This is a genomic window from Croceicoccus naphthovorans (assembly GCF_001028705.1).
Taxonomy (GTDB): Bacteria; Pseudomonadota; Alphaproteobacteria; order Sphingomonadales; family Sphingomonadaceae; genus Croceicoccus; species Croceicoccus naphthovorans.
This window is the reverse complement of the sequence record NZ_CP011770.1, coordinates 1,426,695-1,533,785: the sequence shown is the minus strand read 5'-3', so window position 1 is coordinate 1,533,785 and position 107,091 is coordinate 1,426,695. Positions and strand designations below refer to the sequence as shown.

Below are 107,091 nucleotides of genomic sequence, written 5' to 3'. Positions count from 1 at the left end.
CGCGCGGCACCTTGAGGGTGTGGACGCGCATCCCTAAGTTTGGGGCGGCGGGTTCTGCCCGGCACGAACCGACAGAACATCCCTGAGGCTATAACCAATCCTAGGGGGCTGTCCCTTGGCCGGCTCGTGGGCCGGCTGAAACGGCCTCCACCTGATGCTTAGGCGTCAGAGGATTTCATACGGGAAACGACCCACGGTGGGCCCGCCACTCGGTTGCACCGGTCTTTGCGCCCATGCCGGGCTGCAAACGGCGGCTTTCTGCGCTTCGGTGCTCGCGACCAGCCGGTCGCTGCGCTCCGGTTCTCGAAATCCGCCTTTTTCGCATCGGCCTGAACGCAAATCCCGGCGCAACCGCTGCGCTGTATGGGGGGCATTCTTGGATAAGCGGGCATTGCGGGAACGGTTGCGGAAAGTTCGGCGGGAGCATGTTGCTTCGCTGGACGATACGACGCGGGCGTTGTTGTTTCGGCGACCACCTTCGCCGGTTATGGCGATGGTGCCGGATGGTGCGGTTATCGGACTCTACCATGCCCTGCCGACAGAGGCTTCGGCGGCGGGGTATGCGCGGTTCCTATCCGAAAAAGGCCATGTGATCGCGCTGCCCCGGTTTGCGGACCGCGATGCGCCGATGGAGTTTGCCGCATGGTCGGACCCTTGGGGCGATGCCGATCTGGCGGTCGGGCCGTTCGGGATGTTGCAGCCTGACGCCGAAGCTGACCTTTTAACCCCCGACATCGTTTTTGTACCGCTTGTCGGCTTTACCGCCAGCGGGGCGCGTCTTGGCCAAGGGGCCGGACATTACGACCGTTGGCTGGCCAGAAACCCGGCTGCCGTACCCATCGGGATGGCGTGGGACGCGCAAAGGGTGGACCTTCTGCCTTTGGAACCGCATGACAGGCCCATGGCCGCTATCGTCACCCCCACCCGCCTCTATGGCCCTTTTTCGGAGCGAGAGGCATGAGCCAGCCCGACTGGAAACCTACCTGGCGCAAGCCTGTCGGCATTCTGCTGCTGATGGCATTTCTGACGCTTTATGCCATCCTGGCCGTATCGTTGATCGAACCGATTTCGCGCTGGCACGTGTTGTTGCAGGTGCCGGTCTATCTGGTGCTGGGGATCGTCTGGCTTCTGCCGCTGAAACGCTTTCTGATTTGGATGGAAACCGGGCGCTGGTCAGCACCCGAATAAATCGCCCTGCCGGAAACGAAAAAAGGCCCGCATTTCTGCGGGCCTTTTCTTTCCCAAGTGGCGCGAGTGACGGGACTTGAACCCGCGACCCTCGGCGTGACAGGCCGATACTCTAACCAACTGAGCTACACCCGCGCATTTAAGCGTCTGTGCCGCTTGGGAGCCGCGCATCTAGTAGAGGGTTTTCGGACTGTCAACGCCCTTCCCTCTGCTTTTTTGATCAAACCGCAACAGGCGCGGAAATGTGCGCCTGCGGGGCGTAATCGGAAACTGCGAAATCCTCTATCCGATAGGCGAAAATCGAATCGGGCTTGCGCAAAATCGCCAGGCGCGGCGAACCCGATGGGGTGCGCTGCAACTGTTCGGTCACCAGCGCCTCGTGATTCAGGTAAAGGTGAACGTCGCCGCCCATCCAGACGAATTCACCCGGTTCCAGCCCGACCTGCTGCGCCAGCATCACCTGCAGCAGTGCCGCCGACCACAAATTGAACGGCAGGCCCAGCGCAACGTCGCAGCTGCGCTGGAACATCAGGCCGTTGAGTTTCCCGTCGGCAACATGAAACTGATAGGTCTTGTGGCACGGCGGCAGGGCCATCGCGTCGAGTTCCGCCACATTCCAGCCTTCGAGGATATGCCGTCGACTGCCGGGATTGTCGCGCAGGCTGTTAACCAGATCGGCGACCTGATTGATCCCCTCGCCCTTACGAAAGAGCCCGTCGCCCACAGGAACATAAGTCGGCCAATCGACCCACTGCTTGCCATAGACCGGCCCCAGATCGCCCCAGCGGGCCGCAAAAGCCGCGTCATCGGCAATTCGCGCGATGAAATCGTTCAGCGAAATTTCCTCGCCCGTCTCGCGAACATAGGCCGCGTGGGGCCATTCGTTCCAGATACCGACACGCTGTTCGACCAACGGGCGAATGTTCGTCTCGCCCGTCAGGAACCATAGGAGTTCACGCGTGGCGGTCTTCCAATAGACCCGCTTGGTGGTGATCAGCGGCATCTGACCGCCGGAAAGATCGAACCGCATCGATTCGCCGAACAATGACCGCGTGCCGACCCCTGTACGGTCGCGCCGTTCCGATCCGCCTTCCCAGATGCGGCGCATCAGGGACAGGTACTGGTCTTCGTAATGGGCCGTGTGGGCCGGGCGATCTGCAAGCTGGCTGGCCATGCGATGCACTCTAACCGAACGGCCGCCCCGGCGGTAGGCATACCACAGCAAAACACGGGGAAATCGCCAGTTTGCTTGGGCCACGGAAAAACCTTTGCAACCCCGCTTGCCAGTCAGGCAAGACCCCCTTATAGGCGCGCACCTGCCTCGCCGCGGAGTTGTTCGCAACTTGGCGGCAGACCATCGGTCGGGGAGTAGCTCAGCCTGGTAGAGCACTGTCTTCGGGAGGCAGGGGCCGGAGGTTCGAATCCTCTCTCCCCGACCAACTTATTATAAATTCGACCGCTCCGTTCAGTGTGTAGCCTTTGAGCCCGCGCGCTATGGCCATCGACAGGGTATATTCCTTGGCCAGCAACGCGCGATCCGTTTCAAAGGTACGATTTCATGAACGCGACCAACATCCCCACCGGCCTGCAAGATGCTCTGTCTCAGCGCGGCTATACCGATCTGACCCCCGTGCAATCCGCGGTTCTGGAGCAGGAGGCAATCGGGCGCGACCTGATCGTTTCGGCCCAGACCGGTTCGGGCAAGACCGTGGCATTCGGCCTGTCGATGGCGGCGGATTTGCTCGACGAGAACGAGCGACTGCACCGCGCGCACGGCCCGCTGGCGCTGGTGATCGCGCCGACCCGCGAACTGGCGCTTCAGGTCAGCCGCGAACTGGCGTGGCTCTATGAAAAGGCCGGCGGACGCATTGCGACTTGCGTTGGCGGGATGAACCCGTCGCAGGAACGCCGCGTTCTGCAATCGGGCGCCGATATCGTCGTCGGCACGCCGGGACGTTTGCGCGACCATCTGGAACGCGGCGCGCTCGACCTGTCGAAGCTGAAGGCCGTGGTGCTCGACGAAGCGGATGAGATGCTCGACATGGGGTTTCGCGAGGAGCTGGAAGAAATCCTCGACGCGACGCCCGATGATCGCCGCACGCTGTTGTTCTCGGCAACCATGCCCCGTCCGATCGAGGCAATGGCGCAGCGTTACCAACACAAATCGCTGCGCATCACGACCATCGGTAAAGAGCGCGGGCACGGCGACATCTCTTACCAGGCGGTGACGGTTTCCCCGCCGGAGATTGAGAACGCCGTGGTCAACCTGCTACGCTATCACGAGGCAGAGACCGCGATCCTGTTCTGCGCAACGCGCGAAAAGGTCCGCCATCTGCACGCAACCTTGCAAGAACGTGGATTTGCCGTCGTCGCGCTGTCAGGCGAACATTCCCAGTCAGAACGAAATCAGGCGTTGCAAGCGCTCCGCGACCGGCGCGCGCGGGTCTGCGTTGCCACTGATGTGGCGGCGCGCGGGATTGACCTGCCGACGCTAAGCCTGGTGATCCATGTCGAAGTGCCGCGCGATGCGGAAACGCTGCAACACCGCTCGGGCCGCACCGGGCGCGCAGGTAAAAAGGGCACCGCCGTGCTTATCGTGCCGTTCTCGCGGCGCAGGCGAGTGGAATCGATGCTGAAACACGCGCGGATCGAAGCGCAGTGGACCGAAGCGCCTGACCGCGACGCGATCCGTGCAAAAGACCACGATCGTCTCCTTGGCAAGCTGTTGGAGCCGGTGGAAATCGACGACCGCGATCGCGCACTGGCCGACCGTCTGCTGGCAGAGCGCAGCCCGCAGGAAATCGCGGCCATGCTGGTGCAGGCGCACCGGGCGAAGATGCCCGAACCCGAAGACCTGATCACCAATACACCTGAGGCACGGCGCGAGGCGCAAAAAGAGCGGCATCGCCCCGGCTTTGAAGACACCGTCTGGTTCAGGATGGACATCGGACGACGCCAGAACGCCGATCCGCGCTGGGTGCTGCCGCTCATCTGCCGCCGCGGGCATGTTTCGCGCAACGAGATCGGCGCGATCCGTATCGGCCAGCACGAAACCTTCTTCCAGATTCCACGCAACGTCGCCGACAAGTTCGCCGCATCGGCCGCGCGCCCGTCGGACGACGATGGCGACAACGTCCAGATCGAGCAATCGGCGGAAGGCCCCGGCGAAACCGCGCAGTTTCCGCGCCGCAAGCACGCCGGATCGCGTGACAATGCCAGCGGACCGCACGGCAAGCCCAAGCGTTTCCACGCGAAAGGCGGCAAACATCAGCCGCGAAACGCGGGTCCGAAAACCGACTTCAAACGCGCAGGACGCAAGCCGAAGCGGCCTGGAAAATGAAGCGCGAGCAAAGGTGCGCGAGGGTCGACATCCGGTTTGGCTTCGTTAATCAGTGGTAGCGGAGAAGCAACCATCCGCCAATCAATATACCATTTGTTTCCAATAGATTATACCTCTACCGGTGAACAGACACCCCCGTTGCTACTCCCAATAAATCTACGTTTGCACTTCTCCGAATACAGATGTGATCATTGGATCACGCCCTATAGCCGCTATGGTCCGCCTAGTATTATATCGTATTTCGCCAACGACACAGTACCGCCCGGCCTCACGCTTAATCGCAGCAATAGGAGTAGGTGTGTGGTTCGCAAGGCAAGCATATTTCGCGACGAACCGCCGGCCCTGCGCGCGGGCATCGAAGCGACGGAAGAACAGCGAACTTTTCGAGCAGGAATTCCGATCCCGGAAGGTGCCGGTGACGTAAGTTGGGAGATCGCCGCAAACGTCGATTGCCTGGTTGCGAGCGTGCCACAGCCCAGATGCAGAATCGTCCACATGCATGGCGGCGGCTATTTCTGCGGTAGCGCGGCCCATTACGCCGAATTCGCGACTCGCCTTGCCCAAGCGATTGAAGCTGAAATCTGGGTGCCGGACTATTGCCTCGCGCCGGAAAATCCTTTCCCGGCCGCCGTCCGCCAAATGATCGCCGTGATAGACGTGCTGGCTGACCATCCCTGTCCGCTGCCAATCTTCCTGTCCGGCGATTCCGCTGGTGGCGGCCTGGCCCTGGCCCTTGCATCGATCATGCGGCGCCCACTTCCGGTCGCTGGCATCCTGATGTTGTCGCCATGGGTAGACATGACGATAACATCGGACGGCTACAGCCGGTGCGCCCAAAGTGACCTGCTGTTCTCGCAGGAGGCGGCCGAGAACGCGGCGAAGTGGTACCTGCAAGGCGAGGATTCCCGGCACCCGCTCGCCTCGCCCTTGTTCGCGGATCTGAGTGGCTTACCCCCGGTGACGATCCTTGTCGCCTCTGACGAGGTTCTCGCGGATGACGCGCTCGCCCTGGCAAACCGCATGCTCGTGTCGGGCGTGCAGTTCCAACTGGTCGCGGTCCCGGGTGTTGCTCATGTCTGGCCGGTTCTGAACCCGGATTCGGTCGCCAGTATCGATGCAGACAGAACCTTGCGCCACTTCGTGGACCTCGCGCTGGAAGGCCGCCAGCCGTTACGTTAGGTGCAACCGCGCCCGTCAACGCATCGCACGGTCGCGCATAAGGCATTCCTGCGCCGCGCTTGCGACCAGATGGCCGTCGGAAACGAATATCGATGCTCGCGCCAAACCGCGGCCTTCGCCCGCCCATGGGCTGTCGATTACGGTCAGCAACCATTCGTCCGCACGAACATCGCGGTGGAACCACAAGCTGTGGTCAAGACTGGCCACCTGGATGTCGAACGGGATATGCGGCTTGGCCGCCGTCGCAATCATCGCCAGGTCGCTGGCATAGGCCACGATCGCGCGGTGCATCCATTGCGGCGCCTCCACATCGTTCGCGGCACGGAACCAGAACCTGATCCGAGCAGATCGATCATCGTCCGGCATGTAGGGAAGCGCGCCGACAGGCCGCAACTCGATCGGGGAGTTGCGCATGTAGAAATACCATCGATCCTTCTGTCCAGCGTCGGGATGGCGGCTCACGGCCACATGCACAGGATCCAGCTCTTCCGGCTGCGGAACTGCCGCCATGGCCAGTTGGTGATGGTGCCCCCTGGACAATCGCGAGAAAGACGCGACGAGGTTGAGGAGAACCTGACCTTGCTGCGTCGCGATGACGCGGCGGTTCGCGAAATTGCCCCCGTCGAAATCGCTCTCGACCGAATAGTCGATCTCGTAGTCTTCAATCCCCCCGCGAAGGAAGTAGGCATGCAGCGAATGGACAGAGCGGTCGCCCGGCACCGTTTTGCTGGCCGCTGCGAGAGCCTGGGCTACGACTTGGCCGCCATAGATGCGCCCGGTACCGCCGATCTTGCGCCGACCGCGAAACAGTCCTTGGGAAACGGGCGCGACGTCAAGCAGGTCGACTATGTCCGTCTCCTGCCGCGGATCGTCAAGCGACGCATGGAAGTCGCGGTCCGAACCTTCATGCCGATCAGTCATGCACACGTCCTACAGGATAAAGCGAGGCGTCGAGCGCACTCGACGATGCCGGTTGTCGTTGACCGCATCAATCCACAATGTCGCCCGTAAGCGGAATACGGTGCAGCCGGATACGCGGCATTCGCAATATGCGGCAAGCCCCCGCCCCGTCCTCAGACTGCCTCGATCAGGCTTGTATTGCTGCCGCCGCCCCTGAAACTGACGACGATGGCGACTGGGTCCGTGCAGGCTTGATCCATGCGGCATCGATGGTGCTTTCCACCTTCTTCCAGCGCGTCGGCACCGGCAGGTCATGCGGACGGTACGACGGTGACAGAACCTTGAGCAGGTTACCGAGAATGCTTTTGGCGAGCATCCTGCTTACCCCTTTCTCGCGCTTCTTCGATGCCTTGCACTCGGCCTCGGTCATGCCCGCGCGATCAGTCTCAAGCAGGTACTTCTTCACCTTTCCGGCATATTTTCCAAAGAAATACAGCTGGTAGAAAAATGCATAGATCCGCATCCAGTAACCACCGTGAATCCGCTTGAAAACGTCGTAGCACACGTGACGGTGTTCGAATTCCTCCAGAAGATGCCACCGGAACATCATCTCCATGTTGGGATCGGACCCTTCCAGATAGGGATCCAGGCTGTCTCCGCACCATGACATGGCCGATGCCGGCCCAAGCGTTTCGAACCCTTCGCAGTAGGCGGTAAGGAAAGCGAGTGACTTGGTCTCAAACAGGCGCTGATAGTGCGCTTCGATCTCGCGCTCCAGTTCCGGAATACGGTCGTAGCCGTCCCTCACCAGCACGGCATTTGCAGCCTCATGTGCAGCCGTATGACAGGATTCCTGCTTGATGAAGGTCTTGATATCTGCGCGCAAGGCAACTGAGGCGGGATCGTCGCCGTGGATCTCCTTACGCGCCTTGGCCATCACGCGGTTCAGGAACTTTTCGAGCGCAGGAATGCCGAGAGAGGCAGCATTCTGCGTCTGCGCGAACTCTACATTGCGCGCCCAATGAGCGCGAGTGTTGGAAAAGTCGAAATCAGGTTGCCGAACGCGCATGGTCAATCTCTTTCCTTAATCATCAAATACGGCAGGAGAGCGGCTTCATCGCAATTGGCGGAAGCTGTTCCTGACTTCCTGCGCAAAAATGTCCGGTCGCTCCCACGCTGCGAAATGGCCGCCCGTCGTCTGCTCGCTCCACCAGATGATGTTGGCGTAGGAACGTTCGACCCAACGGCGCGACGCATTCAGAATGTCGCCCGGAAACTGGGTGATCCCGGTCGGCATGTTGACAACCTCTGAGCCCGCGGGCGTCACTCGGTTCTCCCAATAGAACCGGGCGGATGACGTGGCGGTTCCAGTGAGCCAGTAGAGGGTGATGTTGTCCAGCATCTCGTCCACGGTCAGGATGCTCGCCACGTCACCGTCGTTATCGGTCCATTCCTGCAACTTCTCGTATACCCACGCCGCCAGACCGACGGGACTGTCGTTGAGCGCATAGCCGAGGGTCTGCGGACGAGTGGACTGCTCCTTCGCATAGCCGCTGCCCTCGTCCTGATAGAACTTGGCTTTGCCCAGCATCGCTTGTTCCTGCTGCGTCAAGGTCGCCATGTCCTCCGCGGTCGGCGGGACGAATGCGAGGTTGAGGTGAATGCCAAGGCATCCTGGCGCTTGTTTTGCGCCAAGCACCCGCGTCACCACGCTGCCCCAGTCGCCACCCTGCGCCACCCAGCGGTCATAACCGAGACGCTGCATGAGAGTGGCCCATGCCGCCGCGGTCCGATCAGGACCCCAGCCCTGCTCTGCCGGCTTGTCGGAAAATCCGTATCCGGGCAGCGAGGGCAGTACGAGGTGAAAGGCGTCCTTCGCGTCGCCACCATGAGCGACGGGATTGGTCAAAGGGCCGATCAACTTGACGAATTCGAGGACCGATCCCGGCCAGCCATGCGTCATTATCATCGGCAAGGCATCGGGCTCTGGCGAGCGAACATGCAGGAAATGGATGCCCAGTCCGTCTACATTCGTACGATACTGGCCAAGGCCGTTGAGCATACTCTCGCACCGGCGCCAATCATAGCCGTTGGCCCAATAGTCGCAAAGCGAGCGCATCCTGTTGAGCGGCACGCCCTGCCCCCAGTCGCGGACTGTTGCGGCCTCAGGCCACCGCGTGCGGATCAACCTTTCATGCAGGTCGTCCAGCTCTGACTGCGGGACGTCGATCTGAAACGGGACAACGGCTTCAGTCATGGCAAATGCAATCTCTCCAACCCGTCGATCGAACCAAGCGACATTTTGATTGCCCCAGGCACCAATATAGTCTGAAGCGGCAATCCATCTACGTTCCAGAATATGGAACGGTTTTTATTTTGCATTCCATTGGCAATAAAGGCAACCATAATTTTGCTTGTCGAGCAGCCTGTGGCACGGTCGAACGGAGGTGAAATGACATGAATGCATCGCTTGCCGCCGGACAATCGGCCCCGACATCGAATTTTGACGCCGAGGAAGTCGCCTTCATCGCATCGATCCAGCAAGCCGTCGAAGAACGCGGGCTCGACAACGTCACCCTCGACGATATCGTTCGCCATTCCGGCATTGCGCGGACCACGTTGTACCGCAGGCACGGCGGCCGCGATTCCATCATGGCTGCATTTCTGCGGCAACGGCTGTCGGCGGATATCGAAGAATGCCGAAAGCTTGCCATCAGCCCCGCACCATTCGTCGAGCGGATCGAGCAGCTGATCGTCTTCGCCATTCTGGCAGCGCATCGCCACGCTTGGCTTCAACGCGAACTGGAACGCGGCCTGTCGGATCCGTCTCTCGACCTGCTTGCCTCGGCGATGAAGGATGCATCCGATCAGACCCTGGCCCCACTCTTACGGCAGGCCAAAGCCGACGGAATATGCCGATGCCCCGCACCGTTCGAGGAACTGCACCGCTGGTTACTCGTGCAGATATTCGAACTCAGCCGCAGACATTTCGCGACGAACGACGAAGCTTGCCGCGTTGTGCGGACGTTCGTCATGCCCGTTCTGGCGCTGAACGCGGCCAGCACGGAAACCGACGACAAGATCGATTTCATCTATCGCCGGTTGCTCGAGATCGAGAAAGCGACACGGCAGGGATCGCAGCCTTGCCCATAAGCCGGCCCTAGCCCCGACTTCCGGCTTGTATCTTTAGTTCAGATTACCAACCGTTCGCTCGATCACTTCGCGGGCATCGAGCAACTTGCTTTCGAGCCAGCCGATCTCGTCGAAGCCTTCCCCGCCCGTGGCATTGATGAGGTCGACCAGGATTCGCGCTTCGATCTGTCGCACGGCCGGGCTCTCGCCAGCAGCAGCGATGGCCAGCTCGATCATGTGCAGCGCCTGTTCGAGCGCGCCCTGGGCGCGCAGCTCCTCGGCCTTGGCGGCAAGCGCGTCGGGCCCGCCGAGCATCTTGGCCAGGATCGGGCCAATGGAAACTCCTGGGCTGGCGTAGAGTTCGGACGTCAGATCCTGCCGGAACCAGCCGGTATATTCTTCCCAGATGCTCCGTACGTACCAACGGGTGGGACCGCGACCCAGGCGCGAAAGCCTGAGATCCGCAGGTAATTCGACGAGGGCGGAATTGAGGCTCTGGTCGTCGCCTTCTCCAGCACAGTCGATCGTCACTTCGGGACACGGAACACTCGCCCCGCCGACGTCAGAGAAGACGCATTCTTCGACCGCACCGCTGTCGCCGCACCCATCGAAACGGATTTCTACGCGGGCAATTTCGGCATTGCGCAGCGGGGCAATGATAGCTGCCTTGAGCCGTTGGATTTCACTTTGTGCCTGCGCCGCGCGCTCGGCCTGGCGGACAGCAAAATCCGCCATGATCGCCTGAAAATCAGTCATCAGATTTCTCCTGCAATGTGAGGGCAAGGACCGATCGTCTTGCCCACGATAACAGGCGATCTCTTTCCTCTGACGGCCTGCGCCAGCGCCGATGGCGCTGGCGCGATGCCGGACGCATCAGTCGGTATCCTGAGCCGCGCGCTTGGGAGAAGTTCCAAGCGGACCGCGGCGATCAACGACGGTAATCCGACGGGATTTGGCTTCGATGACGAGGCGCTCCAGGACCCCGTTTCCGGGAAAGGCGACGACATAACGGGGGTCGAGCGAGAGCATACGCTCGTTGCGCTTGAAGCCTGCGCGCGCGCCCAGGCGCATGTCGAGGGAGAAGCTGATTTGCGGGACGTTGCGTCGTTCCGCCCACGAGGATGCCAGGCGATCTACGCCCTTGGTATCACCGCCATGGACAAGCACCATGTCAGGAACCCGGTCGTGGACTTTGTCCAGAGTAGCCCAGACATTGTTGGCAAAGGTGAGCGCGTCCTGCTCGTTTGGATGGCGTGTGCGGCCACCGGCAAAGATCACCGGCGTACCTTCTGGCATGGCGGCGCGGCGCTTGGCTTCAGACCGGGCTCGGACGAACTCGCGGCCCTCCACAAGCGCGGAAGTCAGCATGGCGCTGTGATTGAAGCGCGAACTCGACACGGGCTTCCACGAGGAGCCGAATTCGTTGAGATAGAGGGCAGCCGCCACCTCGCGCATCTCTTCGAGAGCGATCATGGCCCCTTCGGCACACTGCGCACGCTCAACCTGGGTCTCGAGTTCATGGGTGTGAATTTCGGATCCATCGGCAGTGGCCAGAAGCGCTCGGACTTCGTCGGTTGCGCGGTCGACTGCGGTCGATTTCCGCGTCGCGGAACGGTGGAAGATGTTGACGAACGCCCAGCCGAGATCCTCGGCATCGGCCTCCAGCGCAGTCCCAGAGACCATCGCAAATAGATCGGACCAGACAGCTTCGAGCGTCTGGACGACCGCATCGTGGACCGGAAAATCATTGGTGGAAACCGGGGCAGGACCAATCGAAAAACCGGAAAGATCGAGGCCGGCAAGTTGGTCTGAAAATGATGAGTGCATGGGGATTGTCCTCCTGACTGGCGTGAGGCTGACGCACCCGCTCATGGCTGCGCCAGCGAGAGCCCGTCGGGGCCAGCTTGAGGCAGTCTCCGCACCCGACAGGGGAAACCCGCTTGGGCAGGCTGGCGCGGGCAGGCCAACGGCCCACAGGGCCGGGCCAACTCGGGCCTGCGCAAGCCGGGTTGCGGAAGACTGGCGGCTGGCCCAGGGCCTCTCTCGCATGGCTTCAGACCATGAGTGCACATGCAGGCTTCGTCAGTCAGGACTGGTACATGTGTTCACTCACGAGTGAGGGCGCATTCAGGCCACCCGTTTTGCGTAGACGCCCTCACCGTTCGACATGTGACCGAGGCAGACGTAGTCGCCGAACAACGCTTCAAAGCGCGAGGCGATCTGGGACAGCCAGCGTTGTGCTCTGGGCGATCTGGCCGTGCGCCAATCGGCATCCCAATAGGCGCCATCGTCGCGCTCGACGATCCACACCGCAATCAGGCCGGCGTAAACCGACACGCCGAAATCCGCATAGGCATTGCGCATGAGGATACGGTCTTCGCGGCCTCGCCAACCGTCGTGCGCGATCAGGGAAGGGAATGCCTGCCCTGCGCGCTCGCGCAGATCCTCGCGGAGCCATTCATATTCGAAGTCCCAGTCGTCGTCGTTTTCGACTTCGAGCACGGTGAAGGCGACAATGGCCCCGCTGGGATAGCTGACCGATCGGCCCATGATGCCCTCCTTCAAGCGGCCAGCGCAGCGTCGGCAGACGCTTCGTCAATATCATCGGCAGAGGTCCGTCCCCCGAGTCTGAGCAGAAGCCTTGATGCTTCCTCCGCCTTTGCGGCAGCGGTGAGAATGGCACGGTCATCCTGCTTCAGGAGCTTGAGCCAATGCTCGATATAGCTCGCATGGCTATCCAAGTGTGTGACTGGCAGACCGAGTTCAGCGCCGAGCATGGCGCTCGAAAGTTCGGCAATGAGTTCCTCGGCAGCGTAAGCTGCAGAACCAAATCGATTCTTGAGATTACGGTCGAGGCGGCTGGCATGACCGGTCCAATGCGATAGCTCGTGCGCGAGCGTCGCGTAATAGTGGTCGAAGCTTGAGAAGAGATGCAAGGGCGGCATTGTCACCCGGTCAGCCACTGGCTCATAATAGGCTTCGTCGCCCTGATGCCGCAGCACGGCCGGAATACGGGCAAAGAATGAGTCGAGTTCAGCCTGACGGCCCTCGGGTTCCACCACCTCAAGCGTCGCAGCGGGATGGAAACGCTCGGGCAGACCTTCGACCTGATCAGCATTGAAAACCGGATAGGCCTTCAGCACACGACGACTTTCGTCGGTTTTTTCGCCGGTTTCGGGTGCTTCTACTTCCTTGGTGTAGCTCTTGTAGAAGATGGCGATGGTGGATTTTTCACCCTTGCGCACCTGTGCGCCCAGTTCTTTGGCCTGATTGTAGGTCATCCAGAACGGCGAGGCGTAACCGCACATGTCGGCAACCATCCAGAGCCAGAATACATTCATGCCGCGATAAGGGATGCCGCACGCCCGCAATGGGCGCGAGACTGGCACACCGCGCCATGGCTTGATCCAGGGCTTCGTGCCGGACTCGAGGCGGGCGATGATTTCCTGGGTGATACGGGTAGCAGGCGACACTCCGCCGCTTTGTCCCTTGCGATAGGCCATGTTGGATCTCCTGAAATGGCCTGACGACAGTTCCGTCGGTCAGTGCCGGAGATCCCGGAGCCCCCTCCGCTCTCTTTCCATGAAGGAAGCGGCCCCCCGGCATGTGCCGGAGGACCGCTTCACGGTGGCGAGCAGCCGTTCCTGTCAGGAGGAGGTCAGGCGGCCAGCTCGCTCGGGGGCTGATTGTCGTCGTTGGCGACGAAATCCGCGTCGGGACTTTGCGCTTCGTTATCGGCAGGAATTCCCGGCTGGTCGGCAAAGCGCATGACTTCGGGCACCCAGGCGAGGGCCCTTTCCCGAACTTCGACCTCGGTGATGTAGGTCCCCGCGAAGACGCGCTCGGCGCTCATCGCGAGATCGCCCTTTTTCACCGATGCAAAGCGTGAGGACAGTTCCAGACCGCCAACATCGGTGAGCGCATCAAGGATGACCTGCTTCGAGACGCGGTCGAAGTAGTTTGCCGCGGTCGGACGCCACCATTGCGCCATGTCGATGCCGATCGTGCTGCCCAGATGATCCTGGAACGTGATCTGACGTTCGCCTGCCATGTTGAGGCTCGCCTCGAGTGTGCGAGCGACGACGAAGCCGAGCCATGCTGCGCGACTTTCATCAGCGAGTGTCCGAAACATCTTGAAGCGCGACGAAACGTCTTCGCCAGATCGCCAACTCTCATCGAGACCCGAGCGCAGGTCCGCAAGGGATGCGCTTGCTGGCGCATCCTTCGCTTCGAACCCGACAATCGGACCCGCGGGGACGCCGCCGCGTAGGGTCGTTGCCGCGCGTGACCGCCAGTCGTGTGTGTCGGCATCCGCGAGGGTGAAGACCATGATGTCGAGCGAAAGGCCGGGATCCGATGCCACGTGGAGCGCGAGCACGTCACGACGTTGCATCGCAAGTTCGTCGACCAGACGCTTGGAAAGCGCTGCACGGCGTTGGCCATCAATGCCGACACTCGCAACGACTTCGACGACATCTTCGTCACCAACGACTTCGATGTCGCGCTCGCCGTAGAACACCGGCTGGAGAACCGGTGTGCCGTCGCGCGAGAGAACGAGGATCATTCCGGCATCGGCCTTCAGTTCGGGTGCCAGCTCCGGGGGCTTTGCCCGAATGTCCTGGCATTCGCGCTCGATCGCTTCGATCGTCGCCTCGGCCGCAGCAATTGCTTCTTCGGCGCTGTCTTCGTCCTCAAGAATGGCCGCATGCTCGTCGTACGAGGCATCGAGCTCGTCAAGGCGGGCCAGTTCGGCGTCAGTCAAAGGAGCCGGCTCGGCTGGAAGTCGAATGAGGCCTTCGACGAGATCGTGACTGGCATAGGCGTCAAGCGTCGGCTTGACCCAGGCAAGCCCCTGCTCTGCTGCGAGCGCCTTGGCGCGCTTTTCCATCTCCTCTGCGGCGAGCGTTTCGAGAAGCGCGACATCAACCCAGGACTCGCTGTCATCGTCGTCGAAGAGTTCGCGTTCGATCCGGCCACCTGCAGCGGTATATGCGTCGCGACCGACAAGACGGGCCCGAGCATCGCTGCCGCGAACCGTGCCGGAGAGCACCATGCGCCGGATGCTGTCGGCGCTGGGCGCATAATAGCCCGAGGACGACTGTTCATAGACGCGAGCCTGAATTTCTTGATCGGAGGTCGCGCCGAAGGCTTTGGCGAGATCGAGAGTGATTTCACCGGATGCCAGAGCATCGAAGACGACGGGTGCAAGGGTCGCGAGACGCAGCCGGCCTTCGACGAAGCGGACCGTCAGTCCGAAGCGGCGCGCGACATCTTCCGTCGAGGCACCAGCATCAATAAGGGCAGCGAACGCCTGCGCTTCGTCGGCTGGATTCATCGCGAGGCGATGGAAGTTTTCGGCCAGGCTCGTTTCGACTGCGATTTCCGCATCGTCCTCAAGCACGAGGCAGGTAACCTCGTAGCCCTTCGGCAGGACTTTCTCTTCGGCAAGCGCCAGCAAGGCGCACCGGCGTCGCTCTCCGGCTTCAACCTCGAATTTGCCGCGAGCCGCAGGCCGAACGATGAGGTTCTGCAACAACCCGTGGGCTGCAATGCTCGCCTTCAGTTCGGAATCTGCGGCGGGGTCACCGTGACGGCGCACATTGCGAGGGGACTGGACCAACTTGGTCAGCGGGATCGACTTGATCATGGGACTTACTCCTGATTGCGAGCTCAAGCATCGACCATCGACGCTCCTTCGGCTCAGTCAGAAGCAAGCTTCCTTTCCTCTTCTATGGGCGCAGTCGTTAATAGGGAAACCAGTCATTTACTGGTAAGATGGCATGTCACGCCAATATGATGCACGGCCCAACAGACATGTGGAACGAAGACAACGCCATTTACGACGATGGTGAATGGATTACCTGGACTGAGATCAACACACATCTGGCGCGTTTGGAGTTCGAAGCCCGGTTCCCGAACCTCGACGTCGATCTGGTTCCGATATTTCAAGACTTGCTCGCTGTTGCGCAGAACTATTACGAGCTCACGGGCAGCCACCTTCAGGTGTATGGCGATCTCGGTGAACTCTATGGGGCCATCACTCACGGGCTCAAACTGCACCGGAATTACGCACAAGGGTCGGACGGCAAAATTGGCAATCACTTCGTTGAAGTGAAGACGATTACGCCTTTCAAGAGCAACGATACAATTACGCTCAATCTCAAGCGCAACTTTAGCAAGGTCCTGATCGTGAAGATTGATTCTGACTTTGAGGTGCAGGGCAAGCTGATCGACCGCAAAGCCCTGCCTAAGGTGAAGGGCACTTCGTTGAAATTAAGTTGGGCGGATGTCGTTTCATAGCTGGATTGCCTTTTGGCCTGCTCGCCGTGGATCTTTCGCTCAAGCAGAACCCACCAGCCGAAACACCGCCCCTGTACCAGCGTCTCGAACAAGATCGACACCCATTCCGTCCCAGTGGTAGTCGAGGTGACGTCCCTGAGTGGGGTCGGATGCACAATCCGGGTAGAACAAGCCGACACATTCACCACCCGGATGCCGGATGCTCGGATAGACAAGACCTTCGGCCCCGCCCCCTTTGAGATCAACAGCGAGGGCTTGCGATGCAGCATAGTTGTCGGGATCAAGCGCGGGATCACCTGCGGCAAGGCTCCTGAGATCGTGAAGATCAGCGCTTACCGAAAGGATGATCTCACGAAACTGTGATGTCCAGCCTGGGGCTTCTACAGTGCGAGCCATGAAGCGGGCATGGTGATGGATTGTCTCGAACAGCGCTGTTTCAAATGCATTGCCCGCGTATAGGACGCCGTAGGTCCCATCGGTGAAGCGACTGGGCCGGTCAGTGCTGACATGCGTGAACGGGGCCATCAGATAGGATGCGCCGTTGCCCCCTACCCGGCGATCAGTTGGCACGAGATCGAGATTGCCGATCGTCGCCATGATGCGGGGATTGGTCTTTTGCTCGGCAGAGATCAGCAGCGGCCAATCTGCGGGGTCTGCGATATCTTCGAACAGGTCGATCGGTGGAAAGGCACTGCGGATAATCCGTACAGCACCTTTCCACTCGACCTGGGCAACCGCAATCACCTTGGGATCAATCACCAGGCACCACGTTCGGCATCAAGATAGCGACGCACCCGCATGATATCGGTCAGCTCGCCGCCAAGCATGACGTCGAGCGCACTCGCTCCGGCAAAGGCGGCGTTACCTGCCTTGATCCAGGCGTAGCCACGTTGGGCTTCGGAAAAGATGATCCTCAGCGCCTTGTGGATACCCATCAGGTTGGAGAGCCGCGCCGCACCATCGCGCGAGACACGGCCCGGCCCCTCAGCTTTCCAGCGCCGATAGGAGCGAACCGGCATGTCGAGCAGAGTCGCTGCCTGTTCGTCCGTTACTTCCCATTTCCCAAACAGGTTCAGCACGGCGCGGAACATGGCCGCTGCTTCCTCCTGGGTTACAGGATCGGGCCGGAAGGCATGGGGGACGGTATCAACGGGTTGCAGTGCCAACATGAGCATTCTCCATATGGCATCATATATCACTTTGGATGCCAATTGGCAATATAGGACTGCCTCATCCGACAAGTCCCGCCAAGACCGCCACCGCGCTCGTCGTCGGGACGAAAAGTCGCGTCTGATAGCGTATGATCTCGGTGAAGCACCCATGTGCCTTGTACCAGTCGAGGCGCGACGCCGACCAACCAGCCAGTTCGAGCCGCTGCGCGCCATTGACGAGGCTGCGCTTGAGCGTAAGCGCTTCGCGGCTTTTGATTTGCATCGGTCGCCCCGTCCCGAGCACCGCATCGACGATTTGCTCTACTGAAAAGGCATGTTCGTCTTCGAGCCCAAGCGCCTGGCACAGATCGGGCACGCAATGGAGCGGAACCTCCCGACCTAATAGCGAGCGTCCGTCTCGCGCCGAGATCCGGCTGACGCGAACATAGTCGGAAGGTAGTTTGTCCCACACCGGAAGCAGTAGGCCGGTTGCAAGATGCAGGCGCTCGCGCTTGTGATTTGAGGCGGCGTCATCGACCTCCACCTGCCACAGGCGGCGAAATTCGGTTGGATCCACCGCTTCCCAGTTGCTCTCCTCGAGTTGATCGGCAGTGATGTGTCCGTGCTTCAAGGGGCGGACAAGCTCGAAGCGGGCCACACGCGTACCTTCGTCGGTGAGCAGACTTCGCGCTGGGACCAGCAGCCCGATCCGGCCTGAGCGCGCATTACGCAGAAGTTGCTGACGCGAACCTGAAAAGCCGTAGAGCTCTTCCAGTCGTTCGAGACGCAATGGCTTGAGCGCGCGGGCGATCTCGAGTTCCAGGAGGTGCGTAGTCGCACCCGACAGCGCATCAGTGCGCAGTAGCGTGTCGGTCAGCACCTCGTAATGCTCTACCGCAATAGTCTCGACCCCAATGTCGAGCGTGCCGGCCTGGCGTGCTGCATCGATCCGCGCTTCGACGAGGCCGAGAAACTCGTCAAATATCCCGTTTTGCAAAGCAATCGGCAATGCGAGGATGCGATTGAGCCAGCGCTGGATTGTTGGCAGGTCATCGACCATCCCGCCGTCGGGCCCTTCGACCCTGAGCCCGCTCAATTCCTCAAACCGAGAAAGCGTAACGGCTTCCAGCTTGCCTGCGAACAACAGGCCGAACCAGCGATGGAGCGCCTCCTTGGCGTAGGTGCTCTCGAGATTGTCGGCAGGATCGAAGAGGTTCTGCCCACCTGTCTGGCGCTGCCCGCGGGTTAGCGCGCCGAGGCTGTCTAGCCGACGTGCAATGGTCGATATAAACCGACGTTCGCCACGCACATCGGTTGTCACCGGGCGGAACAGAGGGGCCGATGCCTGATTGGTGCGGTTGGTACGGCCAAGGCCCTGAATTGCGGCATCGGCCCGCCAGCCCGGCTCAAGCAGGAAATGGACCCGGCGCATCTGGTTCTTTGCCGCAAGGTCGGCATGATAACTGCGGCCGGTGCCACCGGCATCGGAGAAAACGAGAATTCGCTTGGTTCCGTCCATAAAATCTCGCGTCTCGGCGACATTGGCGCGCGGAGAGCGCGACTGGAGCACCTGGCACCCATCGCGTCCGACGATCAGGCGGCGGGTACGGCCGGTGACTTCGGCGACCTGATCGACACCGAACCGTTCGATGATCGCATCGAGCGCCGTCGCGATCGGCGGCAAGGCACAGAGCTGCTCGATCATGCTATCGCGCGCGGCAAGCGCCGAACGACAGAGAGCAGGGGCACCGTTCTCATCACTCATCGGTTCGGACCGGGCATTGCCATTCTCGTCCGTAAACACGGCCATCAACCGAACCGGGAAGCTTTTGGTGAGGTAATCGACCACGTATTCTTTGCAGTCGCAGTTTATGTCGAGCGTCGCAGCCGGAGGCGCGGGATTGCGTCGGTTCGTCATGATTTTACTCCAGATAATTACCGGTCCTTCGACCTCAACATGTCGAAGGAACCACCATGCCAACAAGATCATTTGTGTCGTTTCAGCCTGCACCAAGCAGGGTTGGAGAGCCGCCCAGTACTAACGCCCTATTCAGTGCATTCCTCTCCTCTCTGTCGGTTGAAGAGGGAACAGCCTGTGCGGTCCTGTACAGCGCAGCGATCCGCCATTTTCTGTGTTGGCTGGGACTACGCGGGATTGCGCTCGGGACGGTTGATGATCGCATCGTGCGCCGTTTTGAGCAGCATCGATGCCGGTGCCCAAGGTATTCAGCGCAAGCGACAGCCTACAAGGCCGATCTTGCGGCGCGTGTCAGGCGCTTTGTCCGGTTTCTCGAAGACCAGGGTTACATCGACGTAGCCGATGGGATTTACGATCTCGGGCGTCATCTTGCTGACTATTCGCATATGATCGATGGCCTCCAACTCGCGAAGGGGGTGGCGCAAGCCTACCGTTCAGAGGCGGAGCACTTCGCGGCCTGGCTGCGGGTATCGCGATGTCCATGGACCGATGTCGATGACACGGTCACCAAACAGTATGCCGATCACGATTGTCGGTGCCCGGTTTTCCGCAAGCGCGGCAAGCTGACCACTTCCGGCAGGAAGCGACGGCGGCGTTGCACACGGCACTTCGTTGAGTTTCTTCGTGATCGGCGCGCCATCGCTCCGGTCGCGGTGAAGGTGGTCGAAGATCCGCAGGTCGCGGCATATGTCGGTTGGCTCAGGCAGGATCGAGGCGTGACCGACGAGACGATCCGGCGATACCGGGCAGAGATTGAGCGGCTGATGCCCATGCTCGGCGCGCCGGCACAATGGGATGCTGCCACTCTGCGAGATGCGTTCGAGCGTCGCAGCAAGGAGATCCCGGGATCGGCTTCGCTGCTCGCCACGATCATGAGGAGCTATCTTCGGTTTCTTATTGGCCGAGGCCAATGCCGCCCAGCGCTGCTGCACGCAATGCCTTCCGTACGGAGATACCGGCTTTCGGCATTGCCGCGCTACATCGACCCGGCAACGATCGAGAGGATCATTGCAGCCTGCCCGACAGGTCGGCCGGTGGAAGTTCGGGATAAGGCGATCATTCTCCTGCTTGCCAGACTTGGCCTGCGAGCAGGAGATATTCGGGATATGCGTCTCGACGATATCGATTGGCGATCCGGCCATCTGAAGGTCAAGGGCAAGACGCGTCGACCGGATCGTTTGCCATTGCCACAGGGTGTTGGCGACGCGATCTTGGCATATCTTGCTGCGGCCCGCCCGACGGCCATCGAAGCGCACCTGTTCTTGCGTTCGCAAGCCCCGTTCCGGCCATTCAGTTCGTCAGCCGAGATCGCCGGCATCGTTGCACGCACACTCGAGCGCGGCGGGATCGAAGGTCTGCCGACCGGATCGCACATATTCCGGCATTCGCTTGCAACCAACATGCTGCGCTCTGGTGCAGGCCTGGAGTCCATCGGGACCATCCTGCGCCACAGCTCGCCCGAGACCACCGCCATTTACGCCAAGACCGATCTGCCGATGCTCTTGAAGATCGCACAACCCTGGCCCGGAGACCTGTCATGATAAACGCACAGATTTCGCGGTACGTCGCTTTGCATCGCAGCCTCGGTCGCAAATTTTTCGAGCAGGAGCGCCTGCTTCGCAAGTTCGGCACCTACGCGACTGGCTTCGGAGACAGCCACACCCGTATCGACCGCATCTACGACTGGTGCCGAGCGACGACTTCGCAGAACACCGCGCGGACCGGCTTCACTTTCGTGCGCAACTTCTGCTTGTTTGCCCATGCCGAGGATCCAGCCAACCAGGTTCCGCCCGCCGGTGTGTTTGGCCGGGGGAAGCGTCCGCGACCAACGCCGCACATCATCCAACCGGAACAGGTCCGGGCGATCATGAAGGCGGCGCTCGATCTTCCGCCCAAGGGCATGATCAGTCCCTTCACCTATCATTACCTGTTCGGTCTGCTGGCGGCGACCGGTCTGAGGATTTCCGAAGCTCTAGCACTACAGTGCGACGATCTGGTCGAAGACGGTCTGATCGTCCGCGACGGCAAGTTCGGCAAGCAGCGCCTAATCGCCTTGCAGCCATCAATCCGTCAGGCTCTCGAGGCCTATCTCGCAACCCGGGCAAGGCTCGGTGCCACGGGCAACGATCTGTTCGTGACGATCCGGGGAAGAGCACCCCATAAGGTCCGCGCCCACGTCGTGTTCGTCAGGCTGGCGCGACAGCTCGGATATCGTGGACCAACCGGGACTGCAGGTATGCGGCTTCACGATTTGCGGCATACCTTCGCCGTACGCTCGCTCGAGTCCTGCTCGCCGGACCGGGACGCCGTGACGCATCACATGGCCGCGCTCAGTGTCTATCTCGGTCACACCTCGGTCGCCAACACCTACTGGTATCTCGAAGCCACGCCAGTGCTGCTGCGCGACATCGCTGCCGCGAGCGAGGATCTGTATCTGGGAGAAGCGGCATGACGGCGCTTGCTCCCCATCTCACAGCCTTCCTGCGCGAACATCTGCCGCGGGAACGCGCCGTAAGCCCGCATACGGTGAAGACCTATGCCAACTGCTTCGTCCTGCTGGTCCGGTTCGCATCCGATCGGCTGAAGCGTCGACCGACCGATCTCGAGATCGAGGATTTCGGCACCGACATGATCATGGCCTTTCTCGGCCATGTCGAGGTCGAGCGCGGCAGCTGTGTGCGGACCCGCAATGGCAGGCTCGCTGCGATCAGATCCTTCTTCCGGTACATCGAGTATCGGGTTCCGGCGTGTCTTGACCAGGCGCTTCGGGTTCGATCGATCCCCAGCAAGAAGGCAGACAAGACGCTGATCGATTATCTCGACCGGGCCGAGATCAAGGCATTACTCGACGCGCCCGATCCTCGGACACGGCTCGGTACGCGCGATCGCGCTATGCTGCACTTGACCTATGCAGCGGGGCTTCGGGTATCGGAACTCGTGTCGCTGCAACTGCGCGATTTCCCGGATCGATCGCTCTCGACGGTCCACATCATGGGTAAAGGCCGTCGCGAGCGGGTCTTGCCGCTATGGAAAGAGACCCAGTCCGCACTCCGCGCATGGCTTGTCATCCGTCCTGAGACTGAGGTCGCCGAGGTATTTCTCAACGCGAACGGGCAGCCCATCACCCGCGATGGCTTCGCATTCCGTCTCGCCAAACATGTCAACGCGGCAGCAAAGAAGCAGCCGTCGTTGCTGCGCAAACGAGTCACGCCGCATGTATTGCGTCATTCCTGCGCGATGCACACGCTCGCAGCGACAGGCGATATTCGCAAGGTCGCACTATGGCTTGGACATGCCAGCATCCAGAGCACCGAAACATATCTGCGCGCCGATTCAGAGGAGAAGCTGCGGATTTTGGCTGCGCATGGCGGGCCGGAAATCAGCCCTGGACGCTTCAAGCCGCCGTCAGACACTCTGATCGCCATGCTCAACGACGTCCGCAAGCGGGCATAGCCTTCGGCCACGCTGCCCCAACCGCACAATTATCTGGAGTAAAATCATGACGAACCGACGCAATCCCGCGCCTCCGGCTGCGACGCTCGACATAAACTGCGACTGCAAAGAATACGTGTAATGCTGAGCTCAACATTACACGTATTCACGGGGGGAGAGATCGATTTCGAGTGCTTCACGTTCCGCATCGGAGAGATCAGCAAGGCGGCGGTTGAGCATGGCTTCGGCGGTCGAGACGAGTTGCACTACAACAGCGTTGCCGTCGACAAGTGCCGTATCAATCGCAGGCAGCAGGCTCGGCAGCTTCATGGATAAAAGGAGCTGCGCGAAGAAGCGCTGCTTGGTGCCTTCAAACACCGAAAACGCAGCCGATTTGGCACCTGAATTGAGTGTCTCGCCACTGTCAGTGTCGACGATCCGCGTTGCCTCGAGAGCTTCGCGCAGGTTGGCATGAATGATTGCCCAGGCGTCTGCATAGGCGTCATAAACCGCTACCTGGTCGGGGGTCAGGCAATGCTCGAGAATCTCGTACTCAACTCCGGCGAATGAAAGTGCCCTCGCCGCGTACAGTCCGAGTGCCTTCAGATCGCGCGCGACCAGTTCCATTGCAGCGATACCGCCATCGCGGATGTCTGCGACGAAGGCTTCACGATTGGCAAAAGCCGTCTCGGGACCCCACAGGCCAAGACGGGTGGCATAGGCGAGATTATTGACGTCGGATGCCCCGGTCGCCGATGCGTAGAGCACTCGGGCGCGCGGCAACAGATTCTGGATGCGAACACCGGCAATGCCCTGTTCCGATCCTTTGACCTTACCACGTGAGCCCTCCCCGCCTGCGGCGTTGGCCATCGCATGGGCTTCGTCGAAGACGATGAGCCCGTCGAAGTCCTCCCCTGCCCATTCGAGAATCTGATCGAGCCGGGTCGCGTCGCTTCGACCCGAACGGAGTGTCGGATAAGTCACGAAGAGTATGCCCTCGCGCATCCCGATCGGGACACCGAGCTTCCATTGGCCAAGGGGCTGGACGTCGATGGGAAGGCCGCCGAGCGCGCTCCAGTCGCGGCGGGCATCTTCGAGCAAAGCTTCGTTCTTGGAAATCCAGATGTGGCGCCGTTCGCCCCTCACCCACCGGTCGAGGATGACGGAAGCGACTTGTCTGCCTTTACCTGCGCCAGTTCCGTCACCAAGAAAGTAGCCCATGCGGTAGGCGTGCCCCTCGGCGCTCGCCTTCAAGGCGCAGCCCTTGTCGTCGGGCTCAAACCGTCCCGGCAGATCGCGGGCATGCGCGCTTGCGGCATAGATCAGGGTCTCGGCCTGCGCAGCGGATAAGGCGCCTCCAGCAATGACGCTCGAAGGAAGCTGAGGCACCACTTCGGGCACGGGTGCGGTTATCGAACCCATCGCAACGGATTCGACCAGCGGGGTCGGATGCGGGACCGCATCTGCAATCGAGATCCGGCTCGGTCGGTAAGGCAAATAATGCCCAACCTGACTTTCGATAGGCGCAGGTGCTTCGAGCGGAGTAAAATCAAGCGGCAGGATCGACGGCGCCGCAGCGGCTGGATGGACCTTAAGTGGAACCGGCTTCGTCCTGTTCGCAACCAGCCGAAGTGGCAATGCTGGCTTGATGCCAATGCTGGGTCCCGCGGGCAGGCTTACCCGGTCAGGGAGCATATCGATCAGCAGATGAAGCTCGGCAAAGTTTGCCGGCTGGGCGATGATCGGGCTGGTACCATCCTCAGCCTTGTCGAGAATCAGGAGCCGGGTTGAGATTGAGGTGCCTTGCTTGATGAAACCGCGCTCGATCGTCGCGTTGAGACGCAACGAGACGGGACCAGCGATCCCGGCAAGGAACTTCGGAAGCTCGAACCATTCTGGCATCACTGCGACCAGGCGGCCACCGGGCAGAAGGCGCTTCCAGGCAGAACGCAAGTGCCGGTTGCCAGTGCGGCCATCGTGGCCCCTCTCGATACCGTGTGAATAGGGCGGGTTCATCAGCACCACGCTCGGACCCACGTCGGGCGTGAGAAGTTCGTCGATCAGTTCCGCGTCAAATCCGGTGACTGTCGCTTCCGGAAACACAGCGCCCAGACATTCGCGGCGCAGCGGCGAAATCTCGTTGAGAGCAAGACGCGCAGCTGCCTTTGCCGCCCATACGCCCAGCATCCCGGTCCCGGCCGACGGCTCGAGAACCAGTTCATTGGCAGAAATCGCGCATGCCTTTGCAGCCATCCAGGCCAGACGGGGCGGCGTCGCGAATTGTTGCCACTCGATCTGCTCATCGCTCCGGTTGGACTGGGTCGGGACCAGACCTTCAAGGCGCGTGAAAGCCTCATCGGCAAAGCTGGATGACATTGCAGGTGAGAATTCAGTTGCCTGCGCCAGGAACAACACCTGCGCCAATTCAAGTGCAGCATGGGCATCGCGTATGGACCAGCGTCCTTCGGCGTCGCTACCGCCGAAGTGATCGGCCATTGTTGCATTCACAGTGAGCCGTGAAATTGCTTGATCTGCAGCGAGCCGCGCGGCCAGCGCCCTCGCGGCTGCCAGCACTTGCGGCTCGGCGGGATCGGAGAATGCGAAAGCGGTATTTGCGTGTGACATGAGAGACCTCCTGAAGAGGCCCTGGGTTTGTCCGGGTGTCCGTTCGGATGGATCCGCCCGGGGGCCTCACAAGGCCCCAAGCCCGCTTTCCTCTCACCGACATTCAGACCGTAGCTCGGACTGAGCGCATGAGCACATCATTCCAGTCGTCGCCGGTTAGCTCCGGACGCCTGGTGACAATCAGCCGCCCTTCGCAAGCGTAGGCCTCTCGCGCACGCTCTTCAGCAAGGTGCCCGCCCGCATCATTGTCGACAAAGAGATACAGCTGGTGCACCGATTCCGGGATTGTGGCCAAGCCGAAGCGTTCGTTTCCTAGCGTCGCCCAGCAGGGAACCTTGAACATTTGCATCGCTGAGAGGGCCGTTTCGTTTCCCTCTGCGAGGCCAAGGCGTCCCCCATTCGGGTACGCGAAACGCACCGCCCCAGAACCGGGGCTGCCTAACGCACGCCTGGGCTGATCGAAAGAAGCCAAGCTGGTTTTGTCGAGGTCAAGGAAGGAGCGGTGCAGCGCCAGAATTCCGGCATCATTGCGCACAGCCGCCACCATCGCGGGTAGAAACCGGACAGCACCCATTGGCCCCAGCGGCATATGCGGGTGGAAACGCAGCTCCGGCGAAGAAATCGTGATGCCTCTGGACACGAGGTACTTCTCGGCGGGGCTGCCAGCGATGGTCGACGCCTCACGCCAGAGCCTCAGCGCATTGCGATTGGCGACTTCCTCGCGCGGTTCGGCCACGATCGGACCACTCGTGCCATCGAACAGGTCCGCAATTCGTATTCCGAGCCCGGCCATGGCTTCTATCACCGCCTCGTTCGTGCAGCCGGCAAAGCAATGAACAAGAATTGCGCGCTTTCCGAGTGTGATGCTTAGCGAAGGAGTGCGATCGTCGTGGGCCGGGCAGCAGCACATTCCGCGCGAACGCGACCAGGCACCGCCCAGCTGCTCGACTATCTTGCGCGCGCGGTTTTCCAGTTGCAGACCTTGGAATTGGGATGATCGGTGTTGGTGCATGGGGGCATCTCCATCGTAACGTGCCTCCACCCGCGCAGCCTCCGCTCTGCGTCGCTGACGTTTCATTTTCCTACATCGGATGTTCTATATATGTTCTTTCCCGATTCGACACCAAAGGATTCGGGAATGAGACTGAAATGGGCAGTAGTTGCAGGGGCAACGACAGGACTTGGGTCCGTCCTCCCCGCTCACGCGCAGGAGATGGAGCCCCCTCAGATGACCGTTGCCTCGGAGTTGACGACCGACGGCTTCCGCGTTGCAGAAGGGACTGATGGCTTCCTTCTCGTCGAACATGGCATTTGGAGAAAGCCTCCAACGGTCTCGTCCGAGCCGCCGGCTACCGATACGGGTCGAAACTATCTGCCCTATCGATATCCAAAGCCCCAAGGCAGCGCGCCATCGGGATTCCGTCGGGCAAGCTACCTTCCTCATGTTTACGCTGCTGAGGCTCAATACTCGCTACCAAGCGGCCTTCTCGACGCTCTTGTATGGACGGAATCACGATATAATCCGATGGCCATCAGCAAGGCCGGGGCCGCAGGTTTGGGGCAATTGATGCCAGGGACAGCGCGGGACCTTGGCGTTTCAAATCGCTTCGATCCCAAGGCGAACATCTTGGGTGCGGCCCGATACCTACGCCAGATGCTGGACAAGTTCGGGGTAGTTCATCTAGCCCTCGCTGCCTACAACGCAGGTCCAGGTGCCGTCGAGCGCGCAGGCGGTATTCCTCGCAATGGCGAGACGCCGGCCTATGTGCGCGAAGTGCTGCGCCATTGGCGTTTTTAAACGGGGGGTGTTGTGAGCGCGGGTCGAATACGCGTCTCGGGAATTTTAAGCCGCGGTAGACGCGGGATGTTCCTGACCACGACAGACGAAGTCGTCTGGATCATCGAGAGCGAAGAACCCGAATGCGAATTCGTCGGATCAGCGGTGATTGTCGAGGGGGTTGTCGCAGGTCGAGATCGTTTGCGCGCAGACTGGATTGGACCGGTCTGATCGAAGCCATAATTATCAGGCTGCGCGCTTCCCTGCCTTCTTGATGTCGATCACCTTCCCGCCGCTCAGATAGTCAGCCCAGTCCTGCAGCATCCGGCGCCGAGGAGCCAAGTATTCAGCGGCATTGTAAGCTCCACGCACGTCGTTTTTCTCCGAATGCGCGAGCTGTAGTTCGACCCAATCCTCATGGTATTTCCTGATCCACATGGGCGGCTTGCCGAACTCGACCAACTGCTCATTGGCCCAGGTGCTCGCCAAGCCCCGGAAGCCGTGTACGGTTTGGCGACTGTGGTATCCGAGGCGATAGAGCGCGTAGATCATTGTGTTCTCTGAAAGCGGCTTGTTTGGGCCATTACCCGGGAAGAGAAACTCGCCAGGCGCTGCTGCTATCATAGATTTCGCGATCTGCGTTGCCTGCTGCGAGAGGGGCACCAAATGCTCTCGTCCCATCTTCATTCGCTCGGCTGGTATGCGCCAAACAGGTGATTTGCCGCCCAAGTCTTCAAACTCGGATTTGGCGGCGAAACGCAGTTCCTTGGTTCGAACCCAAGTCAGGAGCGCAAAGAGAACTGCGTCACGGGTGATCGCGGACCGTCGTTCGCCCTCTTCCTGGTAGGCATGCAGCTTCTCGATGAATGCGGGCAACTCGCTGAGCGGCAGCCGGCTCATATGCTTCACTCTTGGTCGCGGCTTTAGAGCCCCGCGCAAATGTGTCGTCGGATCGTTCGAGGCCAGACCACACGCGATTGCGAACTGGAAGACTTGCCCCACCCCTTGTTTCGCACGCCGGCTAATATCGAGCGCGCCTCTTGCTTCGATCTTGCGGATCATTGCCAGGACGTCGGGTGCCGAGATTTCATTCACGAGTTTCTCGCCGATGGCTGGAAAGACGTCTCTTTCCATGCGCGACCAGACGCGTTCGGCGTGCGCGGCATTCAACGCGCTCTTTCGATTTTCATGCCATCGTTTTGCGATCTCGAAGAAGGTGGCTCCCTCCTGCGAGATCACTTCGCCCTTGGATCTCATTGGATCCTTGCCTTCAGCGAGCAACGCCTTTGCGGCTGTGCGCTTGTCGCGCGCGGCAGCTATCCCGAGCTCTGGGTAAGCGCCGAACGAAAGCAACTTCTCCTTGCCCGCGAAGCGGTACTTCATCCGCCACAACTTTGACCCGTTCGGCTGGACGAACAGGAAGAGGCCCTCCCCGTCGGCCAGCTTGTAGGCGCGCTCGCGTGGCTTGGAATTTCGGGCCTGAATCTCCGTGAGAGGCATTGGGGGTATCGCTCCTTTCCGATACTCCGCGAAAATACCCCCAAAATACCCCCACACCAAATCTGGCTGCATGTGGAAGACCATGGGCGCATGCGGACGCGAATCACCCGCAACCCTCTGCTTTTCTTTCGATTTTTGGAAAAATGCGGAAGCTAGTGGAAGCTTCCGGATCAAGGAATGGTAGCGGAGGAACGCTCTGGTCTTGACCGTACCTTGCGGCGGATCAGGGTCTAGGCGCAGCTAAATGCTTGTTTCCACCGGCATAATCGCAGCGTCCTTTGCGCCGCAGTTCCGGCACACCATACTCCGCTCCGCCGCATCGACCTGCAATGATCGCCGCCGCTTGTGCAGTTCCAGCATCAGCTGAAGCGCATTCCAGACCGTCACGTTGCGGCAGGCCATGCACGTCACTTTGACGTCATAGCCCCGCCGCGCGAAGTCGCTGATCGAATCCAGTGATATCCGGCCCATGCGTCGCAGATGGAACATTCACGGAACATCGGCAAGGCATCAGGATCATCCATCGGGGCTTCGGATGATCAACTCGCCCACTTTCTGCGCATCGCCCTGACTGATCGTATAGGTCGTCTCGACCACGTCGAACGGGAAGGCGGCGAAGATCTCGCGAACCTGTGGCGCATCGTTGATGGAAAGAATGAAGCGCCCCTCGATCGACGCAAGCCGATCGGCGAGTACTGCGAAGTCATCGCGCGAGAAGACGTCTTTGCCGTAGTCTGTCTCCGAACCGAAATAAGGCGGATCCAGATAGAACAGCGTGCCGGCGCTGTCGTACCGCGCGATGAACTCCGCGAACGGCAGTCGTTCGATCACCACGCTCGCCAATCGTTCGTGCAGCTCTTCCAGCTGCGATGCCAGCTTGGTCACGTCGAACCTCGCCGGACGCTCGACCATAACGCCGAAGCTGCGCCCGCTGACTTTCCCACCGAACGCCAGTCGCTGGAGATAGAGGAACCGCGCCGCACGCTCCAGATCGGTCAGTGTGGACGGATCGACTTTTAACAGCCGCTCGAATCCACTTCGCGTCGTCAACTGGAAGCGCAGCATATCCATGAATGCGATGTAGTGGCGCTGCAGGATCCGGAAGAACGTGGCCACATCTTCGCTGATATCGTTAATGATCTCCGCCTCGGCCCGACGGGTCCGGCGCAGGAAGACTCCGCCCATGCCAACGAACGGCTCGGCATAGGTCCCGCACGGATGCGCATCGATCATCCGCGCAAGCCGCTTGGCCAGATTTTTCTTGCCGCCGATATAGGGCGCGGCCGGACGGACGGGATTACAACGTTCGGGCAGTAGCTCCATCTCGATTTTTACCTTAGGACGGCCCCGCCCGGTGCACGGGCGCGGGGCGTTAGCGGCAAGGCCTGCCGCGCGTGACGAGGGTTCACTCGTCGGTTGCCGTGTTAGCGCACGGCACCCCCGCTCCGGCCTATGGCCGTGCGGACGTGTTCAGAAAATCTTGAACCGCGGCTGCGCATTGCGCACCGCCGCCCGGTCCCGCGCTTCGCAGTCGCCCACCGTCTTGACGATGTCCGCCTTGTCGCGGTTGGCCTTCTTCAACTGCCCGGTCTGTTCAACGCCGAACTTCTCCCACCCGGCTTTGTCGAGGATCAGAGCATCGATCATGGCATTGGCATAGTCCAGCGGCGACCCTGCAAAGATCACCTCGTCCGGGTACTCCACCTTTTCCGGCGCCTTCGTGCCCGGAACCGGCGCGATCAGGCTATCGGCCACCAGCGCCGAACAGCCGGTGTCACTCGCAATAATCGGGGTCAGCCCGACACAGCCCGTCGCGAGCAGCGCGGCCGGAACCGACAGGGTCGCGGCGAGCAGAAGCCGCATCGATCTTGGTCTTCGCATCTTCGACGTCCTTGTCCGTCTGGGCGTCGGCACGCTCGTTGTCCGCCGACGTGTTCGCGGCATCCGCGCCGCTTTTGATCGCGGCATCGGCCTGACCGGTCGCGATCTCCGCCTCGCTGGCCTTGCGCCCGCCCACGTCGAGGTGCCCGGTTGCCCAGAGCGCCCCGACAAGGGCGAGCACGATGGCGGCAAGGATCAACCCCGCGCGGATCATTCCCCGCCGGTGTCCGCCGCTTCGGCCAGCATAGCTTGCAGACGGTCGTGGCCCGCGTCGTTCTCGACGATCAGCACTTCGCGCGCTTCACGCAGTTTCGCCTGGTCTTCCGGACCCTGCGCGCTGATCAGCAGCTCGAATCGCTCGATGAATTCCTTCGTCTGGGCGATGATCGGACCGACCATCATCAGCAGGCGGATCAGGTCTTCGACTGTGAACTTCATGCCGGGTCTCCATTGGCAAGCGTCAGCAAGGCGGCAATCGCCGCACGCGCATCGATCAGGGCGGTTTCGTAGGTATCGGCGTTGCCAGTGTCGTAAGCGGCCCGCGCCAACAGGACGGCGGCGTAGGCCTTCTGGTCGGCAGACGCGACTTTCACCGCCGTCTCGCCCTTGATGAACCCGGCTTTCACGCCGACCTCTGCGGCGGTTCGGGCTGCGGCATAGGCCAGTTCGACGCCATAGGCGGCCTGTTCGTCCAGCACCGTGGTATCGGCGGCAGAACCGGGGGATGCGGGAATCGTCTCGCACGCCGTCAGCATCGGCACCGTCAGCAATGCCGCCGCGAATGCCAGCGCGGGTCGTCGTCGCGGCAAAGGCAAGGAAGCCGACAGCCAGCCATGATGACGTGCGAAAATTGGATACAGGAACACCGCCAAGGCGGCGATGAGCAACATCAACAAGAGCATCTTCATTCTCCTTTGCTTTCAATTCGTGGCATGACGCTGAAATCAATCTCAGGGCACATGCCGGGCAGGATGATGGTGTTTGCGCGGCGACCGTGCGGCTTGTCGGTCCAAGCCTTTTCGCAGAGCGCCCTGCCAACCTTGCCGGAGAGGACGCCGCACAGTCGGTTCAGCAGGAAATCGGGATCGTCCGCGCGTTCGGACCAAGGGATCGCTATCAGGTCGATGTCGCGCGCCATCGATCCATGCAGGGCAAGGGCATAGCCACAGCCGCGCGCAGCCAACCGCAGGTCCGGCATCACATCGTCGAGAAACTGATCGACAAAGGCGCGAGACGCACGCCGAATGACATCAGAATCCTTTCTCACATCAAAGTGGGCGCTCACCTCATTCTCCTTGGTCGACCGGCACGGGATGCGCCGGATCGTTGGTCACTTTCACTTCGTTGGGATTGTCGGCACGGCCGAAGTAGAAACCGATCACCATGCCCGCGAGCGAGTTGATGCCGCCGATCAGCTGCACCACCACTTCGCGGTTCTGCTCCGGCACCACGAAAAAGCTCATGACGATTACCGCCCCGCCGAACAGGGCGAGTACGACAAGAGCCAGCAGGAACCGGATCAGTTGGCGGGACAGCCAGGTCACGCCGCCCGCTCCAACGCACCGCGCACGGCAAGCCGCAGATCCATCGGCTTCGGCTTAACCGGCTGATAACCGGGCTTGCGCACCTGATAGACCAGCACGTCGCCATCGCTCGACCAGCGCCCATCGAAGAACAGGTCGCGCTCGCACTTGCGCCGCCCGATGATCTCGCGGGGGGTCGACCAGTTCATGATAGCCTTGCGAGCACCGGCAACGTCGCCCTTGCAGAACAACTGGACCCAATGCGCCTCGCGGATAGCGCCGGTATTCCAGTGGAACGACAGGGCAGCGGCCAGCTGGTGTTCCTTCAGAGCGATTCCCTTGAAGGCGGCAAGCACGTCAGGCTGATACTTCGTGCGCAACAGCCATTCATAGACTTCCAGCGCCCGTTCCAGCGTCGAAGGATTGTCGACATAGCGGCCCACCTTGTGCCCGCTATCGTCGGTCACGCCGATGCCCCACGTCCACACGCCAACGCTGTCGAGGTATGCTTCCAGCACCACCCCTTCGTGATCTGCGATTTCCAGCAGGGTACGCTCCGAAAGCCGTGCTTCGGTCATTCTCAGTTCTCCACGAAAAAACCCGCCATATGGCGGGCTGATCAATCCTCGGACTTGTCGTCCGTCAGCACCGCCTCGGGCGGCTTCGTCCCGTCCACCGGGTAAACCGTGTGATCGGCCATCAGCGCGTCGACCTGCGCCTGATCGCTCATCTCGCGCCGCCGCGCCGCCGCCACATCGCTCATCGCGTGTTCGGCGGCCCAGACCACGGCCTTGGCGCCAAGGTTCAACAGCCGCTTGATCAGCCGCACGCCGCCGAACGCGATGCTCGCGGCGATCATGGCGGCAACCAGCGGGTCGGCGTTGGTGACGCGCACCATCCACATCGCGAAAAGCGATCCCACGCTTCCAACGCCCAGCGATACGATCAGCTTGCGCCGGATCTCGGGCAACGTCTTGCCCTCGTCGTAAAGAACCGCGGCCAGCGCCAGCCACCCGGCAACCATGCCGAACGCGATCGCGGCGAAAACGGGGTTTACCGCGCCAAGCACCGCGACGATCATCGCCGGACCGTACTTGACGCCAGCTTCAGGCACGACCACCGGATCAGCTCGCCGTTGCGGATACGCCGAAGACCACCGCAAGCAACCAGAAGAAAGACGACGCGGCGACCAGCCTGCGCGATCGACGCAGGGCCACGGCGGACATCCACGCGCCCAGCGCCACCAGTGTCCACGCCGCCGCCATGATCGAACGGAATACGTGATCGTCCTGGCCGAAACCGGTCAACCGACTGGTGAACGGGATGACCGTGCCGGCCAACAGCGCGAACAGCAGAAAAGCGACCAGAGCCGACCCGGCGAAGATCAGCGTCAAAAGCGAGACGGCCACGGTGCGATTGCCCTCGTCAAGATAACGGCGCACCTGCACGCGCAGCCAGAAGGACAAGGGCCATATCGCCAGCAAAGCGCCACCGGGGGACCACCACCGCATCACGTCGGCCCAGGTATCGACCAGATCGTTCACACCCGCACCCCGGATTGAATCCGCTTCAACGCCGCCTGCGCAATGCGCCGCGCCACGATCCGCCGCCGAACCGCCCGCCCCACGACAAAAACCCCCGCCAGCGCACCCGCGCCGACGAGGGCAAGCAACCTGCCCTTCATTTCATGACCCCGTTTTTACTTGATGTTCAGGATGTTCGGTCAGAGATTGCGCGCGATTCCGATGGCTGAGTAACCATGCAGACAGTCCCTTTATTTCTCCAAGACGATCCCGACACTTCGTCTATCCCTGCGGCGGATCGCCCGTTGTTCGATGAATTTCGAACGAAGGGCTACGCTGTCATCGACCTCGACATCGCCGACCTGCCCGACCGGATTATCGAGGGCGTCAAATACGGTAGCGACCCCACCCGAATTCAGGACGCTTGGAAAACGGTGCCCGCCGTCAAGGAACTGGCGCTCAACACTGAGGTCGAACGCGTGTTGGCCCTGCTATACGGGCGAGAACCGTTTGCCTTTCAAACTCTCAATTTCCCCGTCGGCACCCAGCAACTAACGCACTCCGACACGATCCATTTCAGCAGTCTTCCGAAAGACTTCATGGCTGGCGTTTGGGTCGCGCTGGAGGACACCGACGCCGAAAACGGGCCGCTGCATTATTATCCCGGCTCGCACACCATGCCGCACCTGACGATGGACGATCTTGGCGTCTCGAAATGGGGTAAAGGCGGCTATAAACTTTACTCTGAGCACTACGAACCGGCAATTCGGAAGCTATGCGAAGGAATGAAACCGTTGGAAGCGCATTTGCGGAAAGGGCAGGCCTTGATCTGGTCCGCCAACCTTTTGCACGGTGGTAATCCTATAATTGACCGGTCTCGCTCGCGGCAAAGCCAAGTCACTCACTACTATTTTGAAGGCTGCCGATATTGGACGCCGATGATGTCTACAAACAAGCGTAGATTTCACCGCACACCGTACAAAATCAGGTCCGGTAAGGCAGTAACCCCCTTTGGCGAATATCCAAAATTGCTCGCTGAGGCCGGAAAGCTATGCTTTGAAGCATATCGATCGCTTTCGTCAAAGTTCTGATCTGCCATCAAGTCCTCGGCCACGGCGTTGACGGCGCGGTGAAACTGTCGTCGGTCGTATTCAGGGCCTCATGCGAGAACCGCCATTCGCCCATGTAACCGTTCAGGCCAGCACCGCCACCCAGAACCCGCCCCATAACTGTCGTGCCAGTGCCTTGGTAAACCGGGCCGGATAACGTGTTTTTGGCGATTAGCGTAGCGGTCCCACCAACCGGCCCCGCAAACAGTCGGACAGTCGGATAATCGCAGGTCGCGCGGACAAAATAATCGACGCCCGTTGATGGGGTCCACGTACCTTGGACGACATTTTGCGTTGCAACCGTTCCATCGGTCGTGGAGACAAATATAAGTTGTCCGGTATTTTTCAAAAACGAGAACATCAGCTCGTTCGTCTTGTCGTAATTTCGAACAAGAATGATCGGGTCGGCAGTGCTGTTAAACCTCACCGCTCCTTCCAGCGTCCAGTCGTGATCGCGCATGACGATCGATGGGTGGAACCACGCCTCCGGTAGACTGCGATCCAGTTCGACGCTCTGCGAGCCGTTGAACGAAATCGCGTTCGCGCCCATCAGCGTTACCGCCGTCGTGGTCTTGGCCGTGCCATAAGAATCCGTACCAGCCCAACCGTAATTCAGCGCCTCGTTGCCTGTTGCCGCCCCCCCGGTGATCAAGATTGGCACCTTACGAAAGGCATCGCTGGTGGCGACTTTTTCCTTGAAGCCCAAAACTGTCGCATCGCGGTATGCACTCAAAGCCGAGGCGGTCCAAGCTGTCGGGTCATACGGGGATGCGACGATATTGCGCTTGAGGCCTACGCCCGAAAGAACGTCGCGGGTGGAGCCATCGTAATTGCCCTGCACGGTATCCGTCGCATCGCCAAATCCGCTGAAGGACGCTGTGCCCGACGTATGCACGCCGGAAACGCCGATAAGAGCAAGCGCAGGGGTCGTGGGCAATGTGATCGCCGCAGGATCGAGGCTCCCAACCTGCGAAACACTCAGGCGTCTCGGATGCAGATTGCGGAACACATAGAAGTGCGCAACGCACCCGCCCGGTGCTACAGCAGCGAAGAAAGAACCCGTGACCGCTCCATCGACCAGTGGCTCCATCTGATAAAGAATTTGCAGGACACTGGTCGCGCTGCCGCCTCCAGACGTTCGCTGGTCCCACGTCAGTCCGTAAAAGCCGGGGTTGTCGTTCATGCCGTTAGGTACAAGCGTGTTTTCGAACGACATCGCATAGACGCAGATGATCGTGTCGCCTGCCTTGATCGTCGAAGGACTGGCCTCGCCCCCGGTCAGGCTGTTGAGGTTGAACGCCTGCGATCCGCCCGGCCCCCATGTGTAGGACTGCCGACCGACGAACTGCATGGTTTGACCGCTCCCCCGCCGCCGCACCGCCAGCGGGCCCATCATCGCATAACTCATGCGTCGGTCGCCGCGTCGGTGTTGTAGATCACGGTCACTTCCTGCAGCTTCGCATCGACCGTCAGCGTATCGCCGCCATCCGCCGCCTTGCGATAGAACTGCAACGCCACGCGCTTGCCCTTGGCCGGGGTGCCGCCGATGGTCATCGCCGCCGTCGTCGCGCTCTTGTGCGTCTTGTTTGCGCCCTGACAGGTATCGGTGACTTCGACCGCCGTTCCCCATGCGCCGTCGAGATCGTCGCCATCGCCGCGACACAGGCCCTGAACGCCCCAGATCACGTCGCCGGTCGTCCCGGTCGTCGTCCAGTGAAAGATAAAGGCCAGCGTACCCGCATCCCAGCTTTGCGGCAGCATAAGGCTGAACTGCGCATATTCCTGCGTCGCTGCGTCGAAATCGAGGCTGTCGACCATGTGCTTGTTCGTCGCGGTCTCAACCGACCCCGCCGCCGCCCCGTTCGTCGTGCGAACCTTCATCGCCCCGGCAGGAATGGAAATCTGCTTCAACCCCGCACCGCCGCCGGGAATCGCGATATCCGCTTGTCCACCGCCCGCATCGGTGACCACCACCCCCGCGCCGGTAAAATTGAAAGCAGTTGCCGCAGCGACAACCGTGCTTCCATCGTCCTTTGCCGCGACAGAGCCTCCCCCACCACCGCCCCCGGTGATGTTCACATTCAGGATGAACCAGTCACCGCCGACCGTTGCCTGATCTCCACCCGCGTTGTCCGCGCTGGCGATGATGACGTCGCCCACCTCGACATCCGCGCCCGATGCCCCGCCAATCTTGCCTGCGACCGACACCAGCCACGCATCGCCGATCACACCCGCCGGATAGTTCGGATTGGCCGAGCAATCGATCGCCCCCTTGAAATCGAACAACCCTGCCACGGCGTTGTCGACATAGGTCTTCACCGCCTTTTGCGTGGCAATCAGGCTGTCGCTGTTTGCCGCAAGCGCCCCATCGGTATCGACGTCGAGCCCGCTGGCCGAACCGCTGCCCAGCACCAGCGCCGCCCATGCACCGGAGACGTATTCAATGCGGACAGCTTCGTCCTCGACCCACAGGATCTGGCCCTCTGTCGCGACGATCAGGAAAATCCACCCGCTGGCCGCATCGGTGCCCACCGCGATGGCCAGCTTGCCGTCATGCCCCGCCCACAGGCCGGTGGCCGATGCCGCAACCAGATAACAGGCCCCGTCGTTGCACGATCCGGGCGGCGCCGTCAGGTCGCGGTCCAGCACGCTGCCGCGCGATACTGCCTCCAGCGCGCGCAGCGCGGCATTGTGCGGCACCCACGGGGATGCCTGTGCGGCTGCCCATTCGATCAGCCCGTAAGTCGGTGTCGTCATGTCTTTGTCCGTTCAGAAGGTCAGGGGATAGCCGCGAAGGTTTAGCGTCGGGTTCATCTGGTAGAGCCTGGCATCCGGGGCCGTGCCCAGCGGCGCGCCGAAATCGGTGATCTGATCCCCCTCGGCATAGGTGATCGGCAGGCTTGTTCCGGTCAGCGTGCGGACGACGGTTCCGCCGTCCAGAATGTCCAGCTCCCACGCCTCCGACGCTTCGCCCAGCGGCACGTCCTGCCCGTTCAGTGTGGTGGCGCCGATGCGCGTGCGCCGCACCGCATCGAACAGCCAGTCCGCCCCGCTCTGCGCCGTACTGCCATGCACCGCCGCATAGGGCCGGTGCGCCGCGCCGGTGAACGCCACGTCGAAGGCATCCTCGGTATTGATCCCCCGGCCCACGGTGTGCGCGATATAGCTGTCGGTATCGCCGATCTCGCTGGCGCCCATCGTGTGCTTTTTCGCCGCGTCCAGCAGCACGAAGCGTTCCCCGGCCACATGGCCCGGCATCGCCCGTTCCGTGCCCCGCACGCCCCGCAGAAAGCCGCTCAGCGTATAGGTCAGGTCGTCGGTCAGCGTCGCGGTCTGAAACTGCACGATCTCTTCCCCGATCAGGGCCAGATTGAGCGTGCCGTCGTCGATCAGGTCGTCCAGCGTCGCGCTGACCAGCTCGCCCGAATTCAGCACGACCTCGATCGTGCTGGCATTGTCGACGTTCCACGGCTTGGCATCGGGCAAGGCTGCGCCCACCGTGCCGATATAGGCTTCGTACAGGCTGTCGATGCCGTCCCATTCCAGTTCGAAAGTGTCTTCGTCGCCGGTATCGCTCTGCGCGAAATCGGCCCCGGGCCATGCGCCCTCGTCACCCAGCGGACCTGCCGCGATATAGGCAAAGGGCGTGGTCTGATCGTGCGCGTCGACCAGCAGGGGCAGGTCCATAACCGCGCCCTCGGTCTCGGCCAGGGTGTAGATCTCCGCCGGCGGAATACCATCGGCCCCCGCCCCGGCCGCGCCGGACAGCACCGCCAGTTCGGGCGCGTCGGCCTCCCACTCCATTTCCAGCGCACCGCTGGCCGGGATCACGACCCGTGTGCTGCGCATGGTCAGCGCCGAATTGCCGAACACCGGCGTCCACACGTCGCCCGGCTCTATTCCCATGTCGCGGCGGGGCAGCGAGTTGCTGGCCTGCGTGATGCCGAACCACTTGCGCCGCAGATACCGGTCGGCGAACTGGCGCGCCTCGTCCGGGTTCAGCGCCAGTTTGGTCATGTCGATCGACAGGTCGCGCACTCCGTCCACCGCCGACCCACGCCGCTGCGAAACGGCGGTATTGGTCTGCTGGTCCGCATCGACATCGGCAAAGTTCAGAAAGATGCGCCGGGGCAGGTCGGTATCCGAAGGCGATGGCAACCTGTACAGCGGGTCGGCCTGCGCGAAATCAGTGATGGTGCCCAGCGATTCCCCACCGCGCCGCACCGCTTCCAGCAGGAAATCGTGCGGGCGAAAATCGAAATCGTAGACATCCTGAAGCGGCCCGACGATCTGCTTGGCGGAACTTTGCGACCAGTTGAATCCCGTAACGATGATCGCCTCGGTCTGGGAGACATCATAGTCGTCCGCCACCATGCCCACGCGCCGCGCGATATCCATCAGGATCGCGCTCAGCGGTACGCTGTCATCTTCGGGCAGCGGCGCTTCCTCCACCGGATCGCTGGATGACCAGAACCACGGCAAAGGCGGCGCTTCGATCTCGATCACCTGCTGCGAATCGTACACCGGAATGAAGGCACCCACCCCGACATGCTGGTGCTTTTCATAGGCCCAGTTGCTGCCCGGCGTGTACAGGATCGTCAGCTGAGTCGGATGATTCACCCGCGTGCGATCTTCCATGTCGACAAGGTATCGGCCTTGCTCGAACCCATAGCCCGCATAGTACATGGCATAGGCAATCTGCGTTTCGTCAAGCCAATAGCTCGGGTCGTTCGCGGCATAGAAATCGCCCGCGTAGTATCCCGTAAAAATATTGATCAGCGGCAGCTCCGCCGCTGCTACGAAGGCATCGTATTCGGCGTCCTTCCCGGCGTTATAGACGCTGTCGTCCCACGGAACCGGATAGCGCGATGCCTGAACTGCTGTTTCTATATAAGTCGGGGATCCGGTATTCGACCCACTCGGGAAGTTGCTCGGTTCGGGTTGATACTGGCGATAGGCCCACCCGATCTGCATGTATTCCGTATCGCCGCCATCGCCGCCGCCGCTGCCGACCGGCACGCCGTTTCCGTCTTCCCCGCCCATCTGCGCGGGGGCGCGGCTGACCTCGACCGAAACGATCGGCATGCGATTGCCGACCTTTTCCAGCGGGATATCCTCCAGAAACAGATAGGACTGGCCCCGATAGGCCGGGCAGGTGCCGGGGCCGTATTTCGCCTCGGTGCTGGCCAGCATGCGCGGATCGGGTTCCTGCGTCGCCGAACCGTAATAAATCCGCATGTTCGACGACAGGTCGTAATCGTCATCCAGCTTGTAGATCTTCGCGCCCGATGCCGTGGCGTCATAGACCAGGTGCCCGTCGAACTTGATCTTGCGCACGCCCGATATGGCATGATCGGCAATATGCACCGCGAAGGTGCCGAAATAGGTGTATTCGTTGTACTTGCCGCCCTTGGTCTTCCGCTTCTTCTTTCGCTCGCGGATATCCTCGGCATAGAAACACGGGCAGGTCAGCCAGCGCCGCCCGTAACAGTTGTTCAGCGGCGTGCCGTAATCGGCCACCGTCGCCGTCAGGTCCTGCATGCGCGGACCCTCGATTTCCTGACTCGCCTGCATGGCCATCTGCGCCGCCATCAACGCGGCGGTCACGGCCAGAGAGACGGGATCGACCGCCATCAGTTTGCCCCTTCTTCGAATTTCCAGCGCCACACGCTGGCGACCGCCCGCCGCCAGATCGACGCCATCGGCACCTCGATCACGCAGTCCGGGCCGCGCGAGTATGTGTGAATCATCCGCCCGGCACCGGCGTAGATCGCCAGATGCTGCGGCTTGCCCGAAACGGTCAGCAACAGGACATCGCCGTCCTGCGCGACGTTCACAGGGTCAAAATTGCGCCGCATCCCGGCGACGAGACGATCCGCATCGACCCTGTCGCGATAACCGACGAACTGCGCCTCGATGCTGTCCGCGCCGGGCAGCGCCAGTTCGCGCGCCACGCCGACGATCAGCCCCTTGCAGTCGCAACCCTTGCCGCGCAGCGCCTGCCCCCACGCGAACGGCGTGCCGATCCACCCGCGCGCGGCGGTCACGATATCCGCCCCGCTGATCATGCCGCCCCCGGATGGGCCGAAGTCAGCCCGCCGGTGTCGCCGCCCAGCGTGCCCCGCCGGCGGCTCACGCCGGTTCCCGGCGATGCAATCTTGAAGTATTGCTCGGTGCCCGGAACTTCCGGATGCCCACCGAAATTGATCACGTTCTCGTTGGTAAGGCAGGTCGGCAGTGTCGGATCGTCGGAAAGACGCAACTTCGAACATCCGCGATAGAGTGTCAGCGTATCACCCACCTGCGGCGCGACCGGCATCGGCGCCAGCAACTCTACCGACGCGGTATCGCCGGTGAACCGGAACACTTCACCCTCCAGTCCGGCCAGCGCGCCGCTATCGAAAGTCACATCGCCGAACTCGAAGAAATCGTCGGGATGCTCACCGCCGATATCGACCGCGAAAGAAAACGAGCTGGCGACATAAGTCACCTCGCAGGCATAGGGCGTGCGCACCTTCGTGCACTTGGCATCGCCGTAATCGTGCGTGCAGTATGGCGACAGCACCCGCCCGATCGACTGGTTGAAGCCATCGGCGGCATTGCGCACTTCCAGAACCCAGCGTCGCCCCTCGACCCGGTATTCGCCGACCCGTCCGGCCATCAGCGCGGCGACGGGCAGCGGATCCGCCACCCCCGGCGATGTCCAGCCCAGCCAGACCCGCGCCGAACGCCAGTACCCGCCCAGCACCCGCTCTTCGGTAAAGGCCCCGCCGATGGGGCCGGACATCTCGAAATGGCTGGCATCCATCCCGGCAGCCAGCGTGATCGCCGAATGCATCATGCCGGGCGTGCAGGTTTCCGTCCCGTCGCCAAGCCCAAGGTCGATCGACAGAGGACGATCCCAGGTCGTCAGGCGCTGCCGGTTGCCTTGGCGCGATTCGACGATCGCGATTTCGGCCCCCTTGCGCGGCGATTGCGCCAGCGCGGCGTCCAGCAGGGGATCAAGCGTGCGGGCCATTCAGCGCACTTCCTGAAGCGGCACCGAACCGGCGCTGCGCGAATTGATCGTGTCCCAGCTGACCGACAGCAGGTCTTCGGTGAACCGCACCGGCACGTCGAATTCGTACCCGCAGGTCACCGCCACACCCGCACCGGGGGCAACCGCAAAAGTCACCGTGCCGTCACCGCGCTGCACCGTGAACCCGCCAACTTGCGGCACGCCGTCCAGCGCGACCACCACCGTGCCGGTTACCGGCCAGCGGATCGGATGGTCGTACAGCCCGCCGACGTCGGCATAGCGCTTGACGATGGCAAAGACCGTCTCCACCCCGTCGCCCGTCCCGATCGGCTGATCGGTGGCCGTCGGCGCAGTCTGGCCGTCCGCCGCGCTGGTATATTCGATCCAGTCTTTCAGCAGGAACCCGCGCGATGCCCCACGCCGCGCCCGGTGAAACGCGCGCAGCGATGCGATGTCGGCGGGCGTGCGCACATTGTGCGCGATATCGTATTGCGCCAACGGGTTCTCCCACCGTTCCTCGCGGTCCTCATCGCCCGAATCCAGCGCCACGACATCGGTCAGGAACGCCGGACCGCCGCTCGACCCCTTCGACCAGTTTTCGGGCAGGCGCACGTCGTCGATCATCGGTCGATCCCCCCGGCCAGTCCCTTGCGGGCCGTGCGCGCCAGACCGGTCTGCGTCGCGCGGTTGACCGCGCTTGCCGTCCGGCGTGGGTCCGCGCCCTGCGGAATGTTGATGGTCTGCACCAGCGTCGTGCCGCCACCGCCTTCGCCCAGCATCCGGTGCGACTGCTGGTTGCTGTGCACGCGCATGCCGCCGCCCCGGGTCAGCTCCATCAGCTCGCGCCCGTTCTCGCCCACCCAGAACGGGCGTTCGATCGGCAACCTGTCGGTGCCCGATGCAAAGTTCATGATGCCGCCGGTCATGTTGGTGCCGTCACCGTAACCGGCATAGGCCCCGGTCGCGCCCGCGCCGCCGCCGATGCTGCCGGCAACCGCCTTGATCCCGATGCCCAGCAATCCGCTCAGGCCCCCGCCGCCGCCACCGCCGCTGGCCAGCATGGTGATGACGCTCAGCAGCGAATTGCCGAAATCGTGCAGACCCACCTCGACGGATTGCAACGATTCGCCGGTGCCGATGGCGGTGGCGCCCAGTTGCGACAGGTCGTCGCCCGCGCCCAGCGCCACCGCATTCAGCGCCTGCGCCGCCTGCAGGCCGGACGTGCCGACCATCGCCAGCGATCCCGCCGCCGCATCGCCGGCGATCGGCAGGTCGGCCCGCGCCGACGCCACGTTCTTCTCGCGGTTGTTGCCGGTCAGCCCGTCGATGAAGTTGGCAACCGGCACCTCGAAATTCTGGTACAGCAACCGCTCCAGCGGCATGCGGATCAGTTCCTGCAACACGTCGCGCGCATTGCCGCCGTTCAGCGCCAGATCGCTCAGCGTGCGCCCGACGTCATCGCCATAGCCGCGCCATGCATGCGCCGACTTGTCCGCCTCATACCGGATATCGGCCAGCGACTCGGCCATCTGATCCATCCGACGGTTGAACTGGTCGTCCGAAATCGCACCACCATTCAGCGCCTCGATGGCCCGCTCGATCTCTTCGGTCAGCTGCTCCAGCGGCGTCTTGACCATATCGGCGATCCGCGCCGCTTCCGCCTGCTTGCGATTGAACTCCGCCGTCGCCGCAGCAGCATCGATCTCGCGCGCGGCCAGCTTGCGCAGCTGCTCGGCCTTGGCCTCCACCGCCGCCGTCGCCTCGCGCGTCGCCGCCGTCTCGTCGAACGTCTCGTCCGCCATCTGCGCCGCCGCGCGCCGCGCCGCGACCTCGCGCTCGATCTCGTCGCGGTTGATACGCCGCGCCGCTGCCTCGATGGCATGGCTGCGCTCCACCGCCTTCAGCGCCGCGCCTTCCAGCCCGGTCTTTTCCTCGGCTTCCTGCGCCCGGATCAGGTAACTGGCGATCACGTCGTCGTTGGATTCGATCACCCGGTCCGCCGCCTCGCGTGCCTGTTCCGCCTCGCGCTTCAGCCGATCGGCCTCACGCTCCGCATCGGACTTGCCCGACCGCCCCCTGCCACCGCCGCCACCCTTCGAAGCGGAGCCGCCATACCTGGCTTCAAGGCCCTTTAGTTGCGAAGCGACGTTCGTGTTATCGACGATGTCGGGATTGATCGCCCACGTCGGCTCGTCCCGCATATCTCGAAATCCACCGCTCCGGTCCGTCTGACCTCGCATGCGGGCCAGACCGTTCTTGAACTGGGTCTGCCTCGAACGGGCGGTTGCCCTTTGCTCATCACTGGCGAACCACGAATCGAGGACCATCTGTTCCTGCCGCACCCCGCGTTCCAGCGTCCATTCTTTCCACCAGCGGATTGCACCGCGCGTCTTTTCGGTGAAGGTGTCCAGCCACCCGGACAAGGTGCGCAACATTGCAACGGCAGGGCCGGAATTGTCCTCCCCAAATGCGGTCAGCAGATCGCGCCACTTGTCGGACAGCTCGTTCGCCGCCGTGGTCAGCCCGTTCGGCCCGGTCCCGGCAGCCATACGAAGACCGTCCAGATAGACCTTCTGCGCTTCGGCAGTCTTGCCGGTCTCGGCAAGGTTCATGATGGCAACGCGCAGCGGATCGTTCAGATCTTCGGTCGCCTCGTAAAGCGCCTTCATGTCCTTCTTGGCCAGCGCCTCCAGCACCGGACGCATGTCCTCGACAACGTCGGTAACATCGGTGCCCAGGGCATCTGCCAATAGCGCGGCAACATTCAGCGCCTCGTCCAACCCGGCCTTCGTCAGGTCAGGCACCTTGGCCAGCGATGCCGCCGCTTGCAGCGCAGCCTCTTCCGTCTGGTTGGTGGCATCGACCACCCGACCCGCCATCGCCTCGATTTCGCTGGCGGCGGAATCTGTACGATTCCCGCCCAGCGAAAGCGTGGCATAGAAACTGTCGACCGCCTGCTCGTGCTCCATGTAGGCTTGTGCACTGTCCCACACGAACTTTGCCGCCGCACCGATTGCCGTCGCCGCCGCCGTCCCCAGAAGGGCTGCGGACTTCATCGACATCCCGGCCTTGTCGCTGGACTGGTAAAGCGAATCCCACGCCGCCGCCGTCTCGCCAAGGCCCTCGCGCATGGCGTTCTGTTCCATGCCGACGGCGGCCATGATGGTCTGATTGCGATCCCGTCGGTAACCCTCCGGATCCATGACCCGCTGGGCCTGAAATTCCGGACTGCGGTCGACCGCGCCCTTCGCCGCCGCCACCGCGTTGCGCAGCCGACGGGTGTACTCGCTGACTTCCTTGTCCGCGCCGTTCGCCGCCTTGGCGACTTTGCCGAACGCCTGATCGCCCGCGGCACCGACGCGCTTGAAGTCGCGCTCCACCTCGCCGATGCCCAGCACGCGCAGCGCCATGTTGATCGCGCGTTCGACAGCCATTGCCTTGGTCTCCTGTGCCTATCGGTGCTTCGCCGCTGCCTGCATTTCCTTGTCCCGCGCCGCCTGCAGCTTCGACCATGCGACCAGCACGATCTCGATGCTGGTCACCGTCATTGCGGCCTGGTCCTGCACGCCGCCCGGTTCGGGCAGCACGCCGTCGCGCCAGTTCCGCGCAAGCCGCACGATCTCGAAACAGTCGTCGGGCAGATATTCGGGATGGATATGCAGCCAGCGGACGCCGGCGGCCTGTTGCCCGACGAAACTGTCGTTCCGCAGCGGGCAGGTGGGGGTGTAATCCTCGCCGCCGGCAAATTCCTCCGGGTCGAAGGCATAGGCGGCGGCGACGATCAGTTTTTTCTTTGCGGACCTTCCGGGGCCATCAGCCGGAATGCGAACGTGGCCAGTTCCACCCGGTGCGCTGGGGGGATGGACCGATAGATATCGGCCTGCAGCATTCCGTCCTCGTCATGCGGCAGGGACTGTCCGTGGATCGATTCCAGCAACAACCGCACCACCTCGATCCGGCTGACCTCGTCCCAGTAATCCCGGTCCGCCACCAGCTCCGCATAAGGGGGCCAGTGCCGCTCCAGACTGGCCTCGATCGCCATCACGTCGGCCCGCATCGCGGTCATCTCGACCAGTCGTTCCGTCTCCTGTGCCGATTTCATCACGGCGCGCTTTTCGAAGTCCGGCTCGTCGATATCGTCCTCGTCGATCGGTTTCAGCAGCTCGTACCACCGCTCGACGATGGCCTGCTGCCGCTCGCCCTCTTCGGTTTCGCCAGCCACCTTGGCCATCTCGCCCAGCCCGGCCAACGCCGCCACCCGGAATTCGGTGGCCGACGGGCGCCGGACTTTCTGGCGACCGAGGATCCGCCGCATCTTCGCCGGATCGTACAACGTCGGCGTGCGGAATCCGTACTTCGTGCCGCCGATCTCGCAGATATGGCGGTCCTGAACGCTTGCCAGCATGCCGCCCTCAATAGACCAGGTAATACAGCCAGCTGTCCGGGCCATAGGGCTCGAACGGCAGTCCGTCGGCGCTGATGCCGTCAAGGTCGTCGTCTTCCTTGCCGGTGTAGACGATCGACGGCAGCAGCATCGAAACGCGGTTGCCGGGCGTCTCGCCCCAGTTCAGCCACAGCTTGCGCTGCGTGCCTGCCACCATGTCGGCGAAGGCGTTGCGAGCGGTCAGGGTCAGCGTCTGCGGATTGATGCGCCCGGTCGGCTTGCGCCGGGTGATCCGCGCCGGTTCATAGCCATAGGTCTCGCCCGGGCAATCCGACATCACGATCTCGTTTCCGAAATCCAGCGTGAAGTTGCGGAAACATACGCGCTGGTCGTCAAGAAACGCGTCCGCCGCGCGCAGCGGGCGCGGACGCACCGCGTCGAACACGGCGCCGGTCGGGTTGGCGACATCGGCGGGATCGGCCAGCTTGCCGCGCAGCGTCGCGGTGAACTTGCCGGTCTGGCGCGTCTGCACCGCAAACGACAGGTTTGCCGCCGCACCGGTCAGCTTCTCCAGAATGGCGTTCCCCGCTCCGGCGTTCTTCTTGTAGAGATAATCGGTGATCGTCTTCAGCGCGGTCGATGCGGGCACGAACAGGTTACCTGCGTGCACGACGTACTCGCTGGTCGCATCGGGCTCGGTATCCCATGCGGGCATGACGGTCGCGACTTTCGTGCCGGTATTGTACGCGGTGATAACGCGGGTCTGGCCGGAACCCGTACCGCCGTCCAGCGTGATTACGAATCCGGTCAGGTCGGTCGAAGGTGCGCCGGCTGCCAGCGTGATCGTGCTTGGTGCGCCAGCCTGCGCCGTATCGTCCAGATCGGCGGCAAGGATCGTCTCGGCAAGGCCCGCCGCCTGCAGGTACGGCGTATATTCGGGCGCAGTGCCCGGCGTGCCGCTGCCCTTGGCAAAGAACCGGTGGGTCCGTTCCATGAACCCGCCGCCGACGATGGACTGCGTGGTGTCCAGCGAACCGGTGACCTCGTCGGTCTGTTCCAGTTCAAGGTTGGGATTGGCCCGCGGCTCTTCCACCAGCACCGCGTCGGTCGCGGGCGCGGGGACGGCATCGGTGCCCGAAGTGGCCTCGACCTTCGCGGTCACAAGCCGGTTGCGGGTCAGGAAGTCGCTCATCGATTGGTCCTTTCAGGTCCCGGGATGGATATCAGTTGGTCTGCGTGGACGGCGGCATCGGGCCGCCAGCAGGGGCATCGGGCTTGGCGGACGCCTTTTTAGCCCCCGACCCTGCCTCGGCCTTCACTTTGGCTTCCTGCGCCGTCGTCTGGATCGTGCCTGCCGCCGCGCGGGCATCGGCCACGCTGCGGAACGTCTCGTCGCTCTTCGTGCCGATCACGCGGGTATCGCCGCTCCGGGTGGCAAAACCCGTGCGGTGTTCGGGGATAGTCTCGGCCATGGCCTTGGTCCTTCTCGATGGTTGCGCCGGTCAGGGCGCGGGTGTCGATGCATCGCCCTCGCGGGTCATGTAACGGACGGCGAATTCGCAGAACTGACCGGCCAGCACGTGCGCGCCATCGGCGGCACGCCCGATCTGCGGTTCCTCGATTCCGGTCAGCATCACTTCCACGGCCAGTCCGCCCAGCTGCACGTCGTCCGGATCGGTCAGCGCGTCGCATACCGCGACCAGCGCCGCGTCGAGCTGTTCCTCCGCCGAACCCTCCGTCGTCTCGCGCAGCATCCAGCCTACGCCGATCTCCAGCCACCGGTCCTCGATACCGCCGGTCAGCCAGTTCGGATCGCGATCGCCGCCATGCATCAGGATCAACGCGTCCATCTGGTCGACACCGATGGGCTCGCGCGGGTTGACGATCACGCCATTGAACGCCAGCGCCGACCTGACCGCGTCCAGCTTTGCCTTGACGGCGGCATAAATCTGCATCCGGACGGAAGCCATCAGACCTGCCCCCCGGATTGCGACAGCCGCTGACCCAGCAGCGCGTCGAAGTGCCGCTCGAACACCGCACCGCGCGTCGCCATGATCGTCTCCAGCCCTTGCAGCGACGGCTTGAACGTCAGGCTGCGGACCAGCGTCGCCAGCAGTTCGGTGCCCTTTGCCGCAGGCCCGCCACCGCGCTTGCGGCGCAACTGAAACAGCTTCTTGCCGTCGTCCGCTTCGACGAAGAACGTGTCGCGCTTCGACAGCGGAAAGAACCCGGTCTGCTGGCCGATCTGCCCTTTGCCGCGTCGATCGAGGCGAATCCATTCGCCCTTCTGCGGCTTCACCGTTCCGCCGCGCATGTGCAGCAACAGGAAGTCGACAAAGCCCCCGCCACCGCGATACCCGAACTTCGAATAGATCAGCGACGTGAACTGCCCTTTCTCGGACACATCGTCATAGGTCACGCTCTGGACAGAGGCGTTCGATACGCGGCGGTGATTGTTGCCGTGCATTTCCGAACCGGTGAAGTGCGCATCCAGAAAACTGCGCATCTTCTGCTTGATCTCGTCGGTGCTGGTGACCGCCGCCTCGATAGAGGATGAGCGGATGGCCACAGCGCCCTGCTGCAGCCCTGCCTCCATATCGCGGGCAGCCTTTTCGGCCAGAAACTCGACAGTAAAACCCTGCCCCCGAGCGCCCTGGTAATCGGCACGGGCAAGGCCCTGATTATGAAAATTCATGAACCGCGTCGTGCGGCTCGATTTCGGGATCATCCCGCCCGATCGTGGAGCCCGCGCCATGTCAGACGCTCCGGTCGATCAGTTCGCACGACCAGATCGCGCCTTCATGATCCAGTCGCGGCAGACCCGCGATCTCGAATATCTCGCCGGTCTCGATCCCGTCCGGCTCGTCCAGCATGCGGAATGTGCCGCGCCGCACCACGGCGGGCAGCTCCGCGAATTGCGCCCAGATATGCAGCTGCGGTCCTTCCGCCTGCCGTTCGCCCGCGTCGAAAACCGCCCGTCCCTGCCCGCGATCCACAATCACCAGACACGGCGTGGAATCCTCGATCGGCGCACCCGGGGCAAGATAGACCGCCGCCTCGGCGTATTCTCCGAATAGGAAGAATCCCGCCAGATCGGCGGCGGTCTCGACGGCCATGCGTCAGTTGCCGTTCTGCTCGGACTTCTGCTGCGCGGCGGCCACCGCCTGCTGCAACGCTTCTTTCTCGCTGGTCAACGTGGCGACTTCGGCCTCCAGCTCGGCGACGCGCGTTTCGGCCTTCTCGGCTCGCTCGGTTTCGGCCTTCAGCGCGGCGTTGTCGCCCTTGGTGCCGGTCTCCGCAACGCGGGCATCAACCTCCACGATATCGCCACGACCCTTCAGATGGTCGATATCCTTGTTCGTCAGGCCAAGTTCCTTCTGCTTTTCAGCAGTCAGTTCCTCGCCGTTTTCCAGCTTGGCGATCTCGCCCTTCTTGGTACCGCCCGTCAGTTCGCGGGTTGCCACCAGAATCTTCGTCGAATTGGCCATGGTCATCTCCTGTCCTTGAAGGCCCTGTGGAGGACGTTGCCCGGTCCGGACATGCCTCACCGCGACGCCCAAGGCTGGACGGCGGGATGAAGACGGGGGTGCGGATCAAGGGAAACCGCACCCCCGCCGTCTACGGTCTGCTGAACGCCGCCTCAGCGGACCGTTGCAGCCAGCGAGGCATTGACCCGCTTGGGCGCAAGGATCGGCGCGGTGATGGTTTCAACCCACTGCGCGCCGGTGTTTGGATCAATCCACTCGTGCGGGAAGTATTCGCCCGGACGGTAGTGGTTCTCGGCATGCTGGACCACGCCGCACAGCTTGCTGCCAGCATAGCCAGCCCGGCTGCCCATCATAACGGTATAGTCTGGCACCAGCTTCTCGGTGTTGAAGCTCTCGTCCATCTGAAGATCGTTGTAGACGTAGAACTCGACCGAACCGATGCGGCCCTTGAACTGCGGCGCGCCCGGCACCCCGGCGGTGAAGCCAAGGTCGATGGCCGCCGTCTGGCCCAACTGACGATCCAGTGCCTTTTCGGTCTTGGGATCAGCGGAGAAGTAGCCCCACGCCAGCTTGTCCATCACCACGATATCGACGGCGCTGCCCGATGCTTCGCCGACTTCATTCATCCACGCGTCAACGTCATCATAAGGCGAAACGCCGCTCTCACCCCAGCGGGCAGTGGTCAGCAACGTCTTGGTCAACGAACCGGTTCGGTTGAAGTTGACGACGGTCGACGGATAATCGTCGCCCGAAATCGTAACCGATCCGGTGCGCAGGATGCTGCTGGCCATCCATTCCCGCGTCCGTGCGATCCGGTTCATCTGGCTTTCCAGATACATCTCGCGGATTGCGGCCTCGCGGTCGGCTGCTGACATTGTCCCGCCGATCGCCTCCCCGGCCATCCGGCGCAGGACTTCCTTACCGGTGATCTGGTTCTTCGGCTTCATCGACGCCGGGATGATGGTTTCCTTCTGGAAACCGCGCGGCTGCTGGATCTTGCCGGGGGCAAGCGGAGCCACGAACGGAGCCCGGCGCATATCGTCCAGCACACGGTCGAAATAGACCTCGGACGTGTCGAACTCGAACACGTCGGGGAAAAACGCCAGTTGCAGAAAGCTGCCGCCGACGAAGGCGCTCGGGACGAGCGGCAACAGCTCGTCGCGAGAGAAAGTAGCAAAATCGTTCATGAGGGGATCCTCCCGAAAAGAAAAACCCGCCACGGATCACCGGGGCGGGTCATGGGCCTCTCGGCCCGAGCCAATGGTCAGGGATTGTGTCAGTCGTCGATCGGCAGGCCGATATCGCGCATCGCGTCACGAATGCTGGCGATGGTGTGGCCGGTGCCCAGTGTAAGACCCGATGCCACGATCCCTCCAGAGCAGGTTTCGTAGCACACCGCCTCGACATCGCCGCCGCTGGCGTCGACATCCTGTGCCAGCACCAGAGCCGGGGTCTGCGAACCGTCACCGGCTGCAGAGGCCGACAGCTTGTACTTGCCGCTGGCGGTGATCTTGCCCAGCACCGCACCGGCACTGCGGACTTCACCCGAAAGGACGGTGATCACGCGCGTGGTATAGGTACCGCCCGCGATGATCTGCGGATCGGTAACCGGGGTTCCGGCCGTATAGGCCGCTTGTTCGTATGCCATGGATTGTCACTCCGAAAGCCGGGCAGCCCACGCCCGGGCTTCTATGGGCGATTGGGGTTCAGGCGGACGCGGCGGCCTTGCGCTGCGCATAATCCGCACCGCGATTGGCCTTCGGCTTCACGCCCGGCGCTGCCGCAGTCGCGCCGCCTTCGGGCAGTGCTGCTGCCGGAACGGCCTCGGCCTTGACGTCGGTCAGCGCAGCGCCCTGCTTGGCCTTCGCCGCCTTGGCCAGCCCGATGGCGAAATCGCCTGCGCTGGTACCGGCCTCGATCGCTTCGCCAAGGCTGGCCGAAATGGTCGACCCGGCGTCCATTTCCGCCAGCTCGGTAATGCGCGCGCGCTCGGCGGTTGCGCCCGCCGTTATGCCCTCTTCGCGTCCCTCGGCCTTGGCGGCCGCAATCTGCGCTTCGGTGATTCCCGGCTGCTGTTCCGCCGCCGGCGCGGGTGCTTCGTTGCTCATCGCGGTTTCCTTCCTTGCTGAGCGCGCTCCGGACGGAGCAGATGATCCCGACCGTGAAGCCGGGGAATTTACACGCTGGGCGAAGTGCTTGAACGCCTCGTCCCAGCTCATGACGTGATCGACGAGCGACTGCGAAACCGAGTCCGCCCCCGTGTAGTATCGGGCCTGCTGCGCGCGGATTGCGGCGGCATCGATTTGCCGACTGTCCGCGACATGCGCGATAAAGTCGGCGGCGGCGGCGTCGACCTCGCCCTGAAGCTTGCGTCCGATTTCCTCGCCCAATGGCTGATATGGATTGCCGTCGGCCTTGTGCTCGCCGCTGGCGATCATGGTGACCGCAATGCCATCCTGATCCAGTTTTTTAGAAAAGTCGGCATGCATCAGGATCGCCCCGACATGGCCAACGCGCGCATAATCGGGCGCATAGACGTTACCGACCCCCGCACTGCACGCGATGGCATAGGCGGCGGAACAGGCCGTTCCACGGATGATCGCAGCAACCGGCTTTTCGAACGACCGGATCTGGCTGCACAGTTCCAACAGGTCGACGCATTCGCCGCCGCCACTATCGATATCGAAAGCAACACCCGCAACGTGCGCGTCGCCCGCAGCATAGCGCAACTTGTACGACAGTCCGTCATATCCGGTCGCGCCGGAAAAAGGTTCAAGCCCGTTTTCAGCCATAAGAGTGCCGCGCACCGGCAGAACAGCCAGCCCATTCCAGACCTCGTAGGGATCGAGGACGTTCCCGTCCCAGTCCCGGCGCGCCAGCGATGCATCACCCGGCATCTGGTCGAGTTCCACCCGCGCCGCAGCCGCGACCGAGGCAAGCGATGCCATAGGTCGACGTTCGGATTCCTCGCCCGACACAACCAGCGCGCCGATATTCAACTTCGGCCCCATCACTCCCAACGCAATCTCCGCGCGGTCGCGTGTGACCATCAGCGGACGGTTGAACATCCGCTCCTGAATATCGGCCAGGTTCCACTTAGGCAGCGTCATCGGTCGTGTCCTTCTTGTCGCCCTGATCGCCCTCACCGTCGCCCACGGCCTTGGTCCCGCCGCCCTGCTGGTTGGGAATCGGCAGCCCCCCGTCGACGAACTTGCGGTGCTCCGCCACACGCCGGTCGACGTTGGCATCGTAATCGCCGCCATTGATGGTTGCGGCGATCTGCTGTCCGGTCTGCCAGCCATGCGCCTCGTGAACTTCGAACGCCTTGGCCTCGCGATACGGGTCCAGCGAAATCTTGCCGTCTCCCGCCCAGCGCACCGAACACCACGCCGCCCGCATCCGCGGATCGTCGAGGAAACCCGGCAGGTCATAGATCCCGCGAACGACCTGCTCATACAGCCAGCATTCGCGGGTCGGCGCGCACCAGTCCGCCGCAAAGCGATCGAACCGGCGCACGATTTCCTTGTAGAACAGCTCCAGCTCGCCTTTCGACGCGGTATAGCTATTGTTGAACCGCGCCATGAGCACACCGAAAGGCGTGCCCGTCGCGGCCCCGATCATCGTCACCAGAGTCTCGAAGAACTTCTCGTAGACCGGGTTTTTCGCTTCCGGCGAAACCAGCTTTACGTCGGCATCGTCTTCGGTCTCCAGCACCATGCCGGGTTCCATCGCGATATTGCTCGACGTGTTCGCGGGCAGCGTCTCTGGCACGTCTTCCGCCTGGACCAGCTCACCCGTACCATATTCCGGCTCCGGCATGGCCGTCGCCCCCGGCGTCTTGTAAATGATGGACAGCATCGACTGCAGCACCATCGACAGCGCCGCCGCGTCGGTCGCATCCATGAACACGCGCACCAGTTCCAGCACCGGGGCAAGGAACGGCACGCCCCGCGCCTGTTCCGCCCGCTTCTTGTCGAACACCAGGATCGACGTCGGCAAGGCAGTCGTCTTGCCCCACGCTTCGTAGCGTTGGGTATCGTTGGCCGTGCGCGCCGATGCGTAAGGTTCGCGCGCCTTCTTCAGCACGTGATAGGCCTGCGCCGCGCCGTATGCGTCCAGCTCGACCCCGCCGACGACGACCGGACCGTTCTCACCACCGTGGCGCTTGCCATCCTGATGGTTGAACGGACTGACCACACGGTCGGCCTCGACCAGCTTCCACGCGGTATAGTTCACCCGCCCGATCTGTTCGTCCGGCCAGCAGCGCAGGCCAAGGATGTCACCTGACTCCAGCATGCCGCGCAGTACGATTTCCTGCAGCCCGTATCCGGTCGCCGCGCGCTCGGCATCGGGATCCTTCGACGTCATGTATTCATCGAAGTCGCGCATGATCCGCGCTGTCCAGAACTGCTTTTCCTCTGCGGTCAGCCCCAGCAGATCGGCGTCCAGATCGGGAATCGCCATCAGGCCGGTGCCGACCGTGAAGGTCACATTGCGCTCGATCGCCGCCGTCGCGGGCGGCAGGTTCATCGCCGCGTCGCGCGACCGGGCGATCAGCGTTTCCTGCTGTCCCAGCGCATCGCTGTTCGCGGAACGGGCGCGCGCTTTCCAACCCTTCGTCTGCCGCCGATCGGACTGCCCCGCCCGATATCCGCCGCGCCGGTCGATCCGCCCACCGGGTTCGGTCAGCGCCGTCGCCATCGCGTTATAACTCGCCCGCGCGGCAAGGCGCTGCGCCCCGCGCTTTGGCGAGACGGCGGCGATCGCGCTGTCCAGCAGGGTTGGTCGAATCGGTTCCATCAGCGGGTCATGTTCACGAACCGGCGGGCACGACCGCGTACCGTGGTGGCACCGCAGGCCCGGGCATAGTCTGCCTCTGCCTGTGTCTTGCCGGCACGGATGTCCCTCAGGTTCGCGCGGGTCAGGCGGCGGCCATCGGGCATTTCGTAGGACTGGTTGCGCAGCACGGCCAGCTCGGCGGCCTGATAAGCCTGCACGAGCGCCAGCATCCGCGCGATTTCCTCGCTCGACACCGCCATCGGTTCATCCTGTCAAATCTGTGTGAAGGCGTCGCGAACCCTGCCGCGCACGATGCGGGCATGATAAAACCCGCCTTTGCGGGGCGGGTTTCCGATTGGCTCGCGACGCCGATGGTGTGAGGGTTGTCAACTAATTCGCTGCCACTCAAGACCGGTCGCGCAAATTTCTGCGATCAACCCGCCCGGCGTGTCCGGATTCCACGCCGCTGCCGGGGCCGTGAACCCCCGGTTTTCTGCGCTTTTTCGATCTTGACCACAGGGCTTGCAGTGGGGTCGAAATTGTCCACCGGATCGCGATCCGGCGGCCCCGTCTCCAGTTTCGCAGGGCCGCCACGCGGCGGTCTGGCCCATGCCGGCACCCACGCCAGTGCCGAGTCGTCCCCGCCGAATCGCAACAGCACGGCACGCGCATAGATCATCAGATCCCACGTTTCGTTCGCATCGTGCGGATCGCGGATCCAGACGTCGCCCTGCTTGGTCTCGGCGCGAAGTTCGGCCAGATACTCGGGCGCGATATCTCGCGGAAACTGGACATAGCCCGGACCGTCCTCGCGGCGATTCAACGCGACATTCGCGATATCCTTCAGCCGTGCGACGTTCGGCAAGTACAATTCAGCCTGCGGGGCACCTTTGATCTGGCGCTTCGCATCGATCGTCGGCGGCGGCAGCTTCCGTGCCTTCGGATTGTTGCCGCCCTTGATCAGCGTAATCGCCGTAGGTGGCAGCGGGGCACGGCCAGATCCGGCGTCACCGGATACCATCGCATGCCACCAGGCAAAGGCATTATCGGTCGCCGCATCCAGACCGCCCGTGTCGACCGCCGTGTTGAACAGCTTCATCCGCAGATGCGGGGCGCCAGCCAAAGGATAACTGCGGCTCATCACCTTTTCGTGAATCACCGCCCAGTCCTCCGGCCGGGTGAACGGACGCAAGGGCCGTTGTTTGCCGTTCTCTTCCACGGTCAGGATCGGGAACCGGTCGATCAGCCACGCACGAAAGTGAGTCCCGAACCCCCAGACCCCGACTTCAAAACGGTTGCCCTGCTGATCGATCGTCGCGATCAGCACTTCCACACCCGGCGGCACTTCGCCCAGCGCATAGGCCGATGCCTTCGCCCGCAGCACCAGCTCGTCCTCGCTGACCGGCGCTTCACCGCTCGACCGCACCCGGTAATTCCGACCGAGAATGGTCTGGTCGAAAGACTTCAGCGGACCCTCGTCCTGTTCATACTCCAGCGCAATCTCGGCCCGCCGCGCACGCTGCGCGATCTCACTCCACGGTCGGAAGCCCTGCACACCATCGAGGCGGAACGACGCCCGCGTGTTTTGTTCAAGCTCGCCGGTTTTGCCCGTCGGATTTTCGCTGCGTGGCACAGCCGTCTCGCCGCGCCCGATCCAGCGATGCGTCTCCATCAACGCCCGCTTTTCTTTCTGACCAAAGCAGCAACCGCACTTCGGACAGGCCATCTCGGCACTCGCCGCTGCGTCAGCCGGTGACCCTCCACGATCGAACATCAGCTGCTCGTATTCCATCGGAAACGGCGTGCCGCATTCGCTGTCGAGACAATCGACCCAAAGCCGTTCATTGGTTCCCGCCGCGACAAAGGCCTCGATGCCCGCGCGCGGCCCCAGCTTTGGCGAGCTGTTCACGTAGAGCATCGTCTGGCCGAACGCCTCGAAGCTGCCCATGCGGCCATGCGCCAGCGATACCGCGTCGCCCTGATTGTCGATGTCGGTCGATATCTCGTCCAGATCGTCGATGCGGATGCGCGAGAACGGCAGCGCCCGCAGACGCGAACCCGTCGGCCAGAAAAAGAAAAAGTCCGCGCCATAGAACCGCTTCAGGTTCAGCGTGTCGGATCCCGCCCCCGGCAACAGCCGCGACTTCAGATCGCCAACATCTTCGAATGCAACGGCGTGCTCGATCATCTTGTCGAACTCTTTCTTGACGTAGCTTTCTATCAGCACCCGGTCCGGCCCGATGAACAGCGTGTCCGCCTGGTCGTAGATGATCGTATGGAGCTGGCTATTGTTGCCGATCTCGGACTTACCGACCTGACTGGGGCCCATGACCCCCACTTCCCGGTGCGGCGAATCCGACCACAGGCAGTCCATTATCCGGTTCAGATGCTCGACATAGAACGGTCCATCGCCCCACGGTCCCGAGTAGGCACCCGGGTTTTCCAACACGCGGTGGCGAACCGCCGCTGTCGATGGCGATACCCGCTCGGGAAAGCGCATCTGCGACAGGCACGATGCCACCAGCATCTGTGCATCGGCGAATGCCAGCGGATCGTGCTGCCCGAAATCAAGCATTGCCGTTCCCACTTCGCGGCAGGGCAAAGCTTTCCACGAACCCGTTCACCGCCTTTTCGATCAGGTCGCGCAGCGGCTTTACGTCCTCCGGCGTCAAACCCATCTGTGCCGCGTACTCACCTGGAACCATCTGCAGCCTGCGGCGCGCCTCGACCGCGGCATGCGACAGCAGCGGGACCAGATCGCCGGTCTCGACCAGCTCGCCCATGATCCGGCGCAGCTTGATGCGCTCCATCGTGGCCGAATATTCCTCTTTCCGCGCCTTGCCCGACAGCGCCATCATGTCTTCGGACTCGGCCTGATCGCCAAGGATATCCAGACGAAGCTGCTGCAACTGCGCTTGCCGATCGGCTTCCGCCTGCTGGCCCTCGTCGCGCAGAGCCTTCCACCATGCAAGCCCGCCCTCTGTGTCGATGCGATAGGGACGCCCCTTGTCGCCCCGTTCGATCAACCAGGCCGGGGTACCGTCGACGGCCCGGACATAGCCACGCATGGTCTCGCTCGTGACCCCGCACAGTTCCGAAAACTCGTCGATATTGACGATCATCCCGTCAACTCACTGCCCGACCGGGCCGTAAACCCGACCAAAAAGCCAACCAAAACCGCGACTTGCACAAAAAATCACAAAACCCCCACGCCCCGCGCTGCCGCACCCCATTGTACGAAGGCGACCCCGGGAGGACCCGCGAGGGGGGCGGGCAGGCCCCCGCCGAAATGCAAGCGAAATCGCACTCGGCTCGGCCCGTTTTCCATCATCCCGGCACATCATGCTGCCGCCCCCCGCCGCGCCGCATCGCCATCGTCGGCCCACGGCTCTTGCGGAGCCTCCGGCCCCGTCACCTCGAACCCCAGCGCCCGCGTCGACAACAGCCACGCCACCTCGCTCAGACCGTTCCACCAGCGCGCGTACTCGGCCCGCCCCCATTCCTTGCGCCGATCATCCCACAGCACGATGACCGGGCAGTACGCCCCCTTGCGCCCCGGCCCCTGATACTCGACCTGCGCCTTCTCCCACGGCTTGACCCAGACCGAGGCACGCACCTTGCGGTCCGGCTCCATCCATGCCGTCGGCCGCACACCCGCCAGCGCAAAGGCCCGCACCGCCCCGCCGCCTTCCGCAGCCCGCACAGCGTTCGCCACGGCCAGCGCCGCCGGATGCACATCGTCGCTGATCGTCACCCCGCCCCGATCGATGCGACAGCCCAGATGTTCGATCTGCATCAGCTGCCCCACCCCGTCGGTCGAGTACCGGATGACCTCGTACTCCGCCGCCTCGGCCTCCATCACGCTCAGCCCGACCCGCTCGTACCGGTCGACCATCTGCGGCCCATAGGCCCATGCACACAGCTGCTCGACATCGATCCGCCCGGTCCGCTCCCACGGGCGCCGCAGCGGCATGATCCCTTCGCGGGCCTGCACCACTTCGCTTCTCAGAACAGTTACCATGGGTTTGATCCTCTATCTTGTGGTCAGGATGGTTACGGACAGGACGGACAGTTACAGGCCGGGTCCGCACATAGGCGCACAGGCGCACATAAGGCCTGACATGGTGAAAACCCTCCGTAACTGTCCGTAACCATCCGTTACCCTCGCAAATTCAATGCCTTACCGCACGGTCCCGCCACCACGAACCATCCGTAAACCGTCCGTAGCAACTGTCCGTATCGGCCCCGCCATGCCGCCCAACCGCCACCCCGCCGCTGTCCATCGACCCGCATGCCCCGGAAATACGGATAGTTGAGCCCAACTGTCCGTAACCGTCCGTACACAACATCTTGTGGTTGCCCGCCGCGCCGATCATCGCCAGTCACCCAGCCCGTCGTCGCCGTCACCAAAGCCGCCACCCGCGCCGCGATCGTCGTCGCGCACAGGCGGGCGCGCACCGCGCGGCGCATCGTCCGCTTCCTCGCCCAGCAACGGCACGTCGTCGCGCAACTTGATGCCCTTGCGCACCTTGTACCCGCGCCCGTCCTTCTTCCCCTGTATCTGCCGCTGGGTCAGCTGCTTGCCGAACTTGGTGGTGTTCCAGTTGTCGGTGCTGATCTCGTTCTTCTCCAGCCACGCCTTGAAATCCTTCCAGAGCACGGTGGCCCCGGTCTCGGCTTCCTTGTCGGACTGGTCGCACCGTTCCTCCAGCCACTCGGCCAGCGGACTGGATTCGGCCCAGAAATTCTCCAGCGCCTCGGCCATCACCTGCGGCACCGGAATGCGCCGGTCGGCCAGCCAGTCCAGGCATCCGGCGATCATCCAGTTCAGGATCCCCGCCTTTTCGGTCATCAACCGCTTGCGCAGCCGCTCGGGCGCCTCGAACCCGCCCTCCACCGTGCGCAGGTCCACCGGCCACAGCACCAGTTTCAACCGGCGGCGAAAGCCTCGATCGTCGCCCGGTATGCGCGGCAAGGGGTTGACCTCGACGAACAGCTTCCATCGCGGCTTGTACGTGATCTCGGTCTTCGCCCCGGATCCGCGCGCGGTCACATGCCCGCCGCCGGTCACCATCTTCAGCAGTTCGCCGTCCCACGCCACGTTCGGCGCGGGTTCCTCGCTCACCACCATGCGGATATCGCCCGCCAGGCGGACAAGGTCCGACCGGTGCTCGCTGCCCGATTTCTGGAAACTGGCCTGCAGGAACGTCTTCACCGGGGAATGCCGGTAATAATCGCCATGCAGGTCGGCGATGATCTCGTGTGTCTTCGACTTGCCGTCGCCGCCCAGCCCCTTGTGGACGTAGAATTCCTCGCAGTCGGTCAGGCCGGTCAGCGTCTGCCCGTACATCCGCGCAAAGATCGCGCATTGCTCGGCATCGGGCTGCACCAGCGACAGCCGCTCCAGCCACATCGGGCATTCCGCGTTCGGATCATAGGCCACGTTGGCCACCTGGCTGATCATGTCGGCGGGGTCGTGCCCTTCCCGAAAATCGGCCCGCCACGGTCCGCCGTCATCGGCGGGCGGCAGAAAGCGCAATGTGCCGTTCAACACGTTGTAGGCAAGCGGATCGACGTCGAAATCTTCCGACCATGCGCGCAGCGCGGGCAGCACCTTGGCCTGCGTCAGCATCGCGCTGGTCTGCGACGCATTGCCCGATCGCACCGCATGCCCGCGCAGCAGCTTCAGCCGCTCCAGCGCGCGCTGCGGCGTGCACCACTCGCCATACTGTTCCCTCAGCGCCGCGGCATCGGGCTTTTCCGGATCGCCGACCAGATCGGCCAGCGCCGCCGCCTCGTCATTGATATGCCGCGCGACATCCAGCGCCAGCGCCCGCGCCCGGTACTCGCCCTCGCGCTGCGACCAGCGCTGCCCGTCGAACGCAGACCAGAACTCGTCGTCCACCCACTTGAGCAGTCCACCGGCCAGCACCTCGACCCGCCGCGCGTTCCCGGCATCGTTGCACTCGAACCACGCCATCATCAGCGGATCGGCCACGGCAATAGGAATCGAACTAGTCATGGCCTACCGGTTGGCGGTCCGCGCCACCTTCAGTTCGGCTGCTTGAGGCCAGTTTATCCGCCATTTGCGAGGATGGGTGTCGCGCCGCATAAGCGCTACGCATCGCCGACAACATGATCTCTAAACCACGCTCGGCAATCTCGGCGTCGGACATGCCCCGTACAGACGCCTTGCCAACCTTTCGCAACCAGCGACGCGCGTTATAGGTCTTCATCCCCCACCCCGCGTCATCCGGTCGATCTGGGCGGCGATGGCGGCGTCGCTGGCGGCGCGCACCTTGGCGGTGGGCGGCTTCGGCGCGGTCTGGTCCTCGCCGGCGAACATCTTCACCAGCGCCCGGTCGCGCGCGTCGTCCATCATCTCGTCAAAGGCGAGTCCCTGCCCGTCGGCCACCATCCGGTACAGGTCGAACAACGCCTCCGCCTCGTCGACCACCTCGCGCCCGTGCTTCTCGCACTCTTCCTGCCACCGCACGACTTCCTCGATGCGCCTGGCCGAAAAGCCCGCGTCCTTCGCTTCCTTGCGAACCTCCGCAATGTCCTCGTTGATCTCGCGCCGCTGATCGCGCAGCGCCCGGATGCGCCGCAGATACCCCAGCAAGATCTGCTTGGCATGCCCCGACGAAGGGTCGCGCGCGCCGAAAGAGGGGGACTTGGTCATACGGTCTGACCCAAAGTGGTACTTTGGGTCAATGGCACGGCGTCTGACAAACTTGCCTTTAGATCATCGAGATCGCGCTGCGTGCAATGAAATGCCCTGCCGTTTGGAACCATGTTACCGTCAGCCACGACCGCGGTCTCACCTGTCATGGGATCGGTGAATTCGGTCCCGGCCGGGACGACGATTATGGGAAAACTGCTGAGCGGATTTAGCTGGTTGCTCACTGCACCCGCTCCCCATCGAAAAGCGAGGACTGCGACCTTGCCCCTCGGCCCGACAGACAATCCGGCCACGACCGCATCCAAGGCAGGGGCTCGCGAAGGTTCGACGCATCGGCCTCTGACCAGCGAAATGCGCCCAGCTGGCCCACGCTGGGAATCGGCTCACATGCCACCGGATCGATCAGCGTCAGCGCCCATGGACCGAAAAACCACGGGCTGTCGCTATCCTTGACCACGCCGGTGATTCCCACCGAGCCGATGATCCCGCCGCGAACAAGATGGCAAGGCACCGGGCAGACGATGCCAAGCGTCCGCAACATGAACCCGCTGGCTGCCTCGAATTCGTCGCGCGTCATCCCCGTCGCCGCGTGAACCGCCAGACGGTCATGTTTGTCCATGCCGCCCATCGTGATCGCCCGCTTCACGCGGTTCTCTACGTCTTTGCCGCCATGGATGATCGCCCATGCCCACGGTTGCCGAACCGAAATCGCAAACTCCGGTAAATCCATCAAACCAGCTCCCTTGCAGCATCGTTGAAATCCATCCCCGGCGGGGCGCGCATCGCGTTGACGGGGCCTGCCCCGACGCGGCGCCAGCCCTTGACGAACAGCTCGCCGCAGACCCGCGCGCGCTCTGCGCCGCTGATCGCGCGGCGCGCGTAGGGACCGCGCCGGGTTTCCTGCACCAGCTCGCCCTGAAACTGCCCGGTCTCGCGATCCTTGCGCCCGCGCAGCGGGGCCATGTCCGAATCGATCAGGCCCGTCACAGCGCCGCGATGGCCCGGTACCGTGAAACAGGGCCGCTCCGGATCGGGCCGGATATCGTGCAGCGTCCACACCCGCTCGCCGCCATACTTGCTGCGCGCGAAGGCCAAGCCGCCCTGCAGGTTGTCCAGGCTCAGCGTCGCCACGCCCACCGCGTCGCCGTCCGCGCCGCCGATATACATGCCCGACAGCACCGTCTCGTTCCCCTCACCCACCCACAGGTGCGCTCCGGGGCGATAGGGACCTATGATCACTGCGCCTTGCCCCACCGGGCCCAGCATCCGGCGCTTGGGCAGCCACGGGTCGGCATCGTCAGGCTTGGCCCACGGCTTGCGCCGCCGCATCGTGCCCTCACCATCGGGCGACAGGTACGTCACATGCACCCCGATCACCCGCCACGTCAGCGCGCCATCCGCCATGCCGGGCAGCACCACATCCGCGACCACCGCCGGCGCCACCGGGCCTTTCATCGGATCGTCCCCCTCGCGCCACAGCGCGCAGGGGCATTCGGACAGGTATCGGTACGCCGCCAGTCGCGCATCGGTCACCGCCCCGGCGGGCACGCCGCGCCCCAGCAGATACCGCCGCACCGGCCCGTCCTCGCGCCGCGCCTGCCGCCATATCCAGCGGCCCATCGCGACCGGATCGATCATCGGCGGACCACGCCGCTGCCGCACCGGACCCGGATTGCGCGCCCGCTGCACCGGCGCCGCATCGCCGCCGATGCCTGCCCCATGCGAAATCCCGGCCTCCACCTCGCAGCGCGCCAGCGCCTCGGCAAAGGGTACCTGAAACGTGTCCTGCACGAATTTCACGACATCGCCGTGCCATTGGCAGCCATAGCAATGGGCCTGCCCTTCCTCGGCATAAACGGCCAGACTGGTCGACGTGCTGCCATGAAACGGGCACTGCCCCCGCCGCTGCCGCGACGTGGCCGTGCCTGACAGCTTGACGGTGCGCTCGATCACATCCGCGATCGGCAACCGCGCCTTCACCGCATCGATCCGCGCGCGGATGGTATCGCCGGAATCGCCGGTCACCCCACCCTCCGCAATTCGTCCAGCGCGATCGCGGCGTCGGCGGCGGACCGGGTCCAGCTGAGCCCCTCGCGCCCGCGCATCCACGCAATCAGCTCTTCCGCCGAAGGATCGCCCGGCATCGCCACCACCAGAGGCGCCTGTAACACCGCGCGCATCCTGTCGGCCTGCCGCATCGCCAGCGACAGGTCCGCCGTCGGCCCGTGGCCCGAAAATTCCAGCATCCGGTCAGCCAGCGCCCGCAACTCGCGCGCCTGCCGCTGCACCGCCGCACGCGACGGCAGGATCGGCCCGGCATCCATCACCACGGGGCTCACCATGTCAGCCCCCATGACGCCATGTCTCGGCGGACCGACCCGTCGCGACAGGTGCAGGCATCGACGCGGCACCCGCAATAGGTGCACGGCGCGGCCCGCCCGCGCAGCACGGTCGGCATCGGCGGATCGGCCCGCAGCGTCTGTCCCGTCCGCGCCTCGCTGTTGCCTTCCAGCACCCGCCCGCTGATATTCAGGCGAATGGTCCGCTGCTTGCGGCTTCCGCCCCGCGCGATGAACCCCTTGTCTTCCAGCGCCCGCAACAGGTCCGACACATGCGATTCCCCGCTCGACCGAAGATGCTCCGCGATCTCGCTGTTTTTCGGACAACGCCCGTCGGTCTGCCGTTCCAGAAAGCGCAGCACCTTGCGCTCCACCGGCGTAAGCCTGTCGGTCGAGAGGGAAACCGCGTCCACCGGGTCAGACCTTCATCGGCATCAGCACTTGCAGCAGCCGCGTGCCGTCGTCGGACGTCACCGCCTCCACCAGCACCGGCCCCGCCGCATCGTCGCCGAACGTCATGCGCACGTCGTCGCTGGCGATCGCGGTCAGCGCCTGCCGCCAGAACTCGCTGTTAAAGCCCACCGCAATCGGGCGGCCTTCGTAAACGACGGTCAGGTCCTCGCTGCCGCCGCCCAGCCCTGCCACCACGACAGAAACGGTCGCAACATCGTCCGCCGCCGCGAACCGCACCGCACGGCTCTTGCTGTCGGTCAACGCGGCAATGCGCTGGATCGCGGACAGCAGGGCCGCGCGCGGCAGGGTCACTTTCGCCGGATCATCCACCGCGACGATGCCGCTGAAGATCCGCGCGTATTCGGGAAACGTGCCGTCCACGCACTTGCTGACCACCACCACCTCGCCCCCGTCGGCGGCGGGCATGGCATAACGCAGCAGGTCGCTGTTCAACCCGCGCTCGATCTCCACCTCGGGCACATGGTCCGAATTCTCGCCGGTCTTCACCGCCTGCCCCAGCAACTTTTCCAGCAGCGTCACGGTCCGGCGCGGCACGATGGTATCGGGCAGCCGCATCGCGCCTTCGGGCACGTCCAGCGACAGGCGGGCAAGACGGCTGCCGTCGGTCGCAACCATGCGCAGTTCGGATGCCGCGCCCTGCTCCTGCCACAGGTGCCAGAACACGCCGTTCAGGTAATAGCGCGTCTCTTCGGTGCTGACCGCATGGGCCACCCGCGCGAAGGCATCGTCCAGCGCCGAACAGGCCATCGCGAAATCCACCGCCTCGCCGATCGGCGGGACGGCGGGAAAGTCGGCCGCCGGCAGGCAGTCGATCCGGAACCGCGCCCGCCCCGACGTGATCGTCACCTGCCCGGTATATGTTTCGGTCAGATCGTCGGGCGCGCCATCGTCGGTTTCCAGCGCCAGCGTCACCATCGCATCGGGATCGAACCCTTTCAGTATCTTTTCCAGCGCCTTGCCCGGCATCGCCACGGCAAACCCGCGCACCGTTGCCGCCCAGTCGTCACCGCTCGGCCCGTCCCGGTCGTTGCTGGCCAGCGACCGCGAAACCCAGCAGTCCAGGTCGGTCGCGGTGACTAATATGGATCCATCACGCACTTGAAACTCGACATGGCTCAGGATCGGGATTTCGGTGCGCCCGGGCACCAGCCCCGCCACGTCCTTCACCGCCGCATGCAAGGTACCGGCCCGCACCCGCACCGCCCGCTTCCGGGTATCGCGGGGTTTTACTTCTGCCCTACCGCTCCGCTGCTTGATGGCGTCATCGTCTGCCCTACCGCTTCGCTGCTTGAGGGCGTGGGTCACATCCACCGGCCCATCACCGGTATCGATCTTGACGGTTGTCTCGCTCATGATGGCTGGTTCTCCGGTTCCACCCGGTGCAGCCCCTGCCCGATCACCGCGATCAGGCCGTCAAGGCGATGCACCTCGATCCGCAATTCGAATGCCTCGACCAGACCCGCGTCGTCGGCATCGCCGCCCAGCTTGTGCAGCCGCTCGCGGTGCTTCCCCAGCTGCGCCAGAATGGCCTGCCGCTCGGCCAGCACCTCGGCGCTGTCAGGCCGGTCACCCTCGCCCGCAAAGACCTGCGCCGGATGCGCCGCCATCACGCCCTCGCCGCTCATGGCCGGTTCTCGTCATCGAACAACGCGATCGCGCGGCGCAGCACGTCGTCCAGCGCCTCGGCTTCCTCGCTGGCGAACGTCACGCCGTGTACGGTCACCCGCGCGGCCTCGGCCCCGGCTGCGCGCAGGCCGCGCGCGACTTCGTCGGTCAACTCGCACGCCCGGTGAAACGACATCGGCACCGCTTCCAGCAAGCCTTCGCGCACCACCTCGATCACGATGCGCGCCGGGTTCCAGACGGCCACCGCCATCACGTTCCAGTCGCGACTGCCAACCGGAAACGCACTCACCGTCTGCGACGGGCGCGCACCCATCGGCGGCAACGCGCGACAGGTCAGGCCCTGCGCCGCGATGAAATCCGCCGCCGCGATCATGACCGCACCCCGGCAGCCATACCGGCAACCCACGGACGGTCGGTCCGCACCACGATATAGGCGGGCCCGCCGTTGCGCTTGCCGATGTAATGCGCGCGCAACATGCCGCGCTCGTCATATTGCCGCACCAGCAGGATCATCGCCGCCGTCGTCGCCTGCCGCAGTGTCGGGCGTACATCGCACAGCCGCGCATAGGTGATCCGCGCCCCGGCCTGCGCCGCCATCAGCCATTTCGTCAGGTCGGCGGGCGTCAACACCTGCGCATCGCGGGCATTCGTCGCCCCGCGCGGTGCCGCCCCCTGTTCCTCTACCCTTGCCATGAAATTCCCCATCATCGATCCCGTTGAACCTCTGCCTCGCGAAACAACCGGCGCGTCAGGATGAATCGGGATCGTCGCGCTCCATCGCGGCGCGGCACTGGCGGACCACGTCCTCCAGCTGGTCCAGCTCGCGGCACATGTCGGCCCGGGCATTGTCCGACATCGCGGCGCAGGTGGCGGACAGGTTGTGCCCCGCCATCTGCGCCATCACGTCGGCGCTTTCGGCGGCAAGACGCGCCATCCAGTCGCCCAGATCGAAATCGTCGGATCGCGGATCGGCATGGCAATCCAGCGACAACCCCTGCGCCCGCGCCAGAGCGCGGGTGATATGCGGCGCACCCGGTGCCCCGGCGCTCAGCGCCTCCACCTTGCGCACGATATCCAGCGGCATGAAACTACGCGTGCTGGTCGACCCGTAATCGGAAATCACCGACTGCGTGCGCCCGACTTCCTCACCGACGAAAACCTGCCCGCCCGCCGCGCGCACCGCATCGGCGGTGGCCAGCTTCAGCGCCTTTTCCTCGGGCGAAAGGCGAACCGTGCGATCGGTCGTCATGCCGCCACCCGCTGCGGGCACCGCGCATCGCGGCATTGCCGCACGGCAGGGTCGTCCAGCGACAGGTCACACCCGCCGCAGCGTCCCGTGCCCGCTATCAAGCTTAACCCATGCGCGAAAAGGCCCCCCGAACCCGGCGGATTGGTAGTCGGTCTGGGTTCGGGGGGCCGACCAGCGGCAGCGTGACGGCCACTACCATCGGCATTTTCGTATTCGCTTTGCATGCACAGGTCCGCCGAACCCGGTATGTTGGGGGCCTCCACGGGCCCGGCGGACCGACCGATGGCGGAGTTGAGGCCACCGCCATCGGCGCAATCGTTCACATCGGGCCCCGCCGCCTCGCGATCCGGCTCGCCATCCGCCGTGTCTCCGATATCGGGCCCGATATCCGGCAGCGCATAATCGGGCGACGGATCGCCATCGGGGCTGATACCGCTGACCCTGTGAATGAACTCGCCAACTTCCGCTGGAATCCCACCATCGACCCGTCCGTCGGGGGCGTTGCCATCGCCTCCGGCTTCGGCCACCGTACGATCGGTCAAATCGCTGACGGAGGAAGAATGGCTATCATTAACAAGGACGAGGCCCGGATCGCAATTCGCGAAGATGGTCGCATCGTTTTCGAAGTGCCTTTGGATGGCCGCAGACGAAAGATTGTCTTTGAACCAGACGCCGCCCTGCAGTTTGGTACCGTTCTTGCCAACGCGGGCTTCGACGCGATGCCGAAGGACCCCGGCTTGCCCACCGTCACCGACCTTCACCTCAAACCCTTTGACGATAGCGGCATGGCTGCCTTGCGGCTGACCCTGAAAGACTTCGGGGGACCCGCCGCATTCCTGATCGACGCGCACCATCTACTTGCTCTTTCCGAGGCGGCACGCGGTGCCTTGGAACTCGCGCAACCGGGCGGGCGTGCCTAATATTTCGCGGGAGTCGACAGGTCCAATGATCTCGACCCATTGCCCGTTAAGAAATCTCCGCCAGCCCGAAGGACTCGGCAATGCAAAGCCATCGGTCATTCCCCCAACTCCCGATCGTTCCGCCAGTCCCAGGGCACCCACCTCTCGCCATCCCACCGTTCGGACGGTCGCCCGTCGCAGTGGAAACGAGAGCGCGGGACGAAAGTGGCGTTATGAATGGGGCGCGGGCTGACAGGCTTGCCGCCCGAAACGGGCTTGATGTGATGCTCGATCATGCGGCAGCACCTTCCTCAGATACCCACGCTTGCATCGGAATCTCTCCGTTGGTGTGTCTCTCGATGAGAGCCGCAACCTCTAGTGTCGGGCGCATTTTGCCCTGCCGGATGCGATTTACGATCGATCGATCCTTGCCGATCACGACGGCAAGGTCCGCGTCGCTGATCTTGTTGCGTTCCATGTAGGCTGCGAGCATTGTCATGATGCAGCGTTATTGTGCAAGAAGTGCACATTCGTCAAGCCCGCAATGTGCAAAATATGCGCACGACATTTTTGTGCGTGAGTTGCACAGAGGCGCGGTGGACACTGAATGGATCAAAAAGCGAAAGCGCGAACTCGGCGTGACCGATGCCTCACTTGCTGCCGCGCTGGGCGTTGAACGCTCGGTCGCGAACAAGATTGTGAATGGCAAAGTCGACATGAACGCCCGCCGCGCCGACGCGGTTGCAGACCTGTTGCAAGTGTCGCGTGACGAAGTGCTTTTTCGCGCTGGCATCACGACGTCCGTTCCCCCGCCGATGCCTTCTTCACCTGCAACCGACACCGGCGAGGTCGTACAGATACAGAAGCTGGACCTTTCACTCTCAATGGGGTCAGGGACGTTGATTGACGGCTATGTAGAGGCAGAACCCGTCAACTTCGATCTGGCCTTTATCCGTGCGATCACCCGATCCCCGTCAAACAATCTCCGTCTCGTTACCGGGATCGGCGACAGCATGTATCCAACCCTGAACTGGGGCGATGCCATCATGATCGACATCGCGGATCGCCAGCTGGCGCGGCAGGACGGCATCTACTGGATCGACCTTTACGGCGCTGCTGGCATCAAACGTCTTCGCACCGTCGGGCGCGACCGCATTCTCGTCATCTCGGACAACCCGGCAATGGCCGATCAAGAGGTTGATGCGGGGGACTTGCGCATCGAAGGCCGCGCCATCTGGGTGGCAAGGGGCTTGTAGATGCGCGGAAAATCATTGGCTGAGCGGATGGCCGAACCGGTCACCAAATCTGATCTTGCTGGCGTTCTCGCTGACATGGTCGTCGCCATGCGCGATATTCAGATCGCGCTTCTCGGCGTACAGATCGACGACAGGGAAGTGCTCAAAAGACAGATCGACGAAATCGGCAAGCGGGCGGACGCCATGTGGACTCGATATAAAGCCATGACGGGGCAGGACGATGATTGAACCCACCCCTGTCGACCTTACGTTCATGCGGTTGCAGCTGGCCGAAAAGGATAGGCAGATTGCGGACTTGAAAGGCGGTGGGGGAGATGGCACATTCGATGGTATGGACCACCGCGTTTCCCGTCTCGAACACCGCCTCGACAAGCTGGGTGACGGTTTGGGAGAGGTTGAGGTCAAACTCGCCACCTTGAACGAGAAGGTGTCCCATCTTCCGAGCAAGAGCTACATCGACACCCGGCTCCTTATCATGCTGGCGGTGATCGCTGCTCTCGTTGCCTTTGCCGACAAAATTCAGGCATTCTTCGGTTAGCCTTTGACCCTTCCGCAGATGTCCCTCGCCGTCGTTGGGATCGATTACCCCAACCGGCGCGGTCCTGGCCGACGCTTCGAACTCTCTCTGTGCTCGCCCGGCGAACCGGTCGAACTGCGCCGGGAACCTGAAAACCCGGCTGACCCGCGCGCCGTTGCCGTGTTCAGTGCACGCGGCATTCAGATCGGCTATCTGACTGCCGAACGCTGCGGCCGCATCGGCGCCCTCATAGCGTCAGGCGTCGAAGTGCGCGCCATCTTTCAGGGTATCGGCCCTACGGCGGCTTGGGTGCGCGCAGCATTCCACGGCGAATCGCCCGATTTGCCCCTGCCTCCCCCAACTGATCCAGCATCCCAAAGTCGGGAATTTTGGCCCGACGAGGATTAGTCGGACGCCTGGATGTGCATTTGATGCACTTTGAGACTTGATCATGGTGTGCAATTAGTGCACATACCCCTGCGTCCATCAGGGAGAAACCCATGCTCGAAACCAAGGCAGCCTTCCCGTACCCCGGCAGCACCGGCTATCTGAAGCCGCAGGGCGACCCGGTCCGCATCATCCAGCGCCGCGCCGATGGACGCCTGCTCGTTCAGAAGCTGTCGCCGGTCCAGCATCTGGCCCCCGCCTCAAGTAGCGCAGCGGTAGGCGGAGCAAGCCGCACCTTAACCGCGCCCGCCGCAGACGTCTGCGAACGCCAGATCGACGCCATCGAGACCCGCGCCCAGCAACGTCGGCGCGCCGCGTGATGAACATTTACGCTCAAGTAGCCGAAGGCGGTAGCGCTGCCGAAATCGCCGCCCGCGAATACCGCCTGCGCCGCAAGACCGCGCAGCAACAGGTCGCCGCCAACCGCATCACACCCGCCCGGGCAGAGGCGCTGCTACGCCCGTGGACGGCCATTGCGGTCCTCTCGGGCGCGGACTTGCCCGAACTGGCGGACGTGCTGGCCCGCGACTTCGATCCGCAGGGCCGTGACCGCACGACCCGGCTGCTCGTCGCCCGTGATATCTGCCCTCGCGCCAAATGGATCGCCGAACTCGCCAACGCCCGCGATCGCGGCATAGAGGCGGCGGAACGCAATACCGAAAACGTCGAGCGTGCCCGGGGCCTGCAGGCCCTCGCCCGTCACTTCGCCTGCGACCCTGCCGGCAAACACCACCTGCCGGGGTATCAACCCCTACCCTCTTCCGAGCGGCAAGCCGCATGATCGAGCAGCGCCCCAATGGAGGCTACGGCCTGATCTATGCCGACCCGCCGTGGGCATTCAACACCCACGATGGCCGCCGCCGCACGCCTACGCAGAAGACCTTCCGCGAAGCGGAAGACCACTATCCGACCATGAGCGTCGAGGAAATGTCCGCCCTCCCGGTGGCCGATCTGGCGGCGAAGGATGCCGTGCTGGCCATGTGGCTCGTCGGCAGCCACCTCGACGTCGCGTTCGATCTCGCCGCCGCGTGGGGTTTCGACCGCTTCGTGACCGACCTGTTTTACTGGGCAAAGCAAAAGCTGATCCACGCCCAGCAGGTCGACATGTTCACCGGCGACATTGCGCCGCTGCCGATGTCGATGGGCTACTTCTCGCGCAAGCAGATCGAACCGTGCTGGCTGTTCCGGCGCGGCAAGGGCCTGCCGGTCCGGGCGCACGACGTCCGCCAGCTAATCGTCGCTCCGCGCCGCGAACACAGCCGCAAACCGCCAGAGGCGGCAGAACGCCTCGAACGCATGTTCGGCAACGTCCCCCGCGTCGAACTCTTCGCCCGCGAACCCCGCCCCGGTTGGGCTGCGTGGGGCAACGAGACCGACAAGTTCGCCGCCCCGGCCTCAAGCAGCGCAGCGATAGGCCAGAACGAAGCGGCCAAAATCATCCCGCAACCGGAGATTGCCGCATGAACTTTGCGCAAACCTATTGGCGCGAACTGCTCGTCACCGCCTTCGGCCTCGCCGTCGCCGCGCTGATCTTCAATGCAGGAACCCTCTCATGATCGAAACCCTGCGCACCTTCACCCGCAAAGACTGGCACGAAAGCGCCGCGATCCTCGCCGCGGTGATCGCCCTGATCGCCGCGTGCCAAGCCCTGATCCTCTTGCTGGAGCCAGCACAGCCATGAAACCGGAACCGTACTACCAGGACTGGATGCTCCGCGACGACCCGATGGCAGAGGCCCTGCGCACCCGCCGCCGTGGCCTCGTCACCCTCAGCCTCGCCTCGGCCCCCATCTGGGCCGCCCTGATCTACGGCGCCGTCGCCACACTGGGGCGGCTGTGATGGAAAGTCAGGTCAAAGCCATCCAACATCTGATCGACGAAGGCGCGCTCTTTGTCATCAATCACAGTGGCGGGAAGGACAGCCAAGCCATGACTGTGATCGTCCGCACATTGGTGCCTGACGATCAGCTACTCGTCGTGCATGCAGAGTTGGGTGATGTCGAGTGGGATGGCTGCGAAGAGCTGATCCGAAAGACGACAGCGGGACTGCCTCTCATCGTCTGCAAATCGGTCACCGACTTCTGGACGATGGTTGACCGCCGTCGCATGTTCCCGTCACCGTCCAACCGGCAGTGCACCAGCGATCTGAAGCGCGGGCCGATTGAGCGCGAGGTCCGCCGCTACCTCAAGGCGAATCCGCAGTTCAACGGCCTGATTGTCAATTGCATGGGACTTCGCGCCGAGGAAAGCAGCTCCCGCGCAAAGCTCGAAACACTCAAGGTATCTGCCCGCAACTCGAAGGCTGGGCGCAACTGGTACGAGTGGCTGCCGATCCACGATATGAGCGAGACCACTGTTTTCGCCACGATCGCCCAAGCCGGACAAGAGGCCCACTGGGTCTACGCAGCTGGAATGCGCCGCAAGAGCTGCGCCTTTTGTATCATGGCCTGCGACAGCGACCTGAAGCGCGCCGCCGAACTACGCCCCAAGTTATACGCCCGTTACGTGGCAAAGGAACGCGAGCTTGGTTTCACCCTTTCCATGAGCCGCCGCAGCTTGCCGGAAATCACTGGAATCGCGGCATGACCACTCTCCCCCAACTCGCCCTCGCCGAACTCGACCGCCGCCGCGCCTCGCTGCGCAAGGCCGTCGCGAACCGCATGGCCACCGCCGATCAGGCCGACACGAAACTGCGCTGGTGGTGCGTCATCGCGCTGAAGGCGGGCGCGGTCCTGCCGCCCGATCTGGCCGCGCAGTTCCGCCCCGGCATAGACCCGCGCGACATGATCTGGTGGGACGTGCGCCCGGACGGAAAGGACCCGCTCGGCTTCCAGCACCAGGCGATGGCGGAACTGTCCCGCGCGACCTGCGCCGCAGAGGCGATGCACCGCCATGCCCCGACGCCGGAAACGCATCAGCGCTACCTGCGCCTGCTGGAACTCTACCGCGCCGTCGCCCAGCCCATCATCGGCCCCCTCCCCCTCCCGCCCCGCGCGGAAGGCCCGGTCCCAGCCATCGAACCCGAAAGAAAGGCAGCTGCATGAACCCCGGCGAATCCATCGCCCTCGCGGGTCTGATGATCCTCGCTGCGTTCTGGTTCCACCCCGAACTGGCCGCCGCCGCGCGCCCGTTCCTACCCGAATGGTGGCAATGATGGCTGACAAGACCAAGATCGAATGGGCCGACGCGACCGTGAACTATGTCAACGGCTGCTCCGTCCTCTCGCCCGGATGCAAGCACTGCTATGCGATGAAACAGGCGCACCGCTTCCCCGTGCGGCAGGGCCTGACCGAAAAGACGGCGGGCGGCATGGTCTGGACCGGCGAGGTGCGGGAAAACCCCAAGGCGCTGGACCAGGTGCTGCGCTGGCAAAAGCCTCGCGCGATCTTCTGGAACGCGCACGGCGACCTGTTCCACGAAAGCGTGCCCGGCCAATGGATCGACCAGCAATTTGCCGTGATGGCCCTGACGCCGCAGCACCGGCATATGGTCCTGACCAAGCGCAGCGAGCGGATGCGAGAATATTTTTCGGGATATTTGGTCGAAAGAATTGATTGCGAGATCGACGCGATCATCGCTGAGCACGTCGACCCGCTTCATCGGCGGTCTGATGACCTGCGCGCTATTGCGCCGGACCTCGATGAAACTTGGCCACTCCCGAACGTATGGCTCGGCGTCAGCGTCGAGGACCAGCGCCGAGCCGATGAGCGCATTCCCGACCTTCTCGCCACCCCCGCTGCGATCCGCTTCATCAGCGCCGAACCGCTGCTGGGGCCGGTGGATTTGCTGAATTACTTTGATCCAACGGGCGCATGTTGTGGTGGTGAACCGGAATACCGCTGTGACGTGTGCCCGTCCGATGCGCCGTGGCGATATTCAGAACCATCGTCCGATGGTCAGTGGGCCTTCGACCCGCAGATCAACTGGGTAATCGCCGGCGGCGAATCCGGCCCCAACGCCCGACCTATGCATCCCGACTGGACACGATCCCTGCGCGACCAATGCGCCAGCGCAGGCGTTGCCTTCACGTTCAAGCAGTGGGGGGAATGGTTGCCGTGGGAACCCGGCTGCCCGCCGGAGTGGGAATCACAGAACGGTCGTCGTGAGGATCATCACGCATTGCTGCCGGTCGACATCGATGCTGATCCGAAATGGGATGACGGACTTTGGGCAATCCCCGAATTCGAGCACTTTGCGTTCCAACGCGTCGGCAAGAAAGCCGCTGGCCGCCTGCTCGACGGCATCCAGCACGACGCGGTGCCCACCCCATGACCGCCCCCGCGCGCATCCCGGTCGATGACGATCCGCTAGACGTGATCGCCATGACCATTGCGCGCATCCTCGCGCGGCAGCATCATGCCGATTCGCTCGCCGCCACTCCGGAACCCATAAATGCGCACCGCGATCTACGCCCGCTTCAGCAGCCAGCTGCAGAAAGATAGCTCGATCGAGGATCAGGTGCGCATCTGCTCACAGAGGGCAGAGCGCGAAGGTTGGACGGTCACGCAGGTCTTTTCCGACTATGCCATCAGCGGCGCGGTGCGGAACCGCCCCGGCCTCAACGCCCTGATCGAACACATCGCCGCCGGCAAGGCGGAAATGGTGCTGGCAGAGGCGATCGACCGCCTCTCGCGCGATCAGGAAGACCTTGCCAATATCCACAAGCGGATCCAGTTCGCGGGCGCGCGCATCGTCACCCTGTCCGAAGGCGCGATCGACGAACTGCAGATCGGCTTCAAGGGCACAATGGCCAGCCTGTTCCGCAAGGATCTGGCCGACAAGATCAGGCGCGGCCAGTCGGGCCGGGTCGCCAGCGGACGCGTGCCCGGCAATATCGTCTACGGCTATCGCAAGGTCCACAAACTGGACGCGCGCGGCGAACCCGAACGCGGCCTGCGCGAAATCGACGAAGACCAGGCAGAAATTATCCGCCGCATCTATCGCGAATATCTGGATGGGGAATCGCCGCTGGCCATCGCCCGCCGCCTGAATGCGGAAGGCGTGCCGGGGCCGACTGGAAAGGGCTGGAACGTCAGCACGATCAACGGCGATGCGGTGCGCGGCAACGGCATCCTGTGCAACGCGATCTACGTCGGTGAACTGGTCTATAACCGCACCCGCATGGTCCGCGATCCGGAAACCCGCCGCCGCGTCCCCCGCGTCAACCCGCGCGAAGACTGGCAGATCACGCCGGTCCCCGATCTCGCCATCGTCACCCGCGCCCAGTGGGAAGCGGTGCGCGAACGCAAGGCAGAGTGGAAGGACTGGGATTTCAAGAGACAGCACCGCCCGCGCAAGCTGCTGTCGGGCCTGATCGCCTGCGGTCAGTGCGGCGGCAACATGGCGATCGTCGCCGACGGGAAATGGGGCTGCACCAACGCCAGAAGGCAGGGCACTTGCACCAATCGGCGCACGATGGACAACCCGGCACTGGAACGCCGCGTGCTGGCCGGAATGGAAAGGGAACTGCTGTCGCCCGACCGCATCGCAAGGGTCGTGAAAACGTACCACGAAGAACGCGCGGCCCTGCAGTCAGAGGAACGCGCCACCCTCGCCCGCCAGACCAGAAAGGCCGCCGAACTGGACCGCCAGATAAACCGGCTGATGCAGGCGATAGAGGCAGGCGCAGACGACATCCCCGAAGTCGTCGCGCGGTTGAAGGCACTGAAGGAAGACCGCGCCAGTGTGGCCGAAACGATGCAGGACGCATCGGCTGCAAAGGTGGTAACGCTCCACCCGAACATCGCCAACGCCTACCGGAAGGCAGTGGCTGACCTGACGGCCTTGCTGGACGACGCCAGCCCCGACAACGCAAGACAGGCCAGAAACGCCCTGCGCGCCCTGATCGACCGCATCATCCTCACCCCAAAGGAAGACGCCCGCGGCATGCACATCGATGTCGAAGGAAGACTGGCGCTGCTAACAGCCCTCGGCCAAGGCCAAGCCCCAAAACTGCGCAAAGGTACGGTATCGGTGGTAGCGGAGGAGGGACTTGAACCCCCGACACGCGGATTATGATTCCGCTGCTCTAACCAGCTGAGCTACTCCGCCCCATCGGGCATCCGGCATCCTGAAACGCCGGGCAGGCGCGGCACATAGGGCGCAGGTTTCGCGCGGTCAATGCCTGTTGCGCCCCTTCCCGCGAAAAGGCCATTTTCCAGCGACTTCCCACGGGCCGCCATCGTAGAAATACATCTCCAGCGCGGGAAATCGGATCGGGCCGGGCATGATTTGCGCCCCCAACTGTGCCTGCAGGTCACGCGCCTCTTGCGAGGTAATTTTGTTCTGAACCGTTACATGCAGGCGCGGCCGGTGATCGTCCTGCGCAGTCAGGCATCCCGCAAACCGGTCGGCAATCCGGTCGCGCAGGTCCAGCAACTCCGGGCTTTCCAGCCTGATTGCGGTTCCCCGACCCAGCGACATCACACCGACGACCTCACCCGGCACCGGCCCTTCATTCGCTGCCAACTCGGCCAACAGGCGCCGCAATTCGTCCCCGCACGAAGGCGGAATTGCGTGAAACAGGGTAAGGTGCGCGTCGAGGTAGTTCCGATCCGGCGGGAAATGCGCGCGCCGCAATCGATTGGCGACAGCCGCCAGTTCCGGCGGCAACGTCGCGGTGACGATGATCGGGCGCGCATCGGCCATGTTCAGATGCTAGGCCATTCCACGCAAGGCGGCCAGCACGTGTTCGGGTGCGCTTTCGCCATAGGGATCGCCGTTTTCGCCCGCGTCGTTGATGCCGGGTTCGGGAAACCATCCTACGACTTCGTTATCGCGGACGATCATCGCATAACGCCAAGACCGCATGCCGAAACCCAGATGCCGCTTGTCAATCAGCATGCCCATCCGCCGGGTGAAATCGCCATTGCCGTCGGGCAGCATGCGGACCATCTCTACGCCAAGATGCTTGCCCCACTGGTACATCACAAAGGCATCGTTGACCGAGATGCAAAACACCTCGTCCGCCCCAGCTGCGCAAAGATCGTCGTGCAGACGCTCGAACGCGGGACATTGTTCGTTCGTGCAGGTCGGGGTGAAGGCACCGGGCAGCGAGAAGATTACCACGGTCTTGCCCGCCCATTCCTGTCGCACCGGGTAATCCTGCCAGCGGAAGGGGTTGTCGCCGCCGATGCTTTCGTCGCGCACGCGGGTTTTCAGAACTACGTCGGGAATGGTGGTCTGCACTGGGTCGGGTCTCCTGTAAGTCGATTTGCCTGCTTAACGGGAGCATCGCGGCGCGGTTCCATCCTTGCGCAAGGGCGCAAGTTTGTTAGTCCGGTGGCGAGAGGAATTCGACATGGCCAATCCGCCAAAAATCCTGTTCGTGCACGGCGCAGCCGCCGATGCGCGGGTCTGGACCCCGATCATCGCCGCCCTCCCTGCCGAATGGCAGACAGAAGCAATCACGCTTTCCTATTTCGGAGAAGCCGAGTGGCCCGACGACGGGTCGCGTTTCGGACCACGGCTCCACGCGATGGAGGTTGCCGCGCTGGCCGATGCCATGGGCGGCGACGTGCATCTCGTCTGCTGGTCCTATGCGGTCCATGTCGGGCTTCAGGCGTTACTCGACGCGCCTGCCCGGTTTGCCTCCGCCTTGTTCTATGAAGCGGGCCTAGCCCAATACGTGAGTGACCCTGACGACCGCGCTACCTATGGCAAGGACGCGCACAGCATGTACGGGGCCGTCGGGGCGGTGATGCAAAAGGAGGGGCCGGAAGCGGCGGTGCGCCAGCTGGTGGGGCGCAGTTTCGCCACGCTGGCGCAGGATCGTCAGGCCATGTACCTGTCGAACGCCCCGATGCTGTCGCTTTTGATGGGCGGTGGAGAGCCTCCGACCGAGATCGGGCCGGACAAGCTGGCCACGATCAAGACCCGCTGCTGTGTCGCGATGGGCGCGAATACGCGCCCCGCGTTCAGCATTCCCAGCAAGGCGCTGGCCCAGCACCTGCCCAATGCCACGCTGGACATTGTAGCGGGCGCCGATCACTTTATGCCCGAAACCAATCCCGCGCTGTTTGCGGCGATAGTAGAAGACTGGATCGGCGGAGGCGCATTTGGGTAGCGAGGACTGGTATCGCGGACCGGACTGGAGCGCCGAAACGCGCGAACTGTTCGAGAAGAAGATTGCCCGCGCCCGCAGGCAGAAGGCGGCGTACTTGTGGATCAAGGCCGATGGCATTGCGGCGGAACACCCGGACGATGCAGAGGCGCTCTTCGAACGCTCGCTGGCCTGCAACGACGAGTTCGAGACCGCCCGCGCCCTGAACGCCCGCGCCAATGCCCGCGCAAAACGTGGCGACGTTAGCGCGACGCTGGACGATCTGGCGCTGGCGGCACGGACAGAGCGCGACAAGGTAAAAGGCCTGATGAGCCCGGCCCGGTGGGAATATGCCGCGCTGGTCGCCACCGGGCGGCATCGTGACCGCTATGACGAAGCGCTGAAGCTGATGGGCTGGCCGATTTCCGACATGTCCTTTGCCGGGCAGGTTGCGCTGGCCTTCATCCACCACGATCGCGGAAATGGCATTCGGGCACGGCGCGCTGCGAAAAAAGCACTGGAACGCGCGACGATAAAGGGAGAGCAGGCCCCCGGCGTGCCGCTGCCCGATGTGCCAGCGTTTCCCAACCCGCTCTACGACCGGTTGCTGGTGATAGCGGGCTTATGGGACGATGCCGAGCTTGGCCCGCCTCCCCCGGTCTGGCCGGAAAGCTAGCGGGCGGTAGGCCCTGCCCACTGGCGGCGTTCCTCTGCGGCACGGAGGACCTCGTAAGCCAGTTGCAGTTTGTGGAATTCCTTGGCGGCTTCGTCGTCGCCCGGCTTTACGTCCGGGTGCACTTCCTTCGCCTTGGCGCGCCACGCCTTCTTGATGGTCGCAAAGTCGACATCGTATTCCAGATCGAGCAGATCGAGTGCGTTGATCTCGTCCCGGCTGCGCGACCCGTCGCCGGAACCGGTCCAGCCATAGTGCGCACTTTCGCGGAACCCGGCATTGTCGCGCTGTTCGTCGGCGGCGCGAGCGGCGGCTTCCTCTGCCGACAGCCCGGCGAAATAATCCCAACCCTTGTTATACTCGGCGGCGTGGGTCTGGCAGAAATACCAGCGTTCGTTGCTGTTCGGGCTTTTTGGAGCCGGACAGTCGCCCGATTCTTCGCAGCCAACCCGGTCGCAAAGGCGCACGCTCTGCGCCTCGCGACCAGCTTCATAGCCGCGCCAGCGGGGGAATCCCCAGTCTATGGAACGTTTCGATCGGGCCATGTTGCAGTGCAATTAGCCCGATCGCGGGCCAAGGGGAACCTCCGCTGGCAGGATTGTGGCGATTACTGAATGGTGACGGTAACCGCACGGCGATTCTGGGCCCACGACGATTCGTCGGAACCCATCGCAACCGGACGTTCCTTGCCATAGCTGACGGTCGAGATACGCGATGCCGCGATGCCGAGGCTGACAAGGTAGTTCTTCGCCGCATTGGCACGCTTTTCACCCAGCGCGAGGTTGTATTCGCGGGTGCCGCGTTCGTCGCAGTGGCCTTCGATGGTGATGCGCTTGTTCGCATACTGCATCAACCACTGAGCCTGGCTCTGCAACGTGGCCATGTCGGCGCTGTCGATGTTGAAGCGGTCGGTGTCGAAATAGACGGTGTCCGATGCGACCGAGGCGATGAAGTCAGCCTGGCTGCCCGGAACGGGGCCACCGGGCGTCGACGTCGAAGTTGCGACCGGGGTCGGGGTGGGCTCGGGCGGAAGTTCGTCGGGCGTCGTCTTACACGCGCCAAGCGCGAGCGAACCGGCGGCGATCAGCGCGATCGGGGCAACCATACGGGTGCGCAGGATGGACATAGGGCATGCTCCTTCAGGTGTGGGTCCGGGCACATCCCGGATCCCGTTCTTGTTGACGCGCTTGGCGGTGCGACCCGGCCCGTTCACGCGATGGGTGTGATACCCTAACGCGCTTAAGGCCGAACCGGTCCCCACGAAGGGTCGGAAGCATCCTCTGGCGTTTCGAGTTTACGCAAATGACGGCCGGTCAGGTCGACCTGCCACAGGCCGGTGCGGCCCGATCCGCGTTCGGTGCGGAAGAACTGGATGATGCGGCCGTTCGGGCTCCATGTCGGGGCCTCGTCCTGCCATGCGTTGGTCAGGTGGCGGACGTTGCCGCCGCCGGGGCTCATCGTGGCGATGCGGAAATTGCCGGTGATGTGGGTGAACGCGATCTGGTCGCCGCGCGGACTCCATTCCGGGGTCGCGGCACGGCCGCCGAAGAAGCTGATCCGTTTTTGATTGCCGCCGTCGGCGTCCATCACATAGATTTGCTGGCTGCCCGAACGGTCGCTTTCGAACACGATGCGCTTGCCGTCGGGCGAATACGATCCGCCGATGTCAATTCCGGGGCTGTTGGTCAGCTTGACCGGCGTGCCGCCACCCGCGCTAGACACGCGATAGATGTCGGTATTGCCCGCCGTGGCCATCGAATAGAGGATGTAGCGGCCATCGGGCGACCAGCGCGGGGCGAAAGTCGGGTTGCTGCTCTGTGCGACCAGCGTCTGCGACTTGCTGTTGATATCATAGACATAGATGCGGGGGTTGCCATCGTTGTACGAAAGGTAGGCGATCTTTGAATAGTCTGGCGAATAGCGCGGGGTCAGCGCCGTGCTCGATCCGCTCGTGATGAATGTGTGGTTCGCCCCGTCGCTGTCCATGATGGCCAGACGCTTGCGCCGGTTACCCTTCGGCCCGGTTTCCGCGATGTAGGCGATCTTGGAATCGAAGAACGGGTCTTCGCCCGACAGGCGCGAGTAGATGAGGTCGGCGCACTTGTGCGCGGCGCGGCGCCAGTCACTGGGGCTGACGACATAGCCTTCACGGACCAGCTCGCTCTGCAATTGCACGTCATAGAGGTAGCAGCCGACCGTCAATTGCCCATCCGCCGCGGCGCGGACGAAACCGTGCACCAGCATCTCACTGCCCAGCGGGGTCCAGCGTCCGAACTGCGGGTTGGTCGCCTCGGTAAAGGCAATGCGCGGCAATGCGTCCGGGCCGACGGGGCGGAACAGGCCGTTGTTCTTCAGGTCGGCGGTGATGATGCGCGCCAGCTCAACGCCCAGTGCAGAGGTGGTCTTGGGCGCGGCGGCGGTCGGCACGTCCTGCTGCGCGGGAAACGCGGGGATCGCGATGCCAAGATCCTGCCATTCGCTCTCGTCCGAAACCGAACCGGTCAGGCCGCCATCCTGCGCCAGCACGGGCTGCGCGGTGAAGGCAAGCAAGGCGGCGCTGATCACGCCGGCGATGTTGGTGCTCTTGGTCATCCTCAAAGTCTCCGGTCGAAGCGGAACGAGCTCACGTTCTTCCACTGGTCATAGTATTCGCGCGGCAGGTCGAACGGTGCGGCCAACTGAACCGCGCGGATGGCGAGTTCGGCATGGCGGTCGGCCTGTGCGCTGTTGCTGTCGGTAATACCCGCCTGGCTGACGACCTGCGGACGCCCTTTCAAGGAACCGTCCGCGTTCATCTGCCACGACAGTATCGTTACGAGCTTTTCCGCATCCACGCCCTGCGGCGCATTCCAATGCGGGCGCAGCTGGCGGCTGATCGCGCTGGACAGCGAGGCGGCCGTCAACGGCCCGGCGCGGGCTGCGGGCTGATCCGCATCGCTGCCTCTGCCGCCAGTGCCGGTCAGAAAGTCGTTGCCGATCCGGCTGCCCTGCGAGGGCGCATCGGGACGGCGACGGTCGGATCGGTCAGCGGGTTGCGGTTTGCTGGGCGCTGCGGGCTGAGCGCGCGTCTGCGACGGAGCGGGGACGAGCGCAGGGCGGGTTTCCGCCACTTCGCGTGGGGCCACGGTGGATTGCACGGCCTGCGATGCCTGCTGCGCTTCACCGATCTCCGCCCCGACCGATGGCGCGGGGTTGGCCATCGGGTTGGGCGAAATCGATTCCAGCGCGATCTCGTCCGACACGGTCACCGCGATCCGGTCTGGCACGTCCATCTTCGGCGCATCCTTGTCCCACAAGGCAAGGATCAGCACCAAGACGACATGCAGGGCCAGTGCGACGGCAAGGCCCAAGCGGTCGTCGCGCCCGAACCGGGCGGCATGGCCGATTTCAGAGAAGGGCGTGGCTAGACGCATTCGTTCAGGCCTATGGGCTTTCCGATGAACCGTGGGTGACCAACGAAATCTGTCGGAAACCCGCCTTGTTCAGCGCGCCCATCACCGCCACGACCCGCCCGTAATCGAGCGCACGGTCGGCGCGTAGCACCACCGGCGGCGCGGTCTGACCGCTGGGCGAAATCATGGCCAAACGCTCTGCAAAAGCCCCGGCGGGGACGCGCGTTTCGTCGATGTAGATCAGGCCCTGTTCGTCGAGGCTGACGGTCACTTGCCGGTCCTGATTGTCCAGCGCCTCTGCCTGACTGTCTGGCAGATCGACCGGAACGCCTGCGACCAACAGCGGCGCGGCGACCATGAAAATGATCAACAGCACCAGCATGACGTCGACCATCGGCGTCACGTTAATCTCGGCCATCGGGGCGCGACCGCCCCTGCCCCGGCGTCCGCGTCCCCCGCCCGGCGATGCGAGCCTTGCGCCCACTTACATCGCCTCCAGTTCGCGGCTGAGCGAGGCGTTGAACCGGTCGGAAAAGCGGTAAAGCTTTGTCTCGAACGCATTCACCCGGTGCGAAAAGCGGTTGTAGGCGATGACCGCGGGAATGGCCGCGAAAAGCCCGATGGCGGTAGCGAACAGAGCCTCCGAAATGCCGGGCGCGACGACCGCCAGCGAGGTGTTCTCCTGCGCGCCGATCTGGAAAAAGCTGTTCATGATGCCCCACACGGTGCCGAACAGGCCGACAAACGGCGCGACCGACCCTACGGTGGCGAGGAAGTTGAGCTTCTCGGCCAGCGTATCGCTCTCGTTGGTGACGGCGGCATCCAATGTGCTGGACAGCCGCTGGCGCAGGCCGTCACGGTCTTTCACGCCGCCGCGGGTCGAAGCTTTCCATTCACCGATGCCCGCCGATGCGATGCGGCGCGAAGGCAGGTCGGCATCGCTGCGCACCAGCGGTTCGATATCGTCTGCCTGCCAGAACCGTTCCTCGAACGCGCGGTTGCGGCGGTCGATGCTGCCCATTTTCATCGAAAAGGAGACGATGATCGCCCAGACCCAGATCGAGGCAAGGATCAGACCCGCCATCACCGCCTGAACGACGATATCGGCATCGAGGAAGAGTTGCACCGGGTCCAGCCGCGTCGGCGCAGCGGTGGTGGTGGCAGCCGGAACGGCAACGGACAGCAGGTCTGGAAGCAGGATCGTGGCGAGCAAGGGCGTGGCCTCAGGTCAAAGGGGAAAGAGTGTCGAAGGCGGCAAGCCAGCTTTCGGGCTGACGACGCGGGCGGCCTTCGGGGGAAACGAATGCGACGCGAATGTCCATCTCTGCCAGCAGGTCGCCATCGCGGGTGGCGCGCTGGTTCATCTCAACGAATGAGCGGGCGATACGGTTTGACCGCGTCTCGACCAGCACCGCATCGCTCAGCCGCGCTGGGGCGGCATAGCGGATCGACAAGTCGGAGATGGCGTAATGCCCCTCGCCCGCCTCCATCGCGGCACGCTGATCCACGCCCAACACGTCAAGCAGGTCCGAACGGGCCCGTTCGAACCAGCGTAGATAGTTGGCATGATAGACGACGCCGGTCAGGTCCGTATCCTCATAGAAAACGCGCACGGGGTAGTAATGCACGCCGTCGCGTAACGATCCGGTGATCGGTGTCGGAAGCGGCTCTGACATGGCAGGCGGTTTCATAGCCGCGCCTCGATTCGTCGCACAAGCGGCTTATTTTTGCCTGTGGAAGGCCGGATTCATCGGCGATTCAGAAATCCGGCGATGATGTGGCTCAGCCCGGCGTCAACATCGGGCCCATGACCCGCCCACCCAGCAGGTGGACATGCAGGTGCGGCACGATCTGCCCGCCTTGCGGACCGATGTTGTTGATCAGGCGATAACCCGCATCGACGAGTTCCATGTCGCGTGCGATCTTGCCCACGGCGCGGACAAAACCGGCGATCTCTTCCGCCGGGGCGCGTTCGGAAAAATCGTCCCAGCTGACGTACTTGCCCTTCGGCACGACCAGCACGTGGATCGGCGCGACGGGGGCAATGTCTTCGAAGGCGAAGGCCCATTCGTCCTCGTACACCTTCGTGCAGGGCAGTTCGCCACGCAGGATCTTCGCGAAGATGTTGTTATCGTCGTAGGGTGCCTTGGGGTCGACGGGGCTCATTCCGGAGTCCTCGATGCCTTCTCCACGATGCCCGACACGCCTTCGCGCCGGTCCAGTTCGGCCAGCGCGTCGGCAAGCGTCAGGTCGCGCGATGCCAGCACGACGGCAAGGTGGAAGATCACGTCCGCCGCTTCGCCCACCAGTTCCTCGTCCGAACCGGCCAGCGCGGCGACGACGGTTTCAACCGCCTCCTCACCCAGCTTGCGCGCGGCATAGTCGGGGCCGCGATCGAACAGCTTTGCGACATAGCTTTCGTTCGGATTGCCGCCCTTGCGACTCTCGATCGTGGCGGTCAAGCGGTGCAGCGTGGACAGGGTCTTGTCGGTCATGCGTCAGGCTTTGACGCGAGCCTCGGCCAAAAGCAACAGCCGGGGCTCAACCACCGCTCAATCTTCCTGCACGAAGATGCGATCGCGCGCGCTTCGCAGGTCGCCGCTGCTGATCTGTTGCTCCATCCGGTCGCAGTCCCGCTCGCGATAGGCGCTCTCCGCCTCGTCGATGGCCTCAAGGCTCTCGCCCAGCTTTTCCAGCGCCTTGCGCGCCATGGCGATCGCACTTTCGAACATTTCGCGCACCACGAAGTCCGCCGGCGTTCCGGCCAGCCGGATCACGCCGCGCCGGTCGAAGGCGCGGACGAAGATCGCGGTATCGGGGAAATGTTCGCGCACTGCAGAGATTAGGTCGGGTCCGGCCCCTTCCCCGTCCATACAGAACAGCACCGCGCGCGCATCGTGTGCCCCCGCCTGCCGCAACAGGTCTATGCGCGTGCCATCGCCGAAATAGACGCGCGCGCCAAAATTGTTGGCCACGTCGATCATCTCGACATCGCTATCGATGATCGTGACGCGAATACCCGCCGCGACCAGCATCTGCGCCACCGTCTGGCCAAAACGGCCATAGCCGACGACGACAGCACTGGCCCCGTCAGCACTCGGCCCTTCACGCTCTGCGCCAGCATCCGGCGCGGCGCGAAAGCGTTTCATAATCATCATAAGGAACGGCGTCGCCGCCATCGATATCGTGACTACCGCCCCGAACAGGCTCGCCGCCTCTGGCGCAATCAGCAATCCGTCCTGCGCCTGTGCGAACAACACAAACCCGAATTCGCCGCCCTGACTGAGCAAGAGGCCCAAGGCGAGCGCGTTGCGCCATTCCATACGGATCAGCAGGCCGATAGCGAAGATGACCGCCGTCTTGGTCGCGATCAGCGCCAGCGCCATCAGCGCGACGAAGGCAGGCCGCTCGGCAATGGCGCTGAGGTCTAGCAGCATTCCGATCGACAGAAAGAACAGGCCGAGCAGGATGGAGCGAAACGGCTCAACGTCCGCCTCCAGCTCATGCCGATATGGTGAACTGGCCAGCATGACCCCTGCGATGAATGCACCGAGCGCGGTCGACAGGCCGAGCATCTGCATCAAGGCCGCCGCCGCAACGATCGTGAACAGCGCGGCGACGACAAACATCTCCCGCTCTCCCAATACGCCGATCAGGCGGAACAGCGGGCGGATCAGGAAGCGGCCCGCAAGGATCAGACCCGCGATCGCGACGACAGAGATTACCGCAAGCTGCCAACCCGGCGGGCCTTCCTGCACCTCCGGATTGCGGCTGAGCGCGGCGATGATCGTGATTAGCGGGATCAGCGACAAGTCCTGGAAAAGCAGGATCGCGAAGGCCCGCTCCCCAAACGGAGTTCGCAAGCGTCCTGCACTTTGCAGCATCGGCAGGACCTGGGCAGTCGAGGACAAGCCTAGAGGCAGCCCGATGGCCAGCGATGCGGCAAGGCTGAAGCCGGTGAAGGTATAGATCACCGCACTGACCGCCAGACCGCACAGGGCGACCTGTGCTAGCCCCAAGCCGAAAATCTCGCGCCGCATCCGCCACAACCGGCTTGGCGCGAGTTCCAGACCGACGATGAATAGCAGCAGCGTAATGCCGAGTTCGGCGATGTTGATCTTGGCCTCTGCCCCGCCGACAAGGCCCAGCACCTGCGGCCCGACGACTGCGCCCGCGACCAGATAACCCAGCGTCGCCCCCAGCCCGAGGCGGCGGAAAAGCAGCACGAAGGCCAGCGCGAAGCCAAGGAGGATCACCCCCTCTGACAGCATACCGCCGGCACCGCCTTCATGCATGATCAGCCCCCTTCGTGCCGGACCGGACCGGCGTGGCGCAGCGAGACGTAGGCGCAGGGGCCGCCCACGGCAATGGACCGGGCGGCGGAACAGCGGCGGACGTCAGAAATTTTCTGCGGTGGGACGAGCCATTGGGGGGGGCATGCAGCCCGCCCCACCGCAGATGGACAGCGACTATCGAGGAGAATTAGCCCGGCTTTAGGGAGCCATCGGGCCGTCGAAGGCAGTGCCGAAGAAGTCACCTTTCTTCCACACCGGTCGCGTGTCCATATTCGCGATACCGAATGCGATCTCATACCCGAGATCGGCGAAACGCGCGGCCTGATCGTAGTCGATCAGGTCTACCTCGTCAGACGGTTGATGGTAGTGCGCCTCGATGAACGAGAGCAGCGCTTCCTGACCGCCGTTGCCCGGTCCGCTATCGAGATAGACGGAGGGCACACCTTCCTTGATATAGGAATAGTGGTCCGAACGGACGAAGAAAGCCTCATCCGGGTTGGGGTCCTGTGCCAGCGCAACGCCAGCACGCGTGGTCGCGGCCTCGATCACCGGGAACAGGGTCGACCGTTCGCCGCCATAAGCGATCACGTCGCTGATCGGGTAGGTCAGCATGGGCATGTCGATGTTGACGTTGGCCACCACGCTATCGGCCGGAACCACCGGGTTCTGCGCGTTGTAGGACGAACCGATCAGGCCCATCTCTTCCGCCGTGACCAAGGTGACGAGCACCGACCGGCGCGGCGGGTTGATCGCAAGGCGGCGAGCAAGATCGATCATGATCGCACTGCCGCTGGCGTTGTCCATCGCGCCGTTGGCGATGGTGTCGCCGCTGTCGTCCGCCTCCATCGAACCAAGATGGTCCAGGTGCGCAGTCATCACCACGTATTCGTCGCGCAGCTTCGGGTCGGATCCGGGGATCAGGCCTATGACGTTGCGGCTCTCGACAGTCTTGAACGTCCGGTCCCAGCCGATGCGCGCGGTCATGTTCATGTCGAACGCGGGAACCGCACCATCGGCCTTGTTCGTCTTGTCGACGACTTCGTCGAAATTGATCTGCCGCGCCGCCATCAACGACCGCGCCGCATCGACGTTGACGGCGGCATAGCCGCGCAGGCCGGGCCGCTCGTTATAGGGGGTGCCGTCCGCAGCAAGCCATGTCGCTTCAGGGTGATGGCGGTAATAGCCGACCAGTTCCTCGAACGGAAAGTTCTTGGTCGACTGCTCGGTCTGCAGCGAGATCATGCCGACCGCGCCGCGTGCCTGTAATTCGCGTGAGGCACGCCCGTTGAAATAAGCTCGCTCTTCACCGCCAAGGAAGCTGGGCGCGCCGCTGATCACGACGGCTATCTTGCCCTTGACGTCGACACCGGCGAAATCGTCGCGGCCATAGCGCGCATCGACATAGCCCCGGCCCACGAAAACCAAGGGCGCCTCAATCGATCCGCTAGCCTCGTCGCCGAGCGAATCCGGGATGTAATCCTCGAACTTCACCCAATCGGTGGGGGCGCCGGGGCCGGAAAAGGTCAGCGTGTTCTTCGCTTCATCGCCATAATTGCTGATGCGCAGGGGCACGGCCTGAAAATAGGTGCCGTTATCGCCGCCAGGGGCCACGCCCAATGCCGCAAAGCGATCCGCCGCATATTGCGAGGCCTTCTGATACCCCTCTGTCCCCGTCTGGCGTCCGGCCAAGGCATCGGACGCAAGATAACGCACGTCGCCTTCGATGCCCGCCGCGTCGGGGGCGGTGACAGGTGCGGTCGCCGTCGTGGCGCAGGATGCAAGCGACAGCGAGGCCGCCGCTAGGAAAATGGTACGCATAGAGATGGGGGTCCGGACAGTGCGCGATTTGGTTGCGCCCGTAACCAAGTGTTACGAAATTGGCAAGACCGCGCACGACGAACCGCCGATACGGCTCGACAATCAACTTCGCGCGGGCAAACCCGCCGCGCGCAGGGCATCGTGCGCCTCTGCGATGGTGTGCTGGCCAAAATGAAAGATGCTGGCCGCCAGAACGGCGCTGGCATGGCCCTTCGTTACCCCCTCGACCAAGTGCTCGAGCGTACCGACGCCGCCGCTGGCAATCACCGGAATTCCAACCGCATCGGCGATCGTCCGGGTCAGGTCGAGGTCATAGCCTTTCTTCGTTCCGTCACCGTCCATCGAAGTCACCAGCAATTCGCCCGCGCCCATCTCGGCCAAACGCCGCGCATGTTCGATCGCATCGATCCCGGTCGCTTTGCGTCCACCGTGGGTGAAGATTTCCCACCGGCTTTCCCCAGCGCCATCCCCGGACTTGTCCGCAGGGTTATCCACACGCGGTCCACAAACGCCCTTTGTCGAGACCCTGCGCGCGTCGACGCTGGCAACCACGCACTGGCTTCCGAAACGTTCGGCGATCTCGGCCACGACTTCCGGGCGAGAGACGGCGGCAGAGTTCACCGCCACCTTGTCGGCCCCAGCCAGCAAAAGCTCGCGCGCGTCGTCTGCGCTACGCACCCCGCCGCCAACCGTGAGCGGCATGAAGCACACTTCAGCGGTGCGCCGCACGACCTCGATCAGAGTGCCGCGCCCTTCGTGGCTGGCCGATATGTCAAGGAAGCAAAGCTCGTCCGCCCCAGCAAGGTCGTATGCGCGCGCCTGCTCCACCGGATCGCCCGCATCGCGCAATTCCACGAAGTTCACGCCCTTCACCACGCGCCCTTCGGCAACGTCTAGACAGGGAATCACGCGGACGCGAACAGTCATGCGAAAACTCCGAAAGCGCGCATCATAGCGAGGTCAGTCCCGCGCCGCCATCTTGAGCGCTGTGGCAAGGTCCAGCCGCCCGTCATAGATCGCGCGGCCCGTTATCACGCCCTCGATACCCTCGTTCGCGTGGAGCGAAAGGATATGGATATCGTCCAGCCCCTTCACCCCGCCGCTGGCGATGACGGGAATGTCGACCGAACGTGCCAGATCGACCGTCGCCTCGATATTGCAGCCCTTTAGCATCCCGTCGCGACCGATGTCGGTGAACAGCAGCGATGCGACGCCCGCATCTTCGAACCGGCGCGCCATGTCGACTACCGGCACGTCGGACACATCGGCCCAACCCGCCGTGGCGACCATGCCGTCCTTGGCATCGACCGCAACGACAATCCCGCCTTCGTATTCGCGGGCCATGTCTTTGACGAACTGCGGGTCTTTCAGCGCAGCCGTACCCATCACGATCCGCGCCACGCCGGCATCGAACCAAGCCTCGACCACCTCGGGCGTGCGAATGCCGCCGCCCAGTTGCACATAGCCTTCGAACGCGTCGACGATGGCCTCAACCGCTTCGCGGTTGCGCGCCTCACCCGCGAACGATCCGTCTAGATCGACGACATGCAGGTGCATCGCCCCCGCTTCGGCAAAAATCTTCGCCTGCGCGGCAGGATTGTCGCCATAAACAGTCGCGCGATCCATATCGCCTTCGGCAAGCCGGACGACCTGACCGCCCTTAAGGTCGATTGCGGGAAAAACGATCATTCTCAGGTCTTTCTCAGGCTTGTTAGGCTCAGGGCTTCCAGTTCAGCCACGCTTCGAGCAATTCGATGCCGTAGCGCTGGCTCTTTTCCGGGTGGAACTGCACGCCAAGGATGTTGTCGCGCGCAATCGCCGCGGTGATCGCACCGCCGTGGTCGCTGATCGCGGCGATGTCGCGGCCCTCGTCGGCCACGAAGTGGTAAGAGTGGAGGAAATAAGCCTCGCCGCGCTCAATCAGTTCGGCACCGTCGTGGTGCCTCATCGGCGCAACGTCGTTCCAGCCCATGTGCGGGACCTTGATCGCTGGATCGGTCACCTCGATCGGCAGGACTTCGCCCGCGATCCAGTTCAGCCCCTTGTGCACGCCATGCTCGACACCGCGCGTGGCCAGCAATTGCATGCCGACGCAAATGCCCAGGAACGGCGCGCCGCCATCCAGCACACGCTCTTCCATGACGGAAACCATGCCAGGTATCGCCCGCAAGGCCTTGATACAATGCGCGAATGACCCCACGCCCGGCAAGACGATACGTTCGGCGACACGAACGACTTCGGGGTCGCCGCTGACCTTTACCTGCTCCGCCCCGGCGGCACGCAAGGCGTTGGCTACCGACTGCAGGTTGCCTGCGCCGTAGTCGATAAGGGCGACGTGCGAAGGCATCGGGTCAGGCCTCTATCGTACCCTTGCCAAGCAGACCCTTGGTTGAGGGAATCGCATCGCCCTTGCGAGGGTCCAACTCGACCGCCTGCCGCATCGAACGGGCGAAACCCTTATAGATCGCCTCGATAATGTGATGGTTGTTCTGCCCATACATCAGCTCGACGTGGAGCGTGATCCCCGCCGCCTGCGCGATAGACTGAAACCAGTGCTCGAACAGCTCGGTATCCATTTCGCCCAGACGCGGCTGCGAAAAGCCCGCTTTCCAGACCAGCCACGGACGCCCCGAAATATCGAGAGCGACGCGGGCCAGCGTCTCGTCCATCGGCGAATAGGCCTGTCCGTACCGCGCAATTCCGCGCTTTTCGCCCATCGCCTGCAACAACGCCTCACCCAGCGCGATGGCGCTGTCTTCGACGGTATGGTGCTGATCGACATGCAGGTCGCCGTCGACCTTAAGCGTCACGTCGATCAGGGAATGGCGCGAAAACTGCTCGATCATGTGGTCGAGAAACCCGATCCCGGTGGCGATGTCGTACTCGCCCGTCCCGTCGAGGTTTACGACGACCTCAATGGCGGTTTCCTTGGTGTTTCGGCTGATCGTTCCGGTACGCATGAGGGTCGCTATAGGCGCGCTGCCGCAGGGTGCAAGACGCCTTGCGCACCATAGGCCGCATCCTGCCTCGCTTTTATACCGATGTCAGTGGGTTAACCCCCACCCTGCAACCGATCCAGCAAGCAATATCGCCGGGAATAGCCCGTTTTCCCGCTTGACCCGGCCCGCCCAAGGGGCCAATCCGTGCCGCATGAGCGAGAGCCCACCGGACAGCCTGATCCCCTATGACGAAATCGTGCAGGAAGCGCTGCGCGCCGTCGTCGGACGCGTATTGCACGAAGTAGAAACCTCGGGCAGCGAGCTGCCGGGGGCGCACCATTTCTACATCACCTTCAAGACCGGCGCGGCGGGGGTTTCCATCCCCGCAGACTTGCGTGCCCGGTTCCCGGACGAGATGACGATCGTTCTGCAGAACAAGTTCTGGGACCTGTCGGTAGAGGAAGACCACTTCTCGGTCGGGCTAAGCTTTAACCAGATCCCGGCCAAGCTGGTGATTCCCTTCGCGGCAATCACCGCCTTTGTCGATCCGGCGGTCGATTTCGGGCTGCAATTCCAGGCGGTGGAAACCAGCGACCTGCCCGAACCGCACGAAGATGCGGAGAACGATTCGGAACTGGCGGGCGTCGGCGACGTTTCCGATACAAGCCCCCCGACGATGGCTCCAACGTGGTGACCGTCGATTTCGGCAAGAAGAAATAAGGGCCACCTGTCCGGCGGCCCGATGAAGAACAGAGGACCGCAATGCCAAAGCGCCGCATTCCCGGATTAAGCCCCAACCCGATGACCAATCTCATCGTGACCGACATCGCCTTGCGCGGTGCCGGACGGCTGGCGCGGCATTTCACCGAGAAAGCCCTGCTGCGCACACGGTACAGCAAGGATGACGCCGAAAAGGTGGTCGAGGGGCGCTCTATGGCGCAAACGCTGGCCGCCGTTGCCGTCGCACGCATCGCCACCCGATCGTTGCCCGGTGCAGCGATCGTGGGCTCGGGCATTCTGGCCAAATCCCTGTGGGATCGCTCTCGCGGAAAGCGCACTGCCCGCTCCGAAGGGCGCAAGCAGATGCGCGAGCGGATGGCCAACGCCGAGAAATCCGGACTGTAAAAGGGCAAAACATCGCTTTGCGCGCTTGACCGGGGCCCCGTGCCGCGGCCATCAGCGCGCATGGCTGACCAATCCGAAGAGAACTGGCCCGAAGACGACGGTGCGCCCGGCCTGAAACGGCGCGGCCTGATGTTCATCCTGTCTTCGCCATCCGGCGCGGGCAAGACGACGATCGCGCGCAAACTGCTGGCCTCCGACCCAGAGATATTCCTGTCCGTCTCGGCAACCACCCGCCCGATGCGGCCCGGAGAAGTCGAGGGCAAGGACTATCACTTCGTCGACAAGCCAACGTTCGACACGATGGTCGAAGAGCACGCCTTCCTGGAATGGGCGCATGTCTTCGGGCACAGTTATGGCACGCCCAAGGCGCAGATCTGGAACGGGATGAAGGACGGGCGCGACTTCCTGTTCGACATCGACTGGCAAGGCACGCAACAGCTGAACCAACGCGCGCATGAAGACGTGGTACCGGTCTTCATCCTGCCGCCCAGCATTGACGAGTTGCGCCGCCGCCTGATCGCGCGCGGGACTGACGATACCAAGGTGATTGACGCCCGCATGGAACGCGCGCGCGCGGAAATCAGCCACTGGTCGGAATACCGCTACGTCGTGGTCAATGACGACGTGGACCGCTGTTTCGAGCAGGTGCGAGAAATCCTTCAGGCCGAACGCATGCGGCGTGAACGCCAGACAGGGCTGGTCAGTTTCGTACGCGAATTGTTGGACAACAATCCGCCGCCGGGCGCCTGATCTAGAACTTCGCGTACCAGCGCAAAGCAGCACCCTTGTCGTCCGCGATGCTGGCGACGTGGCCGGGATCGCGACGATAGAACAGGCTGGCCGTCAGGTTGCCGCCCATCCACGGGCCGGTCCAGCGCACCTCGCCATCGATTTCGCGCCCGCTGGGCGTTAGCGACAGAGTTCGGCGGCCGAACGTGGCAGTTTCTGTCGCGTAGTCCCAACCGGTCGGCAAGGTCAGCGCGATTCCGCCGTTCTCGACCCGCAAGGGCTGCGCGATCCGCAGGCCAAGCGCATCGCCACGGAGCAGCACGCCGACCTTCTGCGCATCAACGCTCCACGCGCTGCTCTGAAAGCGCGAACCGCTTTCGACCATGCCTGCGGCCTGCGGCATCGTGAAACCGCGCCGATAGTCCGCCGTCAGCGACCAGCCCGGTGCGGGCTGCCAGCCTGCGGTCGCATCGAAGAACAGGCTCTCCGCCCCGCCCGCGCCGATGCTGTCGGCAAAGCGTGCGCCGAGCACCGTCTCGTCCTCCGCCAGCCAGCTTGCCCCGACCGCCAGATCGACCGCGCCGCGCGACCAGTCCAAGGCCCCGCCGTATCGCGCAAATCCTGCCTGTTGGCCCCGGTCGAACCCGTCATGCGCAATCCGGTCGGTCCAGACATCGCCCGTCTCGGCGCTGACCGTAAGACCAAGCGGCCCCATCGCGTGGCGCACCGCAACCGCGCCATCGCCGCGCGCCGTAAAGCCAAGGTTCGATCCGCCCTCGCCCGCCAGCAGGAACGCCGGGCGCACCTTGCCCGCCAGCGAAGCTTCGAGACCCTGCGCGCCTTGGCGCAGCGCAAAGGCCAACTGCGTATTCGGCGCGATCCGCGTTGCGATGCGTGCGGCCAGAAGGCGCGCTTTTTCCGCATGTTCGTCGTCCAGCCGCAGTGGAACAGGCTGCGCCGCACGGACGCTGCCCGGATCGACGGTAAAGGCGATGGACGTCTCGCCCGCCTTCACATCCAGACCCTGCGTGCGGCCCGAAACCGCGTCGTACAGCTTGGGGTCGAGCCTTGCGTTGCCGATTCCGGCGGCAAGGTTGGCGGAATAGGCGCGATCGTATCCGTCGAGGATAACGGTCGAGAGCGGCAACCGCCGCGCCGCATCGCCCATCGCGGGCCCCAGCACGCCAGTGCCATCGCCAAGCACCACCGCCGTTTCGGTCCCGGCCAGCGAAAGCTGCCCCTGCGGTGCCATCGCGCCCGCGATATCCAGAACGCCATGCCCAAAGACCGCGTCGACCCCAGCCGCACCCGCCTCGCGCGCGCCGTTCAGGATCAGGTCGATGATCTCTGCCCCGGTCAGGTTCGGAAAAGCCTACGCCAGCAAAGCCGCCGCTCCAGCGACTTGCGGGGCAGAGAAACTGGTGCCGTTGTTGACGTAGATGTATTCGGTGCCATTCTCGACCTCGATATAGAGCTCTCCGTCCTGATAGACGCAGCACACATCCCCACCCCGCGCTGTAATGAAGAAATTGGCGTCCGATCCGGCCTTGTTGCTGAAAGCCGAGAACTGGTCATTCTCATCAACCGAACCGACGATGATTACGTTCTGCGGCGCGGCGGCAAGCAAGCCGCTGGCGAATGGATCAGGGTTGTCGGGATCAAGGCGCGGATCGATCGACCCGCCATCGTTGCCCGCCGACACCACGACGACGATCCCGGCATTGGCCGCGCGGACCATCGCATTGGTCAGCGCGAGACTTGGCGAACCTCCGCCCAGCGAGATGTTAATGACCCGCGCATCGGCCTCTATCGCCCGGTCGATCCCCGCGGCAATGTCATCGTCGAAGAACGAGCAACCGCTTGAAGAGTCAGTCGGGTCGAAATTACTGCACGTGCCCGGCGCATCGGCGCGCAGGGCCACGACGGTCGCATCATAGGCAATGCCCATCACGCCATAGTTATCGCGCGCAGCGGCGGCGACCATGGCCACCTGCGTGCCGTGGCCATCCTCGTCATCGATGGCGCGATTGCCCGCCACATCCATTGAAAACGGAGAGATGCGCCCCGCGAATTCGCGGCTGTCGCTGTCGATTCCGCTGTCGATCACGGCGATGGCCACGCCCTGCCCCGTCACCCCGACCTGCCAGGCGGCCACGGCATTGTGCTGCGCGGGCCCATCGGACGTGCGGTATTCCTGCGTGTTGAACGATGCAGTCGGCGTGGGTGTCGGCGATGGGCTCGGACTGGGCGTGGGGCTTGGAGCCGGGGCGGGTGCCGGGGTCGAGATCACCCCGCCTCCGCCACCGCCGCCTCCACCGCCACAAGCAGCCAGCGCGGCAATGGCGCATCCCGACAAGGCAAACTGAAATGTGCGACGACCCTGCAATGCCCGTACCCTTTTGATCGAACAGACCCCTTCGGATATTGCGAATACCCGCAAGACGATGGATATTCGGTGAATATTTACCTTCGCAATAGCGCCGCGAAATTTGCGAGACCCTTTGTGCAACCCTGATAGTCCAAAGCTCGGCTTGCCCCCGTGGGTTTTGCGCACTAGGCGGCAATGCGAAATTCGTACCGCTTTATGCCAAGGATGCCGCAGACCCCATGACCGACCACGCCAGCCTGATCTCCGCCATCGACGCCGCCTTCGAAGATCGCGCCAATGTCACGCCCGAAAGCACGGACGTTCGCGCCAATGTCGAAAAGGCGCTGGCCATGCTCGATTCGGGCGAGGCGCGCGTGGCCGAGAAGCAGGGCGACGAATGGGTCGTGAACCAGTGGCTGAAAAAGGCGGTTCTGCTGTCGTTCCGCCTGAACGATAACGAGATCGTGCCCGACGGTTCTGCCGGTGCCCCGGCCTATGACAAAGTCCCGTCGAAGTTCGCCGGTTGGAGCGACACGCGCTTTGCCGAGGCCGGCTTCCGCGTCGTCCCAGGTGCCGTCGCGCGTCGCGGTTCGTACATCGCCAAGGGCGTGGTGCTGATGCCCAGTTTCGTTAACATCGGCGCTTTCGTTGACGAAGGCACGATGGTCGACACCTGGGCGACCGTCGGTTCGTGCGCGCAGATCGGCAAGAACGTCCACCTGTCGGGCGGTGCGGGCATCGGCGGCGTGCTGGAACCGCTGCAAGCCGGACCGGTGATCATCGAGGATAACTGCTTCATAGGCGCGCGTGCCGAAGTAGCAGAGGGCGTGCATGTCGGCGAGGGTGCGGTCCTTTCGATGGGCGTCTATCTTGGCGCATCGACCCGCATCGTCGACCGCGCAACCGGCGAAGTGCACATGGGCAAGGTACCGCCCTATTCGGTCGTCGTACCTGGCGCGATGCCGGGCAAGCCGCTACCAGATGGCACGCCCGGACCATCGCTGTACTGCGCGGTTATCGTGAAGACCGTAGACGCGCAGACCCGGTCGAAAACCAGCATCAACGAGCTGCTTCGCCCCTGATTTGGACCCTTCCGGCCAATCGGCGCGGAACGAAACCGGCGGCAATCCCGTTTTCCTGTGTGAAGGGCGGCGCGCATGACCCGCGCGCCGCAACCGGTCGCAACACGATCGAACACAGGAGTTTGAGAATATGGAACGCCACGGCGACGAAGTCGACGTCACGACCACCGAAGCCCGCGCGGGCAGCACGCCGCACATCGTACGCTATGTCCTGCTGATCAGCCTGTTCCTGGCGGCGGCAGCGATGACGATCGTCTGGGTAACGGGCGCTGCAACGGCTGACGATCCGACGCCCAGCGGCGCGGAACTGAGCAGTTCGCCCGCGGCTGCGGATGTCGAAACGACCACGACCGATCCAGCCCCGGCCGAAAGCGCCGAGTGATGGCGGACAACAAGTTCCGCAAGGACCAGCATGTACAATGGAGCTGGGGCAACGGCACAGCCAAGGGCCAAATCGAGGAGCGCTTCGAACGTGAGGTTGAGCGCACCCTGAAGGGCAGCAAGATCAAGAAAAACGGCAGCGAGGACAATCCCGCCTACCTGATCAAGCAGGAGGACGGTGACAAGGTTCTGAAGCTGGGTTCAGAGCTGGAGGCCGCGAACTGATGCCCGCGCAGTCCAAAGCCCAGCAAAAGGCGGCGGGCGCTGCCCTTTCCGCCAAACGCGGCGACACCAAGGTCGAAGACCTGCAAGGCGCCTCGAAAGAGATGTACGATTCGATGAGCGAGAAGGAACTGGAGGACTTTGCCTCCACCAGTCGCAAGGGCCTTCCCGAGCACAAGGACTGAACGGATGCCGAACCTGTCGCGCTTCGTCGAAGCGCAGGACGGCATCTATGCCGATGCATTGGACGAGCTACGCGCGGGGCAAAAACGCACCCATTGGATGTGGTTCGTTTTCCCCCAATTGGTCGGACTGGGTCGCAGCGACACGGCACGTTTCTACGGTATCTCCGGGTTGGACGAAGCGCGTGCCTATGTCGCACATGATGTTCTCGGCCCTCGCCTGGAAGAATGTTGCGATGCCGTGCTGGATTGGTGGGGGCGCAAGTCTTCCGACGATATGTTCGGCCCCATCGACAGCGTGAAACTTCGCAGCAGCATGACCTTGTTCGAACGTGCCGCGCGCAAGCCGGAGAAGTTCGGTGCCGTGCTGGAGGGGTTTTACGCGGGCACGCGCGATCTGGAAACGCTGCGCCGGTTGGCGTGATGACTTCATATGGCGGCCCGCGATTGCGTCGGGCCGGAAGGCAGGAGACAATTGGAAGGACAAGCCGTCGAACAGACGATAACGATGCTGTTGCCGCAACTTGGCTGGGCAACGGCGATGATTATGCTGTGCGTTACCGTGCACGGCCTTGGGCTCGCGCTGCTGACGCATTTCATCCACCCCGCCGAATCGAGCCAGCGCGCCACGCACCTGCCCCCGGTCTCGGTGCGCGGCATCCTGATGACGCTGGCGATCGTCTATGCGCTATTCATCCTGCATGGGATTGAGATCTGGCTCTTTGCGGCATTCTTCCGCATCGTCGATGCCCTGCCCACGCTGGAAACCGCGGTCTATTACTCGGTCATCTCCTACGGCGCGATCGGGTACGACGACGTTGCGATGACGAAGGAATGGCGCATGGTTGGCGCGTTGGAAGGAATTTGCGGAATTATCCTGCTGGGCTGGTCGACCGCGTACTTCGTGCAGATGCTGGGCCGGATCGACCTCCGCAAATAGTCAACCAGTCGCGATCCGTTTCGCCAGCGCCATCGCTGCGACAGGTGCCCGTTCTTTCGCACCGTTAATGCAGAACGCAAAAACGTCGCCACCGTCTTCAGCCCATGTCAGCGCCTTCTCGGCAAGCCGCTCTAGATCGGCCCTGGGCAGGCCGCGCTTCAGCCGCGACTGCATCGTCTTTATCCGTGCGTAGCGAAAATCCGTGATGCGTTCGTCGATCGTCGGCACTTCAAGAGCCTCGATATAGGCAATCGCAATGCCGCATCTGCGCGCAAGATTGTAGAATTCTGCGCAAGCAAAACTCTCGTTCTGCACTTCGATAACGTGGCGCACCGCCAAGCCGTCGACCTTGCCCGGCAGCAGGTCGAAGAACGCCCGCATATCTACGGCATCGAACGCGCGGGATTTCGGCATTTGCCAGAGGATCGGCCCCAACCGGTCACCAAGTTCCGCAATGCCTTGCGCAAAGAACCGGTCGACTGCCTCACCCGCTTGCGCCAGCTTCTTGCGGGTCACGATGTAGCGCGATCCCTTTAACGCGAACGCGAACCCCTCTGGCGTCTGAGCACGCCAGTTTGCGAACGTTTCAGGCTTTTGCAGACGATAGAAAGTGCCGTTCACCTCGATAGCGCCCAGTTTTCCGGCGGCATAGGACAGTTCGTCCTTCTGCCGCAGATCATCCGGATAAAAAGCTTCGCGCCACGGCGCATAAGTCCATCCGCCGATGCCGGTGCGGATGGTCATTGCAGAAGTCGCAAGTGCAGGCGCATGATGGCCCAATGGATGGACGAGGCAGCAGTTCCGAAACCGGGGGAAAGCGGATCACGCGCTGGCTTCTTGCCGCGCTCTACCTGATCGCAGGCTATGCGCATCTGGCGGCCCCCGCGCCGTTTCTGAGAATAACGCCGGATTGGGTGCCGAAGCCGGAGCAAGTCATCCTGCTGACAGGCATCGCAGAGGCGGCCGGCGCGATCGCGTTGATCCAGCCGTGGAACCTGTCGCTGCGCAAGGCAGGCGCAGTCGGTCTGGCGCTCTATGCGCTGTGCGTCTGGCCCGCAAACGTCAATCACATGCTGATCGATTTCGCACAGCCCTACGGTGGCTGGGATGCCACGATCATCTGGGCCTACCACATACCCCGGATGCTGCTGCAACCGGCGCTGATCTGGGCGGCCCTGTGGTCCGGCGGGGTCATCGGCTGGCCCCGCCGGACGGAATCACGGACTTAGCCGAGGTGCTTCGACACCGCAGCGGTCATCTTGAACATCGAAATCTTCTCGTTGCCGATCACCGCGCCCAGCTTGGCGTCGGGCTCGATCATGCGCTTGTCGTCCTTGGCCTGCAGGTCGTGCTTCTTGATGTATTCCCACACCTTCGAAGTCACTTCACCGCGCGACATCGGGCCCTTGCCGACGACGGTTTCCAGCGTCGGAGAAACCGCAACCGGCTTGTTGATCGCATTGTTCTTGGCGGCCATGCTCTTGGCTCCCTTTCAAACGGGATCGATTGATCGCACCCGGCTCATTCCAGGTCGATGTCGTCCCAATCCTCAATTTCCTTCTCGCGAGCGTAAGTTGCGGTAAGCAACGATACCCCCACAACGTGCCCGTCCATCGCCTCGACCAGCGCCTTGCGCGATGCACCGGGGCTAAGCGAAAGAGGCGTGTCCAGCGCGAAGAGCTGAAACACGAACGTATGTTCGTCCTCATCTTCAAGCGCGGGCAGCAACCAGTCGGAATTGCCAGCACCGTTTTTGCCAGTGCGCGGGGGAGTTTCGCCTTCCATCAGCTTGCCCCGCTGCGGCGCGATGCCCCAGACGAGCCAGTGACAACGCGCATCGGCGCTAACATCCTCGACCACGACGGCCATTTCCATCGTCCCGGCAGGTGGCTGGCTCCACTCCAGAGGCGGCGCGACCGCGTCTTCTTCATCGGCGGTGAACGAAGGATCCAGACCCTCGCCACTCTGGAACGCGGCACTGGTCAGCTTCAGTCCGCCAGCGCCCAGCAGCTTTTCCGCGCCAACGGCGGCAACCGTCAGATCACCAGCGCCATCGTGCGCGGTGCCGAGGGCGTTTTCGAGCCAGGCGGGACAGGACTTGGGCATTACGTATCGAACTCTTGAAGCAAACGGTGTTCATCTTCGGACATATGGAAAAAGGCGCCCCCCTGCGAGGGGCGCCCAATCCGTTTTGCCCGGTTTTCCCCGGCGATTACGCGCCGGAGGGGGCTTTTTAAGCGCTTATGCGTAGGCATTGCGCCGTCCGAAGGATCGATAGAAGCGTCCGAAATCAAGATTCGGCTGCTCGCGCATCTTCTGGCGCAAGGTCTGAACGATCAGGCGCGCACGGCGGCGGCGGGCCTTTGGCGAGTGGAACGGGATCGTCTCGTCAGGCTGCGCATACGTGAGCCGGTCGATCAAACGGCGGCGTCCTTCCGCATCCTTGGGCAGTGCAGCAGCGGGTGCAGCGGCCAAGGTGGGTGACGCATTGACGTAGCCTTGATCGTTCCATTTGCTGGACCACGATAAACCGCCTTCCGGTATCGCCGCAGTCCGAACCGGCGCAGTTTCGCGCACGTTCTCAGATGCCGGGACGGAGGCAACCGTTGCAGACTTCACCGCACGGTCCTTCGGCTCGAACAGCCGACCGACCGGTTCCGTCTGCGCGGCGGCCACCGTCCCGGCGCGGTTCCGGCGCCTGCGACGCGCCGAACCCGCCATCAAAAGGCCGATAAATCCAAATCCAAGGGCAGCCGCACCGCCCGCCATCACCAGATCGGCATTCGCTTTCGATCCTTCGTTGCCGGTCGTGATCGGTGCTGGCGTGGCAACATCACTGGTAGGCAGCGCTGCGGAGGCTTCTGCGCCCTCCCCGTCGTCAATCAACGGAACGTCGGCAGCCGAGGTTTCGGCGATAATATTATCCGCCGAGATGGGCGATGGATCGGCTGGAGCAACCGGCCCGACGCGTCGTGTAGTCGTGCTGCGCGATGTCGATGTGGCGGCCGGAGCAGTTTCCGCAACAGGTTCGGGCTCGGCGATCGGCTCAACCATGGGTTCACTGGTTGCTGCAACATTGGGGATCACGATCGGTTGCGTAGTGGTGGTCGCGGGTTCGCTGGCCACGACGAGCGGAACGGTCGTCTGGGGCACGGTAGGGACCACGATGTCTTGCGGAAGCTGCGACGCCTCCTGCGCGATCGAGGGGGTTGCAGCCAAGGCCAACGCCGCGGCAATCGCGGAACCGGCCGAATGGAGGGTGTGAGCGTTCGTCTTCATATCGAAAGGTTAACAGGGCTTGTCAGAAACGGGTCCAGCAAATCGGGCGAAAATGCGGCAAGCCGAATAGATCTGAACGACAAGACGAAAATCCCTAATTCGGAAAGTAACGAGCATGAACCGAGAGTAATTCTTCGGTTCATGAGGCATTCACCCAAAGCGCTATTCCGTTCATCTGCGCTTAATTTGAACAGCCATGCTTGACGGCTTTCGAATTGCAAACGATAGCCTCACGCATGCCCCGCCCCATCGTCATAACCGCATTCGCGCCGTTCCCCGGGGTTGCCGACAATCCCACGCGGACGCTTTTGGAATCGCTTCCCAGTTCCGGCGACACGATCCTGGAGCAAGCGCAACGTATCCTGTTGCCGACCGAATATCGCCGCGCCCCGGAAACGCTATTGCAAGCGCTGACCGAACGACCGGCGGCGATAATAATGACCGGCTACAGCCACCGCGCCACCTGCATAACGCTGGAGGCGCGGGCAACGCAGGCGTGCCTGCCGGATCGGCCGGACGCCGCGGGCCGGTTTCCTGATGCTCCCGATCCGTTAATGGCCGAAGCGCATGAAACCGCCGCCAATATTGCAGCTATTGCACAGAGCCTGCGCGTCGCCGGGCTTCCTGCCGCACTATCGGACGATGCGGGCGGCTATGTCTGCAACCATATCTACCACGCTGCCTTATCAGGGCCCTGCGCCGGGATCGACGCGCCGCCGGGATTGTTCGTACATCTGCCCGCCCTGCCCGATACCGACTTGGCGGCCACGGCTGCTTCCACGCTGCCGCTGGCGCAGATGCAACGCAGCCTTGGAATTATCGCTCGCGCCTTGATCGACGGCGGCGATATCGTCTGACTTGGCGGTCATCAATAGTTCACCTAAGTCGTTGCATATGAGATCATATGTCGGGCAATGCGCCTACGGGATGGGAACGAAACCTTGAAAGCATCGAAGTTTTCAGCAGCAATCGCCGCAACTGCGCTTCTGGCTGCCTGCGGCGGAGGCGGTGGATCTTCATCGGGCAGCGGCGGCAGCCCGATCAGCGGCACGCCCACACCCACGCCGACCAGCACGACAGCGGCCTGCTCGCTCGCGGATCAAAAGGCTTTTGCCCTTGCCAAGATCGACGAGTGGTACCTTTTCCCCGATCTGATCGACAAATCGGTCAATGCCTCCACCTACGCGACGGTGCAGGACTATATTGACGCATTGGTAAAACCCGCCCGCGATCAGCGTAAGGACCGGTACTTCACCTACGTAACTTCGATTGCCGAGGAAAATGCCTATTACTCCTCCGGCTCACAGGCCGGTTTCGGCATCCGGCTCGGCTACGACACCGTGAACAACGCGGTCTATGTGATAGAGGCGTTTGAGAATGCGCCCGCATTGAACGGCGGCCTCGATCGTGGAACCCGCATTCTTGCCGTAGGAACGAGTGCCGGAACCATGCGCGACACGTTCGACATAATGGAAGGCGGCGGACCCTATGCGTTCAGCGATGCGCTCGGTCCATCGGACAGCGGCGTTACGCGCTACATGCGTATTCGAACGGCAGCAGGTGTAGAATCCACGGTTGCACTGACCAAGACCGACTATGCGCTTGATCCGGTTTCCGACCGCTATGGCGCGAAGGTTATCGACGATAACGGGACCAAGGTCGGCTATATCAACCTGCGCACCTTTATCGATACGGCAGAGCCCGATCTGAGGGCGGCATTCCAGACCTTCCGCAATCAGGGTATCGACCGGGTCATCATCGACCTGCGGTATAACGGCGGGGGGCTTGTCTCCATCGCCGATCTGATGGGCAACCTGCTAGGCCGGGACAAGAACGGTGAGGTGTTCAGCCGAACGACGCTGCGTCCTTCGAAAGCCTCCCTTAACACCACCGAATATTTCAGCCCCCAGCCGCAATCGATAACCCCGATGAAGATCGCCTTCATCGGCACGACGAGCAGCGCATCTGCCAGCGAGCTGGTGATCAATTCGATGATCCCCTACCTCGGCACGAACATGGCGCTGGTCGGCACCAACACCTATGGCAAGCCCGTGGGGCAATACGGCTTCGACAACGCAGCATGCGACCAACGAATGCGCGTCGTCACCTTCCGGACCGAGAACGCCGACGGCAACGCCGACTATTTCGACGGCCTTGCGACGACTGTGCCGGTAACCTGCCGCGCCAACGACGACATTTTCCGCCAGCTTGGCGACCCGCAAGAGGCGTCGGTTGCCGGTGCTCTCGATTTCCTGGCGGGCCGAAGCTGTACGGCCATCGTTGGCGGAGCGCAGAGCGCGCAATCGGCGGGCGGACGCCGCGTGCTGCAGCCAGAGCGCCCGACGACGGCGCAGCGCGAAGTGCCCGGATTGTTCTGAAGACTACGAAACCGCGAACCGGCGGGGTGCGAAACGCCTTTGCGCGCCGCTGGTTAGCGATCCGTCAATTGTGCAGTTGCGAAGAACGCAACCGAGATGCGGTTATTGCATTTGCTGCAACGCACCATTCCATGCATCCTAAATCTCACAAAGACAGTGGATGACCTGAGGCAATCCCATAGCAAAAAGGAATTGCTTCATGAAAAAGATTACTCTCTCTCTCGCCATCGCCTCTGCCCTGATCGCCACGCCCAGCCTTGCCAAGGCCGAGAGCGAGCAGTTCACGCGCGAAGGCACGGAATTCAGCTACACCACTCAGCAGCGCGGCGATGTTACCGTTATCATCGGCAAGGAAAAGGACGGAACCCGTTTCCGCCTCTACGTATCGGACGACAAGGTTCGCGGTCATTATGACGGCAACCGCATCTCGTTCGACCGCAGCGAAATCGGTCCCCACCCGATCGTAACGGTCGCCCAGCGCTGATCGATCTACCGCCCCGGTGCCTATTCCACGGCACCGGGGCGAAGGGATTGCAGCAAGACTTCCAGGTGTGCGCGGCCAAGGCGGCTCCACACATTGTAGGTACAGGCCTGTCCTGCCACGCGCACATAAGCCAAAGAATTATCGCCAACACCATCGGGCGTATCGGTGCTGTACGGCGCGGCCCCTTCTATTCCATAGCCGGCGAATGCGGGCTGCGGCAGATCGGGTAGCTCGATGAAATAGGGCCATTGACCGCGTATCCGCGCACGCTGGCCATCGGCTGAGTCAGCCGGGACCAGCCCCGGTCCTGCAACGCCAAACGCGCTGCGAACGTCGTCGGTATCGAAGGCCACGCCCCAGCCGCCTGCAAAATTCGCGCGGCGCGGTTCGCCTTTCGCTCCACCGTCGCTGGTCAGGACAAGTGGCGCGCACTGCGCCTTGTTTTCGGCAGTCGCCCACTCGTTGCGCGTCAGATCGACGGCCAGCCGCTGTGGCGGAATGGGTGCCGCATCGGGATCGACGGGAGGTGACGGTTCAACGGGCGGTTGCGGGGTCGATGGCGCTTCGGTTCCGGACTTTTCCGGATCGGGAGGCGCATCGCAGCCAGCGACACTCACGCTCGCCACGATTGCAATCGCGAGCGCGCGGTGCTTTCGGCAAAGGCGGCAAGCATTCTGTTCCATCGCCCCTAAACGCACAGGTTCGGCGCAGGCTCCGCGGCCCGCCTCTAGCACGGCACGCATGACCGTTGGCGTCGCCGCCGGTAGTCACGGCTTTTGCTTGCCCAAGCCACGCGATTGTGCTGCCCTTTTGCGATGGAGAGGTACGATTACATCATCGTAGGCGCGGGCAGCGCAGGCTGCGTTCTCGCCAACCGCCTCAGCGCCAATCCGTCGGTTCGGGTCCTCCTGCTGGAAGCAGGCGGTCGGGACAATTATCATTGGATCCGCATCCCGGTCGGCTATCTCTACTGCATCGGCAATCCCCGCACCGATTGGTGCATGAGCACGCGCGAAGAGGCGGGCCTGAACGGGCGCGCACTCCGCTATCCGCGCGGCAAGGTTCTGGGCGGATCGTCCTCTATCAACGGCATGATCTATATGCGGGGCCAGGCCGCCGATTACGATGGCTGGCGACAGATGGGACTGCCCGGTTGGGGCTGGGACGATGTTCTGCCGCTGTTCAAACGGGCGGAGGACCACTTTTCCGGCGACGGTCCCGCGCATGGCGGCGGTGGAGAAATCCGGGTCGAACGCCAGCGGCTTCGCTGGGACATCCTCGATGCTTTCCAACGCGCGGCCGATCAGGCCGGAATTCCGCCAACCAGCGACTTCAACGACGGCGACAACTTCGGATCGGGCCTGTTCGAAGTGACGCAACGCGGTGGTCTGCGATGGAGCGCCGCCGACGCCTTTCTCCGCCCGGTCAGAAAGCGCGCCAATCTTCACATCGTGACCGGCGCGACGACTGATCGCGTCGTGTTCGAAGGCTTCCGCGCCGTTGGCGTACGGTGGCTTTCCAACGGATCGTGGCACGAAGCGCGGGCCGATGCGGAAGTCCTGCTCTGCGCCGGTGCGATCGGATCCCCCGCCATTCTGGAACGGAGCGGTATTGGCGATGGCAAACGCCTTCGAGAATTGGGCATCGATCCCCTCGCACATGCCCCGGCGGTTGGCGAGAACTTGCAGGACCACTTGCAGATTCGCTGCGCATGGGCGGTGTCCGGCGTATCGACATTGAACGTTCGCGCCTCGACCTTGTGGGGCAAGGCCGTGATCGGCCTCGAATACGCGCTGAAGCGGTCTGGCCCCATGGCGATGGCGCCCAGCCAATTGGGCGTCTTTGCGAAGTCCAGCCCGCGAGTGGCGACGGCCGATCTGGAATATCATGTCCAACCGCTAAGCCTTGAGGCATTCGGCGGCGCGCTTGATCGCTTTCCAGCCTTCACCGCCAGTGTGTGCAACCTGCGCCCGTCGAGTCGTGGTTCGACGCATATCGAGCGGAGCGATCCATCCAGTCATCCTGCAATCCGCCCGAACTACCTTTCGACAGAGGCTGATCGGGACGTCGCCCTCCAATCCGTTCGCCTCACCCGGCACATCGTCGACCGGCCGGCGCTCGCCCGCTATGCGCCGCAAGAGCTTCGCCCCGGACCGGAGCACGTTGACGCTGCCTCTCTGTTGCACGCAATCGGCGACATCGCGACGACGATCTTCCACCCCGTCGGCACCGCCGCAATGGGCAGCGTCACCGACGCCCGCCTTCGCGTCATGGGCACGCAAGCCCTGCGCGTGGTCGACGCATGGGTCATGCCCACGATTACTTCTGGCAATACCAATGCGCCCACGATGATGATCGCCGAAAAGGCAGCACAGATGATCCGCGAGGATGCCCTCATCTAATCCGCTTGGGCCTGATCTGCTTGCGCCGGTACGCCCCGCTACGGCATGACCCGATCCATGGACCGCATCCTCACCCTTACCCCGGTTTATTCATGAGGCCGCAGCAGCGAAGTGGATGGGCCTTGATCTGACGTTGGCGGCGTAGTCCGGGCGAGCGTCTTCGACGGCATTTTTCACCGCGTCAGGATCAATGGGCTTTTCGAGGTTGATGGAATGGAGCTCGGAGTTCGGCGGCACAGCCGCACCGCCTAAGTAGGTGCAGGCCTGAGATTGGTGGCGATGGCTTTCAAAACGGAGGCATCGGGACAGGCTGACGCGAAGGCGACACGGATGCGAGTGGCGCTCTCAATGACGCGGGCAGCGACCTTGAGCAGCCTGAGGCGCAACGTTGCGAACTCGGCGGTCGCGAGCGAGGCTGCCTTGGGGATTTCCTGCTGAATGCGCCACAGGAGCCAGTATGCGGCGGTGTGCAGGATGAGGCGCATCTGATTGGCGTTGGGAGAGCGGCACGAGGTGCGATCGCTGGCCAGCTGGGTCTTGTGCAGCTTGATCAGGTTTTCGGCCTGACCGCGCGCGCAGTAGAGCGTATCATAGATGTGCTCGGCCGAGCCTTCGGTCAGCGAAGTGACGACATAGCGGATGTCCATGCCCATCGTACTGGCCTCG

133 protein-coding genes, 3 tRNA genes and 2 pseudogenes (2 of these 138 running past the window's edge) are annotated in these 107,091 nt (G+C 63.1%); 45 read left to right on the top strand and 93 right to left on the bottom strand.

What is annotated here, in order from left to right; genetic code table 11:
- From AB433_RS07830 to AB433_RS07820, 3 genes are all read left to right on the top strand, one after another.
- On the top strand, window positions 1-37 hold the 3' end of the coding sequence (locus AB433_RS07830; protein WP_047820590.1) for a cell division protein ZapA. Its footprint begins 284 nt before the window's first position; only the last 37 of its 321 coding nucleotides appear in the window; its start codon lies beyond the left edge, outside the window; its stop codon occupies window positions 35-37.
- A 339-nt stretch (window positions 38-376) separates the two neighbouring features.
- Window positions 377-961, top strand: coding sequence for a 5-formyltetrahydrofolate cyclo-ligase (locus AB433_RS07825; protein ID WP_047823602.1), 585 nt, complete (start codon window positions 377-379; stop codon window positions 959-961).
- Entirely contained in the window at window positions 958-1,188 is a 231-nt protein-coding gene (locus AB433_RS07820; RefSeq protein WP_047820589.1) for a DUF2842 domain-containing protein, read from the top strand. The genes AB433_RS07825 and AB433_RS07820 overlap by 4 nt, the downstream gene beginning before the upstream one ends.
- Window positions 1,189-1,246: 58 nt before the next feature.
- On the opposite strand, the gene AB433_RS07815 is transcribed toward AB433_RS07820, so the two are convergent.
- Window positions 1,247-1,323, bottom strand: a tRNA-Asp gene (locus AB433_RS07815).
- A gap of 85 nt (window positions 1,324-1,408) precedes the next feature.
- Window positions 1,409-2,362, bottom strand: coding sequence for a thymidylate synthase (thyA, locus tag AB433_RS07810; RefSeq protein WP_047820588.1), 954 nt, complete (start codon window positions 2,360-2,362; stop codon window positions 1,409-1,411).
- A gap of 188 nt (window positions 2,363-2,550) precedes the next feature.
- Here thyA and AB433_RS07805 point away from each other — a divergent pair.
- The 3 genes from AB433_RS07805 (at window position 2,551) to AB433_RS07795 (ending at window position 5,707) form a co-directional block, all read left to right on the top strand.
- Window positions 2,551-2,627, top strand: a tRNA-Pro gene (locus tag AB433_RS07805).
- A 119-nt stretch (window positions 2,628-2,746) separates the two neighbouring features.
- Window positions 2,747-4,528 (top strand): DEAD/DEAH box helicase, encoded by a 1,782-nt coding sequence (locus tag AB433_RS07800; RefSeq protein ID WP_047820587.1) that lies wholly within the window; start codon window positions 2,747-2,749, stop codon window positions 4,526-4,528.
- Between the two features lie 300 nt (window positions 4,529-4,828).
- Window positions 4,829-5,707: an alpha/beta hydrolase fold domain-containing protein gene (locus AB433_RS07795; RefSeq protein ID WP_053059051.1), complete on the top strand. Its 879-nt coding sequence runs from the start codon at window positions 4,829-4,831 to the stop codon at window positions 5,705-5,707.
- Window positions 5,708-5,722: 15 nt separating this feature from the next.
- Here the strand turns inward: AB433_RS07795 and AB433_RS07790 are convergent, their stop codons facing one another.
- From AB433_RS07790 to AB433_RS07780, 3 genes are all read right to left on the bottom strand, one after another.
- Window positions 5,723-6,628: an acyl-CoA thioesterase gene (locus tag AB433_RS07790; protein ID WP_053059050.1), complete on the bottom strand. Its 906-nt coding sequence runs from the start codon at window positions 6,626-6,628 to the stop codon at window positions 5,723-5,725.
- 166 nt (window positions 6,629-6,794) lie between these two features.
- Window positions 6,795-7,676 (bottom strand): metal-dependent hydrolase, encoded by an 882-nt coding sequence (locus AB433_RS07785; protein WP_047820586.1) that lies wholly within the window; start codon window positions 7,674-7,676, stop codon window positions 6,795-6,797.
- A 45-nt stretch (window positions 7,677-7,721) separates the two neighbouring features.
- Window positions 7,722-8,864, bottom strand: coding sequence for an epoxide hydrolase family protein (locus AB433_RS07780; RefSeq protein ID WP_047820585.1), 1,143 nt, complete (start codon window positions 8,862-8,864; stop codon window positions 7,722-7,724).
- Window positions 8,865-9,064: 200 nt separating this feature from the next.
- On the opposite strand from AB433_RS07780, the gene AB433_RS07775 reads away from it, so the two are divergent.
- Window positions 9,065-9,760 carry a TetR/AcrR family transcriptional regulator gene (locus AB433_RS07775; protein ID WP_047820584.1) on the top strand — a complete coding sequence of 232 codons (696 nt, stop codon included), beginning with the start codon at window positions 9,065-9,067 and terminating at the stop codon, window positions 9,758-9,760.
- A gap of 33 nt (window positions 9,761-9,793) precedes the next feature.
- Here the strand turns inward: AB433_RS07775 and AB433_RS20800 are convergent, their stop codons facing one another.
- The 5 genes from AB433_RS20800 to AB433_RS07750 all read right to left on the bottom strand — a co-directional run bounded on the left by AB433_RS20800 (window position 9,794) and on the right by AB433_RS07750 (window position 15,386).
- Window positions 9,794-10,495, bottom strand: a complete 702-nt coding sequence (locus tag AB433_RS20800) for a DUF6878 family protein (RefSeq protein WP_169749319.1) — start codon at window positions 10,493-10,495, stop codon at window positions 9,794-9,796.
- Window positions 10,496-10,612: 117 nt separating this feature from the next.
- Entirely contained in the window at window positions 10,613-11,566 is a 954-nt protein-coding gene (locus tag AB433_RS07765) for a DUF2493 domain-containing protein (protein ID WP_047820583.1), read from the bottom strand.
- 300 nt (window positions 11,567-11,866) lie between these two features.
- Window positions 11,867-12,289, bottom strand: coding sequence for a hypothetical protein (locus AB433_RS07760; protein ID WP_047823594.1), 423 nt, complete (start codon window positions 12,287-12,289; stop codon window positions 11,867-11,869).
- A gap of 11 nt (window positions 12,290-12,300) precedes the next feature.
- Window positions 12,301-13,242 carry an ArdC family protein gene (locus AB433_RS07755; protein ID WP_047820582.1) on the bottom strand — a complete coding sequence of 314 codons (942 nt, stop codon included), beginning with the start codon at window positions 13,240-13,242 and terminating at the stop codon, window positions 12,301-12,303.
- A gap of 155 nt (window positions 13,243-13,397) precedes the next feature.
- Window positions 13,398-15,386: a ParB/RepB/Spo0J family partition protein gene (locus AB433_RS07750; RefSeq protein ID WP_047820581.1), complete on the bottom strand. Its 1,989-nt coding sequence runs from the start codon at window positions 15,384-15,386 to the stop codon at window positions 13,398-13,400.
- A gap of 167 nt (window positions 15,387-15,553) precedes the next feature.
- Between AB433_RS07750 and AB433_RS07745 the strand changes: the two genes are divergently transcribed.
- A complete protein-coding gene (locus AB433_RS07745; RefSeq protein ID WP_082135037.1) occupies window positions 15,554-16,039 on the top strand; it encodes a hypothetical protein in 486 nt (161 codons plus the stop codon).
- Between the two features lie 39 nt (window positions 16,040-16,078).
- Here the strand turns inward: AB433_RS07745 and AB433_RS07740 are convergent, their stop codons facing one another.
- The 3 genes from AB433_RS07740 to AB433_RS07730 form a co-directional block, all read right to left on the bottom strand.
- Window positions 16,079-16,798 carry an RES family NAD+ phosphorylase gene (locus tag AB433_RS07740; RefSeq protein ID WP_047820580.1) on the bottom strand — a complete coding sequence of 240 codons (720 nt, stop codon included), beginning with the start codon at window positions 16,796-16,798 and terminating at the stop codon, window positions 16,079-16,081.
- Window positions 16,795-17,208 (bottom strand): MbcA/ParS/Xre antitoxin family protein, encoded by a 414-nt coding sequence (locus tag AB433_RS07735; protein ID WP_047823591.1) that lies wholly within the window; start codon window positions 17,206-17,208, stop codon window positions 16,795-16,797. The genes AB433_RS07740 and AB433_RS07735 overlap by 4 nt, the downstream gene beginning before the upstream one ends.
- 61 nt (window positions 17,209-17,269) lie before the next feature.
- A complete protein-coding gene (locus AB433_RS07730) occupies window positions 17,270-18,955 on the bottom strand; it encodes a strawberry notch C-terminal domain-containing protein (RefSeq protein WP_425389122.1) in 1,686 nt (561 codons plus the stop codon).
- A 977-nt stretch (window positions 18,956-19,932) separates the two neighbouring features.
- On the opposite strand from AB433_RS07730, the gene AB433_RS21645 reads away from it, so the two are divergent.
- From AB433_RS21645 to AB433_RS07715, 3 genes are read left to right on the top strand one after another with little or no spacing between them, the layout of a single operon-like run.
- Window positions 19,933-20,709 (top strand): tyrosine-type recombinase/integrase, encoded by a 777-nt coding sequence (locus tag AB433_RS21645; RefSeq protein ID WP_342670041.1) that lies wholly within the window; start codon window positions 19,933-19,935, stop codon window positions 20,707-20,709.
- Window positions 20,706-21,620 (top strand): tyrosine-type recombinase/integrase, encoded by a 915-nt coding sequence (locus tag AB433_RS07720; protein WP_006832488.1) that lies wholly within the window; start codon window positions 20,706-20,708, stop codon window positions 21,618-21,620. The genes AB433_RS21645 and AB433_RS07720 overlap by 4 nt, the downstream gene beginning before the upstream one ends.
- Complete coding sequence (locus tag AB433_RS07715; protein WP_007015829.1) at window positions 21,617-22,621, top strand: tyrosine-type recombinase/integrase; 1,005 nt, start codon at window positions 21,617-21,619, stop codon at window positions 22,619-22,621. Before AB433_RS07720 ends, AB433_RS07715 begins: the two co-directional genes overlap by 4 nt.
- Before the next feature lie 135 nt (window positions 22,622-22,756).
- On the opposite strand, the gene AB433_RS07710 is transcribed toward AB433_RS07715, so the two are convergent.
- Together AB433_RS07710 and AB433_RS07705 are read right to left on the bottom strand one after the other, a co-directional pair.
- Window positions 22,757-25,225, bottom strand: a complete 2,469-nt coding sequence (locus AB433_RS07710; protein ID WP_047820579.1) for a strawberry notch family protein — start codon at window positions 25,223-25,225, stop codon at window positions 22,757-22,759.
- A gap of 103 nt (window positions 25,226-25,328) precedes the next feature.
- Window positions 25,329-26,237, bottom strand: a complete 909-nt coding sequence (locus AB433_RS07705) for a DUF7146 domain-containing protein (protein ID WP_047823587.1) — start codon at window positions 26,235-26,237, stop codon at window positions 25,329-25,331.
- Between the two features lie 126 nt (window positions 26,238-26,363).
- On the opposite strand from AB433_RS07705, the gene AB433_RS07700 reads away from it, so the two are divergent.
- Together AB433_RS07700 and AB433_RS20795 are read left to right on the top strand one after the other, a co-directional pair.
- Complete coding sequence (locus tag AB433_RS07700; protein WP_047823585.1) at window positions 26,364-27,023, top strand: lytic transglycosylase domain-containing protein; 660 nt, start codon at window positions 26,364-26,366, stop codon at window positions 27,021-27,023.
- Between the two features lie 12 nt (window positions 27,024-27,035).
- Window positions 27,036-27,233 (top strand): DUF5818 domain-containing protein, encoded by a 198-nt coding sequence (locus AB433_RS20795; protein ID WP_046902796.1) that lies wholly within the window; start codon window positions 27,036-27,038, stop codon window positions 27,231-27,233.
- Window positions 27,234-27,248: 15 nt separating this feature from the next.
- Here the strand turns inward: AB433_RS20795 and AB433_RS07690 are convergent, their stop codons facing one another.
- The 13 genes from AB433_RS07690 to AB433_RS20455 all read right to left on the bottom strand — a co-directional run bounded on the left by AB433_RS07690 (window position 27,249) and on the right by AB433_RS20455 (window position 33,590).
- Window positions 27,249-28,502, bottom strand: coding sequence for a tyrosine-type recombinase/integrase (locus AB433_RS07690; protein ID WP_047823582.1), 1,254 nt, complete (start codon window positions 28,500-28,502; stop codon window positions 27,249-27,251).
- Window positions 28,503-28,742: 240 nt separating this feature from the next.
- Window positions 28,743-28,973 (bottom strand): hypothetical protein, encoded by a 231-nt coding sequence (locus AB433_RS07685; RefSeq protein WP_047820578.1) that lies wholly within the window; start codon window positions 28,971-28,973, stop codon window positions 28,743-28,745.
- Window positions 28,974-29,018: 45 nt separating this feature from the next.
- Window positions 29,019-29,825 (bottom strand): DNA adenine methylase, encoded by an 807-nt coding sequence (locus tag AB433_RS07680; RefSeq protein WP_047820577.1) that lies wholly within the window; start codon window positions 29,823-29,825, stop codon window positions 29,019-29,021.
- 147 nt (window positions 29,826-29,972) lie between these two features.
- Window positions 29,973-30,365 carry a hypothetical protein gene (locus AB433_RS07675; RefSeq protein ID WP_156170737.1) on the bottom strand — a complete coding sequence of 131 codons (393 nt, stop codon included), beginning with the start codon at window positions 30,363-30,365 and terminating at the stop codon, window positions 29,973-29,975.
- Window positions 30,277-30,597, bottom strand: a complete 321-nt coding sequence (locus AB433_RS07670; protein ID WP_047820575.1) for a hypothetical protein — start codon at window positions 30,595-30,597, stop codon at window positions 30,277-30,279. The genes AB433_RS07675 and AB433_RS07670 overlap by 89 nt, the downstream gene beginning before the upstream one ends.
- Window positions 30,594-30,821, bottom strand: a complete 228-nt coding sequence (locus AB433_RS07665) for a hypothetical protein (RefSeq protein ID WP_047820574.1) — start codon at window positions 30,819-30,821, stop codon at window positions 30,594-30,596. Before AB433_RS07665 ends, AB433_RS07670 begins: the two co-directional genes overlap by 4 nt.
- Window positions 30,818-31,291 (bottom strand): hypothetical protein, encoded by a 474-nt coding sequence (locus AB433_RS07660; RefSeq protein ID WP_047820573.1) that lies wholly within the window; start codon window positions 31,289-31,291, stop codon window positions 30,818-30,820. The genes AB433_RS07665 and AB433_RS07660 overlap by 4 nt, the downstream gene beginning before the upstream one ends.
- On the bottom strand, window positions 31,288-31,521 hold the full coding sequence (locus AB433_RS21000) for a hypothetical protein (protein ID WP_156170735.1): 234 nt from the start codon (window positions 31,519-31,521) through the stop codon (window positions 31,288-31,290). Before AB433_RS21000 ends, AB433_RS07660 begins: the two co-directional genes overlap by 4 nt.
- 148 nt (window positions 31,522-31,669) lie before the next feature.
- The gene (locus tag AB433_RS07650) at window positions 31,670-31,927 is read right to left on the bottom strand and encodes a hypothetical protein (RefSeq protein ID WP_047820571.1); all 258 of its coding nucleotides are present in this window, start codon (window positions 31,925-31,927) and stop codon (window positions 31,670-31,672) included.
- Window positions 31,924-32,484, bottom strand: a complete 561-nt coding sequence (locus AB433_RS19440) for a lysozyme (protein WP_053059049.1) — start codon at window positions 32,482-32,484, stop codon at window positions 31,924-31,926. Before AB433_RS19440 ends, AB433_RS07650 begins: the two co-directional genes overlap by 4 nt.
- Window positions 32,485-32,525: 41 nt before the next feature.
- Window positions 32,526-33,020 (bottom strand): hypothetical protein, encoded by a 495-nt coding sequence (locus AB433_RS07640; RefSeq protein ID WP_156170734.1) that lies wholly within the window; start codon window positions 33,018-33,020, stop codon window positions 32,526-32,528.
- A gap of 10 nt (window positions 33,021-33,030) precedes the next feature.
- Window positions 33,031-33,450 carry a hypothetical protein gene (locus tag AB433_RS07635; protein ID WP_047820569.1) on the bottom strand — a complete coding sequence of 140 codons (420 nt, stop codon included), beginning with the start codon at window positions 33,448-33,450 and terminating at the stop codon, window positions 33,031-33,033.
- Window positions 33,447-33,590 (bottom strand): hypothetical protein, encoded by a 144-nt coding sequence (locus tag AB433_RS20455; RefSeq protein WP_156170733.1) that lies wholly within the window; start codon window positions 33,588-33,590, stop codon window positions 33,447-33,449. Before AB433_RS20455 ends, AB433_RS07635 begins: the two co-directional genes overlap by 4 nt.
- Window positions 33,591-33,665: 75 nt before the next feature.
- On the opposite strand from AB433_RS20455, the gene AB433_RS07625 reads away from it, so the two are divergent.
- Complete coding sequence (locus AB433_RS07625) at window positions 33,666-34,520, top strand: phytanoyl-CoA dioxygenase family protein (RefSeq protein WP_053059048.1); 855 nt, start codon at window positions 33,666-33,668, stop codon at window positions 34,518-34,520.
- Between the two features lie 7 nt (window positions 34,521-34,527).
- Here AB433_RS07625 and AB433_RS07620 read toward each other — a convergent pair whose 3' ends face one another.
- The 36 genes from AB433_RS07620 to AB433_RS07450 all read right to left on the bottom strand — a co-directional run bounded on the left by AB433_RS07620 (window position 34,528) and on the right by AB433_RS07450 (window position 67,119).
- Complete coding sequence (locus tag AB433_RS07620; RefSeq protein ID WP_156170732.1) at window positions 34,528-35,931, bottom strand: hypothetical protein; 1,404 nt, start codon at window positions 35,929-35,931, stop codon at window positions 34,528-34,530.
- 11 nt (window positions 35,932-35,942) lie between these two features.
- The gene (locus AB433_RS19435) at window positions 35,943-37,295 is read right to left on the bottom strand and encodes a DUF2793 domain-containing protein (RefSeq protein ID WP_053059047.1); all 1,353 of its coding nucleotides are present in this window, start codon (window positions 37,293-37,295) and stop codon (window positions 35,943-35,945) included.
- Between the two features lie 12 nt (window positions 37,296-37,307).
- Window positions 37,308-40,172: a phage tail protein gene (locus AB433_RS07610; protein WP_047820566.1), complete on the bottom strand. Its 2,865-nt coding sequence runs from the start codon at window positions 40,170-40,172 to the stop codon at window positions 37,308-37,310.
- On the bottom strand, window positions 40,172-40,606 hold the full coding sequence (locus tag AB433_RS19430) for an NlpC/P60 family protein (protein ID WP_053059046.1): 435 nt from the start codon (window positions 40,604-40,606) through the stop codon (window positions 40,172-40,174). The genes AB433_RS07610 and AB433_RS19430 overlap by 1 nt, the downstream gene beginning before the upstream one ends.
- Complete coding sequence (locus AB433_RS07600; protein ID WP_047820565.1) at window positions 40,603-41,556, bottom strand: DUF2163 domain-containing protein; 954 nt, start codon at window positions 41,554-41,556, stop codon at window positions 40,603-40,605. The genes AB433_RS19430 and AB433_RS07600 overlap by 4 nt, the downstream gene beginning before the upstream one ends.
- A complete protein-coding gene (locus tag AB433_RS07595; protein ID WP_047820564.1) occupies window positions 41,557-42,180 on the bottom strand; it encodes a DUF2460 domain-containing protein in 624 nt (207 codons plus the stop codon).
- Window positions 42,177-44,990, bottom strand: coding sequence for a phage tail length tape measure family protein (locus tag AB433_RS07590; RefSeq protein WP_047820563.1), 2,814 nt, complete (start codon window positions 44,988-44,990; stop codon window positions 42,177-42,179). Before AB433_RS07590 ends, AB433_RS07595 begins: the two co-directional genes overlap by 4 nt.
- A gap of 18 nt (window positions 44,991-45,008) precedes the next feature.
- Window positions 45,009-45,173 carry a hypothetical protein gene (locus AB433_RS20450; protein ID WP_156170731.1) on the bottom strand — a complete coding sequence of 55 codons (165 nt, stop codon included), beginning with the start codon at window positions 45,171-45,173 and terminating at the stop codon, window positions 45,009-45,011.
- A 164-nt stretch (window positions 45,174-45,337) separates the two neighbouring features.
- Complete coding sequence (locus AB433_RS07585) at window positions 45,338-45,961, bottom strand: hypothetical protein (protein WP_047820562.1); 624 nt, start codon at window positions 45,959-45,961, stop codon at window positions 45,338-45,340.
- Between the two features lie 7 nt (window positions 45,962-45,968).
- On the bottom strand, window positions 45,969-47,132 hold the full coding sequence (locus AB433_RS07580; RefSeq protein WP_047820561.1) for a hypothetical protein: 1,164 nt from the start codon (window positions 47,130-47,132) through the stop codon (window positions 45,969-45,971).
- 31 nt (window positions 47,133-47,163) lie between these two features.
- Entirely contained in the window at window positions 47,164-47,412 is a 249-nt protein-coding gene (locus AB433_RS07575) for a hypothetical protein (RefSeq protein ID WP_047820560.1), read from the bottom strand.
- Window positions 47,413-47,442: 30 nt separating this feature from the next.
- Window positions 47,443-47,910 (bottom strand): hypothetical protein, encoded by a 468-nt coding sequence (locus tag AB433_RS07570; RefSeq protein WP_047820559.1) that lies wholly within the window; start codon window positions 47,908-47,910, stop codon window positions 47,443-47,445.
- Complete coding sequence (locus tag AB433_RS07565) at window positions 47,910-48,695, bottom strand: hypothetical protein (protein WP_047820558.1); 786 nt, start codon at window positions 48,693-48,695, stop codon at window positions 47,910-47,912. The genes AB433_RS07570 and AB433_RS07565 overlap by 1 nt, the downstream gene beginning before the upstream one ends.
- A gap of 1 nt (window position 48,696) precedes the next feature.
- The gene (locus AB433_RS07560) at window positions 48,697-49,056 is read right to left on the bottom strand and encodes a head-tail joining protein (RefSeq protein WP_047820557.1); all 360 of its coding nucleotides are present in this window, start codon (window positions 49,054-49,056) and stop codon (window positions 48,697-48,699) included.
- 3 nt (window positions 49,057-49,059) lie between these two features.
- On the bottom strand, window positions 49,060-49,428 hold the full coding sequence (locus AB433_RS07555) for a hypothetical protein (RefSeq protein ID WP_156170730.1): 369 nt from the start codon (window positions 49,426-49,428) through the stop codon (window positions 49,060-49,062).
- A 152-nt stretch (window positions 49,429-49,580) separates the two neighbouring features.
- A complete protein-coding gene (locus AB433_RS07550; protein WP_053059045.1) occupies window positions 49,581-50,615 on the bottom strand; it encodes a major capsid protein in 1,035 nt (344 codons plus the stop codon).
- 89 nt (window positions 50,616-50,704) lie between these two features.
- Window positions 50,705-51,076 (bottom strand): head decoration protein, encoded by a 372-nt coding sequence (locus tag AB433_RS07545; RefSeq protein ID WP_082134833.1) that lies wholly within the window; start codon window positions 51,074-51,076, stop codon window positions 50,705-50,707.
- A gap of 58 nt (window positions 51,077-51,134) precedes the next feature.
- Window positions 51,135-52,538, bottom strand: a complete 1,404-nt coding sequence (locus AB433_RS07540; RefSeq protein ID WP_169749317.1) for a S49 family peptidase — start codon at window positions 52,536-52,538, stop codon at window positions 51,135-51,137.
- Window positions 52,525-54,228 (bottom strand): phage portal protein, encoded by a 1,704-nt coding sequence (locus AB433_RS07535; protein ID WP_047820554.1) that lies wholly within the window; start codon window positions 54,226-54,228, stop codon window positions 52,525-52,527. Before AB433_RS07535 ends, AB433_RS07540 begins: the two co-directional genes overlap by 14 nt.
- A complete protein-coding gene (locus AB433_RS07530) occupies window positions 54,228-54,467 on the bottom strand; it encodes a hypothetical protein (RefSeq protein WP_047820553.1) in 240 nt (79 codons plus the stop codon). Before AB433_RS07530 ends, AB433_RS07535 begins: the two co-directional genes overlap by 1 nt.
- A gap of 173 nt (window positions 54,468-54,640) precedes the next feature.
- Window positions 54,641-56,782 (bottom strand): terminase gpA endonuclease subunit, encoded by a 2,142-nt coding sequence (locus AB433_RS07525; protein ID WP_047820552.1) that lies wholly within the window; start codon window positions 56,780-56,782, stop codon window positions 54,641-54,643.
- Complete coding sequence (locus tag AB433_RS07520) at window positions 56,775-57,329, bottom strand: hypothetical protein (protein WP_047820551.1); 555 nt, start codon at window positions 57,327-57,329, stop codon at window positions 56,775-56,777. The genes AB433_RS07525 and AB433_RS07520 overlap by 8 nt, the downstream gene beginning before the upstream one ends.
- Window positions 57,330-57,547: 218 nt before the next feature.
- Entirely contained in the window at window positions 57,548-58,228 is a 681-nt protein-coding gene (locus tag AB433_RS07515; RefSeq protein ID WP_156170729.1) for a hypothetical protein, read from the bottom strand.
- A 351-nt stretch (window positions 58,229-58,579) separates the two neighbouring features.
- Window positions 58,580-60,229: a DNA primase family protein gene (locus AB433_RS07510; RefSeq protein ID WP_082134831.1), complete on the bottom strand. Its 1,650-nt coding sequence runs from the start codon at window positions 60,227-60,229 to the stop codon at window positions 58,580-58,582.
- Window positions 60,222-60,443 (bottom strand): hypothetical protein, encoded by a 222-nt coding sequence (locus tag AB433_RS20445; protein WP_156170728.1) that lies wholly within the window; start codon window positions 60,441-60,443, stop codon window positions 60,222-60,224. The genes AB433_RS07510 and AB433_RS20445 overlap by 8 nt, the downstream gene beginning before the upstream one ends.
- Window positions 60,440-60,889 carry a GapR family DNA-binding domain-containing protein gene (locus AB433_RS07505; RefSeq protein WP_047820549.1) on the bottom strand — a complete coding sequence of 150 codons (450 nt, stop codon included), beginning with the start codon at window positions 60,887-60,889 and terminating at the stop codon, window positions 60,440-60,442. Before AB433_RS07505 ends, AB433_RS20445 begins: the two co-directional genes overlap by 4 nt.
- Window positions 60,890-61,109: 220 nt before the next feature.
- The gene (locus AB433_RS07495) at window positions 61,110-61,619 is read right to left on the bottom strand and encodes an ASCH domain-containing protein (RefSeq protein ID WP_053059043.1); all 510 of its coding nucleotides are present in this window, start codon (window positions 61,617-61,619) and stop codon (window positions 61,110-61,112) included.
- Window positions 61,619-62,914 (bottom strand): CHC2 zinc finger domain-containing protein, encoded by a 1,296-nt coding sequence (locus tag AB433_RS07490; protein WP_053059042.1) that lies wholly within the window; start codon window positions 62,912-62,914, stop codon window positions 61,619-61,621. Before AB433_RS07490 ends, AB433_RS07495 begins: the two co-directional genes overlap by 1 nt.
- Window positions 62,911-63,231 carry a hypothetical protein gene (locus AB433_RS20785; RefSeq protein WP_047820547.1) on the bottom strand — a complete coding sequence of 107 codons (321 nt, stop codon included), beginning with the start codon at window positions 63,229-63,231 and terminating at the stop codon, window positions 62,911-62,913. Before AB433_RS20785 ends, AB433_RS07490 begins: the two co-directional genes overlap by 4 nt.
- A complete protein-coding gene (locus AB433_RS07480) occupies window positions 63,225-63,641 on the bottom strand; it encodes a LexA family protein (RefSeq protein WP_156170726.1) in 417 nt (138 codons plus the stop codon). Before AB433_RS07480 ends, AB433_RS20785 begins: the two co-directional genes overlap by 7 nt.
- 4 nt (window positions 63,642-63,645) lie before the next feature.
- Window positions 63,646-65,055: a DNA polymerase III subunit beta gene (gene dnaN, locus AB433_RS07475; RefSeq protein ID WP_047820545.1), complete on the bottom strand. Its 1,410-nt coding sequence runs from the start codon at window positions 65,053-65,055 to the stop codon at window positions 63,646-63,648.
- A complete protein-coding gene (locus tag AB433_RS07470; RefSeq protein ID WP_047820544.1) occupies window positions 65,052-65,327 on the bottom strand; it encodes a hypothetical protein in 276 nt (91 codons plus the stop codon). Before AB433_RS07470 ends, dnaN begins: the two co-directional genes overlap by 4 nt.
- Window positions 65,324-65,701, bottom strand: a complete 378-nt coding sequence (locus tag AB433_RS07465) for a hypothetical protein (RefSeq protein ID WP_047820543.1) — start codon at window positions 65,699-65,701, stop codon at window positions 65,324-65,326. The genes AB433_RS07470 and AB433_RS07465 overlap by 4 nt, the downstream gene beginning before the upstream one ends.
- On the bottom strand, window positions 65,698-66,021 hold the full coding sequence (locus tag AB433_RS07460) for a hypothetical protein (protein WP_047820542.1): 324 nt from the start codon (window positions 66,019-66,021) through the stop codon (window positions 65,698-65,700). The genes AB433_RS07465 and AB433_RS07460 overlap by 4 nt, the downstream gene beginning before the upstream one ends.
- Before the next feature lie 55 nt (window positions 66,022-66,076).
- Window positions 66,077-66,577 (bottom strand): hypothetical protein, encoded by a 501-nt coding sequence (locus tag AB433_RS07455; protein WP_047820541.1) that lies wholly within the window; start codon window positions 66,575-66,577, stop codon window positions 66,077-66,079.
- On the bottom strand, window positions 66,574-67,119 hold the full coding sequence (locus AB433_RS07450; RefSeq protein WP_047820540.1) for a hypothetical protein: 546 nt from the start codon (window positions 67,117-67,119) through the stop codon (window positions 66,574-66,576). Before AB433_RS07450 ends, AB433_RS07455 begins: the two co-directional genes overlap by 4 nt.
- Window positions 67,120-67,137: 18 nt before the next feature.
- On the opposite strand from AB433_RS07450, the gene AB433_RS07445 reads away from it, so the two are divergent.
- Entirely contained in the window at window positions 67,138-67,497 is a 360-nt protein-coding gene (locus AB433_RS07445; RefSeq protein ID WP_047820539.1) for a hypothetical protein, read from the top strand.
- Window positions 67,498-67,592: 95 nt separating this feature from the next.
- On the opposite strand, the gene AB433_RS20440 is transcribed toward AB433_RS07445, so the two are convergent.
- Window positions 67,593-67,772 (bottom strand): hypothetical protein, encoded by a 180-nt coding sequence (locus tag AB433_RS20440; protein ID WP_156170724.1) that lies wholly within the window; start codon window positions 67,770-67,772, stop codon window positions 67,593-67,595.
- Window positions 67,769-67,975, bottom strand: coding sequence for a helix-turn-helix domain-containing protein (locus AB433_RS07440; protein WP_082134830.1), 207 nt, complete (start codon window positions 67,973-67,975; stop codon window positions 67,769-67,771). Before AB433_RS07440 ends, AB433_RS20440 begins: the two co-directional genes overlap by 4 nt.
- Here AB433_RS07440 and AB433_RS07435 point away from each other — a divergent pair.
- The 14 genes and pseudogenes from AB433_RS07435 to AB433_RS21760 all read left to right on the top strand — a co-directional run.
- On the top strand, window positions 67,974-68,732 hold the full coding sequence (locus tag AB433_RS07435; protein ID WP_082134829.1) for a LexA family transcriptional regulator: 759 nt from the start codon (window positions 67,974-67,976) through the stop codon (window positions 68,730-68,732). The two genes, AB433_RS07440 and AB433_RS07435, sit on opposite strands and share 2 nt — an antisense overlap.
- Complete coding sequence (locus AB433_RS07430; RefSeq protein WP_156170723.1) at window positions 68,733-68,960, top strand: hypothetical protein; 228 nt, start codon at window positions 68,733-68,735, stop codon at window positions 68,958-68,960. It begins immediately after the preceding gene.
- A complete protein-coding gene (locus AB433_RS07425; RefSeq protein ID WP_156170722.1) occupies window positions 68,953-69,270 on the top strand; it encodes a hypothetical protein in 318 nt (105 codons plus the stop codon). The genes AB433_RS07430 and AB433_RS07425 overlap by 8 nt, the downstream gene beginning before the upstream one ends.
- A 3-nt stretch (window positions 69,271-69,273) precedes the next feature.
- Entirely contained in the window at window positions 69,274-69,657 is a 384-nt protein-coding gene (locus AB433_RS07420) for an HIRAN domain-containing protein (protein WP_082134828.1), read from the top strand.
- A 92-nt stretch (window positions 69,658-69,749) separates the two neighbouring features.
- Entirely contained in the window at window positions 69,750-70,016 is a 267-nt protein-coding gene (locus AB433_RS07415) for a hypothetical protein (protein WP_047820534.1), read from the top strand.
- Entirely contained in the window at window positions 70,016-70,477 is a 462-nt protein-coding gene (locus tag AB433_RS20780; RefSeq protein WP_047820533.1) for a hypothetical protein, read from the top strand. Before AB433_RS07415 ends, AB433_RS20780 begins: the two co-directional genes overlap by 1 nt.
- Window positions 70,474-71,160, top strand: a complete 687-nt coding sequence (locus AB433_RS07405; protein ID WP_047820532.1) for an MT-A70 family methyltransferase — start codon at window positions 70,474-70,476, stop codon at window positions 71,158-71,160. Before AB433_RS20780 ends, AB433_RS07405 begins: the two co-directional genes overlap by 4 nt.
- 88 nt (window positions 71,161-71,248) lie before the next feature.
- Window positions 71,249-71,377: a hypothetical protein gene (locus tag AB433_RS21540; protein WP_260182033.1), complete on the top strand. Its 129-nt coding sequence runs from the start codon at window positions 71,249-71,251 to the stop codon at window positions 71,375-71,377.
- Window positions 71,374-71,535, top strand: a complete 162-nt coding sequence (locus tag AB433_RS20435) for a hypothetical protein (protein WP_156170721.1) — start codon at window positions 71,374-71,376, stop codon at window positions 71,533-71,535. Before AB433_RS21540 ends, AB433_RS20435 begins: the two co-directional genes overlap by 4 nt.
- Entirely contained in the window at window positions 71,535-72,281 is a 747-nt protein-coding gene (locus AB433_RS07400; RefSeq protein WP_053059041.1) for a phosphoadenosine phosphosulfate reductase domain-containing protein, read from the top strand. Before AB433_RS20435 ends, AB433_RS07400 begins: the two co-directional genes overlap by 1 nt.
- Window positions 72,278-72,739: a hypothetical protein gene (locus AB433_RS07395; protein ID WP_047820531.1), complete on the top strand. Its 462-nt coding sequence runs from the start codon at window positions 72,278-72,280 to the stop codon at window positions 72,737-72,739. The genes AB433_RS07400 and AB433_RS07395 overlap by 4 nt, the downstream gene beginning before the upstream one ends.
- A gap of 97 nt (window positions 72,740-72,836) precedes the next feature.
- Window positions 72,837-73,967: a phage Gp37/Gp68 family protein gene (locus AB433_RS07390; RefSeq protein ID WP_053059040.1), complete on the top strand. Its 1,131-nt coding sequence runs from the start codon at window positions 72,837-72,839 to the stop codon at window positions 73,965-73,967.
- Window positions 73,964-74,137, top strand: coding sequence for a hypothetical protein (locus AB433_RS20430; RefSeq protein ID WP_156170720.1), 174 nt, complete (start codon window positions 73,964-73,966; stop codon window positions 74,135-74,137). Before AB433_RS07390 ends, AB433_RS20430 begins: the two co-directional genes overlap by 4 nt.
- Window positions 74,088-75,089 (top strand): annotated as a pseudogene (locus tag AB433_RS21760) (recombinase family protein); the annotation flags it as partial. The gene AB433_RS20430 and the pseudogene AB433_RS21760, both read left to right, overlap by 50 nt.
- A gap of 138 nt (window positions 75,090-75,227) precedes the next feature.
- Here AB433_RS21760 and AB433_RS21225 read toward each other — a convergent pair.
- The 4 genes from AB433_RS21225 to AB433_RS07365 all read right to left on the bottom strand — a co-directional run bounded on the left by AB433_RS21225 (window position 75,228) and on the right by AB433_RS07365 (window position 76,883).
- Window positions 75,228-75,587 (bottom strand): hypothetical protein, encoded by a 360-nt coding sequence (locus AB433_RS21225; RefSeq protein WP_047820529.1) that lies wholly within the window; start codon window positions 75,585-75,587, stop codon window positions 75,228-75,230.
- Between the two features lie 82 nt (window positions 75,588-75,669).
- A tRNA-Met gene (locus AB433_RS07375) sits at window positions 75,670-75,746 on the bottom strand.
- A gap of 66 nt (window positions 75,747-75,812) precedes the next feature.
- Window positions 75,813-76,343, bottom strand: coding sequence for a 2'-5' RNA ligase family protein (locus AB433_RS07370; protein WP_047820528.1), 531 nt, complete (start codon window positions 76,341-76,343; stop codon window positions 75,813-75,815).
- A 9-nt stretch (window positions 76,344-76,352) separates the two neighbouring features.
- Window positions 76,353-76,883 (bottom strand): peroxiredoxin, encoded by a 531-nt coding sequence (locus AB433_RS07365; protein WP_047820527.1) that lies wholly within the window; start codon window positions 76,881-76,883, stop codon window positions 76,353-76,355.
- A gap of 112 nt (window positions 76,884-76,995) precedes the next feature.
- Between AB433_RS07365 and AB433_RS07360 the strand changes: the two genes are divergently transcribed.
- Window positions 76,996-77,760, top strand: coding sequence for an alpha/beta fold hydrolase (locus AB433_RS07360; protein ID WP_047820526.1), 765 nt, complete (start codon window positions 76,996-76,998; stop codon window positions 77,758-77,760).
- On the top strand, window positions 77,753-78,412 hold the full coding sequence (locus AB433_RS19425; RefSeq protein ID WP_053059039.1) for a hypothetical protein: 660 nt from the start codon (window positions 77,753-77,755) through the stop codon (window positions 78,410-78,412). The genes AB433_RS07360 and AB433_RS19425 overlap by 8 nt, the downstream gene beginning before the upstream one ends.
- On the opposite strand, the gene AB433_RS07350 is transcribed toward AB433_RS19425, so the two are convergent.
- The 15 genes from AB433_RS07350 to hisB form a co-directional block, all read right to left on the bottom strand.
- Window positions 78,409-78,954 carry a J domain-containing protein gene (locus tag AB433_RS07350; protein WP_047820525.1) on the bottom strand — a complete coding sequence of 182 codons (546 nt, stop codon included), beginning with the start codon at window positions 78,952-78,954 and terminating at the stop codon, window positions 78,409-78,411. The two genes, AB433_RS19425 and AB433_RS07350, sit on opposite strands and share 4 nt — an antisense overlap.
- Before the next feature lie 62 nt (window positions 78,955-79,016).
- The gene (gene pal / locus AB433_RS07345) at window positions 79,017-79,535 is read right to left on the bottom strand and encodes a peptidoglycan-associated lipoprotein Pal (protein ID WP_245626615.1); all 519 of its coding nucleotides are present in this window, start codon (window positions 79,533-79,535) and stop codon (window positions 79,017-79,019) included.
- A 113-nt stretch (window positions 79,536-79,648) separates the two neighbouring features.
- On the bottom strand, window positions 79,649-81,001 hold the full coding sequence (gene tolB / locus AB433_RS07340; RefSeq protein ID WP_047820524.1) for a Tol-Pal system beta propeller repeat protein TolB: 1,353 nt from the start codon (window positions 80,999-81,001) through the stop codon (window positions 79,649-79,651).
- Between the two features lie 2 nt (window positions 81,002-81,003).
- On the bottom strand, window positions 81,004-81,822 hold the full coding sequence (locus AB433_RS07335) for a hypothetical protein (protein WP_047820523.1): 819 nt from the start codon (window positions 81,820-81,822) through the stop codon (window positions 81,004-81,006).
- A 10-nt stretch (window positions 81,823-81,832) separates the two neighbouring features.
- Complete coding sequence (locus tag AB433_RS07330) at window positions 81,833-82,219, bottom strand: ExbD/TolR family protein (RefSeq protein WP_047820522.1); 387 nt, start codon at window positions 82,217-82,219, stop codon at window positions 81,833-81,835.
- Between the two features lie 66 nt (window positions 82,220-82,285).
- The gene (gene tolQ, locus AB433_RS07325; RefSeq protein ID WP_375782410.1) at window positions 82,286-83,014 is read right to left on the bottom strand and encodes a protein TolQ; all 729 of its coding nucleotides are present in this window, start codon (window positions 83,012-83,014) and stop codon (window positions 82,286-82,288) included.
- Between the two features lie 10 nt (window positions 83,015-83,024).
- A complete protein-coding gene (locus tag AB433_RS07320; protein ID WP_245626614.1) occupies window positions 83,025-83,492 on the bottom strand; it encodes a YbgC/FadM family acyl-CoA thioesterase in 468 nt (155 codons plus the stop codon).
- Window positions 83,493-83,583: 91 nt separating this feature from the next.
- A complete protein-coding gene (locus tag AB433_RS07315) occupies window positions 83,584-83,967 on the bottom strand; it encodes a histidine triad nucleotide-binding protein (RefSeq protein ID WP_047820521.1) in 384 nt (127 codons plus the stop codon).
- On the bottom strand, window positions 83,964-84,296 hold the full coding sequence (locus AB433_RS07310; RefSeq protein WP_156170719.1) for a phosphoribosyl-ATP diphosphatase: 333 nt from the start codon (window positions 84,294-84,296) through the stop codon (window positions 83,964-83,966). The genes AB433_RS07315 and AB433_RS07310 overlap by 4 nt, the downstream gene beginning before the upstream one ends.
- 57 nt (window positions 84,297-84,353) lie before the next feature.
- Window positions 84,354-86,096, bottom strand: coding sequence for a cation:proton antiporter domain-containing protein (locus AB433_RS07305; protein ID WP_047820520.1), 1,743 nt, complete (start codon window positions 86,094-86,096; stop codon window positions 84,354-84,356).
- A 198-nt stretch (window positions 86,097-86,294) separates the two neighbouring features.
- Window positions 86,295-87,914 carry a M28 family metallopeptidase gene (locus tag AB433_RS07300; protein ID WP_047820519.1) on the bottom strand — a complete coding sequence of 540 codons (1,620 nt, stop codon included), beginning with the start codon at window positions 87,912-87,914 and terminating at the stop codon, window positions 86,295-86,297.
- A gap of 102 nt (window positions 87,915-88,016) precedes the next feature.
- Window positions 88,017-88,841 carry an imidazole glycerol phosphate synthase subunit HisF gene (hisF, locus tag AB433_RS07295; RefSeq protein ID WP_047820518.1) on the bottom strand — a complete coding sequence of 275 codons (825 nt, stop codon included), beginning with the start codon at window positions 88,839-88,841 and terminating at the stop codon, window positions 88,017-88,019.
- 33 nt (window positions 88,842-88,874) lie between these two features.
- Window positions 88,875-89,603 (bottom strand): 1-(5-phosphoribosyl)-5-[(5-phosphoribosylamino)methylideneamino]imidazole-4-carboxamide isomerase, encoded by a 729-nt coding sequence (hisA, locus tag AB433_RS07290; RefSeq protein WP_047820517.1) that lies wholly within the window; start codon window positions 89,601-89,603, stop codon window positions 88,875-88,877.
- A gap of 28 nt (window positions 89,604-89,631) precedes the next feature.
- Window positions 89,632-90,261: an imidazole glycerol phosphate synthase subunit HisH gene (gene hisH, locus AB433_RS07285; RefSeq protein ID WP_047820516.1), complete on the bottom strand. Its 630-nt coding sequence runs from the start codon at window positions 90,259-90,261 to the stop codon at window positions 89,632-89,634.
- A gap of 4 nt (window positions 90,262-90,265) precedes the next feature.
- Window positions 90,266-90,874 carry an imidazoleglycerol-phosphate dehydratase HisB gene (gene hisB, locus AB433_RS07280; protein WP_047820515.1) on the bottom strand — a complete coding sequence of 203 codons (609 nt, stop codon included), beginning with the start codon at window positions 90,872-90,874 and terminating at the stop codon, window positions 90,266-90,268.
- Between the two features lie 190 nt (window positions 90,875-91,064).
- Between hisB and AB433_RS07275 the strand changes: the two are divergent.
- The 3 genes and pseudogenes from AB433_RS07275 to gmk all read left to right on the top strand — a co-directional run bounded on the left by AB433_RS07275 (window position 91,065) and on the right by gmk (window position 92,728).
- Window positions 91,065-91,573, top strand: a pseudogene (locus AB433_RS07275) (SspB family protein).
- A 42-nt stretch (window positions 91,574-91,615) separates the two neighbouring features.
- Window positions 91,616-91,978: a hypothetical protein gene (locus tag AB433_RS07270; RefSeq protein WP_047820514.1), complete on the top strand. Its 363-nt coding sequence runs from the start codon at window positions 91,616-91,618 to the stop codon at window positions 91,976-91,978.
- Window positions 91,979-92,038: 60 nt separating this feature from the next.
- Entirely contained in the window at window positions 92,039-92,728 is a 690-nt protein-coding gene (gene gmk, locus AB433_RS07265) for a guanylate kinase (RefSeq protein ID WP_047820513.1), read from the top strand.
- Window position 92,729: 1 nt separating this feature from the next.
- Here the strand turns inward: gmk and AB433_RS20425 are convergent, their stop codons facing one another.
- Together AB433_RS20425 and AB433_RS20420 are read right to left on the bottom strand one after the other, a co-directional pair.
- A complete protein-coding gene (locus AB433_RS20425) occupies window positions 92,730-93,959 on the bottom strand; it encodes a hypothetical protein (RefSeq protein ID WP_053059038.1) in 1,230 nt (409 codons plus the stop codon).
- A gap of 120 nt (window positions 93,960-94,079) precedes the next feature.
- On the bottom strand, window positions 94,080-95,147 hold the full coding sequence (locus AB433_RS20420; RefSeq protein ID WP_218916927.1) for a S8 family peptidase: 1,068 nt from the start codon (window positions 95,145-95,147) through the stop codon (window positions 94,080-94,082).
- A 167-nt stretch (window positions 95,148-95,314) separates the two neighbouring features.
- Between AB433_RS20420 and dapD the strand changes: the two genes are divergently transcribed.
- The 6 genes from dapD to AB433_RS07230 all read left to right on the top strand — a co-directional run bounded on the left by dapD (window position 95,315) and on the right by AB433_RS07230 (window position 97,882).
- Window positions 95,315-96,157, top strand: coding sequence for a 2,3,4,5-tetrahydropyridine-2,6-dicarboxylate N-succinyltransferase (dapD, locus tag AB433_RS07255; protein WP_047820512.1), 843 nt, complete (start codon window positions 95,315-95,317; stop codon window positions 96,155-96,157).
- Between the two features lie 130 nt (window positions 96,158-96,287).
- Window positions 96,288-96,539 (top strand): hypothetical protein, encoded by a 252-nt coding sequence (locus AB433_RS07250; protein ID WP_047820511.1) that lies wholly within the window; start codon window positions 96,288-96,290, stop codon window positions 96,537-96,539.
- Window positions 96,539-96,763: a hypervirulence associated TUDOR domain-containing protein gene (locus tag AB433_RS07245; protein WP_047820510.1), complete on the top strand. Its 225-nt coding sequence runs from the start codon at window positions 96,539-96,541 to the stop codon at window positions 96,761-96,763. The genes AB433_RS07250 and AB433_RS07245 overlap by 1 nt, the downstream gene beginning before the upstream one ends.
- Window positions 96,763-96,945 carry a DUF3008 family protein gene (locus AB433_RS07240; protein ID WP_047820509.1) on the top strand — a complete coding sequence of 61 codons (183 nt, stop codon included), beginning with the start codon at window positions 96,763-96,765 and terminating at the stop codon, window positions 96,943-96,945. The genes AB433_RS07245 and AB433_RS07240 overlap by 1 nt, the downstream gene beginning before the upstream one ends.
- A gap of 4 nt (window positions 96,946-96,949) precedes the next feature.
- Complete coding sequence (locus tag AB433_RS07235) at window positions 96,950-97,366, top strand: DUF1810 domain-containing protein (RefSeq protein WP_047820508.1); 417 nt, start codon at window positions 96,950-96,952, stop codon at window positions 97,364-97,366.
- 9 nt (window positions 97,367-97,375) lie between these two features.
- Entirely contained in the window at window positions 97,376-97,882 is a 507-nt protein-coding gene (locus AB433_RS07230; protein WP_082134826.1) for a potassium channel family protein, read from the top strand.
- On the opposite strand, the gene AB433_RS07225 is transcribed toward AB433_RS07230, so the two are convergent.
- Window positions 97,883-98,626: a DUF72 domain-containing protein gene (locus tag AB433_RS07225; protein ID WP_047820507.1), complete on the bottom strand. Its 744-nt coding sequence runs from the start codon at window positions 98,624-98,626 to the stop codon at window positions 97,883-97,885. It abuts the gene before it with no gap.
- 35 nt (window positions 98,627-98,661) lie between these two features.
- Here AB433_RS07225 and AB433_RS07220 point away from each other — a divergent pair, with 35 nt between their 5' ends.
- Window positions 98,662-99,111 carry a DoxX family protein gene (locus AB433_RS07220; protein ID WP_047820506.1) on the top strand — a complete coding sequence of 150 codons (450 nt, stop codon included), beginning with the start codon at window positions 98,662-98,664 and terminating at the stop codon, window positions 99,109-99,111.
- On the opposite strand, the gene AB433_RS07215 is transcribed toward AB433_RS07220, so the two are convergent.
- From AB433_RS07215 to AB433_RS07205, 3 genes are all read right to left on the bottom strand, one after another.
- On the bottom strand, window positions 99,108-99,359 hold the full coding sequence (locus AB433_RS07215) for an SWIB/MDM2 domain-containing protein (RefSeq protein WP_047820505.1): 252 nt from the start codon (window positions 99,357-99,359) through the stop codon (window positions 99,108-99,110). The two genes, AB433_RS07220 and AB433_RS07215, sit on opposite strands and share 4 nt — an antisense overlap.
- Before the next feature lie 44 nt (window positions 99,360-99,403).
- A complete protein-coding gene (locus AB433_RS07210; RefSeq protein WP_047820504.1) occupies window positions 99,404-99,988 on the bottom strand; it encodes a YbhB/YbcL family Raf kinase inhibitor-like protein in 585 nt (194 codons plus the stop codon).
- 135 nt (window positions 99,989-100,123) lie between these two features.
- The gene (locus AB433_RS07205) at window positions 100,124-101,101 is read right to left on the bottom strand and encodes a hypothetical protein (protein WP_169749314.1); all 978 of its coding nucleotides are present in this window, start codon (window positions 101,099-101,101) and stop codon (window positions 100,124-100,126) included.
- A gap of 296 nt (window positions 101,102-101,397) precedes the next feature.
- On the opposite strand from AB433_RS07205, the gene AB433_RS07200 reads away from it, so the two are divergent.
- From AB433_RS07200 to AB433_RS07190, 3 genes are all read left to right on the top strand, one after another.
- Entirely contained in the window at window positions 101,398-102,018 is a 621-nt protein-coding gene (locus AB433_RS07200) for a pyroglutamyl-peptidase I (protein ID WP_047820502.1), read from the top strand.
- 84 nt (window positions 102,019-102,102) lie between these two features.
- Window positions 102,103-103,539, top strand: a complete 1,437-nt coding sequence (locus tag AB433_RS07195; protein ID WP_047823544.1) for a S41 family peptidase — start codon at window positions 102,103-102,105, stop codon at window positions 103,537-103,539.
- A gap of 199 nt (window positions 103,540-103,738) precedes the next feature.
- Window positions 103,739-104,023 (top strand): LamG domain-containing protein, encoded by a 285-nt coding sequence (locus AB433_RS07190; protein WP_047820501.1) that lies wholly within the window; start codon window positions 103,739-103,741, stop codon window positions 104,021-104,023.
- A 20-nt stretch (window positions 104,024-104,043) separates the two neighbouring features.
- Here the strand turns inward: AB433_RS07190 and AB433_RS07185 are convergent, their stop codons facing one another.
- Window positions 104,044-104,640, bottom strand: coding sequence for a hypothetical protein (locus AB433_RS07185; protein ID WP_156170717.1), 597 nt, complete (start codon window positions 104,638-104,640; stop codon window positions 104,044-104,046).
- A 198-nt stretch (window positions 104,641-104,838) separates the two neighbouring features.
- On the opposite strand from AB433_RS07185, the gene AB433_RS07180 reads away from it, so the two are divergent.
- Entirely contained in the window at window positions 104,839-106,425 is a 1,587-nt protein-coding gene (locus tag AB433_RS07180) for a GMC family oxidoreductase (protein WP_047820499.1), read from the top strand.
- Window positions 106,426-106,673: 248 nt separating this feature from the next.
- Here AB433_RS07180 and AB433_RS07175 read toward each other — a convergent pair whose 3' ends face one another.
- Window positions 106,674-107,091 carry the end of an IS1380 family transposase gene (locus AB433_RS07175; RefSeq protein WP_169749280.1) on the bottom strand. 932 nt of this gene lie beyond the right edge of the window, so 418 of the gene's 1,350 nt are visible here — the last part of the coding sequence; its start codon lies off the right edge, out of view — the gene reads right to left on this strand; it ends in the stop codon at window positions 106,674-106,676.

Excerpts from the sequence above, each read along its gene's own strand:
- AB433_RS07820 (WP_047820589.1), top strand. The coding sequence starts at position 958 with ATGAGCCAGCCCGACTGGAAACCTACCTGGCGCAAGCCTGTCGGCATT.
- thyA (WP_047820588.1), bottom strand. The coding sequence starts at position 2,362 with ATGGCCAGCCAGCTTGCAGATCGCCCGGCCCACACGGCCCATTACGAA.
- AB433_RS07800 (WP_047820587.1), top strand. The coding sequence starts at position 2,747 with ATGAACGCGACCAACATCCCCACCGGCCTGCAAGATGCTCTGTCTCAG.
- AB433_RS07790 (WP_053059050.1), bottom strand. The coding sequence starts at position 6,628 with ATGACTGATCGGCATGAAGGTTCGGACCGCGACTTCCATGCGTCGCTT.
- AB433_RS07785 (WP_047820586.1), bottom strand. The coding sequence starts at position 7,676 with ATGCGCGTTCGGCAACCTGATTTCGACTTTTCCAACACTCGCGCTCAT.
- AB433_RS07780 (WP_047820585.1), bottom strand. The coding sequence starts at position 8,864 with ATGACTGAAGCCGTTGTCCCGTTTCAGATCGACGTCCCGCAGTCAGAG.
- AB433_RS07775 (WP_047820584.1), top strand. The coding sequence starts at position 9,065 with ATGAATGCATCGCTTGCCGCCGGACAATCGGCCCCGACATCGAATTTT.
- AB433_RS20800 (WP_169749319.1), bottom strand. The coding sequence starts at position 10,495 with ATGACTGATTTTCAGGCGATCATGGCGGATTTTGCTGTCCGCCAGGCC.
- AB433_RS07765 (WP_047820583.1), bottom strand. The coding sequence starts at position 11,566 with ATGCACTCATCATTTTCAGACCAACTTGCCGGCCTCGATCTTTCCGGT.
- AB433_RS07760 (WP_047823594.1), bottom strand. The coding sequence starts at position 12,289 with ATGGGCCGATCGGTCAGCTATCCCAGCGGGGCCATTGTCGCCTTCACC.
- AB433_RS07755 (WP_047820582.1), bottom strand. The coding sequence starts at position 13,242 with ATGGCCTATCGCAAGGGACAAAGCGGCGGAGTGTCGCCTGCTACCCGT.
- AB433_RS07750 (WP_047820581.1), bottom strand. The coding sequence starts at position 15,386 with ATGATCAAGTCGATCCCGCTGACCAAGTTGGTCCAGTCCCCTCGCAAT.
- AB433_RS07745 (WP_082135037.1), top strand. The coding sequence starts at position 15,554 with ATGTGGAACGAAGACAACGCCATTTACGACGATGGTGAATGGATTACC.
- AB433_RS07735 (WP_047823591.1), bottom strand. The coding sequence starts at position 17,208 with ATGTTGGCACTGCAACCCGTTGATACCGTCCCCCATGCCTTCCGGCCC.
- AB433_RS07730 (WP_425389122.1), bottom strand. The coding sequence starts at position 18,955 with ATGAGTGATGAGAACGGTGCCCCTGCTCTCTGTCGTTCGGCGCTTGCC.
- AB433_RS21645 (WP_342670041.1), top strand. The coding sequence starts at position 19,933 with ATGCCCATGCTCGGCGCGCCGGCACAATGGGATGCTGCCACTCTGCGA.
- AB433_RS07720 (WP_006832488.1), top strand. The coding sequence starts at position 20,706 with ATGATAAACGCACAGATTTCGCGGTACGTCGCTTTGCATCGCAGCCTC.
- AB433_RS07715 (WP_007015829.1), top strand. The coding sequence starts at position 21,617 with ATGACGGCGCTTGCTCCCCATCTCACAGCCTTCCTGCGCGAACATCTG.
- AB433_RS07710 (WP_047820579.1), bottom strand. The coding sequence starts at position 25,225 with ATGTCACACGCAAATACCGCTTTCGCATTCTCCGATCCCGCCGAGCCG.
- AB433_RS07705 (WP_047823587.1), bottom strand. The coding sequence starts at position 26,237 with ATGCACCAACACCGATCATCCCAATTCCAAGGTCTGCAACTGGAAAAC.
- AB433_RS07700 (WP_047823585.1), top strand. The coding sequence starts at position 26,364 with ATGAGACTGAAATGGGCAGTAGTTGCAGGGGCAACGACAGGACTTGGG.
- AB433_RS07690 (WP_047823582.1), bottom strand. The coding sequence starts at position 28,502 with ATGCCTCTCACGGAGATTCAGGCCCGAAATTCCAAGCCACGCGAGCGC.
- AB433_RS07685 (WP_047820578.1), bottom strand. The coding sequence starts at position 28,973 with ATGGGCCGGATATCACTGGATTCGATCAGCGACTTCGCGCGGCGGGGC.
- AB433_RS07680 (WP_047820577.1), bottom strand. The coding sequence starts at position 29,825 with ATGGAGCTACTGCCCGAACGTTGTAATCCCGTCCGTCCGGCCGCGCCC.
- AB433_RS07675 (WP_156170737.1), bottom strand. The coding sequence starts at position 30,365 with ATGCGGCTTCTGCTCGCCGCGACCCTGTCGGTTCCGGCCGCGCTGCTC.
- AB433_RS07670 (WP_047820575.1), bottom strand. The coding sequence starts at position 30,597 with ATGATCCGCGCGGGGTTGATCCTTGCCGCCATCGTGCTCGCCCTTGTC.
- AB433_RS07665 (WP_047820574.1), bottom strand. The coding sequence starts at position 30,821 with ATGAAGTTCACAGTCGAAGACCTGATCCGCCTGCTGATGATGGTCGGT.
- AB433_RS07660 (WP_047820573.1), bottom strand. The coding sequence starts at position 31,291 with ATGAAGATGCTCTTGTTGATGTTGCTCATCGCCGCCTTGGCGGTGTTC.
- AB433_RS21000 (WP_156170735.1), bottom strand. The coding sequence starts at position 31,521 with ATGGCGCGCGACATCGACCTGATAGCGATCCCTTGGTCCGAACGCGCG.
- AB433_RS19440 (WP_053059049.1), bottom strand. The coding sequence starts at position 32,484 with ATGACCGAAGCACGGCTTTCGGAGCGTACCCTGCTGGAAATCGCAGAT.
- AB433_RS20455 (WP_156170733.1), bottom strand. The coding sequence starts at position 33,590 with ATGAAGGGCAGGTTGCTTGCCCTCGTCGGCGCGGGTGCGCTGGCGGGG.
- AB433_RS07625 (WP_053059048.1), top strand. The coding sequence starts at position 33,666 with ATGCAGACAGTCCCTTTATTTCTCCAAGACGATCCCGACACTTCGTCT.
- AB433_RS07620 (WP_156170732.1), bottom strand. The coding sequence starts at position 35,931 with ATGGGCCCGCTGGCGGTGCGGCGGCGGGGGAGCGGTCAAACCATGCAG.
- AB433_RS19435 (WP_053059047.1), bottom strand. The coding sequence starts at position 37,295 with ATGACGACACCGACTTACGGGCTGATCGAATGGGCAGCCGCACAGGCA.
- AB433_RS07610 (WP_047820566.1), bottom strand. The coding sequence starts at position 40,172 with ATGGCGGTCGATCCCGTCTCTCTGGCCGTGACCGCCGCGTTGATGGCG.
- AB433_RS19430 (WP_053059046.1), bottom strand. The coding sequence starts at position 40,606 with ATGATCAGCGGGGCGGATATCGTGACCGCCGCGCGCGGGTGGATCGGC.
- AB433_RS07600 (WP_047820565.1), bottom strand. The coding sequence starts at position 41,556 with ATGGCCCGCACGCTTGATCCCCTGCTGGACGCCGCGCTGGCGCAATCG.
- AB433_RS07595 (WP_047820564.1), bottom strand. The coding sequence starts at position 42,180 with ATGATCGACGACGTGCGCCTGCCCGAAAACTGGTCGAAGGGGTCGAGC.
- AB433_RS07590 (WP_047820563.1), bottom strand. The coding sequence starts at position 44,990 with ATGGCTGTCGAACGCGCGATCAACATGGCGCTGCGCGTGCTGGGCATC.
- AB433_RS07585 (WP_047820562.1), bottom strand. The coding sequence starts at position 45,961 with ATGCTGGCAAGCGTTCAGGACCGCCATATCTGCGAGATCGGCGGCACG.
- AB433_RS07580 (WP_047820561.1), bottom strand. The coding sequence starts at position 47,132 with ATGAGCGACTTCCTGACCCGCAACCGGCTTGTGACCGCGAAGGTCGAG.
- AB433_RS07575 (WP_047820560.1), bottom strand. The coding sequence starts at position 47,412 with ATGGCCGAGACTATCCCCGAACACCGCACGGGTTTTGCCACCCGGAGC.
- AB433_RS07570 (WP_047820559.1), bottom strand. The coding sequence starts at position 47,910 with ATGGCTTCCGTCCGGATGCAGATTTATGCCGCCGTCAAGGCAAAGCTG.
- AB433_RS07565 (WP_047820558.1), bottom strand. The coding sequence starts at position 48,695 with ATGGCGCGGGCTCCACGATCGGGCGGGATGATCCCGAAATCGAGCCGC.
- AB433_RS07560 (WP_047820557.1), bottom strand. The coding sequence starts at position 49,056 with ATGGCCGTCGAGACCGCCGCCGATCTGGCGGGATTCTTCCTATTCGGA.
- AB433_RS07555 (WP_156170730.1), bottom strand. The coding sequence starts at position 49,428 with ATGGCCAATTCGACGAAGATTCTGGTGGCAACCCGCGAACTGACGGGC.
- AB433_RS07550 (WP_053059045.1), bottom strand. The coding sequence starts at position 50,615 with ATGAACGATTTTGCTACTTTCTCTCGCGACGAGCTGTTGCCGCTCGTC.
- AB433_RS07545 (WP_082134833.1), bottom strand. The coding sequence starts at position 51,076 with ATGGCATACGAACAAGCGGCCTATACGGCCGGAACCCCGGTTACCGAT.
- AB433_RS07540 (WP_169749317.1), bottom strand. The coding sequence starts at position 52,538 with ATGACGCTGCCTAAGTGGAACCTGGCCGATATTCAGGAGCGGATGTTC.
- AB433_RS07535 (WP_047820554.1), bottom strand. The coding sequence starts at position 54,228 with ATGGAACCGATTCGACCAACCCTGCTGGACAGCGCGATCGCCGCCGTC.
- AB433_RS07530 (WP_047820553.1), bottom strand. The coding sequence starts at position 54,467 with ATGGCGGTGTCGAGCGAGGAAATCGCGCGGATGCTGGCGCTCGTGCAG.
- AB433_RS07525 (WP_047820552.1), bottom strand. The coding sequence starts at position 56,782 with ATGCTTGATTTCGGGCAGCACGATCCGCTGGCATTCGCCGATGCACAG.
- AB433_RS07520 (WP_047820551.1), bottom strand. The coding sequence starts at position 57,329 with ATGATCGTCAATATCGACGAGTTTTCGGAACTGTGCGGGGTCACGAGC.
- AB433_RS07515 (WP_156170729.1), bottom strand. The coding sequence starts at position 58,228 with ATGGTAACTGTTCTGAGAAGCGAAGTGGTGCAGGCCCGCGAAGGGATC.
- AB433_RS07510 (WP_082134831.1), bottom strand. The coding sequence starts at position 60,229 with ATGACTAGTTCGATTCCTATTGCCGTGGCCGATCCGCTGATGATGGCG.
- AB433_RS20445 (WP_156170728.1), bottom strand. The coding sequence starts at position 60,443 with ATGAAGACCTATAACGCGCGTCGCTGGTTGCGAAAGGTTGGCAAGGCG.
- AB433_RS07505 (WP_047820549.1), bottom strand. The coding sequence starts at position 60,889 with ATGACCAAGTCCCCCTCTTTCGGCGCGCGCGACCCTTCGTCGGGGCAT.
- AB433_RS07495 (WP_053059043.1), bottom strand. The coding sequence starts at position 61,619 with ATGGATTTACCGGAGTTTGCGATTTCGGTTCGGCAACCGTGGGCATGG.
- AB433_RS20785 (WP_047820547.1), bottom strand. The coding sequence starts at position 63,231 with ATGGTGAGCCCCGTGGTGATGGATGCCGGGCCGATCCTGCCGTCGCGT.
- dnaN (WP_047820545.1), bottom strand. The coding sequence starts at position 65,055 with ATGAGCGAGACAACCGTCAAGATCGATACCGGTGATGGGCCGGTGGAT.
- AB433_RS07470 (WP_047820544.1), bottom strand. The coding sequence starts at position 65,327 with ATGAGCGGCGAGGGCGTGATGGCGGCGCATCCGGCGCAGGTCTTTGCG.
- AB433_RS07465 (WP_047820543.1), bottom strand. The coding sequence starts at position 65,701 with ATGATCGCGGCGGCGGATTTCATCGCGGCGCAGGGCCTGACCTGTCGC.
- AB433_RS07460 (WP_047820542.1), bottom strand. The coding sequence starts at position 66,021 with ATGGCAAGGGTAGAGGAACAGGGGGCGGCACCGCGCGGGGCGACGAAT.
- AB433_RS07455 (WP_047820541.1), bottom strand. The coding sequence starts at position 66,577 with ATGACGACCGATCGCACGGTTCGCCTTTCGCCCGAGGAAAAGGCGCTG.
- AB433_RS07445 (WP_047820539.1), top strand. The coding sequence starts at position 67,138 with ATGGCTATCATTAACAAGGACGAGGCCCGGATCGCAATTCGCGAAGAT.
- AB433_RS20440 (WP_156170724.1), bottom strand. The coding sequence starts at position 67,772 with ATGATCGAGCATCACATCAAGCCCGTTTCGGGCGGCAAGCCTGTCAGC.
- AB433_RS07435 (WP_082134829.1), top strand. The coding sequence starts at position 67,974 with ATGATGCAGCGTTATTGTGCAAGAAGTGCACATTCGTCAAGCCCGCAA.
- AB433_RS07440 (WP_082134830.1), bottom strand. The coding sequence starts at position 67,975 with ATGACAATGCTCGCAGCCTACATGGAACGCAACAAGATCAGCGACGCG.
- AB433_RS07430 (WP_156170723.1), top strand. The coding sequence starts at position 68,733 with ATGCGCGGAAAATCATTGGCTGAGCGGATGGCCGAACCGGTCACCAAA.
- AB433_RS07425 (WP_156170722.1), top strand. The coding sequence starts at position 68,953 with ATGATTGAACCCACCCCTGTCGACCTTACGTTCATGCGGTTGCAGCTG.
- AB433_RS07415 (WP_047820534.1), top strand. The coding sequence starts at position 69,750 with ATGCTCGAAACCAAGGCAGCCTTCCCGTACCCCGGCAGCACCGGCTAT.
- AB433_RS20780 (WP_047820533.1), top strand. The coding sequence starts at position 70,016 with ATGAACATTTACGCTCAAGTAGCCGAAGGCGGTAGCGCTGCCGAAATC.
- AB433_RS07405 (WP_047820532.1), top strand. The coding sequence starts at position 70,474 with ATGATCGAGCAGCGCCCCAATGGAGGCTACGGCCTGATCTATGCCGAC.
- AB433_RS21540 (WP_260182033.1), top strand. The coding sequence starts at position 71,249 with ATGATCGAAACCCTGCGCACCTTCACCCGCAAAGACTGGCACGAAAGC.
- AB433_RS20435 (WP_156170721.1), top strand. The coding sequence starts at position 71,374 with ATGAAACCGGAACCGTACTACCAGGACTGGATGCTCCGCGACGACCCG.
- AB433_RS07400 (WP_053059041.1), top strand. The coding sequence starts at position 71,535 with ATGGAAAGTCAGGTCAAAGCCATCCAACATCTGATCGACGAAGGCGCG.
- AB433_RS07395 (WP_047820531.1), top strand. The coding sequence starts at position 72,278 with ATGACCACTCTCCCCCAACTCGCCCTCGCCGAACTCGACCGCCGCCGC.
- AB433_RS07390 (WP_053059040.1), top strand. The coding sequence starts at position 72,837 with ATGGTGGCAATGATGGCTGACAAGACCAAGATCGAATGGGCCGACGCG.
- AB433_RS20430 (WP_156170720.1), top strand. The coding sequence starts at position 73,964 with ATGACCGCCCCCGCGCGCATCCCGGTCGATGACGATCCGCTAGACGTG.
- AB433_RS07370 (WP_047820528.1), bottom strand. The coding sequence starts at position 76,343 with ATGGCCGATGCGCGCCCGATCATCGTCACCGCGACGTTGCCGCCGGAA.
- AB433_RS07360 (WP_047820526.1), top strand. The coding sequence starts at position 76,996 with ATGGCCAATCCGCCAAAAATCCTGTTCGTGCACGGCGCAGCCGCCGAT.
- AB433_RS07350 (WP_047820525.1), bottom strand. The coding sequence starts at position 78,954 with ATGGCCCGATCGAAACGTTCCATAGACTGGGGATTCCCCCGCTGGCGC.
- pal (WP_245626615.1), bottom strand. The coding sequence starts at position 79,535 with ATGTCCATCCTGCGCACCCGTATGGTTGCCCCGATCGCGCTGATCGCC.
- tolB (WP_047820524.1), bottom strand. The coding sequence starts at position 81,001 with ATGACCAAGAGCACCAACATCGCCGGCGTGATCAGCGCCGCCTTGCTT.
- AB433_RS07335 (WP_047820523.1), bottom strand. The coding sequence starts at position 81,822 with ATGCGTCTAGCCACGCCCTTCTCTGAAATCGGCCATGCCGCCCGGTTC.
- AB433_RS07330 (WP_047820522.1), bottom strand. The coding sequence starts at position 82,219 with ATGGCCGAGATTAACGTGACGCCGATGGTCGACGTCATGCTGGTGCTG.
- AB433_RS07320 (WP_245626614.1), bottom strand. The coding sequence starts at position 83,492 with ATGAAACCGCCTGCCATGTCAGAGCCGCTTCCGACACCGATCACCGGA.
- AB433_RS07315 (WP_047820521.1), bottom strand. The coding sequence starts at position 83,967 with ATGAGCCCCGTCGACCCCAAGGCACCCTACGACGATAACAACATCTTC.
- AB433_RS07310 (WP_156170719.1), bottom strand. The coding sequence starts at position 84,296 with ATGACCGACAAGACCCTGTCCACGCTGCACCGCTTGACCGCCACGATC.
- AB433_RS07305 (WP_047820520.1), bottom strand. The coding sequence starts at position 86,096 with ATGCATGAAGGCGGTGCCGGCGGTATGCTGTCAGAGGGGGTGATCCTC.
- AB433_RS07300 (WP_047820519.1), bottom strand. The coding sequence starts at position 87,914 with ATGCGTACCATTTTCCTAGCGGCGGCCTCGCTGTCGCTTGCATCCTGC.
- hisF (WP_047820518.1), bottom strand. The coding sequence starts at position 88,841 with ATGACTGTTCGCGTCCGCGTGATTCCCTGTCTAGACGTTGCCGAAGGG.
- hisA (WP_047820517.1), bottom strand. The coding sequence starts at position 89,603 with ATGATCGTTTTTCCCGCAATCGACCTTAAGGGCGGTCAGGTCGTCCGG.
- hisH (WP_047820516.1), bottom strand. The coding sequence starts at position 90,261 with ATGCCTTCGCACGTCGCCCTTATCGACTACGGCGCAGGCAACCTGCAG.
- hisB (WP_047820515.1), bottom strand. The coding sequence starts at position 90,874 with ATGCGTACCGGAACGATCAGCCGAAACACCAAGGAAACCGCCATTGAG.
- AB433_RS07270 (WP_047820514.1), top strand. The coding sequence starts at position 91,616 with ATGCCAAAGCGCCGCATTCCCGGATTAAGCCCCAACCCGATGACCAAT.
- gmk (WP_047820513.1), top strand. The coding sequence starts at position 92,039 with ATGGCTGACCAATCCGAAGAGAACTGGCCCGAAGACGACGGTGCGCCC.
- AB433_RS20425 (WP_053059038.1), bottom strand. The coding sequence starts at position 93,959 with ATGGCACCGCAGGGGCAGCTTTCGCTGGCCGGGACCGAAACGGCGGTG.
- dapD (WP_047820512.1), top strand. The coding sequence starts at position 95,315 with ATGACCGACCACGCCAGCCTGATCTCCGCCATCGACGCCGCCTTCGAA.
- AB433_RS07250 (WP_047820511.1), top strand. The coding sequence starts at position 96,288 with ATGGAACGCCACGGCGACGAAGTCGACGTCACGACCACCGAAGCCCGC.
- AB433_RS07245 (WP_047820510.1), top strand. The coding sequence starts at position 96,539 with ATGGCGGACAACAAGTTCCGCAAGGACCAGCATGTACAATGGAGCTGG.
- AB433_RS07240 (WP_047820509.1), top strand. The coding sequence starts at position 96,763 with ATGCCCGCGCAGTCCAAAGCCCAGCAAAAGGCGGCGGGCGCTGCCCTT.
- AB433_RS07235 (WP_047820508.1), top strand. The coding sequence starts at position 96,950 with ATGCCGAACCTGTCGCGCTTCGTCGAAGCGCAGGACGGCATCTATGCC.
- AB433_RS07230 (WP_082134826.1), top strand. The coding sequence starts at position 97,376 with ATGGCGGCCCGCGATTGCGTCGGGCCGGAAGGCAGGAGACAATTGGAA.
- AB433_RS07225 (WP_047820507.1), bottom strand. The coding sequence starts at position 98,626 with ATGACCATCCGCACCGGCATCGGCGGATGGACTTATGCGCCGTGGCGC.
- AB433_RS07220 (WP_047820506.1), top strand. The coding sequence starts at position 98,662 with ATGGATGGACGAGGCAGCAGTTCCGAAACCGGGGGAAAGCGGATCACG.
- AB433_RS07215 (WP_047820505.1), bottom strand. The coding sequence starts at position 99,359 with ATGGCCGCCAAGAACAATGCGATCAACAAGCCGGTTGCGGTTTCTCCG.
- AB433_RS07210 (WP_047820504.1), bottom strand. The coding sequence starts at position 99,988 with ATGCCCAAGTCCTGTCCCGCCTGGCTCGAAAACGCCCTCGGCACCGCG.
- AB433_RS07200 (WP_047820502.1), top strand. The coding sequence starts at position 101,398 with ATGCCCCGCCCCATCGTCATAACCGCATTCGCGCCGTTCCCCGGGGTT.
- AB433_RS07190 (WP_047820501.1), top strand. The coding sequence starts at position 103,739 with ATGAAAAAGATTACTCTCTCTCTCGCCATCGCCTCTGCCCTGATCGCC.
- AB433_RS07180 (WP_047820499.1), top strand. The coding sequence starts at position 104,839 with ATGGAGAGGTACGATTACATCATCGTAGGCGCGGGCAGCGCAGGCTGC.